At 53.5% G+C, this 115,343-nt stretch carries 113 protein-coding genes, 2 tRNA genes, 1 other RNA gene and 1 pseudogene (1 of these 117 running past the window's edge); 25 read left to right on the top strand and 92 right to left on the bottom strand.

Translation table 11 applies throughout. The annotated features are described in order from the left end of the window. Nucleotides 1-1,535, bottom strand: partial view of an ABC transporter ATP-binding protein gene (locus H627_RS0100595; RefSeq protein WP_027827341.1) — the 5' portion only. The gene continues 196 nt to the left of window position 1, outside the view; 1,535 of the gene's 1,731 nt are visible here — the first part of the coding sequence; it begins with the start codon at nucleotides 1,533-1,535; its stop codon lies off the left edge, out of view. Nucleotides 1,536-1,554: 19 nt separating this feature from the next. Continuing rightward, nucleotides 1,555-2,073 carry a hypothetical protein gene (locus H627_RS0100590; RefSeq protein ID WP_027827340.1) on the bottom strand — a complete coding sequence of 173 codons (519 nt, stop codon included), beginning with the start codon at nucleotides 2,071-2,073 and terminating at the stop codon, nucleotides 1,555-1,557. 323 nt (nucleotides 2,074-2,396) lie between these two features. On the opposite strand from H627_RS0100590, the gene H627_RS0100585 reads away from it, so the two are divergent. The 3 genes from H627_RS0100585 to H627_RS0100575 all read left to right on the top strand — a co-directional run bounded on the left by H627_RS0100585 (nucleotide 2,397) and on the right by H627_RS0100575 (nucleotide 5,403). After that, complete coding sequence (locus H627_RS0100585; protein ID WP_027827339.1) at nucleotides 2,397-2,609, top strand: DNA-directed RNA polymerase subunit epsilon; 213 nt, start codon at nucleotides 2,397-2,399, stop codon at nucleotides 2,607-2,609. A gap of 3 nt (nucleotides 2,610-2,612) precedes the next feature. Further along, nucleotides 2,613-4,298, top strand: coding sequence for a ribonuclease J1 (gene rnjA, locus H627_RS0100580; protein WP_027827338.1), 1,686 nt, complete (start codon nucleotides 2,613-2,615; stop codon nucleotides 4,296-4,298). A 94-nt stretch (nucleotides 4,299-4,392) separates the two neighbouring features. Then, nucleotides 4,393-5,403, top strand: coding sequence for a diacylglycerol/lipid kinase family protein (locus tag H627_RS0100575; protein WP_051225045.1), 1,011 nt, complete (start codon nucleotides 4,393-4,395; stop codon nucleotides 5,401-5,403). A gap of 120 nt (nucleotides 5,404-5,523) precedes the next feature. On the opposite strand, the gene H627_RS0100570 is transcribed toward H627_RS0100575, so the two are convergent. The 10 genes from H627_RS0100570 to H627_RS0100525 form a co-directional block, all read right to left on the bottom strand. Further along, the gene (locus H627_RS0100570; protein ID WP_027827336.1) at nucleotides 5,524-6,735 is read right to left on the bottom strand and encodes a GNAT family N-acetyltransferase; all 1,212 of its coding nucleotides are present in this window, start codon (nucleotides 6,733-6,735) and stop codon (nucleotides 5,524-5,526) included. A 3-nt stretch (nucleotides 6,736-6,738) separates the two neighbouring features. Continuing rightward, nucleotides 6,739-9,183 carry an SF1B family DNA helicase RecD2 gene (recD2, locus tag H627_RS0100565; protein ID WP_051225044.1) on the bottom strand — a complete coding sequence of 815 codons (2,445 nt, stop codon included), beginning with the start codon at nucleotides 9,181-9,183 and terminating at the stop codon, nucleotides 6,739-6,741. Then, a complete protein-coding gene (locus tag H627_RS18945) occupies nucleotides 9,164-9,856 on the bottom strand; it encodes a tetratricopeptide repeat protein (RefSeq protein ID WP_051225043.1) in 693 nt (230 codons plus the stop codon). The genes recD2 and H627_RS18945 overlap by 20 nt, the downstream gene beginning before the upstream one ends. Nucleotides 9,857-9,880: 24 nt before the next feature. Then, nucleotides 9,881-10,543, bottom strand: a complete 663-nt coding sequence (locus H627_RS0100555) for a histidine phosphatase family protein (protein WP_027827334.1) — start codon at nucleotides 10,541-10,543, stop codon at nucleotides 9,881-9,883. Between the two features lie 124 nt (nucleotides 10,544-10,667). Further along, entirely contained in the window at nucleotides 10,668-11,792 is a 1,125-nt protein-coding gene (gene mnmA, locus H627_RS0100550; RefSeq protein ID WP_027827333.1) for a tRNA 2-thiouridine(34) synthase MnmA, read from the bottom strand. Nucleotides 11,793-11,861: 69 nt separating this feature from the next. Continuing rightward, nucleotides 11,862-12,209 carry a DUF1831 domain-containing protein gene (locus tag H627_RS0100545; RefSeq protein WP_027827332.1) on the bottom strand — a complete coding sequence of 116 codons (348 nt, stop codon included), beginning with the start codon at nucleotides 12,207-12,209 and terminating at the stop codon, nucleotides 11,862-11,864. 78 nt (nucleotides 12,210-12,287) lie between these two features. Next, nucleotides 12,288-13,457, bottom strand: a complete 1,170-nt coding sequence (locus tag H627_RS0100540; RefSeq protein ID WP_027827331.1) for a cysteine desulfurase family protein — start codon at nucleotides 13,455-13,457, stop codon at nucleotides 12,288-12,290. A 101-nt stretch (nucleotides 13,458-13,558) separates the two neighbouring features. Next, a complete protein-coding gene (locus H627_RS0100535; protein ID WP_027827330.1) occupies nucleotides 13,559-14,254 on the bottom strand; it encodes a 5'-methylthioadenosine/adenosylhomocysteine nucleosidase in 696 nt (231 codons plus the stop codon). Between the two features lie 28 nt (nucleotides 14,255-14,282). Beyond that, nucleotides 14,283-14,534 carry a hypothetical protein gene (locus H627_RS16355; RefSeq protein WP_051225042.1) on the bottom strand — a complete coding sequence of 84 codons (252 nt, stop codon included), beginning with the start codon at nucleotides 14,532-14,534 and terminating at the stop codon, nucleotides 14,283-14,285. Further along, nucleotides 14,524-15,117 (bottom strand): NUDIX domain-containing protein, encoded by a 594-nt coding sequence (locus H627_RS0100525; RefSeq protein WP_027827329.1) that lies wholly within the window; start codon nucleotides 15,115-15,117, stop codon nucleotides 14,524-14,526. The genes H627_RS16355 and H627_RS0100525 overlap by 11 nt, the downstream gene beginning before the upstream one ends. 293 nt (nucleotides 15,118-15,410) lie before the next feature. Between H627_RS0100525 and H627_RS16350 the strand changes: the two genes are divergently transcribed. Then, entirely contained in the window at nucleotides 15,411-16,139 is a 729-nt protein-coding gene (locus tag H627_RS16350; protein ID WP_051225041.1) for a 5-bromo-4-chloroindolyl phosphate hydrolysis family protein, read from the top strand. Then, entirely contained in the window at nucleotides 16,136-17,368 is a 1,233-nt protein-coding gene (locus H627_RS16345; RefSeq protein WP_371859362.1) for a toxic anion resistance protein, read from the top strand. The genes H627_RS16350 and H627_RS16345 overlap by 4 nt, the downstream gene beginning before the upstream one ends. A 193-nt stretch (nucleotides 17,369-17,561) precedes the next feature. Here the strand turns inward: H627_RS16345 and H627_RS0100510 are convergent, their stop codons facing one another. The 17 genes and pseudogenes from H627_RS0100510 to H627_RS0100430 form a co-directional block, all read right to left on the bottom strand. Further along, complete coding sequence (locus H627_RS0100510) at nucleotides 17,562-17,792, bottom strand: cold-shock protein (protein WP_027827328.1); 231 nt, start codon at nucleotides 17,790-17,792, stop codon at nucleotides 17,562-17,564. An 18-nt stretch (nucleotides 17,793-17,810) separates the two neighbouring features. After that, on the bottom strand, nucleotides 17,811-20,597 hold the full coding sequence (gene ileS, locus H627_RS0100505; protein WP_027827327.1) for an isoleucine--tRNA ligase: 2,787 nt from the start codon (nucleotides 20,595-20,597) through the stop codon (nucleotides 17,811-17,813). A 670-nt stretch (nucleotides 20,598-21,267) separates the two neighbouring features. Then, a pseudogene (locus tag H627_RS20995) lies at nucleotides 21,268-21,756 on the bottom strand (DivIVA domain-containing protein); the annotation flags it as partial. 23 nt (nucleotides 21,757-21,779) lie between these two features. Continuing rightward, nucleotides 21,780-22,562: a YlmH family RNA-binding protein gene (locus tag H627_RS0100495; protein WP_027827326.1), complete on the bottom strand. Its 783-nt coding sequence runs from the start codon at nucleotides 22,560-22,562 to the stop codon at nucleotides 21,780-21,782. A gap of 26 nt (nucleotides 22,563-22,588) precedes the next feature. Beyond that, entirely contained in the window at nucleotides 22,589-22,891 is a 303-nt protein-coding gene (locus H627_RS0100490) for a YggT family protein (protein ID WP_051225039.1), read from the bottom strand. 24 nt (nucleotides 22,892-22,915) lie between these two features. Then, nucleotides 22,916-23,356 (bottom strand): cell division protein SepF, encoded by a 441-nt coding sequence (locus tag H627_RS16335; protein ID WP_051225038.1) that lies wholly within the window; start codon nucleotides 23,354-23,356, stop codon nucleotides 22,916-22,918. Nucleotides 23,357-23,394: 38 nt separating this feature from the next. Then, on the bottom strand, nucleotides 23,395-24,720 hold the full coding sequence (gene ftsZ / locus H627_RS0100480) for a cell division protein FtsZ (protein ID WP_027827324.1): 1,326 nt from the start codon (nucleotides 24,718-24,720) through the stop codon (nucleotides 23,395-23,397). Between the two features lie 27 nt (nucleotides 24,721-24,747). Further along, nucleotides 24,748-26,118, bottom strand: coding sequence for a cell division protein FtsA (gene ftsA / locus H627_RS0100475; RefSeq protein WP_027827323.1), 1,371 nt, complete (start codon nucleotides 26,116-26,118; stop codon nucleotides 24,748-24,750). A 144-nt stretch (nucleotides 26,119-26,262) separates the two neighbouring features. Then, a complete protein-coding gene (locus tag H627_RS0100470) occupies nucleotides 26,263-27,144 on the bottom strand; it encodes a cell division protein FtsQ/DivIB (protein WP_027827322.1) in 882 nt (293 codons plus the stop codon). A 36-nt stretch (nucleotides 27,145-27,180) separates the two neighbouring features. After that, nucleotides 27,181-28,278 carry an undecaprenyldiphospho-muramoylpentapeptide beta-N-acetylglucosaminyltransferase gene (gene murG, locus H627_RS0100465; protein WP_027827321.1) on the bottom strand — a complete coding sequence of 366 codons (1,098 nt, stop codon included), beginning with the start codon at nucleotides 28,276-28,278 and terminating at the stop codon, nucleotides 27,181-27,183. Continuing rightward, entirely contained in the window at nucleotides 28,275-29,654 is a 1,380-nt protein-coding gene (murD, locus tag H627_RS0100460) for a UDP-N-acetylmuramoyl-L-alanine--D-glutamate ligase (protein ID WP_027827320.1), read from the bottom strand. The genes murG and murD overlap by 4 nt, the downstream gene beginning before the upstream one ends. A gap of 17 nt (nucleotides 29,655-29,671) precedes the next feature. Then, a complete protein-coding gene (gene mraY, locus H627_RS0100455; protein ID WP_027827319.1) occupies nucleotides 29,672-30,625 on the bottom strand; it encodes a phospho-N-acetylmuramoyl-pentapeptide-transferase in 954 nt (317 codons plus the stop codon). Nucleotides 30,626-30,641: 16 nt separating this feature from the next. After that, nucleotides 30,642-32,825 carry a penicillin-binding protein gene (locus tag H627_RS0100450; protein WP_027827318.1) on the bottom strand — a complete coding sequence of 728 codons (2,184 nt, stop codon included), beginning with the start codon at nucleotides 32,823-32,825 and terminating at the stop codon, nucleotides 30,642-30,644. Next, nucleotides 32,822-33,211: a cell division protein FtsL gene (ftsL, locus tag H627_RS16330; protein ID WP_081674527.1), complete on the bottom strand. Its 390-nt coding sequence runs from the start codon at nucleotides 33,209-33,211 to the stop codon at nucleotides 32,822-32,824. The genes H627_RS0100450 and ftsL overlap by 4 nt, the downstream gene beginning before the upstream one ends. 30 nt (nucleotides 33,212-33,241) lie before the next feature. Beyond that, nucleotides 33,242-34,189, bottom strand: a complete 948-nt coding sequence (rsmH, locus tag H627_RS0100440; RefSeq protein ID WP_035439579.1) for a 16S rRNA (cytosine(1402)-N(4))-methyltransferase RsmH — start codon at nucleotides 34,187-34,189, stop codon at nucleotides 33,242-33,244. A gap of 17 nt (nucleotides 34,190-34,206) precedes the next feature. Continuing rightward, complete coding sequence (gene mraZ, locus H627_RS0100435) at nucleotides 34,207-34,638, bottom strand: division/cell wall cluster transcriptional repressor MraZ (RefSeq protein WP_027827316.1); 432 nt, start codon at nucleotides 34,636-34,638, stop codon at nucleotides 34,207-34,209. Nucleotides 34,639-34,948: 310 nt separating this feature from the next. Continuing rightward, entirely contained in the window at nucleotides 34,949-35,311 is a 363-nt protein-coding gene (locus tag H627_RS0100430) for a DUF3397 family protein (protein ID WP_027827315.1), read from the bottom strand. Nucleotides 35,312-35,382: 71 nt separating this feature from the next. Here H627_RS0100430 and H627_RS19540 point away from each other — a divergent pair, with 71 nt between their 5' ends. After that, nucleotides 35,383-35,517 (top strand): DUF4044 domain-containing protein, encoded by a 135-nt coding sequence (locus H627_RS19540; protein ID WP_081674526.1) that lies wholly within the window; start codon nucleotides 35,383-35,385, stop codon nucleotides 35,515-35,517. On the opposite strand, the gene H627_RS0100420 is transcribed toward H627_RS19540, so the two are convergent. The 16 genes from H627_RS0100420 to H627_RS0100345 form a co-directional block, all read right to left on the bottom strand. Next, nucleotides 35,501-36,343 (bottom strand): amino acid ABC transporter substrate-binding protein, encoded by an 843-nt coding sequence (locus H627_RS0100420; protein ID WP_027827314.1) that lies wholly within the window; start codon nucleotides 36,341-36,343, stop codon nucleotides 35,501-35,503. The two genes, H627_RS19540 and H627_RS0100420, sit on opposite strands and share 17 nt — an antisense overlap. Further along, nucleotides 36,324-36,977: an amino acid ABC transporter ATP-binding protein gene (locus H627_RS0100415; protein WP_027827313.1), complete on the bottom strand. Its 654-nt coding sequence runs from the start codon at nucleotides 36,975-36,977 to the stop codon at nucleotides 36,324-36,326. The genes H627_RS0100420 and H627_RS0100415 overlap by 20 nt, the downstream gene beginning before the upstream one ends. Nucleotides 36,978-36,996: 19 nt before the next feature. Next, entirely contained in the window at nucleotides 36,997-37,644 is a 648-nt protein-coding gene (locus H627_RS0100410) for an amino acid ABC transporter permease (protein WP_027827312.1), read from the bottom strand. Between the two features lie 349 nt (nucleotides 37,645-37,993). After that, entirely contained in the window at nucleotides 37,994-38,791 is a 798-nt protein-coding gene (gene minD, locus H627_RS0100405) for a septum site-determining protein MinD (protein WP_027827311.1), read from the bottom strand. Between the two features lie 3 nt (nucleotides 38,792-38,794). Next, a complete protein-coding gene (locus H627_RS0100400; RefSeq protein ID WP_027827310.1) occupies nucleotides 38,795-39,463 on the bottom strand; it encodes a septum site-determining protein MinC in 669 nt (222 codons plus the stop codon). A 23-nt stretch (nucleotides 39,464-39,486) separates the two neighbouring features. Continuing rightward, the gene (gene mreD / locus H627_RS0100395; RefSeq protein WP_027827309.1) at nucleotides 39,487-40,008 is read right to left on the bottom strand and encodes a rod shape-determining protein MreD; all 522 of its coding nucleotides are present in this window, start codon (nucleotides 40,006-40,008) and stop codon (nucleotides 39,487-39,489) included. Nucleotide 40,009: 1 nt separating this feature from the next. Then, the gene (gene mreC, locus H627_RS0100390) at nucleotides 40,010-40,870 is read right to left on the bottom strand and encodes a rod shape-determining protein MreC (RefSeq protein WP_027827308.1); all 861 of its coding nucleotides are present in this window, start codon (nucleotides 40,868-40,870) and stop codon (nucleotides 40,010-40,012) included. Between the two features lie 59 nt (nucleotides 40,871-40,929). Continuing rightward, entirely contained in the window at nucleotides 40,930-41,934 is a 1,005-nt protein-coding gene (locus H627_RS0100385) for a rod shape-determining protein (RefSeq protein WP_027827307.1), read from the bottom strand. 197 nt (nucleotides 41,935-42,131) lie between these two features. Continuing rightward, a complete protein-coding gene (radC, locus tag H627_RS0100380; protein ID WP_027827306.1) occupies nucleotides 42,132-42,800 on the bottom strand; it encodes a RadC family protein in 669 nt (222 codons plus the stop codon). 76 nt (nucleotides 42,801-42,876) lie between these two features. After that, on the bottom strand, nucleotides 42,877-43,527 hold the full coding sequence (locus H627_RS16325; RefSeq protein ID WP_051225036.1) for an HAD family hydrolase: 651 nt from the start codon (nucleotides 43,525-43,527) through the stop codon (nucleotides 42,877-42,879). Continuing rightward, nucleotides 43,524-44,825, bottom strand: a complete 1,302-nt coding sequence (locus tag H627_RS0100370) for a bifunctional folylpolyglutamate synthase/dihydrofolate synthase (RefSeq protein ID WP_027827305.1) — start codon at nucleotides 44,823-44,825, stop codon at nucleotides 43,524-43,526. Before H627_RS0100370 ends, H627_RS16325 begins: the two co-directional genes overlap by 4 nt. Further along, the gene (locus H627_RS0100365; protein ID WP_027827304.1) at nucleotides 44,822-47,476 is read right to left on the bottom strand and encodes a valine--tRNA ligase; all 2,655 of its coding nucleotides are present in this window, start codon (nucleotides 47,474-47,476) and stop codon (nucleotides 44,822-44,824) included. The genes H627_RS0100370 and H627_RS0100365 overlap by 4 nt, the downstream gene beginning before the upstream one ends. 281 nt (nucleotides 47,477-47,757) lie before the next feature. Further along, entirely contained in the window at nucleotides 47,758-48,444 is a 687-nt protein-coding gene (locus H627_RS0100360; protein ID WP_027827303.1) for a redox-sensing transcriptional repressor Rex, read from the bottom strand. Nucleotides 48,445-48,780: 336 nt separating this feature from the next. Further along, the gene (gene thiI / locus H627_RS0100355) at nucleotides 48,781-50,001 is read right to left on the bottom strand and encodes a tRNA uracil 4-sulfurtransferase ThiI (protein WP_027827302.1); all 1,221 of its coding nucleotides are present in this window, start codon (nucleotides 49,999-50,001) and stop codon (nucleotides 48,781-48,783) included. A 20-nt stretch (nucleotides 50,002-50,021) separates the two neighbouring features. Further along, nucleotides 50,022-51,188 carry a cysteine desulfurase family protein gene (locus tag H627_RS0100350; RefSeq protein ID WP_027827301.1) on the bottom strand — a complete coding sequence of 389 codons (1,167 nt, stop codon included), beginning with the start codon at nucleotides 51,186-51,188 and terminating at the stop codon, nucleotides 50,022-50,024. A 238-nt stretch (nucleotides 51,189-51,426) separates the two neighbouring features. Further along, nucleotides 51,427-53,151, bottom strand: coding sequence for a septation ring formation regulator EzrA (locus H627_RS0100345; protein WP_081674523.1), 1,725 nt, complete (start codon nucleotides 53,149-53,151; stop codon nucleotides 51,427-51,429). Nucleotides 53,152-53,278: 127 nt separating this feature from the next. Between H627_RS0100345 and msrC the strand changes: the two genes are divergently transcribed. The 7 genes from msrC (at nucleotide 53,279) to H627_RS0100315 (ending at nucleotide 57,925) form a co-directional block, all read left to right on the top strand. Continuing rightward, nucleotides 53,279-53,746 (top strand): free L-methionine (R)-S-oxide reductase MsrC, encoded by a 468-nt coding sequence (gene msrC, locus H627_RS0100340; protein WP_027827299.1) that lies wholly within the window; start codon nucleotides 53,279-53,281, stop codon nucleotides 53,744-53,746. 178 nt (nucleotides 53,747-53,924) lie between these two features. Next, nucleotides 53,925-54,536 carry a 30S ribosomal protein S4 gene (gene rpsD, locus H627_RS0100335; RefSeq protein ID WP_027827298.1) on the top strand — a complete coding sequence of 204 codons (612 nt, stop codon included), beginning with the start codon at nucleotides 53,925-53,927 and terminating at the stop codon, nucleotides 54,534-54,536. A 193-nt stretch (nucleotides 54,537-54,729) separates the two neighbouring features. Continuing rightward, on the top strand, nucleotides 54,730-55,176 hold the full coding sequence (locus H627_RS0100330) for a YueI family protein (protein ID WP_027827297.1): 447 nt from the start codon (nucleotides 54,730-54,732) through the stop codon (nucleotides 55,174-55,176). 276 nt (nucleotides 55,177-55,452) lie between these two features. Beyond that, nucleotides 55,453-56,739: a replication-associated recombination protein A gene (locus H627_RS0100325; RefSeq protein ID WP_027827296.1), complete on the top strand. Its 1,287-nt coding sequence runs from the start codon at nucleotides 55,453-55,455 to the stop codon at nucleotides 56,737-56,739. 53 nt (nucleotides 56,740-56,792) lie between these two features. Beyond that, nucleotides 56,793-56,987, top strand: a non-coding RNA gene (ssrS, locus tag H627_RS19535) — 6S RNA. 71 nt (nucleotides 56,988-57,058) lie between these two features. Further along, nucleotides 57,059-57,346, top strand: a complete 288-nt coding sequence (locus H627_RS0100320; RefSeq protein ID WP_027827295.1) for a hypothetical protein — start codon at nucleotides 57,059-57,061, stop codon at nucleotides 57,344-57,346. Nucleotides 57,347-57,418: 72 nt separating this feature from the next. Next, on the top strand, nucleotides 57,419-57,925 hold the full coding sequence (locus tag H627_RS0100315) for a universal stress protein (protein ID WP_027827294.1): 507 nt from the start codon (nucleotides 57,419-57,421) through the stop codon (nucleotides 57,923-57,925). Nucleotides 57,926-57,988: 63 nt separating this feature from the next. On the opposite strand, the gene H627_RS0100310 is transcribed toward H627_RS0100315, so the two are convergent. Then, nucleotides 57,989-58,858 (bottom strand): helix-turn-helix domain-containing protein, encoded by an 870-nt coding sequence (locus tag H627_RS0100310; protein ID WP_027827293.1) that lies wholly within the window; start codon nucleotides 58,856-58,858, stop codon nucleotides 57,989-57,991. Between the two features lie 146 nt (nucleotides 58,859-59,004). On the opposite strand from H627_RS0100310, the gene H627_RS0100305 reads away from it, so the two are divergent. Continuing rightward, on the top strand, nucleotides 59,005-59,880 hold the full coding sequence (locus tag H627_RS0100305; protein WP_027827292.1) for a PPK2 family polyphosphate kinase: 876 nt from the start codon (nucleotides 59,005-59,007) through the stop codon (nucleotides 59,878-59,880). Here the strand turns inward: H627_RS0100305 and H627_RS0100300 are convergent. Both H627_RS0100300 and H627_RS0100295 read right to left on the bottom strand, forming a co-directional pair. Continuing rightward, nucleotides 59,869-60,378 (bottom strand): GNAT family N-acetyltransferase, encoded by a 510-nt coding sequence (locus H627_RS0100300; protein WP_027827291.1) that lies wholly within the window; start codon nucleotides 60,376-60,378, stop codon nucleotides 59,869-59,871. The two genes, H627_RS0100305 and H627_RS0100300, sit on opposite strands and share 12 nt — an antisense overlap. A gap of 11 nt (nucleotides 60,379-60,389) precedes the next feature. Next, nucleotides 60,390-61,406, bottom strand: a complete 1,017-nt coding sequence (locus tag H627_RS0100295) for a DUF2785 domain-containing protein (RefSeq protein WP_027827290.1) — start codon at nucleotides 61,404-61,406, stop codon at nucleotides 60,390-60,392. 75 nt (nucleotides 61,407-61,481) lie between these two features. Here H627_RS0100295 and H627_RS0100290 point away from each other — a divergent pair, with 75 nt between their 5' ends. Continuing rightward, complete coding sequence (locus H627_RS0100290) at nucleotides 61,482-62,132, top strand: hypothetical protein (RefSeq protein WP_027827289.1); 651 nt, start codon at nucleotides 61,482-61,484, stop codon at nucleotides 62,130-62,132. 125 nt (nucleotides 62,133-62,257) lie between these two features. Here H627_RS0100290 and sufB read toward each other — a convergent pair whose 3' ends face one another. The 25 genes from sufB to H627_RS0100165 all read right to left on the bottom strand — a co-directional run bounded on the left by sufB (nucleotide 62,258) and on the right by H627_RS0100165 (nucleotide 83,439). Then, on the bottom strand, nucleotides 62,258-63,700 hold the full coding sequence (gene sufB / locus H627_RS0100285; protein ID WP_027827288.1) for a Fe-S cluster assembly protein SufB: 1,443 nt from the start codon (nucleotides 63,698-63,700) through the stop codon (nucleotides 62,258-62,260). A gap of 4 nt (nucleotides 63,701-63,704) precedes the next feature. Beyond that, a complete protein-coding gene (gene sufU / locus H627_RS0100280; protein ID WP_027827287.1) occupies nucleotides 63,705-64,160 on the bottom strand; it encodes a Fe-S cluster assembly sulfur transfer protein SufU in 456 nt (151 codons plus the stop codon). Continuing rightward, nucleotides 64,157-65,347, bottom strand: a complete 1,191-nt coding sequence (locus tag H627_RS0100275) for a cysteine desulfurase (RefSeq protein ID WP_226999247.1) — start codon at nucleotides 65,345-65,347, stop codon at nucleotides 64,157-64,159. Before H627_RS0100275 ends, sufU begins: the two co-directional genes overlap by 4 nt. A gap of 7 nt (nucleotides 65,348-65,354) precedes the next feature. After that, entirely contained in the window at nucleotides 65,355-66,569 is a 1,215-nt protein-coding gene (sufD, locus tag H627_RS0100270; protein WP_027827285.1) for a Fe-S cluster assembly protein SufD, read from the bottom strand. Beyond that, complete coding sequence (sufC, locus tag H627_RS0100265) at nucleotides 66,569-67,384, bottom strand: Fe-S cluster assembly ATPase SufC (RefSeq protein ID WP_027827284.1); 816 nt, start codon at nucleotides 67,382-67,384, stop codon at nucleotides 66,569-66,571. Before sufC ends, sufD begins: the two co-directional genes overlap by 1 nt. A gap of 150 nt (nucleotides 67,385-67,534) precedes the next feature. Then, nucleotides 67,535-68,737 carry an FtsW/RodA/SpoVE family cell cycle protein gene (locus H627_RS0100260; protein ID WP_027827283.1) on the bottom strand — a complete coding sequence of 401 codons (1,203 nt, stop codon included), beginning with the start codon at nucleotides 68,735-68,737 and terminating at the stop codon, nucleotides 67,535-67,537. Between the two features lie 20 nt (nucleotides 68,738-68,757). After that, nucleotides 68,758-68,991, bottom strand: a complete 234-nt coding sequence (locus H627_RS0100255; RefSeq protein WP_027827282.1) for a DUF2969 family protein — start codon at nucleotides 68,989-68,991, stop codon at nucleotides 68,758-68,760. After that, nucleotides 68,984-69,301, bottom strand: a complete 318-nt coding sequence (gene yidD, locus H627_RS0100250) for a membrane protein insertion efficiency factor YidD (RefSeq protein WP_027827281.1) — start codon at nucleotides 69,299-69,301, stop codon at nucleotides 68,984-68,986. Before yidD ends, H627_RS0100255 begins: the two co-directional genes overlap by 8 nt. A 29-nt stretch (nucleotides 69,302-69,330) precedes the next feature. Beyond that, nucleotides 69,331-69,513, bottom strand: a complete 183-nt coding sequence (locus H627_RS0100245) for a DNA-directed RNA polymerase subunit beta (protein ID WP_051225035.1) — start codon at nucleotides 69,511-69,513, stop codon at nucleotides 69,331-69,333. 23 nt (nucleotides 69,514-69,536) lie between these two features. After that, complete coding sequence (locus tag H627_RS0100240; protein WP_027827279.1) at nucleotides 69,537-70,526, bottom strand: rod shape-determining protein; 990 nt, start codon at nucleotides 70,524-70,526, stop codon at nucleotides 69,537-69,539. Between the two features lie 102 nt (nucleotides 70,527-70,628). Continuing rightward, on the bottom strand, nucleotides 70,629-70,856 hold the full coding sequence (locus H627_RS0100235) for a DUF1146 family protein (protein ID WP_027827278.1): 228 nt from the start codon (nucleotides 70,854-70,856) through the stop codon (nucleotides 70,629-70,631). Nucleotides 70,857-71,154: 298 nt separating this feature from the next. Further along, nucleotides 71,155-71,586: a F0F1 ATP synthase subunit epsilon gene (locus H627_RS0100230; protein WP_027827277.1), complete on the bottom strand. Its 432-nt coding sequence runs from the start codon at nucleotides 71,584-71,586 to the stop codon at nucleotides 71,155-71,157. Nucleotides 71,587-71,601: 15 nt separating this feature from the next. After that, a complete protein-coding gene (gene atpD / locus H627_RS0100225) occupies nucleotides 71,602-73,053 on the bottom strand; it encodes a F0F1 ATP synthase subunit beta (RefSeq protein WP_027827276.1) in 1,452 nt (483 codons plus the stop codon). A 25-nt stretch (nucleotides 73,054-73,078) separates the two neighbouring features. Further along, the gene (locus H627_RS0100220; RefSeq protein ID WP_027827275.1) at nucleotides 73,079-74,011 is read right to left on the bottom strand and encodes a F0F1 ATP synthase subunit gamma; all 933 of its coding nucleotides are present in this window, start codon (nucleotides 74,009-74,011) and stop codon (nucleotides 73,079-73,081) included. A gap of 12 nt (nucleotides 74,012-74,023) precedes the next feature. Beyond that, nucleotides 74,024-75,604, bottom strand: coding sequence for a F0F1 ATP synthase subunit alpha (gene atpA / locus H627_RS16320; protein ID WP_081674521.1), 1,581 nt, complete (start codon nucleotides 75,602-75,604; stop codon nucleotides 74,024-74,026). 23 nt (nucleotides 75,605-75,627) lie between these two features. Next, entirely contained in the window at nucleotides 75,628-76,179 is a 552-nt protein-coding gene (gene atpH / locus H627_RS0100210; RefSeq protein WP_035439572.1) for an ATP synthase F1 subunit delta, read from the bottom strand. Next, nucleotides 76,166-76,693 (bottom strand): F0F1 ATP synthase subunit B, encoded by a 528-nt coding sequence (atpF, locus tag H627_RS0100205; protein WP_063515129.1) that lies wholly within the window; start codon nucleotides 76,691-76,693, stop codon nucleotides 76,166-76,168. The genes atpH and atpF overlap by 14 nt, the downstream gene beginning before the upstream one ends. Before the next feature lie 47 nt (nucleotides 76,694-76,740). Beyond that, nucleotides 76,741-76,953: a F0F1 ATP synthase subunit C gene (gene atpE, locus H627_RS0100200; protein WP_027827272.1), complete on the bottom strand. Its 213-nt coding sequence runs from the start codon at nucleotides 76,951-76,953 to the stop codon at nucleotides 76,741-76,743. Nucleotides 76,954-76,975: 22 nt separating this feature from the next. Continuing rightward, on the bottom strand, nucleotides 76,976-77,686 hold the full coding sequence (atpB, locus tag H627_RS0100195) for a F0F1 ATP synthase subunit A (protein WP_027827271.1): 711 nt from the start codon (nucleotides 77,684-77,686) through the stop codon (nucleotides 76,976-76,978). Between the two features lie 212 nt (nucleotides 77,687-77,898). Then, nucleotides 77,899-78,528, bottom strand: a complete 630-nt coding sequence (gene upp / locus H627_RS0100190) for a uracil phosphoribosyltransferase (RefSeq protein WP_027827270.1) — start codon at nucleotides 78,526-78,528, stop codon at nucleotides 77,899-77,901. Between the two features lie 63 nt (nucleotides 78,529-78,591). Next, entirely contained in the window at nucleotides 78,592-79,836 is a 1,245-nt protein-coding gene (glyA, locus tag H627_RS0100185) for a serine hydroxymethyltransferase (RefSeq protein WP_027827269.1), read from the bottom strand. 43 nt (nucleotides 79,837-79,879) lie between these two features. Next, nucleotides 79,880-80,890, bottom strand: a complete 1,011-nt coding sequence (locus H627_RS0100180; RefSeq protein ID WP_027827268.1) for an L-threonylcarbamoyladenylate synthase — start codon at nucleotides 80,888-80,890, stop codon at nucleotides 79,880-79,882. Nucleotides 80,891-80,911: 21 nt separating this feature from the next. Continuing rightward, nucleotides 80,912-81,769 (bottom strand): peptide chain release factor N(5)-glutamine methyltransferase, encoded by an 858-nt coding sequence (gene prmC, locus H627_RS0100175; protein ID WP_051225034.1) that lies wholly within the window; start codon nucleotides 81,767-81,769, stop codon nucleotides 80,912-80,914. Beyond that, nucleotides 81,756-82,844 (bottom strand): peptide chain release factor 1, encoded by a 1,089-nt coding sequence (gene prfA, locus H627_RS0100170; protein ID WP_027827266.1) that lies wholly within the window; start codon nucleotides 82,842-82,844, stop codon nucleotides 81,756-81,758. Before prfA ends, prmC begins: the two co-directional genes overlap by 14 nt. Next, nucleotides 82,837-83,439, bottom strand: a complete 603-nt coding sequence (locus H627_RS0100165) for a thymidine kinase (protein WP_027827265.1) — start codon at nucleotides 83,437-83,439, stop codon at nucleotides 82,837-82,839. The genes prfA and H627_RS0100165 overlap by 8 nt, the downstream gene beginning before the upstream one ends. Before the next feature lie 168 nt (nucleotides 83,440-83,607). Between H627_RS0100165 and H627_RS0100160 the strand changes: the two genes are divergently transcribed. Next, nucleotides 83,608-84,960 carry a Mur ligase family protein gene (locus H627_RS0100160; RefSeq protein WP_027827264.1) on the top strand — a complete coding sequence of 451 codons (1,353 nt, stop codon included), beginning with the start codon at nucleotides 83,608-83,610 and terminating at the stop codon, nucleotides 84,958-84,960. A 43-nt stretch (nucleotides 84,961-85,003) separates the two neighbouring features. On the opposite strand, the gene H627_RS0100155 is transcribed toward H627_RS0100160, so the two are convergent. The 17 genes from H627_RS0100155 to H627_RS0100070 form a co-directional block, all read right to left on the bottom strand. Then, nucleotides 85,004-86,005, bottom strand: a complete 1,002-nt coding sequence (locus H627_RS0100155) for a serine hydrolase domain-containing protein (RefSeq protein WP_027827263.1) — start codon at nucleotides 86,003-86,005, stop codon at nucleotides 85,004-85,006. After that, nucleotides 86,002-86,871 (bottom strand): VOC family protein, encoded by an 870-nt coding sequence (locus H627_RS0100150; RefSeq protein WP_027827262.1) that lies wholly within the window; start codon nucleotides 86,869-86,871, stop codon nucleotides 86,002-86,004. The genes H627_RS0100155 and H627_RS0100150 overlap by 4 nt, the downstream gene beginning before the upstream one ends. 152 nt (nucleotides 86,872-87,023) lie before the next feature. Then, the gene (locus tag H627_RS0100145) at nucleotides 87,024-88,919 is read right to left on the bottom strand and encodes an ABC transporter ATP-binding protein (protein ID WP_027827261.1); all 1,896 of its coding nucleotides are present in this window, start codon (nucleotides 88,917-88,919) and stop codon (nucleotides 87,024-87,026) included. Continuing rightward, complete coding sequence (locus H627_RS0100140; protein WP_027827260.1) at nucleotides 88,912-90,648, bottom strand: ABC transporter ATP-binding protein; 1,737 nt, start codon at nucleotides 90,646-90,648, stop codon at nucleotides 88,912-88,914. The genes H627_RS0100145 and H627_RS0100140 overlap by 8 nt, the downstream gene beginning before the upstream one ends. After that, nucleotides 90,648-91,301 carry a TetR/AcrR family transcriptional regulator gene (locus H627_RS18935; RefSeq protein WP_051225033.1) on the bottom strand — a complete coding sequence of 218 codons (654 nt, stop codon included), beginning with the start codon at nucleotides 91,299-91,301 and terminating at the stop codon, nucleotides 90,648-90,650. Before H627_RS18935 ends, H627_RS0100140 begins: the two co-directional genes overlap by 1 nt. A gap of 88 nt (nucleotides 91,302-91,389) precedes the next feature. Continuing rightward, entirely contained in the window at nucleotides 91,390-92,082 is a 693-nt protein-coding gene (locus H627_RS0100130; RefSeq protein ID WP_027827259.1) for a histidine phosphatase family protein, read from the bottom strand. 105 nt (nucleotides 92,083-92,187) lie between these two features. Further along, nucleotides 92,188-93,744, bottom strand: coding sequence for a response regulator transcription factor (locus tag H627_RS16310; RefSeq protein WP_162143206.1), 1,557 nt, complete (start codon nucleotides 93,742-93,744; stop codon nucleotides 92,188-92,190). Between the two features lie 232 nt (nucleotides 93,745-93,976). Further along, nucleotides 93,977-95,626, bottom strand: coding sequence for an ABC transporter permease subunit (locus tag H627_RS0100120; protein ID WP_027827258.1), 1,650 nt, complete (start codon nucleotides 95,624-95,626; stop codon nucleotides 93,977-93,979). Nucleotides 95,627-95,640: 14 nt separating this feature from the next. After that, complete coding sequence (locus tag H627_RS0100115; RefSeq protein WP_051225032.1) at nucleotides 95,641-97,176, bottom strand: sugar ABC transporter ATP-binding protein; 1,536 nt, start codon at nucleotides 97,174-97,176, stop codon at nucleotides 95,641-95,643. 114 nt (nucleotides 97,177-97,290) lie between these two features. Further along, nucleotides 97,291-98,562: a substrate-binding domain-containing protein gene (locus tag H627_RS0100110; RefSeq protein ID WP_027827256.1), complete on the bottom strand. Its 1,272-nt coding sequence runs from the start codon at nucleotides 98,560-98,562 to the stop codon at nucleotides 97,291-97,293. Nucleotides 98,563-98,807: 245 nt separating this feature from the next. Further along, a tRNA-Gln gene (locus tag H627_RS0100105) sits at nucleotides 98,808-98,880 on the bottom strand. Between the two features lie 74 nt (nucleotides 98,881-98,954). Further along, nucleotides 98,955-99,248 (bottom strand): hypothetical protein, encoded by a 294-nt coding sequence (locus tag H627_RS0100100; RefSeq protein WP_027827255.1) that lies wholly within the window; start codon nucleotides 99,246-99,248, stop codon nucleotides 98,955-98,957. Nucleotides 99,249-99,306: 58 nt separating this feature from the next. Further along, nucleotides 99,307-99,377 (bottom strand) — tRNA-Glu (locus H627_RS0100095). Between the two features lie 248 nt (nucleotides 99,378-99,625). Continuing rightward, the gene (locus H627_RS16305; RefSeq protein WP_035439565.1) at nucleotides 99,626-99,949 is read right to left on the bottom strand and encodes a hypothetical protein; all 324 of its coding nucleotides are present in this window, start codon (nucleotides 99,947-99,949) and stop codon (nucleotides 99,626-99,628) included. Nucleotides 99,950-99,969: 20 nt separating this feature from the next. Beyond that, the gene (locus H627_RS0100080) at nucleotides 99,970-100,464 is read right to left on the bottom strand and encodes a nucleoside deaminase (RefSeq protein ID WP_226999246.1); all 495 of its coding nucleotides are present in this window, start codon (nucleotides 100,462-100,464) and stop codon (nucleotides 99,970-99,972) included. Nucleotides 100,465-100,528: 64 nt separating this feature from the next. Further along, nucleotides 100,529-101,818 (bottom strand): sensor histidine kinase, encoded by a 1,290-nt coding sequence (locus tag H627_RS0100075; RefSeq protein ID WP_027827252.1) that lies wholly within the window; start codon nucleotides 101,816-101,818, stop codon nucleotides 100,529-100,531. Continuing rightward, nucleotides 101,805-102,506 (bottom strand): response regulator transcription factor, encoded by a 702-nt coding sequence (locus tag H627_RS0100070; RefSeq protein WP_027827251.1) that lies wholly within the window; start codon nucleotides 102,504-102,506, stop codon nucleotides 101,805-101,807. The genes H627_RS0100075 and H627_RS0100070 overlap by 14 nt, the downstream gene beginning before the upstream one ends. Before the next feature lie 138 nt (nucleotides 102,507-102,644). On the opposite strand from H627_RS0100070, the gene H627_RS0100065 reads away from it, so the two are divergent. From H627_RS0100065 to H627_RS0100050, 4 genes are all read left to right on the top strand, one after another. After that, a complete protein-coding gene (locus tag H627_RS0100065) occupies nucleotides 102,645-103,061 on the top strand; it encodes a GtrA family protein (protein ID WP_027827250.1) in 417 nt (138 codons plus the stop codon). Then, complete coding sequence (locus H627_RS0100060) at nucleotides 103,036-105,279, top strand: ArnT family glycosyltransferase (RefSeq protein WP_371859388.1); 2,244 nt, start codon at nucleotides 103,036-103,038, stop codon at nucleotides 105,277-105,279. The genes H627_RS0100065 and H627_RS0100060 overlap by 26 nt, the downstream gene beginning before the upstream one ends. 36 nt (nucleotides 105,280-105,315) lie before the next feature. Continuing rightward, nucleotides 105,316-106,308 (top strand): glycosyltransferase family 2 protein, encoded by a 993-nt coding sequence (locus H627_RS0100055; RefSeq protein ID WP_027827248.1) that lies wholly within the window; start codon nucleotides 105,316-105,318, stop codon nucleotides 106,306-106,308. 859 nt (nucleotides 106,309-107,167) lie between these two features. After that, the gene (locus H627_RS0100050; protein ID WP_051225068.1) at nucleotides 107,168-107,584 is read left to right on the top strand and encodes a hypothetical protein; all 417 of its coding nucleotides are present in this window, start codon (nucleotides 107,168-107,170) and stop codon (nucleotides 107,582-107,584) included. Nucleotides 107,585-107,719: 135 nt separating this feature from the next. On the opposite strand, the gene H627_RS0100045 is transcribed toward H627_RS0100050, so the two are convergent. Next, entirely contained in the window at nucleotides 107,720-107,947 is a 228-nt protein-coding gene (locus H627_RS0100045; protein WP_027827246.1) for a hypothetical protein, read from the bottom strand. A 495-nt stretch (nucleotides 107,948-108,442) separates the two neighbouring features. Next, the gene (locus H627_RS0100035) at nucleotides 108,443-109,789 is read right to left on the bottom strand and encodes a glucose-6-phosphate isomerase (RefSeq protein WP_027827244.1); all 1,347 of its coding nucleotides are present in this window, start codon (nucleotides 109,787-109,789) and stop codon (nucleotides 108,443-108,445) included. 207 nt (nucleotides 109,790-109,996) lie between these two features. Between H627_RS0100035 and H627_RS20790 the strand changes: the two genes are divergently transcribed. The 5 genes from H627_RS20790 (at nucleotide 109,997) to H627_RS0100010 (ending at nucleotide 115,260) form a co-directional block, all read left to right on the top strand. Further along, a complete protein-coding gene (locus tag H627_RS20790) occupies nucleotides 109,997-110,365 on the top strand; it encodes a GntR family transcriptional regulator (RefSeq protein ID WP_035439563.1) in 369 nt (122 codons plus the stop codon). Then, a complete protein-coding gene (locus H627_RS0100025; protein ID WP_027827242.1) occupies nucleotides 110,362-111,270 on the top strand; it encodes an ATP-binding cassette domain-containing protein in 909 nt (302 codons plus the stop codon). The genes H627_RS20790 and H627_RS0100025 overlap by 4 nt, the downstream gene beginning before the upstream one ends. Then, nucleotides 111,267-112,322 carry an ABC transporter permease gene (locus tag H627_RS0100020; RefSeq protein ID WP_027827241.1) on the top strand — a complete coding sequence of 352 codons (1,056 nt, stop codon included), beginning with the start codon at nucleotides 111,267-111,269 and terminating at the stop codon, nucleotides 112,320-112,322. The genes H627_RS0100025 and H627_RS0100020 overlap by 4 nt, the downstream gene beginning before the upstream one ends. Nucleotides 112,323-112,422: 100 nt before the next feature. Continuing rightward, nucleotides 112,423-113,475: a tagatose 1,6-diphosphate aldolase gene (locus H627_RS0100015; protein WP_027827240.1), complete on the top strand. Its 1,053-nt coding sequence runs from the start codon at nucleotides 112,423-112,425 to the stop codon at nucleotides 113,473-113,475. A 189-nt stretch (nucleotides 113,476-113,664) separates the two neighbouring features. Then, nucleotides 113,665-115,260, top strand: coding sequence for a transposase (locus tag H627_RS0100010; protein ID WP_027827239.1), 1,596 nt, complete (start codon nucleotides 113,665-113,667; stop codon nucleotides 115,258-115,260). The last annotated feature ends 83 nt before the right edge of the window (nucleotides 115,261-115,343 follow it).

Raw genomic sequence — 115,343 nt, 5'->3', positions numbered from 1 at the left:
TTTGCCCGCAGCTCAGCATCGGTTTGGTAATCCAAAGCTGAAAAGCTGTCATCAAAAATATAAATATCCGGCCGCCGGACGATGGCCCGGGCGATGGCTAAGCGCTGCTTTTGTCCGCCAGACAGATTGGTCCCGCCTTCGGTCAAAATCGATTGCAAGCCGTCAGGCTGTTCCCGCACGAAATCCGCCGCTTGGGCGATGCGCAGGGCCTCCCAAAGATCGTCATCCGTTGCTTCCTGGGCACCATAACGGAGATTATCCGCAATGGTCCCGGTAAACAGCACCGCTTTTTGGGGCACAAACCCAATCTTTGACCGTAATGCTTTGACCGCGTAATCCCGCACATCCGTCCCGGTCACCAAAATCCGCCCGGCACTCACATCAAATAATCGCGGAATCAACTGAATCAAAGTGGACTTGCCGCTGCCGGTACTGCCAATGAAGGCCACTGTCTGCCCCGGCTGGGCGCTAAACGAGATATCGTGCAGCACAGCTGCTTCGCTATTGCCGGGATAGGCAAAGTCCACGTGATCAAAGACCACGCCAGCGGCACCGCGACCGCGTGACGCCTGGCCATCCTTGCCTTCAATTTCATTTTTAGCGTTCAACAATTCCTCAATTCGGCCAGCTGAAACCGCCGCCCGGGGATACATCATGAAAACGCTGGCAAAAAGAATAAAGGAAAAAAGTACATGGAAAATATATTCAATGAACGCGATCAATGAGCCGACAGCCAGCTGGCCTTGACCAATCGCCACGGCGCCCTGCCAGATGATGACTCCGGTGATCACATTCAGTACCATCGAGAAACCAGGCTGCGCAAAAGCCATCAGGGTAAATAGTTTGATGGAACTGTTGGCGTAAGCGTCGTTCACTTCACCAAAGCGGGCTTGTTCAAATTTTTCCCGCACAAAAGCCCGAATCACCCGGATACCCGATAATTGTTCCCGCATCCGGCCGTTGATGCTGTCTAAATTGCCCTGCTGTTTCTCCGAAAGCGGCTTAGACAGGACCGCAATCAGCCATACGCCGAGCAGCAGCAGCGGAATACCGGCAAACACCATCCAGGCCAAGCGCGGACTGGTGCGCACAATTAAAAAGGCACTGGCAATGATCATTAAAGGGGTCATGAAACCGGTGCGCAGAATCATCTGCAAGAAGTTCATGATCTGGAAGGCATCATTCGTCGTCCGGGTAATCAATGACGCCGTCCCCACGGCATTGTGCTCTTCATGGGAAAAACGAATCGTGCGGGCAAAAATATCGTCCCGCATATCTCGAACGACATTGGTGGTGATCCGGCTGGCGAAATAAGCCAGTCCAATCAGCCCAATCAAGCCGATCAAGGCCACCCCGACCATGACCATCCCGTAAAACCAGATTCGATCCGGGCGCCGGGTATTGATTCCCTCATCGATCATCCGCGCCAGCATCGTCGGCAAACCGAGTTCCAAAATAATAAAACCAAATACACAGATAAAGTTCCCCAAAAGCAATCGCTTATATCGAAGAACGTAACGTAACATCAGGCGCAAAAAAACACGCTCCTTTTCTCTAGTCTTTCTTCTCCTGAGCCGCCGCATCTTCCCGCGCGGCCCGCGTAATATCTTGCACGTATTCAATCGTGGCTTGGTTGATCTGGAAAGCCACGGAAAAATGCCGTTCATCCTGCCGCTGCCACACATCCACAATGGCAAAGGGCGGTACGTCCATGACCGCGCCCACGATACCCTCCTGTTGGGCCGCTGCGTTGACGGCATGCTGCAATTCGGCACGCGCCGTGGCCGCGACAGTCAAAGCCGGACCGGTGTAGGCAAATTCATAGACCATGATCGCTTTGTGACCCCAATCCCGGGTATGGGCAATCGGGGTCAAAGGCAGATGCTTCTCCTGCCACTGACTCGTTGTCCCTTGTAGTTGACGCAGCGCCCGATTAACGACCCGGGCGGTGACCCGGCTGGTGTACGCCCGCATATTTTTCATCGTGCGGCGCCGGCGCCATATCCGAAAACCATAAAAGGCGGCCACGGCCGCCACCCCAATGACGATCAGGGCGAAAATAATCCACTGCATGGGCCCACTCTCTCCAGATTGCATCCAAACGATACTTACTATGGTAACCACTTTAGCAAAACTTGAAGGAAAACACCACAGACACCGGGGAAACGTCATGGCAGTGTAATGTAGACGACTGGACCCTCACTGCCGTGCCAAGTGCTCCGCTGGGACATGCCTAAACGGGCGCCAGCCGACAGAGGCAAGGGCAGAAGGACAGCCGGCTTGCGCCCTCTAACTTGGCGCCCCCCTTGTTTTATGCTACAATTTTCTTTAATCGTTGATGTCTTGCATCAACCTCACGTGCGGAATTTAATGAATTCAGAAGGAGATTTATTTTTATGATCTACAAAGTATTGTACCAACCGAACTTGACCCAAACTCCCCGGCGGGAGTCGACTCAGACCCTTTATTTAGAAGCAGACAACCTGGTTGCTGCGCGTCAGCTGGTGGAGAAAAACACCCCCTATAATGTTGAAATGATCCAAGAGCTGACCGGTAATCATTTGGCGTACGAGCAAAAGAGCCCGGACTTCAAATTGACGGAGTTTTAATGTATGGCCATTCATATCAAGAATAACGAAGTTGCCGTTTTTGCCATTGGGGGATTAGGCGAAATCGGCAAAAACATGTATGGCGTGCAATTTCAGGATGAAATTGTGGTCATCGATGCCGGGATCAAGTTCCCCGAAGATGATCTGCTAGGCATTGATTACGTCATTTCTGACTATCAGTATTTGGTCAAAAACCGGTCGAAGATCAAGGCTCTGGTCATTACCCACGGGCACGAAGACCATATCGGCGGGATTCCGTTCCTGTTGCAGCAATTACCGGAGATTCCTATTTATGCCGGTCCGCTGGCGCTGGCGCTGATTAAGAGCAAGCTGGAAGAACGCAACTTGTTGCGGAGCACGGAGCTGCATGAATTGAATGAAGACTCGGAGCTGAAATTCCGCAAGCTCAGTGTCACGTTCTTCCGCACCACCCACTCGATTCCCGATACCCTCGGGATCGCAGTGCACACGCCCCAGGGCATTATTGTCCAAACCGGCGACTATAAGTTTGATTTGACCCCAGTGGGCGATCAGCCGGCGCCGAACTTGCAGCGGATGGCGAAACTCGGTTCCGATGGCGTCTTACTATTAATGTCGGACTCCACCAATGCCGAAATTCCCACCTTCACCAAGTCGGAACGGTTTGTCGGCAAGTCGCTGCGCCATATTTTTGAAAAAATCGAAGGCCGGATCATTTTCGCCACTTTCGCCTCAAATATTTCCCGAATCGCTCAGGCCAGTGAAACGGCCATGGCGAATGGCCGAAAAATTGCGGTCTTTGGGCGGAGCATGGAAGCCGCGATCGTTAATGGCCGCGAGTTAGGATATTTGCACATTCCTGATGAAGAAATGGTGGATGTCAACACATTGAATCACCTACCGGCCAACAAAGTCATGATTCTGTGTACCGGCTCCCAGGGTGAACCGATGGCCGCCCTCTCCCGAATCGCCGCCGGTACCCACCGGCAGATTCATATCCAACCAGGGGACACGGTGGTCTTCTCGTCCAACCCGATTCCTGGGAATACCACATCCGTGAACCATACGATCAACCTGTTGGAAGAAGCTGGCGCGCATGTGATCCACGGTAAAGTCAACAACATCCATACCTCTGGTCACGGCGGTCAGGAAGAGCAAAAACTGATGCTGCGGCTGATGAAGCCGGAGTACTTCATGCCGATCCATGGGGAATACCGGATGCTGCGGATCCATACCGATCTGGCTGAATTGTGCGGTGTACCAAAGGATCATTCATTCATTATGGAAAATGGTGACGTGCTCGCTCTGACCAAGGACTCTGCTCGCATTGCCGGCCATTTCGCCGCTGATGACGTCTACGTTGACGGCAGCGGTGTTGGTGACGTCGGCAGTGTTGTCCTGAAAGATCGCCGGGTATTGTCCGAAGAAGGTTTGGTCGTGGTCGTTGCCACGATCGACTATCAGCACGGCGATATTTTGGCCGGCCCGGATATTCTTTCCCGCGGCTTTGTGTACATGCGGGAATCCGGCGAATTGATCAGTCAAGCGCAGCGCCGGGTCTTCCGGGCGATCCGCGGTACTTTCAAGGGTGATACCCCGCCCAGTGAAGGGGCCATCCGGGATGCAATCACCGATACGTTGCAGGATTTCTTATTTACGAAGACTGAACGCCATCCGATGATTTTACCCATGCTGGTCAATGCCAAGTAAAGCGGACTCGTTCGTTGCCAATCAGCCTTCGTGCTGATTGGCTTTTGTTTGTCATTTTGCCCCCGCTGGGGGTCCAGGGAGAGGTTGACCAAGATTGGCGGATGCGCAACAGCCAACAGCACCAGTGCATTACGCAGTACTGGTGAACACCCATGCCGGCAACGGCAACGCCGGGAAAGTGTGGCCCACGATTTTGAAAATGCTCGAAGCCGCCGGGGTCTCTTTCCACGTTTATGAATCGCAGTACCCCGGCCATACGACCATCTGGGCCCGTTCTTTGACCCGCACCGAACAACCCACCGCTGACCGGCAAATGGTGCTCTTAGTTCTGGGCGGTGACGGTACACTGCATCAAACAGTCAATGGGGTCCAATCCGCGGTCCGGGATAACCCGCACTTGACGCCGCTGCCCATTGCTTACGTCCCATCCGGCTCGGGCAATGATTTTGCCCGAGCCGTGGGCCTGCCCCAAGATCCGGAAAAGGCCCTGCGCGAAGTGCTGGCCGTCACCCGGGCCCGGCCGTTGGACATCGGTCATTACGTAGATCACCGCCAACAGCGCCAGGAGTACTTCACCAACAACGTGGGCATTGGTTTTGACGGTCGGGTCGTATCGACGACCAACGATTCCCGGGTCAAACGGGCGCTGAACCTGATCCATCTGGGCGGTTTGGCCTACCCGGTACATTTCTTCGGCGCTCTCTTCAAACAACGCCCCTTCGCCGTCCGAATTACTACCGACACTGGTACTCAACGCTTCACCAAGGCCTGTCTGGTCACGACCACCAATCATCCCTTCTTCGGCGGCGGCGTGCCCGTTGCCCCCACCGCCTCCATGCGGGACGGCAAGCTGGACTTGGTGGTCCTGGAACGCACAAGCGCCCTCCAATTTCTTGGCCTGTTTGCCTTGATGGTCTTGTTCCATAACCACCTCAACCGCAAACGCGCCCACCACTTCGTCACCAAACGATTAGACCTCACCTTTGGCGAACCCGAATACGGCCAAGAAGACGGCGAAATTATGGGCCAGCAAATCTACGACTTTTCCTTCGACGTCTGCCAGCAACCCTTCTGGCTCCCGTTGGACAACTATGATCAACTATGAAAAAATCGTCTCCAGAGAAAATTCTGGGGACGATTTTTTAGATTGAGAAATAGTTTGAAGTATAACGGTGGTAGTGCCAATGCTCCGCAAGCAGAGATGTTGTTTTGTCCCGACGCTACATCAGAAGTAGTCCGAAAAATAAGGCGTCTGCTGCGGAATAACCTGCTCCAACTGCTTAATAGCCGCCTTTGACGCCGTCAACCGTTCAATCTGCGCTAAGTAAGACGGCCGTTTGTAACTCATCAGCATCGTGGTCAGCGTCTGCACATCGCAGGTCACGCTTTCCCCCACCGGCCGCCGAGTCACATGCACCCGACCATCCTTTTCCCAATAAATACCAAAGACCCCGTTGTTCCAATCCGCCAACGGATCACTGATATTAAAATGGAGCGGCGTCGTCCCCGGCTCAAAAGGAAACTGCTTCAAGAATTGCTCAACGTCCACAATGCGCCCCATGAAGTAAGGCTTGATCGTCTCCTTGATATCACCATCATCCAGTAAGAACGCCAGCGGCTCATCCTTATAGATATTGCCCCGCACATGGGTGATCATCGAAAAATGGGCGCCAATGAAATTCCATAACCCCATCCGCGCTTCCTGATTCAGGTAAATCATTTCTTTCACGTGGAAAACTTCATCGGCAATCCAATACATCACATAGCCGGTAGGCCGCTCCTGAGCATCATAATAAATACCCACGAAGCGTTCTTCTTCGTTCTCCCAACGCCAGTATTCGTCCCAATTCAGCTGATTACGGATCATTGCTCCGTGCGTCTGATGGGCAAAACGGTCATAGGTCTTGAACACATCGGGATCATCAATGTCGCCCCGTTCCACGTGGCCGGGCACCACTTCTTGTTTGGGCAATTGGGTGTCGCGGACGTCAAAAGTCAGATGATCAGAGATGATCTCCCAGCCCTTTTCGCGATAAAACGGAATGGAATACGGGTAAAGAAAAGAGATCCACTGCTCGTGCGCCCGCATATGGTTCAGTCCCACTTTGATCAGATCATGCATCAACCCGTGTCCAGAATATTCCGGGTAGGTACCCACTCCGGTCAACCCGGCCATGGCGTACAATACCCCGTGAATATTCACGGTACAGGGGTAAATGGCCATGGAACTTACCAGCTCTTTGTCCTTAAACCAGCCGATCACATCAGATTCCTTGATTACGGGCAATTTAGCCCGGACGATTTCCCCCGATTCATAACCGCTGTCCACCAGCTCCTGGTCGGTGACTTGAAACACATACCGTAAAAGATCATTATACTGATCCACTTCGTGTACTGTGACGGGGCGTATCTCCAGTTGATTGCGTATCTCGTCCATGAGTTATCCTTCCTTATCTTCTGTTGCGTTAAGAAAATCCTGGGGCGTAATGCCCGTCATGCCAATCATCGGATCGATACGATGCTGCAGGATCATCTGATACGTCAAAGGCGGCTCTGGCAATTCGGCCGCAACTGCTTCATTAACGTCCGGCGCTGACTGAGCAGCCCGCTGAGCAGGTACCGTCTTGAACTGCGTTTGCAGCCGCTGGGGCAGCGTGGTCGCTCGACGCGCCCCTGGCCGGTGAATTGCTTGGGTCACCGCTGATTCCTCCCCGACCATGATCAGCAGCTTTTCAGCCCGGGTGATGGCGGTATACAGCAGATTGCGTTCCAGCATCCGACCATATTCATGGACCACCGGCAAAATGACCAGCGGGAACTCGCTCCCCTGGGCCTTATGGATGGTCGTGCAATAAGCTCGCGTGATACTGTTAAAGTCCCCCCGCCCATACGTGACCTCCGTTTCATCGAAGGCCACGGTCAGCCGGTCCCGGTGATCGGTATCCTGCTTGGCCGGCGTCAGCGCGGTGACCCGGCCGATTTCGCCGTTAAAGACGTTATGCTCCGGATCGTTCACCAATTGCAGTACCTTATCGCCAATACGGTAATGGGTAGTACCCACTACGATCTCCTTGGGATTATCCGGGGCAGCCGGATTCAAAACTTCTTGGAGTACATCATTCAAATGAGTGACCCCAGCCGGGCCGCGGTACATGGGCGCCAAGACCTGGATGTCCAGCGGACTGAACCCCTTATCCCGGGCGCGGGCCACAACTTGGCCGACCACTGCCGGCACTTGGTCGGCAGAAACAGCAAAAAAACTGCGGTCAGCCTGATTATTGAACAGGTCCGGCGGGATAATACCGTCATTGATGGCATGAGCCATTTGGACGATCGATGAGCCGGCCGCTTGACGGTGGATCTTAGTCAAGTAGGACGCCGGCAAACTCCCGCTGGCGAGCAGATCCGCAAAGACCTGGCCAGGGCCCACGGAGGGCAGCTGATCCTTATCCCCCACCAGTACCAATTGCGTGCCGGGGGTGATGGCGCGAATCAGTTGACGAAACAAGAACATGTCAACCATCGACATTTCGTCAATGATCACGAGTTGGGCACTGATTGGGCCAGGTTCCTTGAATAATTCGCCGGGATCACGCCCGGTCAAGCCCAGCAACCGGTGAATGGTGCCCGCCGGCAATCCGGTCAGCTCGCTCATCCGCTTTGCCGCACGCCCAGTGGGGGCAGCGAGTTGAATGGGAAACGGGGTGTCCGTGTAATCCCCCGAGTCCAGGGAAACGTCATGCAGATCCGCATAGGCATCAATCAACCCCCGGATGACCGTTGTTTTACCCGTGCCCGGACCGCCAGTCAAGAGAAAGACCGGTCGGGTCAGCGCAGTGGTTAGGGCTTCAACTTGACTCTCATCGTATGTCACCTGTAATTTCTTGGCCACTGTCGTGACTGCCGCATGGACCTTTTTCTGCGACCAGTCCGCGTCAATGTCGGCCTCGTGGAGCTTTTTCAAGCCGCTGGCAATTTGCCATTCGGCTTCATAATATGTCGCTAAATACAGGCGGCCGTCTTCACTGATGACTGTTCTTTCCCGCACCATATCCTTCAACACGTCGCTCAGCACTGCCATGGGGGGCGTTGGATGCAAGACCCCTTGGGCCAGCACATTCACTGCGGTGTGCAGCAGTACCGGGGCCTGGGTGTAAATCGCCCCTTCGTCATTGTTGAGGCGATTGAACGCTGCCGAAATGGCGCTGCGCAGTCGTCGCGGATCGGTCGCCAGCACCTGCAGTGATTGGGCAATTTCGTCCGCTCGGCGGAAACCAACACCAGTGACATCGGTCACCAAACGGTAAGGATCTTCCTCCAACTTGGTGAGGGTTTCCTCTTGATAGCGCTGGTAGATCATACTGGCCAAGTTGCTGGGGATCCCCCAAGTATTCAGTTGAAGCATCACCCGCTCCATCCCGTAGGTTTGCTTCAGCGTCGCGACGAATCCGTCCTGCACTTTCTGGGTGAGCCCCACCCCGGCCAAACTGCGGGGATCTTTGATGATCTTCGTAATGGCATCCAAACCCAAGCGGTCCACGATCCGCTCCGCGGTTTTGGGACCGATCCCTTTAAACTGCTTATCTGAAAGATAGGCAATCAAGCCGCTCTTAGACGTTGGGGTTTCCTGTTCGTAGCGGTCTGCCGCGAACTGCCGGCCATATTTAGGATGATTCACTAAATGACCGATGCAAGTCAATGTATCGTCTTCTTTGACCGTACCGAACGTTCCGGTGACCACGATCTCGCTTTCTGTCCAAGGCACCGAGATATGATCCACATGCAGCAGCATGATCTTGAAGAAATTCGTGGGGTTTTGGAAGAAAATACTCATCACCTGCCCGGTGACTTCAGCTTCTTCCCCTTTATTGCGGGTCGCTGCCATGATCGGCCGCCCCCTTCTGACGCTGCATCAACCGGCCAATATCACTGAATAGGGTCAGCTGATGCTGGAAACGCGCCGGATCGATCTTTTCCGCCTGGGCCAACACTGCCTGGGCTTCATCCACCTGGCCCTGCCCCAGCAAGGCGACGCCCAAATCAAAATGCGGCTTGAATCCCTTGGGCGCCAGACTGGCGGCCTGTTGCAATGCAGGCACCGCCAAGGTCCAATTCTCCAGCGCACTGAGAATATCCCCATAGAGCAGCTGATATTGCGCATCGGCCCCATTGTGATCCACTGCCGTCAAAGCAAAGGCCAATGCTCGGGGATATTGCTGCTGTTTGTAATAAATTTGGCCAGTCGTATAAGCCTTGTCGGCCGCCAAGACCGGATCGGTGACCTGGGCCAGCAATTTCTGAGCAATCGAATACTGACCCTGAGCCGTCGCCACCACGGCTAAATTGTATTGCAGCAAATCATCATCTGGGAACAGCCCCAGAGCCTTGGTCAGCAGCGTGCTAGCCTGATCCAGATCGTTTTGGGTCACTAACAGGTGGGCCAGCTCGATCATTGCCTTTTTATCCCGCGGATCACGGTCAATTTGGGCCACCAGCGTATGCACCCGCGCTGCAATGCGGTCCTTGGCAGTGGGTGCCGGTACAGAATCCTCGGCCACAAAATCGCGCTCCTTTCGCAACACCTAAATCGTATCGGTCTTCGTTAACTTCTTATGCAGATAATCAGTTTCGTTCCATTTCACTAACTGGAACGTTTTTCCTTGATCCTTGGTCGAGATGATCGTGGTCGATGTATTCGTCAAACCACCCTGCTTGCGAATATCCGCCAACGGCGTACCGAGCAAAGATTGAATTAAAGCAGTCAGCGCCGCGCCGTGGCTGACAAACAGCACCCGGGCTTGACCAGTACGGTCCCGCTTGACCGCTTTGGCGACAACGCCGCGCATCCGGTCGATCACCTCTGGGAATGTCTCCCCCTGAATGGGGCGCGGGTCGTACTTGGCCGGGGCCGTGCGAAAGGCGGCGATTTGACTAGGATACAGCCGCTGCACATCTGGGAAACGCATGCCTTCCATCTTACCCAGATTAAACTCCCGCAAACCGTCGTCGACGTAAATCGGGAAGGTCTGGGCCAACTGTTCTTGCAGAAAAATAGCGGTCATCTTCGCCCGGGGCAGCGGGCTGGTATACAGCGCTTGATAACGATGCGCCGCTAAAAATTTGGCTAATTGTTCAATATCGGCGTAACTCTCCGGCAACAGCGGCGAATCCCCATGACCGCCCTGGTAGCGCCCTTCCAAGTTCCACTTAGTTTTTCCGTGACGAATAAAATATAGTTCTGTCATTGACCAACAATACTCCTTCTCGTGAGTTGCTTTGCTTCCCATTATAACAGACATCCTGCCCAGGAAAACGAACAATCCCGCCGGCGGCAAGGATTCTGCCGGCGGCGGGACATTTTAACTCAAACTAGACGTACTGCAGCTCTTTTGTGTTGGCATAAGCGTGATCAATAGTCGCGCCGCCCAAGCACTCGGCGCCATCGTATAAGACGACTGCCTGCCCCGGCGTGATTGCCCGGACCGGCTCGTCGAAGTCCACGACCATGCCGCCGTCATCCTGTAAATGGACGGTGACACTGACATCCGGCTGGCGGTAACGGAACTTCGCCGTGCAGCGGAAGTCATTGCCGCGGGTATTGGGGGCGATAAAGGTCGTCCCCGTCGCGGTCAGGGATGTGGCGTACAGATGCGGGTTATGGAAGCCCTGATCAACATACAGCACATTCTTGGTTAAGTCCTTACCAACGACAAACCAAGGCTCATTGGAAGTGCCGTTGCCGCCCAGGCCTAAGCCGGAACGCTGGCCGATGGTGTAATACATCAAGCCAGTGTGCTCACCTAATACAGTGCCGTCCGGCGTCTCCATCTTACCTGGCTGGGCGGGCAGAAATTCGCTGAGGAAGTGGCGGAAATTCCGCTCGCCAATGAAGCAGATTCCGGTGGAATCCTTCTTGTGGGCTGTCGCTAAACCAGCCTCTTCAGCGATCCGCCGGACCTCCGGCTTCTCCAGATCACCGATGGGGAAAATGGCCTTGGCCAGCTGCTGCTGACTGATCTGGGACAGGAAGTAGGTCTGATCCTTATTTCCGTCCGCCCCCCGCAGCATATGGGCGGTACCATCTGCATCGACGGTCTTCTGCGCATAGTGGCCCATGGCAATATAATCCGCGTCCAGCTCCTCGGCATACTCCAAGAAGGCCTTGAATTTGATCTCCTTGTTGCACATCACGTCGGGGTTCGGCGTGCGGCCGGCCTTGTATTCCGTTAAGAAATATTGGAATACCCGATCCCAATATTCCTTCTCAAAGTTCACGGAATAATAGGGAATACCGATCTTAGCGGCCACCTTGGCCACATCTTCATAATCCTGGGTGGCGGTACAGACGCCATCGTCATCGCTGTCGTCCCAGTTCTTCATGAAGACACCCACGACGTCATACCCCTGCTGCTTCAATAACAAAGCACTGACAGAGGAATCAACCCCGCCGGACATCCCCACGACGATCCGGGTCTGTGCGTTTGGTTTTGTCATTCGTTCACCATCTTTTCTAGAAATACGTTACATTTCCACGATTTGAAGGTCGCAAAACGTTACGCTTGGTTACTGCTCAACGGCGGCTAAAATGTCCCGTTGAATCAAATTATCAATAATAAAGTGATACTGTTCCACCGCACCTTGGGTTTCCTGCTTTTGGAAAATGTTCACGGAACGCAGGCCCGAGACATCGGTGACGGTCATTTGCAGACCGGAAAAATCTTTAGCGATCGTAATTTTTAAGCGGAATGACGGGGAATAGGGTCCCTCCGTGCTCAAGGAACGATCAAATTGAAAGTTCCCGTTGCGGGTTTCTTGGAAGCCCACATCCATTAATGCATACCGTTTAATTTCTTTTGCCAGTTTATAGCTGACGGAATCGCCAGTGACTTTTGCAATTGGTTTAATTGCCATGATCAAACACGCCTTTCTCCATCGTTTATCCCTTTAAGGATACCATGGAATACCATCGGCGTGTTAGCGGCACCAAGCTTACCGGGCCGGGACAGCCTTAGCTTGGGTGCGTTGGGCGATCTTGGCTAAGGCGGCCGCAAAGGCCTCAATTTGAGTTGTCGTATTCACACTGCCAAAGCTGATTCGCACTGACTCGCGGATCCGAGGGCTGTCCGCACCGAACATAGCGGTCAGCACGTGGGACGGTTCCAAGCTGCCAGCGGTACACGCCGAACCCCCGGATACCGCGAAACCGGCCAAGTCCAGGTTGACCAGCAGGGCATCCGTTGGCACGCCAGGCAGCCACAGGTTCAACACGTGCTGCAGCTCGGTGGGGGCCAGGGAACCATTCACCGCATACTGCACGTCCGCCGCCTGCAGCGCAGCAATGATGATTTGCTTGAAGTGAGCAAACGATTTTTGTCGGGCAGCCTTCACGGCTGGCGTCAACGCCTTGACCGCGGTGGCAAATCCGACCACCCCAGGGACGTTCTCCGTCCCGGCACGGCGCTTGCGTTCCTGATCGCCGCCCTTGATCAGCGGCCGAAAGTGTACGTTATCCGATTCATAGAGAAACCCCATGAATTTTGGCCCATTGATCTTATGCGCCGACGTGGATAACAAGTCGATATGATCGGCGGCCACATCAATATCAGTCAAACCGTAAGCCTGCACCGCATCTGTATGGAACCACGCCTGATGATCCTTCAACAAGTCACCGATTTCATGAATCGGTTGGCGGCTGCCTACCTCGTTGTTGCCTGCCATGATCGAGACCAGGATGGTATCGTCCCGCAGCGCATTGGCCACGTCAGCAACAGCCACATGCCCGGTCTCGTCCACGGGCAAATAGGTCACATCAAAGCCCAAAGTCTCCAAATACTGCATCGACTCCAGTACCGCCTTGTGCTCAATTTGATCGGTGATAATGTGCTTGCCCAAATTTTGCCGAGCCAGCGCCGTCTCCACGATAGCCGTATTGTCGCTCTCACTGCCGCCGCTGGTAATCACGATCTGCCCCGGCTGGGCATTGATCGAATCGGCCAGAACGATTCGGGCGTTCTCCAACGCCTGTTTAGCATGGCGGCCAAAGGCATGGGTGGAGCTAGCATTGCCCCAAGTATCCTGTTCTGCTTGGGCAATGGCCTGAATCACAGCCGGCGATGGCGGGGTCGTGCCCGCATTATCCAAATAAATTGGTTGCGTCATTTCAAAACTCCTTTCATTAGAGATAAAAATATCGTTAGCAAAAGTTGCTAACGAAAAATAAGTGTATCACGCGTTCGGTAAAAAGAAAACCGTCAAACCAGTTATACGCCTTGCTGTTCTAAGAAACGCAGGAAAGTGCTGGCCGATTGCCGCCCAGCGGCGACGATAAATTCATCGAAACTGGTGTCGGCCTCTTCGTTACCATTATCGCTCATCGCCCGAATCACCACAAACGGAGTCTGAAATTCGTGTGCTGTCTGGGCCACAGCGGCACCTTCCATTTCCACAGCCAAGGCTGCCGGATACATCGCCTTGATCCGCTTGATTTGGGCCTGGGAGGCGATGAATTGATCACCGCTGACGATCAAACCCGTGTGCACCGTATGACCTTCCGCTTGTGCGGCCTGCGCAAAAGCAGCAGAATAATGGGCGTCGCTGGTAAAAATCTGGGGCATTTGCGGCAATTGCCCCGGCAAATAACCCGCTGGCGTCAAGTCCACATCATGGTAAGCCACCCCGGTGGAAATCACCACATCCCCCACCGCCAAGCCATCGCCGATACCGCCGGCTGAGCCCGTGTTGACGACCAAGTCCGGCTGAAAGTGCGCCAGCAGCAATGCCGCGTTGATACTCGCCTGGACTTTGCCGATACCGCTTTCGATCAGCACTACTGCGGTACCGTGGATCGTACCCGTATCGAAGGTACTCGTGCCGATCGTTTCTTGCTGGGCATTATCTAAATGCTCCCGCAAGGTTCGAATCTCTTCTTCCATGGCGCATAAAACACCAATTTTCATAAAAAAAGCTCCATTCTTTTCAAATTAATTAGTCAACAAACCACAATACCAGAAAAACCGCAATTAGGGCCAGGACTAAGGCCAAAATGGTCCAATTCAGCCGCCGCTTCAACCGCTGGCTGTGGGCTTCGGCCAGGTCCCCAGTCAGTGCCCGGGCTTCCTGGCGCTGCTTTTTTGCATACGCTTTTTCCACTGCGATACGTTTGGCGTCCCGGGCCTTGAACGCATCCCGCGGTCCAGGGGCCCCCTGGGGCTGGCTCGGCTTTTTCTTACCCCACATCAGGCGTCATCCTTCCTGTAGCGGCCTGCAGCGCCCACCAATAAATTGCCGTGATCGTTTTGGCATCCACGATCCGACCATCAGCCACGGCTGCTTGGGCATCAGCTAAGCTCAGCCAAGCGACTTGCAGAAACTCATCTGCATCCAGCGGCCGTTTATCGACCACTGGGGCAATATGCGGGCCGAAATACAAATGGAGTTTCTCCATTGAATAACCCACACTGGAATAAAATGTCGTGATCGGTTCTAGCGGCGTCGTCGGTGCATAACCAATCTCCTCATTCAATTCCCGCCGAGCCGCCTCATCCGGATCATTTTCCCCCGGATCCAGCTTTCCCGCCGGAATCTCCACTGACAACCGCTGCAGCGGCTCCCGCCACTGCGTCACAAATGCGCCCTGACCAGCGTCGTTCAAAACCAGCATGGCCACTGCCCCATGGTGATGGATAATCTCCCGCTCCGCCACCGCCCCATTCGGCAACCGTACCTGCTCCACATGCAGTGATAAAATACGACCGTCATAAATGGTTTTATCCGATATTTTTGTTTCCTTAAATTTAGCGATTTCATCATCTGAAAACATGAATCAGCCTGCTTTCTTGCTATAATAGATAGAAATGTACCCGATTTCATTGAAAGGTAAGTTGCGAGGCATTTTTCGTTTCCAAGCGTACCGAGTGCCAAGTGCGGAGCTTGCGGAGCACTTGGCACGGCGTACAGAGAACCTTTCTCCCAACCATGCTGTTCCATTCTATCGTGGATCGCCCAAACAGACAATGGACCAAGACGGAGGCCAAAATCCTTCTTTAGCCTGACCCCGCCCCCATTACTTCTATGCTAGACTGACTTTGATGAATCAGATAGGAGGCTTTGTCAATGAGCCACAAAAAACGCAGCTGGGGCTGGCTCAGCATCGTGCTGCTCATCCTCGCTGGCAGCACCCTCATCGCCGGCACAGGTCGCATGTGTGCCGGCATCCCTCATCACCCGATGTTCGGAATAGGAGTGATCATGTTAATTATGGCTTTCTTATTTAGAAAAAAACGCCGGCCGCCGGAACCCACCAGCGGTCAAATTCCGCCACTTTCCAACCGCATGCAGGCCCACTATCGCAAATTAGGAATGCAGGATGAAGATATTACTTTCTTCCGGGCCCAAATGGCTGAGGCGCGGGAAAAGATCGACCACTTGCAAGCCAATGTGGAAAAAAGTCCTAAGTTGAAGGCCGTGGATTTAAATTATGGCATGGTCCGCGTCTCCCAGGCAATGTTCCAAGCCATTGTGGATGACCCTATGCATTTAGCCAATGCCGGTGATTTTCTTTATCGCCATCTGCCCAGTTTGGTTAATTTAACGGATAAATATATTGAAATTTCGCACCATGAGGTGAAGACTAAGGATACGTGGACGGTACTCGCCAAAAGTATCGAAGTGATCACTCAGCTCAGTCAAACCATTCAGGCCGATTACACCGCTTTCGTGCATTCTGACCTGACCGATATGGACGCTGAGATGACCACTGCTGAGCGAGCGATCCACGAAAAAGACAGTCAGCCTCAGGATAACGACCAGGCAGCGGCTGATGGGAAGGATGATCACGCGTGACAGATGAGCCAAAGAAGCAAGATAAAACCGCATCACCCGCAACGGATGATATGTTGGAGGGGCTGCTCGCCGATCCCTTCAGTCAGCAAATGCAGGCCCCTGCCGCAACCGGCGGCGCAGACGAAAAAGACGCCGCGGTCGCCTTGATCGACAAATTACCAGAACAGGAACAAGCCAAAGCCCACGAATTGGCCAATCAGATTGATATTCATAATCAGGAGGCCGTCATGAATTACGGTGCTGCGGCGCAAAAGCAGCTGGGCCAATTTTCTCAGAGTATGCTGAATCAAATTCAAAGCAAGGACACCGGCGCGATTGGCGATGCCCTGACGGATCTGATGTACCGCTTGAAAGAGGCCAATCCAGACGATCTGCGGGCCGAGGACAATAACGTCTTCCGCCGGTTGTTCGGTAAGATCAAACAATCGATTTATGAAACAACAGCGAAGTACCAAAAAATCGGGGCCCAAATCGACGGCATTGCTGGCAAGTTAGGCAGTGAAAAGAACGGTCTGCTCGCCGATAACCGGGTATTGGAAGAATTGTATCAAAAGAACAAAACGTATTTTGATGCCCTGAATATTTACATTGCCGCCGGTCAGTTGAAGATCAAAGAATTAAACGACACAATCATCCCGGAAATGCAAAAAAAGGCGGAAGACGGCGGCGACCAAATGCTGTTGCAAGAAGTCAATGACATGAACCAGTTCAAAGTCCGACTGGAAAAGCGGACCTATGACTTGCAGCTCGCCCGCCAAATCACGTTGCAGCAGGCGCCTCAGATCCGGCTGATTCAAAATACGAATCAGGCGCTAGCCGAGAAAATCCAAGCATCAGTCAACACGGCAATTCCCTTGTGGAAAAACCAAGTGGCCATCGCCCTCACCCTTCTGCGCCAGCAAAACGCTGTCACCGCTCAACGGCAAGTCTCGCAAACCACCAATGATTTGTTGAAGAAGAATAGTGAGATGCTGAAGATGTCGTCTATCGAAACGGCCAAGGAGAACGAACGCGGCGTGGTCGATATCGAAACACTGCAAAAGACGCAGAACGATTTGGTCGAAACCCTCAATCAAACTCTCCAGATCCAGCAAGAGGGCCGCGAAAAGCGCAAAAATGCCGAACGCGAACTCGACACCATGGAACAAGACCTCAAGAACCAGCTCCTCAACTACACCCACGGCCACCAATCCGACAACACCCACGGCACCAACCGCCGCGAAGTCTAACCCCCAGCCGCCAGTACACAAAAGGCTCCCGAATCCAAATTAGGATTCAGGAGCCCTTTATTTATCTTGTTTTCATGTGGTGAAACGCATCTCCCAGTGTACCGAGTGCCAAGTGCGTAGCAAGCGCCGTCACCACGTTCCAGCCCATTTTGCCGCAGCTTGCGGAGCACTTGGCACGGCAGGCAAAGCCCAGTTAAACCGTCGGCGCGGCCTTTTCATCATCCGTCATCACCGACACCTCTGCCGCCTGGGGACCATTCTTCCCCTCCACAACGACGAACTGCACCTTCTGCCCCGTATGCAATGTCTTGTACCCCGCATCCACGATCCCCGTGAAATGCACAAAGACATCACCCTCCGTGGGCGACGTGATGAAACCAAACCCGTGGTGCTCATCAAAACTCTTAACGACGCCATACAACATCGTATTCCCTACTTTCTCTTATGCCTCTAAACCAGTCTGCTCAGTTTCCGGAAAAGCAGCTGCGACGATCTTTGCGCACCGCCCGCACAATTCCGGATAGTGCGCATCAACGCCGATATCTTCCCGTGTCATCCGGCAACGCGGGCAAACTTCGCCCGGCGCGTGGGTGACCACAATAGCCGCATTCTCGTACGTATCCGCTTCATCCGGCTTAGCAGCATCCGGAGCCGCAATCGTCAACTTAGAAACGATCAGCAGCTGCCGGACATTCGTGTTCAAGTCAGTCAGCAGTTTAGCCAGATGCGCATCCGGATAAACTGTCACCGCCGCTTCAAAGGACTTGCCGATGACCTTGTTATTCCGGGCCTCTTCCAAAGATTTCAAGACATTAGTCCGGAACTGCATAAATTCATGCCATTGGGCCAAGGTATTCTCGCTATCGGGATACTGCTGCACCACCGGCATATCGGCTAACGCCGCATAGTCGGTGTCTTCCTTTAAGAAAGTCCAGATTTCTTCCATGGTGTACGGCAGAATCGGGGTCAATAAGCGGGTCAGCGCATTCAAGGCGGCATACATCACCGTTTGCATCGCCCGCCGCTTCGGATCGTTCGCTGCTTCAATATAAACGACATCCTTGGCAAAGTCCAAGTAGAAGGCGGATAAATCGTTGGTCAAGAAGGCATTAACGGTCTTGAACACTTTAGCGAAATCATAGGCTTTGTAGGCATCCAGGGATGTCTGCACGACTTGATTCAACCGCAGCATCAGATATTGATCCACGGTCCCCAATTCGCCAAAAGGCAACGTGTCGTGTTTGGGATCGAAGTCCGTCGTGTTGGCCAGCATGAAGCGCATCGTGTTCCGAATCTTTCGGTAGCTCTCAGCCGTCTGCTGGAGAATACCCATGGATACTGGCACGTCAGCACTGGCATCCACTGAAGCAACCCAGAGCCGAATAATGTCAGCCCCCATCTTATTGGCCACATCCGTGGGTGAAATGCCGTTACCGGCCGACTTGCTCATCTTGTGGCCCTTGTCATCCATAACGAATCCCTGGGACACCAGTTGGCGATAGGGCGCATGACCAGTCACCGCCACGCCAATAATGATACTGGCGTTGAACCAGCCTCGATATTGATCAGAACCTTCCAGATACAGATCCGCTGGGAAGGATAATTCCGGTCGCTGATTCAGCACCGCTTGGCTGGACGAACCAGAATCGAACCAGACATCCATGATGTCCTTTTCCTTGGTAAATTTGCCATTGGGCGAGCCGGCGTATGTGAAACCGGCCGGCAGCAAGTCCTTTGCCTCGCGCTGGAACCAGATATTAGAACCGTACTGGCCGAAGAGATCTGCCACATGCTTGATGGTTTCCGGAGTGATGATTGGATCGCCGTTTTCGGCGTAGAAAATCGGCAGCGGCACGCCCCAAGCCCGTTGCCGGGAAATGACCCAGTCGCCCCGGTCTTTGATCATGTTATACAACCGAGTCTTGCCCCAATCCGGCAAATAAGTGATCTTGTCGATTTCATCGAGAATCTGTTGCCGAATCGGATCAATGGAGGCAAACCACTGGGTGGTCGCCCGGAAGATGACCGGCTTCTTCGTCCGCCAGTCATGGGGATAGCTATGGGTGAAGAAGCTAAGCTTCAACAGACTGCCATTGGCCTTCATCTTGTCGGTAATGACCTTGTTGGCATCATCGTAGAACATCCCTTCAAAGCCGGGGGCTTCCTTTGTGTACCGACCCTGAGCGTCCACTGGCGATAGGATCGGCAGGTGATATTTCATGCCGACGTTGAAGTCGTCGGTACCATGACCCGGAGCAGTATGGACCAGTCCGGTCCCTTCATCCAGCGTGACGTGGTTGCCCAGAATCAGCAAGGACGTCCGATCGTAGAACGGATGCTTAGCCGTCATATATTCCAGCTGGGAGCCCTTAAAGGTCTTCAGGATCGAAACATCTTGCCACCCCAATTGTTCCTTCACAAAGTCCAAGCGGCCAGCGGCGACAACATACTTTTTGCCGTCTGCATCAACTTGGACATAATCAAACCGAGGATTGGCGGCAATCGCTTCGTTTGCCGGAATCGTCCAAGGGGTAGTAGTCCAAATGATGAAACGGGTATCCTTGTCCAACAAGCCCTTGCCGTCAACGACATTAAAGGCCACAAAAATCGACGGTGATTTCACGTCGTGATACTCTACTTCAGCTTCCGCCAGCGTGGATTCAGAAGAGGGAGACCAGAAGACCGGCTTCTTGCCCTTATAAATCAACCCTTTGGCAAACATCTCGCCAAAAACCCGAATTTCTTCAGCTTCATAGGCGGGATGCAAGGTAACGTAGGGATGATCCCAGTCGCCCAACACGCCCAAGCGTTTGAAGCCAGTGCGCTGCAGTTCAATTTGGCTCTTAGCAAACTTGGCACAGAGCTCCCGGTAGGCAGCCAGATCCATGGTCTTCCGGTCGACGCCCTGCTTCGTCAATTGCTGCTCGATCGGCAAACCATGGGTATCCCAACCGGGTACATAGGGTGAGCGTTTCCCGTTCATTGCGTTGAAACGAACGATAATGTCCTTACTGATTTTGTTCAGGGCGTGTCCCATGTGGATCTCGCCGTTGGCGAAGGGGGGGCCGTCATGGAGAATAAAGGTTGGCTTGCCTTCGTTTTTCTTTTGGATCTGCTCATACAGATGGTTGTCTTCCCATCCCTTTTCCCATTCTTTTTCCCGCACGGGTAAATTGCCGCGCATGGGGAACTTGGTCTTGCCCAAATTCAATGTATCTTTGATCCGCATACTGTCGCGTCCTTTCTGAAATAAAAAAAAGACCTTACGTCTAGGACGAAGATCTCGTGGTACCACCTATGATTCGGGAGGTCACCCTCCCCTCAAGTTGATGGATAATGGCATCGCCCGATATCGGTGACTGATCGCATGCGGGGCAGAGCCGGTTGACCTTCCACCAATCGTCAACTCGCTGTGCGGATGCCCCTTGCATGTGCTGGTTCACATCATTTATCACAAAAACTATTTACTTTGGCCGCCGATGGGTGATCTCGCCACCATCTGGAAATTCGATAACCGGCCCGTTATAGGTGCCGTCAGCGGTGAAATAATCCGGATCCATGGCCTGATTGTCGGCGTCTGGCTGCGCGGCTTGCGGGTCCGCGCTGCCTTTTGGGGCGGCATTCGCCGCCGGCTCTGATTGGTCTGGATCACCACTGGATGCTGCCGGGGCAGCACTGTCCGGCGCGGCTGACGCATCAGCAGTGGGCGCTGGCATCGGTTGCGGGGTCGCCGGAATCGGGCCCGCGCCATATTGGTTGTCGCCGCCGCTGGGTGTTCCATAATCCGGTGCGCCGGATTGACTCTCATCGAAGTTTAAACTACTCAGTTGGGGATTGTCAACCGTGTGCGGCGCATTGCCGGGTAATGCTTGGGGGGCCGGTGCCCCATTATCATCCGCTAAAAGATCATGCCACTCCGGGCTCTTGACGATTTCTAATTGGGATTCGAGCATCACTTGCAACCGTTGCCGGAATATGCGCGTCTGCTTCTTCAGTTCGCCCGTCTCTTGGGTGATCTGGCGCGCTTTTTCAGATGCTTCTTGGAGAATATGATTGGCCTTGTCCGTGGAGTCGTCAACCATGTTCCGGGCCTGCTTTTCTGCTTCGCTTTGAATAATATTTGCCTCGCGCTGGGCGTTGCTCTTCACCCGATCTGCCGCATCTTGGGCGACAATGATCGACTGGTTCAAAGCGTCTTTCAAGTCCGTGAAGTATTGGACCTTTTCATTCGCATCTTGCAGCTCTTTTTCCAGGTCCGCATTCCGTTTCAACACATCTTGATAATCGCTGATGACTTGATCCAAAAACGCGTTGACTTCATCAGTATCATATCCCCGCAGTTTTTTGCCAAACTTCTTGTTATGAATGTCCAACGGTGTTAGTGCCACAGTGATCCCCTCTTCATTTCCATTTATTTCCGCAATACGTTAACCGCCAACTTGATGCGGCCTTTCTTGGTCTGACCGGCCAGATCCGTGATTTGGATGCGGCCAAACCCGCGGACCGACACCACGTCCATCAAGCCGACTGTAAAGTCAGGTTTGGCAAACGTTTCCCAGTTCAGCTTGACCTTGTCACCCTCGATCAGTCCTTTGGCCCGTTGCCGAGACATGTGGTACACCTCACTGATCAAGGTATCCAGCCGCAAAGACGACACCGTGGCCGACTCTGGCGCCCAGGCATCCTTGGGTGTAATCAGCGCAGTGTAGTCTGCCGGTTCCAACTGGACGTTGATCTTCCCTACCTTGGTGATTTCGTTTTGCACATAATCCGCCAAACTGGCTTCCGTGAAGAATTGCCAGTTAACGCCGTCAGTCATAATGTCGCCGAAAGCGTCCCGCTTCAAGCCAGAATTCACTAATGTCCCCAGAATCTGGGAATGACGCAGGGTAGCAAACTTTTGTGGATATTTAATATTAAACAATTGAACAGCAAAGTCGTCCTGCTCCGGGGTGAAATATTCCGGCGCAATGATCCCCCGCCGCCGTTCCGCAGCGCCATAACCGCCGTTGAAGAAATAGTGGACAATCCCGTGTTTGCCCACGATATCTTCGACAATGAACTGCTGGCGCGGATCCAGAAAATCGGTCAATATCGGCCGGTATTCCATATTGGCCCGCTCCATCCACTCGGATACATTATCGATGAATGGGGCCTCTTCCTTGCGGAAATGCTGATAAACAGTCGCATCCATGATTTTTCTTTACACTCCTCGCGTGCTTAGTAACCCACTACTAATCGTACGATCCACATATAGATAATATTCAATCCGCGGCCGAACAAAACCAGGCCGAGCAAAGCAAACAATGGCGCCATTGAGATCCCGAAGATGGGCGGAATGAACCGGTTGAAAAAGTTCAAGTACGGTTCCACGACCCGGGCAATCAGATTACCCACGCGGGTATTGAACACACTGGGAATCCAAGTGAGCAGCGCATAGATAATGATCAAGGCAGAATACGCATCGATGGCATACCCTGCGAATTGGAACACGATACCAAGAACATTGAGGAACTGAGCCACGGGCGTCACCTGCTTTCTTTACTGTTAATTATAGTCACTATCAAAATCGGTGTCAGTCCCGGCCACCAGGGAAGCAATATCGCCATCGACCTGGAAGCGCGGCGGGGTGACCAGAAAGATCTTATCGCCGACCCGTTTGATCTCGCCGTGAATGGCGAAGGCAACACCAGTCAAGAAATCGACGATGCGGGCAGCAGAGGGTGCATCCACTGAATCGAAATTCACGATTACCGCCCGATTGTTGAGCAAGTGATTGCCAATTGTCTTGGTATCCGAATAAACTCGCGGTGCAAAGAGCACGATCCGGCTGGCAGTCTGCGGCTTAGCACTCAGGGCAATGACATTGCGATCATCACTCCCCGCCGCTGGCGGCGTTGTCCGCTCAGCTGTCTGATCGACGGGGTCATCAGTCTCCTCGTCATCTTCCGAGACACCGAAAAAACGATTCAATTTATCAAAAGCCATGGGGAAAACCTCCTTTCAGGAAAGCAGTACCGCTGCCATTACTGACGGTTGCGGCGTTTGAAGAACGGCGGCGTGTTGTCATCATCGTCATCGGTATTATTCACATTATTTTCCGGTTGATGAAAAATATCGAAGGCCGGCTTGTCGTCGTTCGTGTTCCGGTTAGCTCGCCGGTTCGTATGATTCAGCAGATTCCAATCGGACAAGGGATCTTCCTTCTCATTGACCCGATCAGTGTCATTGGCCGCGGCGGGGGCTGCCGAATCATTTTGCGCGGGCTGTTGCGGTGCGGCGGATGCGTGCTGGGTGTCCGCGGCCGGCGTTTGCGGCCCATGAGCCGCCCGGCTGGCGCGATTGCCGCCCCGCCCCATTTGGGCATCCTCTGCCTTTTCTTTGGCCTGCAATTCCTTATCGTCAATTCCCGTAGCAATGACGGTGACCACGACTTCATCGCCCAAATTCTCGTTGATGGACGTCCCGAAGATGATGTTCACATCACTCGTTGCGGCGTCGGAGACGATGCTGGACGCATCTTGCGCTTCAAACAAGGACAGATCAGGGCCGCCAGTGATGTTCAGCAGTACCTGCTTGGCGCCATCAATGGACACTTCCAATAACGGTGAGGAAATGGCTGCTTTGGTGGCTTCCACAGTCCGGTTTTCGCCGGTGGCTGATCCGATCCCCATCAACGCGGACCCCTGATTCTCCATCACGGTCTTCACATCCGCAAAATCCAAGTTCACATACCCGGGTGACGTGATCAGATCCGAGATCCCCTGGACCCCTTGACGCAAGACGTTGTCCGCATCCCGGAAGGCTTCCAGCAGCGGCGTCTTCTTATCCACTGTTTCCAACAGACGATTATTGGAAATAATCACCAGAGTATCGACACTGGCTTTCAAATTAGCAATCCCTTCAGCGGCATTTCGTCCGCGTTTAGGACCTTCGAAGGTGAAGGGCCGAGTGACCACCCCCACGGTCAGCGCACCGGAATCTTTAGCAATTTTCGCCACAATCGGCGCTGCTCCGGTACCGGTACCGCCGCCCATACCAGCCGTGACAAAGACCATATCCGACCCCTTCAGGGCATCGGCTAAGACTTCTTCACTCTCGGCCGCGGCCTTTTGACCAATCTCCGGATTGGAACCGGCGCCCAAGCCGCGGGTCAGCTTCGGTCCGAGTTGAATCTTGGTTTCTGCCTTAGCGGCACTCAAAGCCTGAGTGTCCGTATTGGCGACAATAAATTCAACCCCTTGCACGCCCTCATCGATCATGCGGTTCACTGCGTTACCGCCGCCACCGCCGACGCCAATGACTTTAATCTTGGCGCTGGGGACTTCAGTATTTTCCATCTTGTAATCCATACGTGTTCCTCCTAATTATCTCGGCGATTAATCGAAAAAGTTGGTGAAGAGGTTTTTGAGCCGCTGACTCGTTTTCTTCTTCTTTTTCTTCGGTTCTGCAGGGGTATGAGCCGCCGGTTGACTCTGGGTTCGGGCCGGCTGGCTGGACGCCGCTGGGCGCTCTGTCGGTACCGGCCGGGATGGTGCCACGGTGGCCGGTCGACTGGGACTGCTCACCGGCCGGGCGTTGGCCGTGACAGGATCCACCACCTGTCGAATCAGCGTATCAATCTCCCCCAAGTGCGCAATATACGAAACAATGCTCAAACCCTGCGCGAAAGACGGATGCCTCAGGCCCATTTGATCTGGGATATACCGCTTCACTGGACGTTGATAAACCTTTTGCACCAGCTCGGTGACCCCGGGTAAAGCAGATACCCCGCCGGTGACGACAATGCCGCCAGGCAGGTTGAACGCGTGGACCTGGCTGAGACCCGTACCCAAACGTGCCAGAATTTGTTCCACTCGGGCTTGGATGATCTCGGCGAGATAGTCTTCGCCCACCATCTGGGGGTTGGTCTGACCAACGATGGCTACTGGAAATTGGTCGTCGCCGGTGACAAGTTCCGCGTCCGCGTTGCCGTATTCCCGTTTTAACCGCTCCGCGTTGGCCAAGGTCGTGTTCAATACGACGGAGATATCCTTCGTAATATAATCGCCGCCCTCGGGGTCTACGTGGGAGAATTTCAATTTATGATCATGAATAACGGCCGCCGTACTTTGACCGCCGCCCAGATCCAGAATGATCGTGCCAAAATCGGCTTCACCATCATCCAAAATCAATTGACCCAAGGCCATGGGATTAATAACCAAGCCAGCCAGCTGCAGCCCGGCTTGGGCCACTGACTTGCGGGTATTGTGGATCACTGTCTTGGCCGCGGTAAACAGAATACCGTGGAACTCTAACCGCGTCCCAACCATCCCGCGGGGATCCTTGATGCCATCGAACCCGTCAACAATGAACTCTGATGGTAATACATCCACGATCTCCCGTTCTGGCGGAAGATTCCGAATCAGTGCTGAATTGACCACTTGGGCAACGTCTTGGGCCGTGATTTCACGGGATGGTTCCCCTACCGCAAAGATGCCGTCGCATTTCTCAATATTCAGCATGTTGGCCGGAATCCCTGCATAAACGGCATTGATCGGGACATTGGCCTTCTTCTCGGCGTGGGCAACAGCACTCTTGATGGAGGCGGCCGCCTTATCGATGTCGACGATCACGCCCCGGGATAATCCTTGAGACCGCTCACTCCCCACACCGATCACGTTCAATTGATTCTGAATCGATTCCGCCACAATTACCTTGATTGACGTGGTACCAATATCGAGTCCAACGATCACTTTGGACTTGTCCATGAATTGTGGCCTCCTTATTCTCCTTGTTATTTGCGATTCATTGACTGTGTGTTGAAAGCGGCTTAACGCCCGCTGGACAGAACACACTTACTATATGAAATTCTAACACACCGCGCTGGCGGTAAGAAACCAATACCACTGATATTACGGATTCTTCGTGTCTTTTTCACTGCCCTTGGGGACGGCATAGGCCCCGACCTCCAGATCAACGATGCCGGCACCCTTCAATTGGGCCTTCATCGCCGGATAGTACGCCATCTTTTCCTTCAATGTGTTCAGATCGGCAATGACCTTGTTTTGATCATTCATGTACAGCATCACCCGATTCGGATTGGCCTTATCGCCGATGTCGTGAATCTCAGAAATATCGCCCTGCACGTGGGTGGCCAACGACGCATAAACTTTGACCGCCAATTTGATGTGCTGATTGCTGGTAAAATCAGCATACACCGGGTAATTCCCCACCGGCTTGCTTTGCCCGGCCGTGAGGACCACACCAGTGCTGAGAATCGGATAATAAATCCCGTTCTTGACCGTGTAACCCACCACCGGATGCTCCTTGACCCGCAGGACGATATCATTGATCCCGACACGATCAATGGCCGCGCTGCGCAGCAGGGGCATCCGCTTCAGTAAGCGGCCAGTATAGTCTTGCCGGTGCAGGAACAGATGAACCAGCCCGGCACCGCTGCGAATGCCGCTTTCATCAATGACGGCTTGATCCGCCGCAATGTTGGTCCCGGTGACTGAAATCTCCCGAACCCGGCTGAACGGCGTGAGGAAGTATCCGGCACTAGCCCCCACCGTCAACAGCACGGCCAGCACGATGAGGGTGTTTTTTACCAACCGGCTGAGCCGAGTCCGCTTGAGTTTCGGCAAGGTGGTCGATACATGCAACGGTTTGCGTTCCTGCCGCTGTGCTGTTTTTTGTGCTTTGACCTGCTCTTTGTGCAGATATTCTTCCCAAGGCTTGATCGTTTGCTGCGGATCAACCTGGGCGGGCTTTTTATCTCGGTGCGGCCTCATTGTGCTTACCCCCTTCCGCCGTGGTGGGCTAAATCGCTAATGAATCAAATCTTGCATGATGGCAATGATGTCATCAGACGCCTGGGGATGACCCAGCGCCAGTGTTGCGGTGTGCATCTTCTTTTGCCGATCGTCGTCTCCCATAATCACAGTGATCGCATTTAACAGTGACTTGCCGGTCAAATCTGATTCCGGCAGCAGGACCGCTGCGCCTGTACTCGCCATACTCTGGGCATTCTTGGTTTGATGATTGTGCGTCACATAGGGCGACGGCACTAGGATGCTGGGAATACCCAGCGCTGTGATCTCGGCGATACTCGTGGCGCCAGCCCGGCCCACCAAAAGGGTGATGTCAGGCAGGATGGCTGGCATATTATCAATGTACGGGACCACTTTGACGTTGCCCGGCACTTTGATTGCCGCCAGTTTTGCCGTCACGGCCTCGTAATGGGCATTGCCGGTAACAAACAAAACTTGATAACTTTGGCCGGCAAAATCAGGGACGGCCTCAATAACCGCATTGTTGATCGGGGCGGCGCCGCGACTGCCGCCAAAGACCAAAACCGTCGAGCGGTCCGGACTCAAAGCAAACTCACTCAACCGATCATTGGGCTGCAGCCCCGCCACCTCCTGGGCACGCGGATTGCCGACCAGCGCAATTTTTTGCTGCTGATGCTTGAATTGGCCAGCGGCATCGGGGAAAGCAATCAGAATCTTGTCCACATAGTGGGCGAGAAATTTATTGGTCACCCCAGCGATGGAATTCTGCTCATGAATCATTGTCGGGACATGGGCGCGCGCCGCCGCGTAAACAATCGCCGAGCTCACATAACCGCCAGTGCCGATCACGATATCCGGTTTGAAATCCCGGACCATCTGTTTAGCCCGGCGCACCGCCTGGATAAACAAAGTCACCGTGTGCACATTGTCCCACGTGAGGCGGCGCCGGAACCCTTGCAGTTCAATGGTCTCAAAGGGAATCCCGGCGGCGGGTACAATGCGGCTTTCCAGTCCCTTAGGTGTGCCGACATACATGACGGCATCCAGCAGCTGCCGTTCTTGCAGCCGTTTGATCAAGGCGAGGGCCGGGTAAATGTGACCGCCCGTACCGCCGCCGGATATCATCACTCTCATGCCGGATTCTCCTTAATGAACTGATTAACGTCAGCGATAAAGCGATCGCCCCGCTCTTCAAAAGTATGGAATTGATCCCAGCTGGCGGCCGCCGGCGAGAAGAGAACGACATCACCGGGCTTGCTCTCTTTCAACGCCACAGGCACCGCTTGATCCAGCGTATCCACGATATGCAGATCCGTGATCCCAGCCTTTTTCGCCACATCGGCCAGGAGCTGTTTCGTTTGGCCGTAAACGACCATCGTGTGCACATGGTCTTTCAGTAAAGGCAGCAATTTTTCAAACGTGAAGCCGCGATCCAAGCCGCCGCCAATCAGCACCACCGGCCCGGGGAACGAGCGCAGCGCCACTTCAGTGGAGACAATATTGGTTGCCTTGGAATCGTTATAGATCTTCCGAGACTGCCATGTCTCCACGTATTGCATCCGGTGCTTGACCCCTGGGAAGGTCTTCAGCACATGGGCAATAGCAGCATTATCGGCTTGGCCGGCTAATTTAGCCGCCGCAATGGCCGCCAGGGCATTCTCCACATTATGGGCCCCGGGAATGCGAATCTCGTCCGCCTTAATGATCGGTGTACCGCGGAAATACAACGTGCCGTTTGCTAAGTAAGCCCCGTCCTGGGTCAGATTCTGGCGGGAAAATGGCACCACCTGGGCCTTGGTGCGCTGCGCCAACGCCTGCCATTCTTCCCGGTCCCAATTCACGACGAAATAATCAGCGGCGGTTTGATTGGCGACCATCTTCATTTTTGCATTGATGTAATTGGCCCGAGTCTTGTGGTAATCCAAGTGCGCAGAGTAAATATTCGTGAGCACGGCGATATGCGGGTGCAGCTGAGTCGTACCCGCCAATTGGAAGCTGGACATCTCAACCACCATCGTATCGTCGGGTCCGACCTTTTCTGCCACGGCGCTGGCCGGAATACCGATGTTGCCCGCTAAATAGGCTTTGCCCACCGACCGGTCTGCATTCAGCATCTCAGCGATCAGCGTAGTCGTCGTGGTTTTGCCATTGGTCCCGGTCACTGTGACCCAGGGCGCTTCAGAAATTTCATAGGCCAATTCCGGTTCAGTGATGATTGGAATCCCCAATTTTTCTGCCTTATCAACAAACGGATTGTCGTAAGGAATACCTGGATTCTTGACCATTAACGAGAAATCCTCGTCCAACAGCGCTAACGGCTGTTTGCCAGTGATCACCCGCACGCCCTCATCTAGCAAGGACTGCGCGGCGGGGTTCTGATCAAAGGGCTTAATGTCTGTTACCGTCACAAAAGCGCCCAGCTGCTGCAACAACCGGGCCGCGTTGGCGCCGCTCTTGGCCAACCCCATCACTAATACTTTCTTGTTTTGATACTGCGTTACCGTCTTCACGAAATTCGCTCCCTCTGCTACCAAATCATTAAGTATACAATGCCGCCAATGGCCCCCACTGTCCAAAAAGTGAGGACCACACGCCATTCGCTCCACCCCAGCATCTCGAAATGATGGTGGATCGGAGTCATTTTAAACAATCGTTTGCCGGTTAATTTGAAGCTGGCCACTTGCAGAATCACACTGGCCGTTTCTAAGACAAACACGATACCCACTAGGAGCAGCGACCATTCACGATGGAGCATGATCGATACAGCAGCAAGTAAGCCGCCCAAGGCCAAAGAACCGACATCACCCATGAAGATCTTGGCCGGCTTGTGGTTGAAAATCAGAAAAGCGGCCAACGCCCCGATTACGGCCAAGGTAATGTACAGCACATCGAGACGCTGTTCCTGCCAGCTGATCCAGGCATACACTGCGAACGCAATGATGCCCAACCCGCTGACCAGGCCGTCCAGCCCATCCGTCAGGTTGACCGCATTGGAGAAGCCCACGAGCCAAAACAGGCTGAACGCGGCGAAGAAGACGGCACTGCTCACCACCCCCAGAAACGGAACATAGAGGCTGAAGGGCATTTTTTCATTGAAGTAAACCCACAGGAAGACGGCACTGATGATGATTTGTCCCAGGAGCTTTTGCCAAGCCTTCAAACCCATATTCCGTTTATAAAAGAGCTTCAAGCCATCGTCCGCAAAACCGATCAACCCGAACCCCAGCAGAACGAGGAGCAGCACCAGCAAGGTGCGCCGCAGTTGGTGCGTCCAAGCGGCGACACCAATCACGGTGAGGCAGATGGTCACAATAAAGCCGATACCGCCCATTGTGGGGGTGCCGCTCTTTTTGGCGTGCCATTTGGGACCTTCTGCGCGGATCTTCTGACCTTCGTGATGGCGCCGAAAATAGCGGATCAATAACGGTTCCGCTATTGCGGTCAGCCCAAAGCTCACCAGTACTGTCAATAATGCGTTCATGATTCTCTCTCTCCACCTATCGGGGTTGTAATGTCACAGAAACGCGGCTGTTCGTCGTAATCACTGAATTCGCCGGGATGCTCTGTGCAACGGCGTAGCCAGTACCCGTAAAGTTGACCTGGATACCGGTAATTTGCGCCAGTTTCAAAATATCATTTTTCGACCACCCTGTCACACTGGGCATCAACGCGGCACCATCCGTTAAGAGAACCGCTCGCTGACCGGCCAGTACACGACTGTTTGCCTTGGGCAGCTGCTGGACAACTTCAGTGCCGCTGCCCACCAGGACTGGTGTCAAACCAGCGTTGGCCAAAGCCTCTTTGGCTTCCGCAGTCGAATGATTGGTCACATTGGGCATGGTCACTTGTTTCGTGGTCGCCCCGCTGCTGGTCTGACCGTAACTTAAGACTCGAGTCATCAGCGGTTTGAAAATACTCGACAGGATCGTTTCAGCCGGGGCGGTCATCTTTTGGGGCTGCTGCATCGTGATGTACAGGATGTATTGCGGGTCGCTGGCCGGGGCCATCCCGACCACCGAGAAAATGTAATTGCTGTCGCCGGTCAAATAGCCGCCGCCCTTAGGGTTGGCAATTTGGGCCGTCCCAGTTTTCACAGCTAAGTCTACCCCCGGCAGCTGATAAGCTGTCCCGGTCCCAATTTGTTTATTGTTGACGACCTGGCGCATTTGGTCCAAGACGTTAGCCGCCGTGGCGGCAGAAATCGGTCGGCCCACTACTTTGGGCTGATACGTTGTGGTTTTGCCCGTCAGCGGATTCTTGATCTTGCTGACAATTTGCGGCTGGACCATCTTGCCGCCATTAGCAATGGCCGAGAAGGCCTGCATCATTTGCATCGCGGTGACGTTGATGCCCTGGCCGAAGGCAGTGTTAGCCTGATCGATGGCCCGGCTGAACTGATACATGCCGCTCACTTCGCCCGGCAAGGTGATACCGGTCTTTTGGCCCATGTGAAAACGCTCCAGATACTTTTTCCACGTCGCCGCGCCCATCAATTCTTCCAGATGGACCATCCCGACGTTGCTGGACCGGGGCATCACCTGACTAAAGGGAATCGTGCCCCAGCCGGAATAGTTCCAGTCGCGGACGGTGCTGCCGTCCAAAGTGACCGCCCCGGATTGGTAAGTGGCATTGGGATTGTAGTGACCGGAATCAACCGTAGCGGCCATGGAGATAACCTTCATCACCGAACCAGGCTCATAGGCGTCTTCCACGAGGGTGTCCCGCCAGACATTGCCCAGGCCCTGCATCGTCGCGGCGTCAAATGTCGGCCGCTGACTGGCCGCAAGAATCGAGCCCGTCTTGGCGTTCATCAAGACCGCGTTGAGCCCCACCGGTTTGTACTTATCCTGAACGTTTTGCATCAGCGTCTCCAGGTTGTTTTGCAGCCGGGCATCGATCGTCAGGGTCATATTGTCGCCGTCTTTCGCCTTTTTGGTGACGATCTTGGACATGGGCAGTTCATAACCGTTAGCATCCGTTTGGATCTGCTGCCGGCCATTGACGCCGGTAAGCTGGCGGTTGAAGTATTTTTCGATCCCCATAACCCCGGTCAGCTGCGCATTGCTGTCCTTAGCTGTGTCCTTGGCATCTTTCAATTGGGCAATCCCAATGATATGGCTGGCAAACGTGCCATTAGGATACAGCCGTGCTGGTTGGGCGCGGAAGTAAATCCCGGTGAGCTTTTGTTTGTCGATTTGATTTTTGGTGGCTAAATCAATATTTTTGCCGGCATTGCCGAATTCAACCTGAAATGCTTTTTTGGATTTCGGTGATAGAATCTTTTTGATTTGTGCAGCGGAAAGGCTCAAGTATTGACTGAGTACTTGAGCGGTTTTAGCTTTATCCTGAACATAAAGCGGTTTGTCATCAATGCTCACATACTTGCGATCTACCACGGCAAAAATGGTATAGACATTGGAATCTTCGGCAATGACGTCTCCGTTGCTGGCGTAAATTGTGCCGCGTTTAGCCTTCAAAACCGTTTCCTGCGTGTACTTGCGGCGCGTCCGATCAGCCAGATTGACCCCATCGATCTGCCCGCTCACCGTGATATAAAAAAAGCGAAAGACGACCAACCCGAAGAAAAGCAGGATCGCAGCCAGCAAAAGGATGCCGACGATTTGTCGATTGCGCCGTGTCTTCGGGTTCGGGGACTTTCGTTGCGGATTCATGGGCTTCATTTACCGATGTTCCTTATATTGCCCTCAATCAGCGTCAGACCGTGGGCTTTGGCAAATTCATTCAACCGTTGTGAACTCGTTAATTCACCGATCTCTTGCTGGAGGTCATTATTTTGACTCTTTTTATTATTGATTGTCGTGGTTAAGTTTTGATATTGGCGCTGGGTGGTGGTAAGACCCACCTGAGTGCTGACGAGGGTGATCATGAAGAACCCGCAAACTGCGGCAATTGTCGTAATCAAGACCCGTTCCAGCCCGCTTAACGGCACCCGTTTCGGGATTGCCTGGGGTTGGGCCTGCGGCTGCTGGTGGGGGGTGGGTACTTCTTTTCGTTGGGGTACCGCACTGCCCTGCCCCCAATTGAGATCCTTCTGTTCAATCATCATCAACAACTCCTTACACCAATTTTGACTGGATTAATCCTTTTTTACTTTTTCTGCGATTCGTAAACGGGCGCTGTGAGCCCGCCGATTAGCGGCCAGTTCTGCAGCATTGGGCCGAATCGGTTTGCGGGTGATCATCTTGAGATCCACGTCCGCTGGTGTTCCCAACACCGGCAGGTCAGGCGGCAAATCGCTGGTGGCGTGCCGCTGCATAACGTGCTTCACGATTCGATCTTCCAGCGACTGGAAGGTAATGACGCTTAGGCGGCCGCCCTGCCCCAACACGGCGACTGCCTCTTCCAAGGAATCTTCCAGTGCGCCCAGCTCGTCATTGACGGCGATCCGGATCGCTTGGAAGGTCCGCTTGGCTGGATTGCCGCCCGTTCGCCGGGCAGCTGCCGGAATAGCTTCCTTGATCACGTCCACTAATTCCCCGGTGGTCGTGATCGGCGCACTCTCTCGCCGGGCGACGATGCGTTTGGCAATCGCCCCGGCGAAACGTTCCTCACCATACCGATGAATGATGCGGCTCAATTCCCGCTGCGACCATTCGTTGACAATGGTTTGAGCCGATAGTGCCTGACCCTGATCCATCCGCATATCCAGCGGACTGTCGAAGCGGTAGCTGAAGCCGCGGCTGGGATCGTCGAACTGGGGCGATGAAACCCCCAAATCATAAAGTACGCCAGCAATCGGGGCCGTGGTCACTTGATGGAGCACCCGGGCAAGATGACGAAAATTATCATGCACCAGTACGAGCTGGTTCGCCGCGATTTCTTTGGCAAATCGATCTTTGCCTGCCGCAATAGCGGCTTCGTCTGCGTCAAAGGCAATGACTTGGCCGGTGCCGGCAAGAGTGGCTAACAGCAGTGCGGTATGTCCGCCCCGGCCGAAGGTCGCGTCCACGTAAGTGCCGCCTGCCTGGACGGCCAAGCCGTCGACCGCTTCCTGCCGTAATACGGTGTGATGCACAAAAGTCACAGTCCGTGGCTCCTTTCTCAAAGATCAATATCCATCAGGTCTTCGGCTAATGTATCAAAATTGTCCGCCGATTGGGCCATGTACGCGGTCCAAGTCGGCGCATCCCAAATTTCGATTCGGCTGGAGACGCCAACGAAAACACACTCTTTCGTTAATTTGGCGAACCCCCGCAGGGTATCCGGCACATTGATCCGGCCTTGTTTATCCAGCGTGACTTCCGTCGCGGCGGAATAAAAGAAACGGGTAAATGCGCGGGCGTCCTTTTTATTCGTGGGCAAATGAGCAAGCTGCTCTTGGATTCGCTGCCATTGGGCCAGCGGATAGCCGAACACACATTGGTCTAAGCCCCGGGTGACAACGAAAGACGCGCCGAGTTCCGTTCGGAATTTGGCCGGCACGATCAATCGTCCTTTGGTGTCAATTGTGTGGTGATATTCACCCATCAGCACGCACATCACCCCCAGATAACCCGATGTTTTCAGTTTACCACAATCCCCCACTTGCCACCACAATCCCCCATAAAATCAGGCTTTTTTTCCAATTTCGGAACATTTTACCGTTCATTCGTGTGAACATGCGCACATATGGTCGTTTCCCGAACGATGACGGATTTTTTTCACTCCCTGTGCTGCGCCGATTCGAAGCAATGGCCTGGGAGAAAACTATGACTTCTTGATACCCCTGTATCCGAAAAGAATGCTGCCCCAGTGACAAAAAAAGCCAGCCAGCTGATTGCTCAGCCGACTGGCAAAAAACGTTCTAGATACGGTCAATGATCCACAACACCAGCGCAAAAACATACCACACCGCACTGAGCAGCGCCAGATAGCGCCACAAACCGCGGAAATACTCGCCCAGCAGCAGATCCCGATCACGGATGATGCGAATGACCAAATAAATCAAGCCAAAAGCCACCCCGGTCAAGACACAAATCGGTAACAAACTCATCCCGATGCCACCGGTGGGATAAGTCAATATAAAAACACCGAGAAATTGGGGCAGCACCAGCCAATTGACTAAATGCACGGGCCGCCCCTGCCACCGTGCTGAAAGATAGTTATAACCGCCTCCGCCGACGACCAGCAGCACCGGCAAAAAACCAAGGCTGACCCAATTACCCATGACGTGCCCTCCGAAATTGAATTGAAAGTTCTTTCAATCAATAGTAAACTAAGCCCAGCAAGAAAAACAAGGTGGGATATAAGTTGAAAAAAGAACGCAGCACGTTTGACAAGATTTTACGCGTATTTATTTGGTTGATGCTGCTTTTCTCCGTCGGCTCAGTCGTCATCGGAGCTGTCTACTATTTGGCTAACGCGCCAAGGTAGGCGCGACGACCGCGGTATCGCCAAACCACTTCTTGGCTAGCCTGGTGATCGTGCCATCAGCCGCCGTGGCCCGCAAGGCGGCATTGATTTTGCGCCGCAATTGGGTATCCTGTTTGCGCATCCCCACAGCGAATTCTTCGCTGGGAAAGCCGCTGGTCAGGACCCGGTAAGCCTTGGGATCCGCCGAATGGGCAATGGTATACTCGCCAAAGACGGAGTCTAAGACGAGTCCCTGAATACGGTTTGCTCGTAAGTCAATAAATGCATCATTATAGCTGTCGTACAGGATGGGGGCATTGCCCTTGATCCTGTTTTTTAGTATCTTCGGCTGATCGTCAATATCTTGGGCAGCTGATGAGCCGGTTTGGGCCCCGACGACCTGCCCCTTCAGCTGGGCAATCGAGCGAATGCCGCTCTTTTTAGTCACTGCCACCACCTGCTGATTCACGAGATACGGCAACGAAAAGGCCACGTGCTGTTTTCGCTGAGCCGTTTCGGTATAGCCGTTCCAGATGAGGTCGATCGTGTGGTTGCGCAGCTCAGTTTCTTTCATATCCCAATCAATCGGTTGGAACACCATCCGCAAATTAATTTTTTTACCCACCGCCTTGGCCAAATCAATATCAAAACCGGTCAGCTGGCCATCCTTGGCCCGAAACCCCATGGGAACAAACGTTTCATCCATGCCCACAACGACGGTACCCCGCTGCTCGATCTGCTGGGTAGCGTCTCCCTTAGGAATGCGTCGGGCGCAGCCGCTGAGAGTCCCCAGCAGCATCCCGCCCGTCAGTAAAACCAGCAACCAATTACGCAGAAACTTGGGCATCGTCATCCCTCCCCACTGTGATCACCCGCGGTTGAATCTGATCAATGAACGGCATGTCGTGGGTCACGATCAACTGGGTCATCCCTTGCCGGGCAAATCCCTTAATCAGTTGGGCAACATCGGCAGTCATCGCCGGATCCAGGGCGGAAGTCGGCTCATCGTAGGCCAGCACGGCCGGCTGCAGGGCCAGCGCGCGGGCAATGGCCACCCGCTGCTGCTGACCACCGGATAGTTGATACGGATAGTCCCGGGCGTGGTCGGCTAGGCCTAACTGCGTCAGCAATTTTTCAGCCGCTTGGGTCGCTGCAGCCCGATCGGTATGCTGGGCGTAAACCGGTCCAATCAGGACGTTAGCCAAAACATCCAAGTGCGGAAACAATTGGAAATCTTGGAAGACGACGCCGACTTTACCGGCATCAGCGCGATTACGAAACGGGTCAATGGGTGTCCCATTCAACAGCAGTTCGCCGCTGTCGATTGGTTCTAAACCGGTAATCATCCGCAGCAGGGTCGTTTTGCCTGCCCCGCTAGGTCCGACAATACCCAGTGTGTCGCCATCCTGAATGGTCAAATTAAAGTTTCGGTAGATCACCCGGTTGCCAAATGCTTTGTTGATATTTTTCAATTCCAGCATACGCTTTTCCTCCTTCGTCTTAACGATAATAGGCATAGTGCTTTTCCAAGGACCGCAACCCCCAGGTCAGCAGGGCTGTCAGCGCCAAGTACACGATGCCCACCAACACGAGCGGAATCAAGGTGACATCCCGGGCCGCCGCGATGTTCCCGGCACGAAGCAGGTCACCAATACCCAGGACGTAAACCAGCGAGGAATCCTTGACTAGATTGATTACTTCGTTGCCGACGGCGGGAATAACGGATTTAACCACTTGGGGTAATACGACCAAGCGGAAGGTTTGCAGGGGAGTCAGCTTTAAGACCTTGGCGGCATCGTATTGCCCTTGCGGAATCCCTTGCAGCCCGCCGCGGAAGATCTCGGCAAAATAGGCCGCATAGTTGAGAACGAAGGCTAGAAAAACTGCGCTCATCCGATCAAAATAAATCGAGACCATCGGCAGACCATAGAAGATAAAAATCAATTGAAGCAGCAGCGGTGTGCCCCGCATCAGCCACACATATGCGTTCAACACCCACTGCAACGGCCGCCAGCCGCTGCGCAGGCCAATCGAGACAACGATGCCCAACGGAATCGAAAGCACCAGTGTGGTGATGAAAATGATTAACGTCGTTTGGGTACCGGATAATAATGCCGGTAAAATTGATACAATATAATGCCAATTCATGATGTGATCCTCCCTTTTCGCTCGTTCACGGAAACAAAAAAACGCCCTTAAGATCAATTCAATTGAATTGATCTTAAGGGCGTTTTGCGCGCTGTCCCACCTTATCTTCTCTGGAAAAAGAAATTTCCAGACTCTGCTCACCGGCTATCACCGGCTTGGTCGTTAACGGGACCGAACGGAGCCTCCTACTAAAATTCAGAGGTCTGAAAACAAGGATGTGGTTCACCCGACCAGCAGATTCCCTTGCACCTAACGGGAACTCTCTGAACTGCTTGCTTGGGTTACTCTTCCTCGCGCACTTTGCTATCTATGAAATTAAATGCAATCATAACGACTGCGCCGGTGCTTGTCAACCCCGGTGGAAAAGTTTTTGCCAAAAACCGGGTTTCTTGATTGCCAGCGGCAACAGTGGCACGTGGGGATCAACCAGACGATCCGTAATATTCCGAAAACACGTTCCGGCCGGTGATTGCGTATCAAAAACAATCGGTTCGCCCCGATTATCGGCAGTAATAATCGCGTTGTCATCTACCACGTAACCCAGCAGCGACAAGGCCAGCCGATGGGCAATCGCGGCGACATCCAGACTGGTGCCCGCAGCAATCATGGCGGCTTGCACGCGATTGACGATCAGGCGCGGCGCGATTGGCATTTTGTACGCTTCAATCAGACCAATCACCCGATCTGCATCGCTCATCGCCGAAATCTCTGGTGTCGTCACCACCAAAGCCCCATCTGCACCGGCCAGAGCATTGCGAAAGCCCTGTTCGATCCCGGCAGGGCAATCGATCAGGATATAATCAAACTCACTGCGCAAAGCCGCCACAATTTGCCGCACAGCGGCCGGCGTCAGGACGTTTTTGTCTGCATTTTGGGCGGCGGGCAGGAGCACTAAGCGGTCTTCAAAGCGGGTATCCTTCACCAGGGCCTGGTGCAATGTTGCCCGGCCCTGGACCACGTCCACCACATCATACAGAATCCGATTACCCAAGCCGATCATAATATCCAAATTACGCAGCCCCAGATCCAAGTCCATGACACAAACCCGCTTCCCCAGCATGGCTAGGGCAGTGCCGATATTAGCCGTCGCAGTGGTCTTCCCCACCCCGCCTTTACCGGATGTAATCACCAATGAAATTGCTGGCACGGATCATTCCTCCATCTGGGCATACAGTCGCGGCCGAATTTGGCGCAAATTAATACATTCTGCATAATCGATCGCGTGCAAGTCATTCACGTACGCAAAGGCGTGCGGCGTCAAATGGGCGTTGTTGCTGTCCACGATGTCGACCATGTCGGCGATCCGTACCTGAGTTGCCTCGGTCAAGTCGCCGACCACGACCGCTTCCGCATCATCCGGATAGCCGGCATAAACGATTCCGCTAACTTCACCGATACAAAAAACACTCCCGCTGGCCTTCAACACACCGCCGTGGTGAATCGCCCCGATAAACAGAATATCACCGTCAAATTCTCGTTCCTGACCACTGCGAATGACACCAATGGATACCGGCACATGGGTCTGGCGCAATAAAGGCGACAAGTCTGCGGTAGTCACCACGTCTGCACGGAACGCCACGATTTCAAAATGGGGATACGCATCCAAAAGCGCCCTGATGGCCGTCTCCTGGTCTTCTGTCAGCAAGCGGTTGCCCGTGGTGATGACAAAATTAGCCTGCTCTTCCTGCAACGCCTGCTGAGCATCATGCACTTGATGAAACAATGCCGTCAAATCAGTCAGATTGTCAGTAAACGATGCCGCGTCGTCCAAATGAATTTCGTAACCGTCTTTGCGTCCTTTTAATGTGGCACTCGCCATAACTTTTCGCCCTTTCCGCTTGCCTACTGGTCACTGCGCCACCCGGCGAGCAGCCGCGCGCACGGTACATACACCGCTCCCGCGACCACCACGTTGGCCAGGATCGTCGGCCAAAGTACCTGACTGACAAACCCGACGAAGCCTTCCCCGCCAACGCCTAAGAAGCGATGTCCGAAGTATACCCCGCTCGTGACGACCACAATACTTATAAAGTATAACAGAACGGCAAACAGTCCGTTAACCGGCAAATAGTCCCGTACCCAACGGATTCCGTAGATTACTGCCGGAAAAGCCAACGCATAAAAACCGATGATGCCCGAATAGTACAAGTCATACAACAAGCCCAGACCCAGGCCCAGCACCAGCATCCGCCAATCCGTGGGCAAAGCGTACACCACGTAGACAAGCCATAATAACAACAAGCTCGGCGCAATCTGCCACCGCGGTGTGATCAATACCCCCTGCAGGGCAAAGGAAAGTGCTCCGTCCAGAAATAACGCGGTTAACCCAATGAGCGCGACCCGCCAAAAAATGCGTCGATCCATATTATTCCCCCTGTACGGCCCGGCTGATGACCGTGACCACAGAGAAATCATTCAGATCGGTGGCCGGCTGAACGTATACCGTCGCTGGCCGCCCATAATCGTCGTCTTTGACGCGGGTCACCTTGCCAACAAACAAGCCCTTCGGCGTTAAGCCGCCCAAACCGGAAGTCACTACGGTGTCCCCTTTTTCAATCGTGTTTTTCGTATTGATCTGGGTCATGAGCAAGGCTTCATCATCCTTGTCGTAGCCAGAGATGATCCCATTGATTCGCTGGGACTTCTTGTTGACGATCTCCACCGCCGTGCGGTCCGCATTGGTATTACTGGTGGAAATTAATTCGACCTTCGCCGAAAAATCATGGATCTCCACAATCCGGCCAATCAAACCAGCCCCGGAAACCACCGGCATGTTCTTCTTCACACCCTGGCGGCTGCCTTTATTGATCATAAAAATGTTTTCCCAGTCTGCCGGTTGCCGCGAGACCACACTCGCCGGAATCTGGGTGTAATCAGACAGCGTCGCATTCAGCTTTAGCTGCTTCTTTAACTGCGTGTTCTCCGCCCGCAGCGTATTATTCGTAGCTTGAATCTGCTGCAGCTGGGTCACATTCTTTTTCAGATCCTGATTTTCGTTGTAAGTATTTACCAAATCAACCACTTGGTTATAGCCCGAGTGGACCGCCACCATCGGGGCAGCAATCACTTGGGCCGCCACGTTGCTGATATCATTCGCCATTCGTTGAATAAAAGGCGGCGCTGAACGATTCTCCCGTACACGAAAAGAGAGCGCTACGGTGCTGAGCGTCGCAATTAAAATGATCATCACGATGATCAACTTTTTATTGGCAAAAAATTTGCGCATGCCCGTCCTTCACCCTTCCGCTGCTTGCTCTGGCGGGCGTCTCAAAGCCGTAGCGGACATTACCGAGAACGCCGCTTCATCAATTCGATATGCTTCAATGACTCGCCTGTACCGATTGCGACACATTCCAACGGATCCTGCGCAATAAATACCGGTACCCCGGTGGCATCCGAGATGACCCCGGGGAGATTCTTCAATAACGCGCCGCCGCCAGTCAAGACAATTCCGCGATCAATTACGTCCGCCGCGATTTCCGGTGACGTTTCTTCCAGAGTATCCTTGATGGCCTCAATGATGGCTTGGACTACTTCTTGGACCGCTTTGGCCACATCTTCACCCGAGACATCGATCGTTTTAGGTAATCCGGATACTAAATCGCGGCCCCGAACAGACATCGGACCTAAGTCCTTAGCCCCTTCGACAGAAGCCGAACCAATTTCCATCTTGATCTGTTCAGCAGTCCGTTCACCAATCAGCAGATTGAACTCTTGGCGCACATAAGAAATGATTGCCTCGTCCATCTTATCGCCGGCCATCCGAATCGACCGGGCGGACACGATCCCGCCCAGCGAAATCGTCGCCACGTCCGTCGTCCCGCCGCCGATATCCACCACCATACTGCCGGTGGGATCCATAACCGGTAAACCGGCCCCAATCGCCGCCGCATAAGGCTCTTCGATCACGTAGGCATCCTTCGCCCCGGCAACCCGGGTAGCATCGGTCACTGCCCGCTTCTCGACTTCGGTAACGCCGGAAGGAACACAAACCATGACGTACGGTTTACCCGTCGCACCCGACTTTTGCAAGAAGTACTTCATCATTGCAACCGTTGTGTCATAGTCAGCAATGACCCCATCCTTCATGGGTCGAATGGCCTTGATGCTGGCTGGCGTCCGGCCAATCATGTCACGGGCCTCAGAGCCCACTGCTAATACTTCACCTGTGCCGGTATCCTTAGCGACTACCGACGGTTCATTTAGGACAATCCCCTTGCCCTCTACGTATACCAATGTATTGGCCGTGCCCAGGTCAATACCAATATTTTTCGCACCAAATCCAAACACGAAAGTTTCTCTCCTTCAAAGCGCATCCGCGGATACTTAATATCGACAATTATAACATAGAAGCCTTGTCGCCACTATGCTTGCGGGACCATGTCCCGACTTGCGTGCCAATGGTCTGAACATCGATATTCACCATAACACATTCTACCATTAGGAACAGGGAAAATACGGACGGCTTTAGAAAAGTATAAGAGCCCTTACCACGGAGTTTCGCTGCGAATGGAAACAAATTCTTCCCGGCCGATGATCAAATGATCGATCACCGCAATACCGATGACCTGGCCCGCACTGACTAGCCGTTCGGTCAGCAGGCGGTCTTGCTCCGACGGATCCGGATCGCCGCTGGGGTGATTGTGGGCGACCAGCACACTGGCAGCAGCATAGCGCAGGGCCCCGGCAAACACTTCCCGGGGGTGAGCGATGGACGCCGTCAGGGTCCCTTTAAACAACACGTCCTGGGCAATCACCGCATTTTTCGCATCCAAATAAATCGCTACAAATTCTTCCTGGGTCACCCCCGCAAAATAATCCATCAAGAAATGGGCCGCTTCGGTCACTGAATTGATTGTCCCGAAGCGCTGGCCCAACTGGTGGGCGCACCGCCGGCCCAGTTCGCTGCTGGCCGCGATCAGCAGCGCCCGCGCCGGACCGATTCCCGAGTGCTGACTGAGATCCGCCACACTGGCCTGTTGCAGGCTGGGTAAAAATTGATATTGCTGAATCACGGATTCGGCAATTTGAAAGACACTGAGCTGCTTCGAGCCGGAACCAATCAGCAGAGCCAGCAGTTCTCGATCGGTCAGGGCCCCCACCCCGTAGAGACTGGCTTTTTCCCGGGGGAGCATCGTTACGGTCGGTTCAATCATGGTCATCGTCCTTTCTGTGTTCATTCATACATTACGCAAAAACACCCCGATCCGGCGGGATCGGGGTGCAAGTCGATTACTTAAACAAATTGGCCACATGGGTCAAGGTGGGGGCCACGAGGACTGGTTGGGGAATATCCATCAAGATTTCCTCAGCCGTCCGCAGATCCGGCACCAACACCGGCGTCATCTTGGCAGTCAACGCCGCTTGGATGCCGTTGGCGGAATCTTCCACCACCAATGCCCGTGCCGGCGGGATGGCCAGCGCCTGGGCGGCAGCGAGGAAGATATCGGGTGCCGGTTTGCCCGCATGCACGTCATCACTGGTAATGATATGGGCAAACTCGTCTTCAATTCCGACCTTCGCCAAAAACTCATGCACGGTGCGGCCATAATTACTGGAACCCACCGCCATGGGAATATTTACTTCGTGCAGAATTCGCAGCAGCGGCTTGACCCCCGGCTTAATCGCCAGCTCGCCGGCGGCCACGTATTGATCCACCAACGCGTAGGTGTCGTTAAGAAATTCCTGCGCTTTTTCACCTGGAAAATACTTCTGAAAGAACGCATTGGCCGTGGCATTGGATGCGCCAGCCAAAGGCGCGTAATCTTCAGCGGTCAATGTTAGCCCCTGCTGGCGGCCGGCGACCATGTTAGCCCGCAGATACATTCGTTCCGAATCCACCAGAACGCCGTCCATGTCAAAAATCACACCATCAAAAGTCACGGGTCATCCTCCTTGAGTAACGTATTGCGCACCGTCGAGACAAAGTGCAGCGACCCGGCAAACAGGATCAGATCATCGGCTGAAGCGGCCTGCAGCGCAACTGCCAGGGCCTCTTGCCAATTCGCCACATGATTGATTGGGACCGTCGTCTCCGGCCAGTCCGTCACCGGCAGAATACGGGCATCCGGAAACTCCGTGGCCGTGATCAGCCAGCCCGCCCGTTGGTACAAGCGCACCATATCGGTGGCATCTTTGTCTTTGAGAAAGGCCGCGATCAGGTGCACGGTAACCCCTGGAAAGGCCGCTTTGATGCTCTTGATCAGAGCCTGCGCCGCGGGCACGTTATGCGCGCCGTCAAGCATCAGATATGGCTGTTCATGGAGCAGCTCCATGCGCGCCGGCCAGCGAAAGGCCATTAACCCCGCCTGCGCGGTAGCTTGATCCAATGTTTTACCCCGGCCGTGCAGATACAGCTGGGCCACAGTGATGGCCACTGCCGCATTGCGTACTTCATAAGCAGAAATGCTCGGTAGGCGCAACTTGGTCCAATCCTGGTCGCCCCGATGGTAATCAAACTGCCAGGCATGGTCGGCCGGGTGCAGGTGCGCATGGTCCACTGTGAAGTCGCGGCCCAGTTGGGCCACCGGTGCTGCCTGGGCTTGGGCCGCGGTCGTAATGATCTGAGTTTGCTCAGCGGCAATGTCGCCGAGCACGACCGGCGTTTGCGGTTTGATCACGCCGGCTTTCTCCCGGGCGACGTCGGCCAAGGTGGGGCCGATCAATTCCAAGTGATCAGCCCCGACAGTGGTAATGGCACTGACGTCGGGCTGAATCACGTTGGTTTTATCATGGGCGCCGCCAATCCCCACTTCGATCACGGCGACATCCACTTGCTGCTGGGCGAACCAATAGAAACCTAAGGCCGTATCGAATTCAAACTCCGTCAAGGCAAAGTCCGGATTCGCGGCCTGCATCCCCGCCAGCACATCGGCTAGATGGGTCGTGGCGGCGGCCAGATCGGTGTCGCTGATATCTTTCCCATCCACCTGAATGCGTTCGTTAAACCGCGTGATGTAGGGTGAAATGAAACGCCCCACATGCAACCCGGCCGCCAGCAGCATGTCCGTGACCATGGTCGCCACCGATCCCTTGCCGTTGGTGCCGGTAATATGGATAAAGCGGCCTTGCTGTTCGGGATGACCAATAGCCGCGAGAAAAGTCTTGATCCAGGTCAGTTCATGACCCCGATGCAGCCGCGGCCGGCTGTGGATGAACGTCAGGGCTTCTGCATAATTCATTGGGCGCTGTCCTGCAAATCAGCGAGCCGGCTGGTCAGTGTCGTTAATTGTTCCTGATACGCGGCCCGTTTCTTTTCCACTTCAGCAACCACTGCCGCGGGGGCTTTATCCGTAAAGCCCTTATTCGCCAGCTTCTTGTCGGCGCGTTGAACCTCGGTCTGCAGCCGCGTCTGTTCCTTAGTCAACCGGTCCAGTTCCGCCTGCATATCAACCAATTCATTCAGCGGCACGATGACTTCCCCACCTGGTACGACGGCCGTCATCATCTTAGCCGACGCCTCTGGCTGTTCACCGGTCAAGGCATCCATCCGGCTGGCATTCACGAACCGTTGAATGAATGGCTTGTTGTGGTCAAAGACTGGTACCAGGTGCGCATCGGCCATGAAGACTTGCAGATGGATCTGCTTGCTCATCGGCGCGTTGGCCTGACTGCGAATATTCCGCGTAGCTCGGACCACAGCGATGATCCAGTTCATATCTGCCGCGGCTGGCGCGTCCGCAAATTCCTCATGGGCCACCGGATACTTAGCCAGCATAATGGTATCGCCAATGTGGGGCATGGTCTGCCAAATCTTTTCGGTGACAAACGGCATCGTCGGGTGCAGCATGCGCAGTGTCATATCCAGGACCCAAAGCAGGTTCTTGCGCTTGGCCGCCTTCTTCGCCTCATCCGTGCCGTACAGCACTTCTTTGCTCATTTCCACGTACCAATCCGCAAAGTCGTTCCAGGTGAAATTGTACAAGGCCCGGCCGGCTTCTCCGAACTCGAAACGTTCAGACAAGCGGGTGACTTTGGTGATGGTTTCATTCAGTTCGTGGAAAATCCAGCGATCGGCTAAATCAAACGTGGCCGGATCCGGCGGCGTGTCGCTAGCCGGCGTGTCAGCCAAGTTCATCAGGACGAACCGGGAAATGTTCCAGATCTTATTAATGAAGTTCCACGCTGCTTCCAGCTTTTGTTCACTGAAGTTGGCATCTTGTCCCGGGGTTGAACTGGTGGATAAATACCAGCGCAGGGCATCCGCGCCATATTTCTGAATAATGTCCATCGGATCGATCCCGTTGCCTAGCGACTTAGACATCTTTCGGCCTTGGGAATCACGCATCAAGCCATGGATCAGGGCAAATTCAAACGGCCGTTTACCAGTGAAGTGTTCGCTCTGGAAAATCATCCGGGCAACCCAGAACGGAATAATGTCGTAACCGGTGACCAACGTGTTGGTCGGGAAGTACCGCTTGTAATCCGGTGCATCCGTATTCGGCCAGCCCAGGGTCGAAAACGGCCACAACGCACTGGAGAACCAGGTATCCAAAACATCAGGATCCTGCGTCCAGTTTTCGGCATCCTTGGGCGGTTCCATGCCAACGTATATTTCACCGGTATCCTTCTGATACCAGGCCGGAATCCGGTGACCCCACCAGAGCTGACGGGAGATGACCCAGTCGTGGATGTTTTCCATCCAATTGATCAAATTGTGTTCGAACCGGTCCGGTACGAAATGAACTTTCTGATCCGTCTTCTGTTGGGCCAAGACTTGTTCGGCCAACGGCTTCATCTTGACAAACCATTGGGTGGACAGACGCGGTTCGACCTGAACGCCGGAACGTTCAGAGTGGCCGACACTGTGGACGATGGGTTCGATCGACAGCAGGTAGCCTTCCTTCTTCAGGTCAGCCACAATCGCCTTGCGCGCCTCGAAACGGTCCAGGCCCTGATACTTGCCGCCATTTTCATTGATGGTAGCATCGTCATTCATGATGTTGATCCGTTCCAGGTTATGCCGATTGCCGACCTCAAAGTCGTTAGGGTCGTGGGCCGGAGTGATTTTCACCGCACCAGTCCCAAACTGCATATCAACGTAATGATCGGCAATGATGGGGATTTCCCGACCAACTAAAGGCAGAATCACCTTTTTACCCACCACGTCTTTATACCGGTCATCGTTGGGATGGACTGCGATCGCAGTATCACCCAGCATCGTTTCCGGCCGGGTCGTGGCAATTTCAATATAGCTGCTGCCGTCCGTGTAGGGATATTTCACGTGATAGAACGCGCCCTGGTCATCCTTGTGGATAACTTCAATGTCGGACAGTGCTGTCCGCAGTTCCGGATCCCAGTTGATGATGTATTGACCGCGATAAATCAGGCCCTGCTTGTACAGATCGACAAAGACGGTCCGTACGGCTTTATTCAAGCCGTCATCCAGCGTGAAGCGTTCACGGGAGTAATCCAGCGATAGGCCCAGTTTAGCCCACTGTTCGTGGATCGTCTTGGCGTACTCGTCTTTCCATTCCCAGACTTGGTCAATAAACTTCTTTCGGCCCAAGTCGTAACGGGAAATTCCCTGCCCGCGCAACTTAGCCTCTACCTTAGCCTGGGTCGCGATCCCGGCATGGTCCATTCCTGGCAGCCACAGCGTATCAAAGCCCTGCATCCGCTTCTGGCGAATGATCATGTCCTGGAATGTGGTATCCCAGGCATGACCCATGTGCAGCTTGCCCGTGACATTGGGCGGCGGAATAACAATGCTGTACGGTTTAGCCTTTTTATCGCCGCTTGGTTTAAAATATCCCGCGTCGCGCCACTTTTTATACATGCCCGTTTCAACGGCGGTCGGATCATACTTGGTCGACATATCTGATTGACTCATGTAAATCACTCCCTAACGAATTATTTGATCGGATTAAAAAATCGCCCTAAAGATTAGGACGATTGCTCGCGGTACCACCTAAGTTGGGCCCTGACGCAAAAATCAGAGTCCCTCTCAAAACCGATAACGGCGGCTTCCGGATACCACTTCACAGTGTGTCGCAGTATCCACTCCCGAGCTACCATGGCCGACATTCGCCCGGTTCACACCACCCACCGGTTCGCTGAAATTCCCTGTCCTGTCATGCTCTCGATCAAAGTGTTATCTGCATTATAGCCTACTTACTCCGGCTCCGCAAAGGTAGCAATTGCTTCTTCCATATTATTCTGTGTGTTTTCTGCATCGGCAAAATACATCAGCGTCTGAATCTCGCTGGTCAGGTCAATATACTTCACGTGGACGCCTTCGGGCACCTTCAAGCGAGCAGGCGCAAAGTTCAAAATGGACCGTACCCCGGCTTCAGTCAGCTGGGCCACCGCCTCTTGGGCATGCACACTGGGCACCGTGGAAATCGCCGTTGTGATGCCCTGTTCGCGTATTTTTTCGGCAAGTTGATCCATATGATAGATTGGTACACCATTGATGATCGTGCCAATTTCTGGGCATTGATTATCAAAACCGCAGGTAATGCGGAGGTTGTCATTCCGCCGAAAATTATTTTGAATCAGCGCTCTGCCCAGATTGCCCACCCCTAAAAGGGCAATCTTGTGCAATTCGTCGACTCGCAGCATCCGGGCAAAGGTATCAATCAAGTGGCTCACATCATAACCATAGCCGCTCTTCCCTAATTCCCCGAAGCAGGAGAAATCTCGGCGGATCGTCGCCGCGGGGATGTGAATGCTTTTACTTAGTTCATGGGACTTGATCCGCGTGACCCCCTCCGCCCGATACATACATAAGTATCGATAGTACAAAGGAATCCGCTTAGCTGTCGCCCGGGGTAAGGTGACCACGTGTTGTTCTGTCATTACATTTCACCGTCCTATTTGTTTGCCATTTCACACAATAATATACCATGATTGAGACCGTTTGCGCAATGGCGAACAAAAGAAAAGTGCAGAGGGCGAAGGCCAACGGTCAGAAGCGTAAGCACAAGGCCGGGGAAACGTAAAACCCGGGCTTAGGTTTTACGTTTCCCCGGCCTTGTGCTCTAGCTTCTGTCGGCCTGAGCCCGTTTACGCGGAGCAGACCGTGCTCTGATACGCTCACCGCAATCTTCTGTACACCGAAAAATCGATGAGCAAAAAAAAGAACCCCAAAATCCGTTCACCGGATTTCAGAGTTTCTCTCCCAATCAATACAGACTACAGCAGCGCTGCTGTCTCCTCTTGATGGGCATTCATAAATTCATCTTGGGGATGGATCGTAGTGATTTTGATACCGGCAATGGCCCGAGCCATCATTGGTTCGCCGTCCAGCACCGCCTCATACTGACGGGCACGATCCAGATTGGGTTTAGTCTTAGGGCGCGGCGGAGCGAATATTGTACAGCAATCTTCAAAAGGCATGATGGAGAGATCGAATGTATCAATTTTCTCTGCCAGAGCGATGATTTCTGTTTTATCCATCGTCACCACCGGCCGCAGAACAGGCGTCGTCGTCACGTCGTTGATTGCCGTCATACTCTCCAACGTCTGGGAAGCCACTTGACCCACTGATTCGCCGTTAAAAATTGCTAAGCCGCCGCGCTGGGCCCGAATCCGATCGGCCAGCCGCAGCATAAACCGCCGCTGGACCGTCATCAGATAGCCTTCGGGGACATGGGCTTTCACTTCTTCTTGAATTTCCGTGAACGGCACCTCAATAAAGGTGATGGCGCCAGCATAGGGCGCTAACTTAGCCGTTAACTCCTTCGCCTTATTCAGCGCATCCACGCTGGTATACGGCGGGCTGAAGAAGTGGACCATTTCAATGTCCACGCCTCGTTTCATCGCCAGGTACCCAGCCACCGGGCTGTCGATCCCGCCAGAGAGCATCAAGACCGCTTTTCCTGCAGAACCGACAGGCAAACCGCCGGCACCCTTGATCGTCTCAGTGGACAGATAAATCCCATCCCGGCGTACTTCCACCCGCAAGGTGACATCCGGATGTTTCATTTGTACTTTAATATCTGGGAAGGCAGTAGTGATCAAATCGCCTAAATCCAAGTTCATTTGGTTCGTATCCAGCGCAAAAGTGTGGTCGCTGCGCCGGGTATTGACCTTAAAACTCGCCGTGGGACTCGGCAGCGTGTCCCGGACCAGGTCAATGGCGGTCTGGTGGACCACGTCCATATTTTTAGCAATCTTGATGGCTGGACTATAGTTCTGAATGCCAAAAATGCGGCTCAAAATCGCCATGACTGGTTCCGCTGGCGTGCCGTTCAATTGAATGTGCATCCGATCCCGCTTCGGGTGAATGCTGAGTTCAGGAAAGTTCTTCAAAGCTTTGGTGACGTTTCCCGTCAAGCGGCCAATGAAGTTCCGGCGGTTTTTACCCTTTGTAGATAATTCGCCGTAGCGGACCATAATTTCTGTATATTGCATGCGATCTCCTTTAATTTTGCTTAACGAGCGGCGGCCACTGAGGTGCGCAACTTAGCAAACTTCTTGTATAACTCGTCGAAAACCTGGTTGAACGTATCAGCCTCAGCCAATGTGTTGTGCTCGTCGAGGGATACCCGCACCGCACTCGTAGCGATCCGTTCCGGTACTTGCATGGCCTTCAGCGTGCTGGATTCGGTCCCCTTCTTCGACGAGCAGGCACTCGTGGTCGAAATGTAGATATCATGATCCTCAAAAGCGTGGACGATCGTCTCACCCCGCACACCAGGCAATGCAAAGCACAGAATATGCGGTGCAAAACGATTGCTGATTGGGGAGAAAATCGTCACGTCCGGATACTGCTGCAAATGGGTGATGATCCGTTCCCGAACCGCCTCCTGCTTGGCAACGTTGGCGTCTTCATTCGTTAATAATAACCGCAGTGCCTTGGCCATCGCACCAATGGCCGGTGTATTCTCCGTCCCGGACCGCCAATCATTTTCCTGGCCGCCGCCAGTCAGCAGCGGTGCAATCTTGCGACCGCGCTTCACGTAGATGAACCCGGTCCCCCGGGGCGCATGGAACTTATGCCCAGAGAATGTTGCGAAGTCCACCCGCGGTTCGCGAATCAGATCTCGCAGGCCCTTGCCCACAGCCTGAACAGCATCGACGTGGAAGTGGATCGTCGGATGATCGGCCAAGACCTTAGCAATCTCATGAATTGGCTGAATCGCACCGATTTCGTTATTCACGACCATAGTCGACACCAGAATCGTCTGATCCGTGATGGCATTGGCCAGCATTTGCGGATCGATAAAGCCGTCCTTGTCCACCGGCAGATACGTCACTTTGAAGCCCAGCTTTTCCAGCTGCTTCATTGTATTGATCACGGCTGGATGCTCAATGGCCGTCGTGATCAAGTGGTTGCCAAATTCTCGCTTCTCAATGGCCGTTCCTTTGATGATCCAGTTATCGCCTTCGGTACCGCCGCTGGTGAAAAAGATTTCATCCGGTGCCGCCCCGATCAGTTCCGCAATCTGCCCCCGGGCTGATTGCAGCATATCATTAGCCTTCGTCCCCACCGCATGCAGCGACGACGGATTGCCGAAGAAATTATTGCTGATGGCATCATAAGTGGCCAAGACCGCCGGATCAATCTTGGTCGTGGCACTGTTATCAAAATAAATCAATTAATGGACACTCCTCATATAACTACCCTAGTGGCGATTACGCCATTGCTTGGAAAATGTAAGTAACAAGAGTATAGAAAAAAATGAAGAAAAACGCAAGAGGGCAGAGGGCGAAGCCGACCGCTTAGAAGCGTAAGCACAAGGACCAGGGACCATAAACCCGCACTTAGGTTTCTGGTCCCTGGTCCTTGTGCTCTAGCTTCTGGTCGGCTGAGCCCGTTTAAGCAAAGAAGGACCCCTACAGCTTCCCCTTCCGTTCCTTATAAACCGCCTCGATCCGCTGATAAGCCCCCGGTTCTGCCGCTTCCACGGCCGTTGCAATCGTATCCAATGCCTGGGGATAATCATACGTCGTATTGAAGATCTGCGTCGCGCTCACGCTGGCCTTAGCCACCGTCTCGTTATCCTGCTTCAATGCATTGGCGTATTGCAGGATTTCCTGAGTCAGAGCCGCCGCGTCGATCAAATCGGCGGAGCGTTGTTTCAGCGTCTTCAAATCTTCCTGGGTCATGATCAACTGTTTAGTAATATCTTCCAAATTAATTTTGACCTGATTCAAGTCATGATCCAGTTTGCCGATCTCCTGGCGTACGATCTCTGCAAACTCCCGATATGATTTAGGCAATCCAGGCAAATTCTGCTGCAGCATCTCGCGCCGGGTTTCCCGATATTCCATCATGAAGCGGGCTAAGTTCTGGCGGGCGATCTCCTCGCCGGTACGCAGGCCGCTGAGGTCTTTATCGATCGCGACCTGTTTCTTTTCAATCTCCGCCAGCTGCGCGTTGATTTTGGTCAAATCTTCGTGTACCAAGGTAAAGACGGCTTCCTGATCATGAATTTTCTGTTCATCCTGGGTAAACCGTTCCTGAGCTTCCGCAATCTGCCGGCCAAAGTGCGCCGTTGTTTGGACTTCGTCATTAGTCAGCACGTAACTCTCGTCCAGATGCCGTACTTCATCCTGAAGCGTCTTATTCTGAACCGAGGCATGGGTCAAAAACGCCGGCAGAGCATTGCGCAGCTTTTCAACCGCCTCTTTGGCATCCATTTCCTTTTGCATCACATCGTATAAGTGATCAATGTTCGCGGCCAGCGCTTTGTTGGCCGCTTGCAGGCCCGGCACATCTTCTTTACGCAGCAGCGCCTCCGCCGCATGAATGTCATCATCCAGCTTCGTCAGTTCCTGGGGAATGTTAATATCAAAGAAACGATACCCGGTGGTGCGCAGCCGGTGATACCCCGCAACGAGTTCCTCCAGCTGGCCTGGGAAGATATTGGTCAATTCATTGACTCGCGGCGGAATATCCGTCACAGCCTTCTCCAACTGATCCAACTGCTTGGTAATATCCGCCAAAGCCGTCCGGGCTTGGATATGATCCCCGTTGCTGGCCAAGACATCCACTTGCTGAAACGCCTCATTGATTGCTGTCAGGGTGCTTTGCAGCGCGGTGATCGCACTGCCGAAGGAGAAGCTTTGCACCAGGATCGTTTTGCGTAATTGTTTGTATCGTTCCTGGGCCGCCTGTTTGGCCTCTTGATTTTGATGAGCAACATCCGCAATTTTATCCAGCGCCTCGGCAATATCTTGGGCCGTGCGCTCTTCATCGGTGATCAGCTCCGTGACGGCGACGATGTGCTGGCGGGCCTGGACCACATGGTAGCCGTCATTCGCCGTTGCGGCAGCATGCAGCTGCGCAGCGGCTTTAGGAAATTGCTCTTGGGTCAAGCGGGTATATTGATGCTGCCACTTGTGAAACGACTGCAGACTTTCTCCGCTGAGGGTAGTTTGCGCCAATTTAGCGACTTGCGCCGCCAAGGGCCGATCGGCCAATTGCCGCTGGCGCTGCTGTAACGTTTCTAACGCTGTCCTATTCTGAAATTGACGTAATAAAACCACGCCCGCAATCACTGCGATCACGATTAATACGCCAATGACGATGATCCCCCATAGTGGCACACTATCCACATCCTTAACTGCTTACTGACAACTTGCATCACCGGGCACGCCGGCATACAATACATACAAATTATACCAGAATCACCCGGGGGTCTACACCGACCGTCGGAACTTTATCAGAAACGAGGAATTTGCCATGGCAGATACCGATCTTTTAGTCGACCAGCTGACCAGCTTGCTGGCTGGCGAAACCAACCCCGTCACCATTCTGGCCAATGCCAGCGCCCTGCTGAATGATACGTTGGCCAACATCAACTGGGCTGGGTTCTATTTATATAATGAAGAAAACCGTCAGCTGGACCTGGGTCCCTTCCAAGGAAAAGTGGCCTGTATGCACATTGCCCCAGGCCGCGGGGTCTGCGGTACCGCCTACGCTACTGGCCAAGTCCAGCGGGTCGCCGATGTGCATCAATTTCCAGGGCACATTGCTTGCGACAGCGCCAGCAACTCAGAAATTGTTGTCCCCCTGCCTGGTTTCGGTGTCTTGGATATTGATTCACCGTTAACGGATCGCTTCAGTGCGGCCGACGAGACCGTCCTCACCGCCTTTGGCCGGGCCGTCCAGAAACAGCTTGACGCCACCCCTGCTCATTCGGTACAATAGCCGTTGTGCGTAAAATAAGCAGCAGCAAGCGGCAAAGCCGTCAACAAATGACGACGTCCAACAATAGTTCAATCGTGTAACCTCAGGCTGCAAAGGTGAAAATTGTAACGTCATTTGAACGATTGCTGAACTTGCCCGGTTATTTTACAAACCAAATAAAATAATTGGAGGAACTTCAATGTCTCGTTATACTGGTCCCCGCTGGAAACTTTCCCGGCGTTTAGGTCTGTCACTGTCTGGCAGTGGTAAAGAACTCGCTCGTCGCCCCTATGCTCCTGGTGAACACGGTGCGAATAATCGCCGTAAGGTTTCTGATTACGGTTCTCAATTACTCGAAAAGCAAAAGCTGCGTTTAATGTACGGTTTGAACGAACGTCAATTCATGAACTTGTTCGTTCGTGCCGGCAAGATTCGCGAAGGCAAGCACGGTGTTAACTTCATGGTGCTGCTGGAATCCCGTTTGGATAACTTGGTTTACCGTTTAGGCTATGCGACTACTCGGCCGCAAGCCCGTCAGCTGGTCAACCACGGCCACATTACCGTGGACGGCAAGCGCGTTGACATTCCTTCTTACGAAGTTAAGCCGGGTCAAGTCATTGGCTTGAAGGAAAAGTCCAAGGATCTGCAAATCGTTAAGGACGCTTTGGACAACACCGTTGCCCGTCCCCCGTTTGTGACTTGGGACGACAACGCTTTGACTGGGACTTATGTCCGTCAGCCGGAGCGGGAAGAAATGGAACCGGAAATCGACGAATCCTTAGTCGTTGAATTCTACAACCAAAAGCTGTAATTCTTTACAGTCATTGGTTTCAAGCAGTCTGGCCGCTAGCGGCTGGGCTGTTTTTTTATCGAAAGGACTCTAACCCGCGCTTCTGTCGGCAGAAACTCATTTAGCAGCGGCGGTGAAACTTGTTCGCCTGGCTTTTCTCCCATGGACCCTATGGTATACTAAAAGTAATAGACTTTGTGGGAGGCGACACAATATGGCAAGTGACGATGTCAATCAGCGGATTGAAGAAAGTGCGGTCGGCGGTCGGCAGACGAATCCAGATGAACGCCGGCAGTATATGGGCTCCTTACGGGAACGGGTCTTTGTTGCGATTACCGTGGGTGAATTGCCGAAACCAGAAATTTTAGCAGCTTTCAAGACGCATCTGACCGATTATCAAGGCTATAGTGCCTTGATCAATGGTACAGTTGATAATGCAATCACTGGCGGCTATATCCGGGCTTTAAGCAGTGCGAATATTCCATTCACCCTAGTGAACGATACCACCACCCCTCGGGACGATGCCGCTATGGGCTTACTGATCGTGGCGAAAGAGGCCATCAATAGCCAAACGGTGGCCATCACCGCCAAGTATCCTGAGGCCGCCCCGGGAAAGACGGATAAACCCAAGAAAAAGGGCTTTTTTGAATCGTTATTTTAACTTTACGTGAATGACAGGACTGGTACAAAACTCTGATTTCAAACGTGCCTAGTGCCAATGCGCAGCAAGCGGAGGCTGAGGGGGCTCAGTGGTGGAAACCACACGACGGCTTTGCCGTCGATGTGGTTAGGCGACTTGAAGACCGCGGTTTTCGCGGGCTTCAAGCGCCGTCACCACGTTCCAGCCCCCCTCAGCCGGAGCTTGCGGAGCATTGGCACGACGTATCAGAAAAGGAGTTTTGTCCCAGTCTTTTTCTTTGAGAAAGGACAATGATCGATGGTAGAACCGCTTGCTTACCGGATGCGGCCGACCAACTTGGATGAAGTGGTCGGTCAGCAGGATTTAGTCGGCCCAGGTAAAATCATCCGCCGCATGGTTCAAGCCAAACGGCTGAGCAGTATGATCCTCTACGGCCCGCCTGGCATCGGCAAAACCAGTATTGCTTCAGCCATTGCCGGCAGTACAAAATACCATTTGCGGATCTTAAATGCAGCCACGGATACTAAAAAAGATCTGCAAGTAGTCGCCGAAGAGGGCCGAATGAGCGGCACCGTTATTCTGCTGCTGGATGAGATTCACCGGCTGGACAAAACCAAGCAGGATTTCCTGCTTCCCCATTTAGAAAGCGGCCGCATTATCCTGATTGGGGCAACCACTGAAAATCCTTATATCAATATTAGTCCGGCTATTCGCAGCCGCACTCAGATTTTTGCGCTCCACCCGTTAGCCGTTGACGATATCGAGCAGGCCCTGCATCGGGCACTGAGCGACAAAGAAAAGGGGCTGGGCGGCTATCCCGTCACCATCAGCGATGACACCCTCAGGGTTTTGGCGCAGGGCGCCCACGGCGATTTGCGCACAGCACTGAATACATTGGAACTCGCCGTCCTCTCCACCCCAACGGATAAGCAGGACCACCGGATCCATGTCACCGAGCAGGTGATCGTTGATTCGGGCGCTCGGCCGCCGATTGCCGGGGATAAAAACGGCGATGCCCATTACGATACGATTTCTGCCTTTCAAAAATCCATCCGCGGTTCTGACACGGATGCCGCCCTGCACTATCTAGCGGTACTGACCGCCAGCGGCGACCTGCCATCAATCATGCGCCGGCTGCTGGTGATCGCCTATGAGGATGTCGGGATGGCTAATCTGCCAGCCGCAGCCCGCACCGTCGCTGCGGTGCAAGCCGCCGAGCGTCTCGGCCTGCCCGAAGGCCGCATCCCCTTGGCAGACGCTGTAATTGAATTATGTCTGTCCCCAAAATCGAATTCGGGAATCAGTGCCGTGGACGCTGCCCTCGCTGATGTCAACAGCGGCAAGGGCCAAAAGATCCCTGCGGCCTTGAAAGATGCCCACTACAAGGGGGCCAAAGAATTAGGCCACGGTACGACCTACAAATATCCCCACGCCTACCCGGGCGACTGGGTCGCCCAGCAGTATTTACCCGACGATATTAAAACAGCTCAATACTATGAGCCGAAACATAACGGTAAATACGAAACTGCCTTTGCGGAGCAATATGCCCGTCTCCGCCAGGCTGGACCCCATAGCCACGCTTGAAATGGCTTCCATTCCACTTGCCAAACGGCTTTGCACATGCTAGTATTAAGTATGGTCATCTTAGGTGTTCGAGTTTTCCTCTTATCAGGTTGACCGATCAAGTAACACCACATTGGGACGGCGAATCTCTTCTGCGCGTGCATAACCATTTCACTTGGTAGCCCTGAACGGAAGAATAACTGACCCACCTGCTTAATATTAGCGGGTTCAACTGTACGGAAAAATCAACGGCACCACTAAGAGCCAGCGCGCAACAGCAATGTTGCGCGTTTTTTGTTATCATGAATGTATTCTGGTACCGTCGAAAGGATCTAAGTCTGTGTTAGCTAAAACTGCCATCATTATCCTATTGATTTTGCTTGTTCTGCTGAGCATCATTGCCCGGCTGATCGTCGTCCGGCTGATGACCACCACTCCAGACAGCGCCGTGCTGCGGGCGATTATCCCCGCTCTGCGGCGGGCCACCATGATTCTGCTGTTTATTGCTCTGATCGGGGCTGTGATTTTGCTCAATGCCCCGCTGATGTGGAATCTCGTTACCGTTGCCCTCACCCTGCTTTACATGCTGGCGCTGATTTTTCACTTAGCGCGCCTGTTAAAAAAATAAAACTGGGCAATTCTGCGCACCGCTCAGTAGTACGGTATAATTAAAGAGAAAAGAAGAAATGAGGTGGACACTATGTTGCAACAATACAAGCGGGTCCTGGTTGCGATTGATGGATCCTACGAAGCAGAATTGGCTTTTCGCAAAGCTGTGGAAGTGACGAAACGGAACCATGCCCATTTGTTCCTGTTACACGTCATCGATACGCGGGCTTTCCAAAACGTATCAAGCTTTGATTCCGCGATGGTGGAACAAGTCACCGAAACCCAGAAACAGACCATGAAAGAGTATGTGGAAATTGCTCAACGCGCCGGTCTAACCGATGTGTCCTACGAAATTGAATACGGCGCACCCAAAACACTGATTGGTCGAGACTATCCGAAAGCCAATGATATTGACTTAATTATGATCGGCGCCACCGGCCTGAATGCCGTCGAGCGGTTATTGATCGGCTCAGTAACGGAATATGTGACCCGCGTCGCCAACTGCGACGTTTTGGTCGTCCGGACCGATTTAGACAATAAGCCAGCACTGATCGACAGCAAACATCCGGAAAGCCATATTAATCCAGAAAACGACTAGTCGGCAGTCTAGCAAAAGGGAGACAAAACCACCATGGTTTTGTCTCCCTTTCTTCGTGCCGATTTACTCCGTTTCGCGATCTGACTGGTCGAGCGTTTGCAGTAAGGCATTAATTCTGGCTTCCATATGGGGATGCCGCCGAACTTTCGCGATAAATAAAGCGGACTCCAGCTCACAACGACCCTGTTCGGTGTCTCCCGCCCCGAGCGCCGCTCGGGCGCGCACAAAAATTAGCCGCTCCATGATAAACATGCTATTGCCGGCATTCAACCGCTCCAAACCATCGGCCGCGATCACGCGCGCCTGCCGCCAATACCCTTGCGCACATAACAATTCGGCATGGGCGAGCAAAACAAACAGCTGCATTTCCAACTCCCAGGACTGACCGCTGGGCCATTGGCTGATGCCATCCCGAGCGGCCAAAATATAATAACCGGCCTGCGCCAACGCCTGTTGGCGAAAATACGTATAGCCAAAGCCCAGTTGCGCCAGCAAGCGAAACAGATCATGCGGCCCAGCGGCCCCTTCATTGAGGGCCTGAGAAAAACGAAACCGGGCTTCATCCAACCGCGGCCCGTCGGCCAAGGCCACGAGCCCCTGCAACGTATAGTAGTGCGCACGCAGTTGATCTGCCTCAATCAAATCGGCTAGCGGTATCAAAAGCCGCTGACACCCAACGATATCCTCATCCATAAACGCTTCCAAAGCACGGTCCAACTGGCGGCGCAGCACATCATCTGGTTGACTCATGACACTCTCGGCCGGAATCTCTAAGCGTTGACACAGCCCGTTAATGATATCCCAAGCCACATTTTGATCATACTTTTCGATCAAACAGACCGTGGCCTGGGCACAGATGCCGTGGGCAAGTTCCCTTTGGGACAGGCGTTTGCGTAAACGTGCGGTACGAATGGCCTCACCTTTAATTAACATGTACTCGACTCCTTGTGAACTTCCAAACACCCTAGGCTCCATTATAAAATAACGCAGGCCGGCTGTCACCCAGGCATTGTTCGTACGTTTTAACCAGTGAGTGGTTACAATAGAGTTAACTCAGTTGAAGGAAAGCGGGTCATGTTATGGATTTGAAAGATTATCGGTACAACGGTACTGGCGAGTTTCATATTGGCGAACAGGCCACCACTCCGCCAGCCGACTATCAGAATCAAGAAAAGGCAATCAAAAAGGAAATTAAAAAGGATCGCAAAGTGTTGCAGGATGCCCAAGAAAAACTGTATGCGCAAAACCAATTTGGTATCCTAATCCTTTTTCAAGCTTTGGACGCCGCCGGCAAAGACGGGATGATCAAACACGTGATGCGTGGCGTAAATCCCCAAGGAACGACGGTTACGCCGTTCAAAGTTCCCACCGCCAACGAACTTGCCCACGATTATTTATGGCGCACCCGGGTGGCTTTTCCCCGCAGCGGCGAAATCGCCATTTTCAACCGCTCTTACTACGAAGAAGTCCTCGTTGATCAGGTCCATCCAGCCAACGTTTTATCGGAACACATTCCCGGCATCACCAGCGTCAAAGATGTAGACAATAAGCTCTGGCAGCAGCGGTATAGCGATTTTCGAGAGCTGGAAGCCTTTGCTAACCGTAACGGGATCATCATCCTTAAGTTCTTCCTGCACCTCTCCAAGGGCGAGCAAAAGAAACGCTTCTTGGCCCGTATTGAAGTGCCCGAGAAAAACTGGAAGTTTTCGGAAAACGACATCAATGAACGCCAGTATTGGGATCAATACCAAAGGGCCTACGAAGAGATGATTCGCCATACAAGCACCAAAGAAAATCCCTGGTATGTCATTCCGGCCGACGACAAATGGTATTCTCGCTTGATCGTTTCGAAAATCATCAATGCCCGCATTGGCGCCTTGCCGCTGCACTTCCCGCAAGTCACAGATGAACAAAAAAAGGGCCTGCACGCGGCCCTGGATAAACTAGAAGACTAACTCGTAAGCATCCCGCGGACTACCATCAGTCATCCAAATCGTCCCGGTATGCTGAAATGCAAAGTGGCCCAGTAAATGGTGCATTGGGGTATTCTTAGCGTGGGTATCCACGCGCACCGCCGGGGTGCCGGCGGTTTGAATATGGGCCAGCACCCCGGTCATGAACTGCTGGCCGATGCCATGATGCAAGTGCTGGTTCGAAACGACGAAACGATGGATCGTTATGTAAGCCCCAGCAGTCAGCCACTGGCCGGCAATCCTGGCATAGGTGGGCTCCGGGCTGGGCATGAGGGCGGCATAGCCCACCACCTCACCGGTGGCCAGTACAGCCACTTGCCCGGCCCCGGTAATCAAATCAGTTTGAAAGTCCGCAGCGCCAGGATAGGCATCCTGCCACTGCGGTATTTTTTCGGCGGCTAACCGGGCCCGGGCAGCCGCCCACATCCGGATCACGGCCGCTTCGTCTGCTGGTACTGCATTGCGTATGGTAACGTCCATCGAATCGCCTCTCAGCCTAAATTATTATTGGCAATATCGCCTAAGAACTTCATGATACTATCCGGATAATCGTTGCGCAATATCATTGCTTCCAATAACCGGTTCCGGTTATACCAGCGATTCCAGAAGGCAACATTTTCCTGCGGCCGCATCGTCATCAGCCGTCCCTGCCACTGTTTTAACAATAGGAGCAGATAATCGGCATAAAAGGTCTCCTTGTTGGCCAGCGTACTTAACGAATAGGCTAGTCGCTGATCTTCACCGTAAGCCAGGGCATCCCGCACGGATTGGTAGCCCAGCATCACGGCACTGAGTAAAAAGATCTTGTCCGCCCGGGTCAGATTACGTTCACCCAGCTCATCGACCACGTTGCCAATATGGATCCAGGCATGGCCCCAGCCTTTTCCGTCAATATAGCCGCGGCCATCCTGCTCCAGCAGGGCATAGGCCGCTACCCGGTGCAGAATGACCAGCACCTCTCCCTCGGTCAGGGTGTGATAATCAGTACGGTCGGCAAATAACAGTGTCCCCAGCACCAGCACCGAAAAGCTGCGCTTAAACAAAGCGTCTGCTTCCGGCTCCATGATGTGGTCAAACAGATACTCCGGTGACGACACCACTGCCACGGCATAGTGGAACTGTTCATCCGTCAAGGTATGGGTCCGCAGCAAATCATTGATCAAGTAAAATGCCCCATGGTCCCGCAACCGCAAATCAGTATTGCTCAGCTGATCTAAAATAAAATCCAGATCACCGTCGGCCAGATCCTGAGCGGGTGCTTGCCCAGCCTGGTCGTCGTGCTTCATTTCTTGCAGCCGGTCCCGATAGCGTTTATTCAGTGCCAGCATACGGGCTAAGTCCAAAGCACTGGTCGTCGGCCGATGATAGGCACTGCGCCGTTTCTTGCGCGGCACTTGATCACGGGCCGCACTCAGCAGCGTTGGCAAGTTTTTGTAGATATCGCCCCGATTCAATTGCAGGCGTAGTACGTCTAAGCGGTCATAAAAGTCTTGTATTGCTTGATCCATAATCGATTCCTTTCTGACAATTCGCTCTTCTGCGCGGCGGCGCGGTATACTAGATTAAAGGGGGGATGATGACAAATGGATAACGCAGGACGCGACTGGCTGACGCCGCTCGCCCAAACGTGGCACGCCTATGAACGTGATCACCAATTAGCCACGCACCGGCAACTGATTGCCGCCCATTACCGGAGCGACATGCTGGCAATGATCGGCCGCCGCTACCGCCGGCCATTTCTGATCACCGCCGCGGGGGCAGCGGGGATGGCGGCGGTCTTGATGATCGTCGCTATTTTAGGCGGTGCGCCCTGGATCTGGTCCCTGATCATCGGCTTGCTGATCATTGCCGGGACGGTCAGTGCCACTGGGGTTTATTTAAGCAAACGCCCCCAGCTGCTGCGCAATACCCGCTTTCGCCGGACGATTCATCGCTTGAAACACACTGCCCATTTTTCCCGGCTCGCCCAGACTGACTGGGCTATTCATAATGAACAGCAGCACTTATTCAAGCAACCGCTCGTCATGGCCACGCTGCAAGCTTTGCCGGCCAACTTGCGTAATCAGCAGGCAGTGGCGGGGCTGTACGTCTTATTGTGGCGTCAGCAAGCGCCAACGCTGGGCCAAGCCATTGCCATGTACCAGCATGATCCGCGCCAAGTGGGGATGAGCCGGCGGGATATCCGCCAACTATTGTATCAAACCAAGGCGGCGGATGAGTCTCAAACACTCTAGCAATAACAATAAAAGGATCGAGCCAAAGTCGTTCTCTGGTACGCCGTGCCAATGCTCCGCAAGCTGCGGCACTCGGTGCGCCAGAAACTCAGAATTTTGGCCCGATCCTTTTGTTGTCCTTCTTTTTACCCGACTGACCCTACCATCTCATAACTGATCAACCGGTTCAATTCCACCGCATACTCCATCGGCAACTCCTTCGTGAACGGCTCAACGAAGCCCATGATGATCATTTCAGTGGCCTTGTTCTCGGGAATTCCGCGGCTCATCAAGTAATACAGCTGAGCTTCGGAAATTTTCGAGACTTTTGCCTCATGTTCCATCGAGACATTCCCGTTCAAAATCGTGTTGTACGGAATGGTATCGGACCGGGATTTCTCATCCATAATAATGGTATCACACTCGACATGGGCAAAAGAACCGTCACTGTCCCGGTCGAAGCGGACGGTACCGCGGTAGTCCACAGCGCCGCCATCTTTCGCGATGGACTTCGACACAATGGAGCTGGAGGTGTTCTTGGCGTGGTGAATCATCCGGGCCCCGTTATCCTGATCCACGCCGGCCCCAGCAACGGCGATACTCAGCATCGTCCCCCGAGCGCCCTCACCGTCCAGATAAACAGAGGGGTACTTCATCGTTGTTTTGCTGCCCAGGTTGCCATCGACCCACTCCATGGTGGCATTCTTCATGGCCTGGGCGCGTTTGGTCTCCAAGCTATAGACATTCTTGGACCAGTTCTGAATCGTCGTGTAGCGGCAATATGCGTCGTCGTTGACAAAAACTTCGACCACAGCGGCGTGCAGGCTGTCTGAGGAATAATTCGGGGCCGTACAGCCTTCGACATAGTTCACACTGGCCCCAGGTTCAACAACGATCAGAGTCCGTTCGAACTGCCCCGAATTCTCGGTATTGATTCGGAAATAAGACTGGATCGGAATGTCCGTCTTCACTCCTGCCGGGACGTAGATAAAGCTGCCTCCGGACCAGACGGCAGAATTCAACGCCGCAAACTTGTTGTCCGTGGGTTTGACCAGTGTGGCAAAATACTTTTTAAAGATCTCCGGGTACTGTTGCAGCGCCGAGTCGGTATCCATGAAGACGATGCCGAGTTTTTCAAACTCGTCTTTCATGTTGTGATACACCATTTCCGATTCGTACTGGGCCGCAGAACCTGCCAAATACCGGCGTTCTGCTTCCGGGACCCCTAATTTTTCAAACGTATCCTTGATCGTTTCCGGCACGTCATCCCAATTGCGATATTTCTTATTCGTCGCCTTTTGGTAATAGAGCATGTCGTCTAAGTCCAAGCTGGACAAATCGGGACCAAAATCCGGCATCGGCATCCGCCGGTAGATTTTGTAGGCTTTCAAGCGAAAATCCAGCATCCATTGAGGCTCGTTCTTTTCTTTGCTGATGGTCCGAACAATATCTTCGGTCAACCCGCGACCGGTGGAGAACACCGGCTTAACGTCGTCAGAAAAGCCGTAATCATAGTCTTCATCCAACGTGGGCACTGTATCCAGCAAGTCCTCGTTGTTTTTCGTGTTTTTGGTCTTTGCGTCAGTCATGGAATCACTCCTTTTCTGGGAAACCAGGCAGGGCTTGGTCTAAGGCCTTCCAGGCCAAGGTGGCACACTTGATTCGGGCGGGAAAGGCCCGCACCCCGGCCAAGAGACTGGCGTCCCCCAAAACGTCGTCCATTTCCTTCGTGGTTTCTTTACCGGTGATCATTTGGGAAAACAGATAAACAGCATCCCGCGCTTCCTGGACCGTCTTCCCCTGAACCACGTCGGTCATCATGCTGGCACTGGCCTGGGAAATCGTGCAGCCGCTGCCGTTGAAGGCAATGTCCGCGATTTGCTGACCATCTGGACTGAGCTTGACCTGCACCGTGATCACATCGCCACAGGTGGGATTTTCCATTTCTTTCTCATGGCTGCCGTCAGCCAGCGTACCGTGATGGTGGGGATGCTGGGAGTGATCTAAAATCACCTGACGGTACAGCAAGCGTAATTGATCTTCATTCATTGCTGGAAGAACTCCTTTGCTTCGTTCACCGCGGCCACCAGCCGATCGACATCGGCTTGGCCATTATACAGATAGAAACTGGCCCGGGCGGTAGCCACCACGCCTAAGCGCTGCATCAACGGCTGGGCACAGTGGTGGCCAGCCCGGACGGCGACTTGTTGGGTGTCCAGCACCGTGGCCAAGTCGTGGGGATGCACACCATTCAGGGTAAAGGCAATCACCCCACCGCGCCGGGCTGCATCTTGGGGGCCGTAAATGGTCAGGCCGGGAATGGCTTTGAGCTGGTCTAACGCATAGGTCGTTAACGCGCGCTCATGATCGCGAATCTTGTCTAACCCGATGGCTTGCAGATAGCGGATCGCCGCTGCCAGGCCAATGGCGCCGGCAATATTGGGCGTACCGCCCTCAAAGCGCCACGGAATATCAGCCCAGGTGGTCTGAAATTTCTCCACCTTGCTGATCATTTCACCGCCGAACTCAATTGGCGGCATGGCTTCAAGCAGCGCCATTTTACCATACAGTACCCCGATCCCGGTCGGCCCAAGCATTTTGTGGCCGGAGAAGGCAAAAAAGTCTGCTCCCAAGGCCTGAACGTCCACCGGCATGTGGGGGGCGCTTTGAGCCCCGTCAACCACCAGAATGGCCCCTGCTGCGTGGGCGAGTTGGCCGATTTCTTGAATCGGATTGATCGTGCCGAGCACGTTTGACACTTGGGTCACTGCGACGATTTTGGTTCTCGCGGACAGCATGGCCCTATAGGCCGGCATGTCCAGCAAGCCCTGATCATCAATATCCACGTACCGCAGCTTGGCGCCGGTACGCAGGGCGAGCTGCTGCCATGGCACCAGATTGCTGTGATGTTCCATGATCGTAATAATAATCTCGTCCCCGGCCTGAATGTGGGTACCACCCCAGCTTTGAGCGATCCAGTTTAAGCTTTCCGTCGTACCGCGGGTAAAAATAATGTTGGCGGTATCTTCGGCATGGATAAAATCGGCCACAGTCTGGCGGGCATTTTCGTATGCTTCTGTGGCCTGTTCCGCCAGAGTATAGACGCCGCGATGCACATTGGCATTTTGCCGCGTATAGTAATGGACTAGGGCATCGATCACTGCCTGCGGCTTTTGCGCCGTCGCAGCCGAGTCTAAATACACCGCATCAGGAACCGCGTCGGCCCCTTGCCACATCGGAAAATCAGTTTTGTTGATGGGCGACAGTTTGGCCATGGATAAGCTTCCTTTCAATGGTATCGATCAATTCCTGCTGCACAGTCGGCAACGGGATTGCCGTCAAGACCGCGCCGAGAAAACCGCGAATCACCAAACGCTGGGCCACGTCCTTGGTCAGACCGCGACTCATCAAATAATACATCTGACTGGCATCTACTCGGCCTACTGAGGCAGCATGGCCGGCTTTCACATCATTTTCATCAATCAAGAGAATGGGATTGGCGTAGCCGTGGGCCGCCCGGGACAGCATCAGCACACGGTTCTCTTGCTGGGCATCAGCGCCCCGGGCCCCTTTCACAATGTGGCCGATACCGTTGAAAATCAAAGCCGCCTTTTCCAAGATCACCCCGTGCTGCAAAATATTGGCTGTGGTCTGGCGGCCAATATTGGTCACGCGGGTATTCAACCCTTGGGTCTGCTTACCGGTGGCCAGAGCGACAACTTTCACGTCGGCCGTACTGCCGGTACCAACCAGATCGGTACTAGTATCGGCCAGCATGTTGCCGTCGTTCAGCACGCCCGCCGTCCAGTTCAGGACCCCGTTGGCGGCAACAGTGGCGTGCCGCCGGATGAAGGCCGTGATGTTGCTGCCGAATGCATCGACATTAGCAAAGTTCACTTGGCTGTTTTCTCCCACCACGATTTCGGTCACCACGGAATCGGCACTGGCTGCGCCGTCTTCGCCGGTGTATCGATCGACGATCGTCACCTGGGCGTCGCTGCCGACGACGACCAGGACATGGTGGTGCGCATTTTGGCCGGCAAGCAAACGGGTATTCAACACCACCGGTTGATCGCTGTGGAAGTGATCCGGTATCTGAATCAATACGCCGCTGTTGAGATGGGCGATATGGAAGGCCGTCAGGCGATCTGTCGGGCCGGTTTGTTTAAACAAATAGTCCTTGAACGGCGCCAAATCAGCATCCGTCGCCGTCAGCAACGAGCGCACGATCACTCCCGCCGATGTCGGCAGCCCGTCAGGATAGGTCACCCCTGCCGCGGTGCCGGTGCCAAACAGCGGCCAAGCATGGTAGCTGACCTTGGCAAACTCCGGCCAGGGCGCTTCTGAATAGGCCTCGGCGGCCCTTTGTCGCTGGGCCGTCAGCCATGCACTATGGTCCAGGTCCGCATAAGCCGCTGCAAGCGCCGCCCCGTCTAATTGCTTCGGTCCGAACGCCATTAGGCCTCCCCCTTTCCAGAGGGGATATCGGTATCGTCTGTCAACGGCACATCCAGCCCCAGTTCGTCCCGCAAACCGACGTAGCCCTCCTTTTCCAGAGTTTCTGCCAAGGCAGCGTCCCCGGATTTCACGATCCGGCCGTCCATCATGATATGCACCACATCCGGCACGATATAATTCAGCAGACGTTGATAGTGGGTAATAATGAGTGTGCCAAAATTCGGGCCGCGCATGGCGTTGACCCCTTTGGCGACGACCTTCATCGCATCAATATCCAAACCAGAATCAATTTCATCAAGGATGGCAAACGGCGGCTCGATCATTAATAATTGCAGAATCTCATTACGCTTCTTTTCACCCCCGGAAAATCCCTGGTTCAAGTAGCGTTCGGCCATTTCTTCCGGCATGTCCAGCAAGGCCATCTTATCATCCAGTTTCTTGATGAATTCCCGGACGCTGATCTGATGGTCGTCATCCCGCCGGGCATTGATTGCCGCCCGCATGAACTCGGCATTGGTTACCCCGGCAATTTCTGCTGGGTACTGCATGGCTAAGAACAATCCAGCGCGGGCGCGCTTATCCACCGGCCAATCGAGAATGCTTTTCCCATTCAGGAGAATGTCCCCCTCACCGACTTCATATTTCGGGTTGCCCATAATGGTCTCCGAAAGCGTCGATTTACCGGTCCCATTAGGGCCCATGATTGCGTGGATCTCACCGGTGTGCATCGTCAGGTTGACACCCTTCAGAATTTCTTGATGGCCGTCTTCGTCATCCACTGCCACGTGCAGGTTTTTAACTTCTAATGTGTCCATGCCGTTTGTCATCCTCTCGTTGTATGTTTAATTGTAGCCCGTTTAATCGTAAGCGTCCACGGAACCGTTTAGATTCCTGGGTACGGAAAAGTCCCGGCCAAAATCCGTCACGCTGGATTTCGCCGGGACTGTTTTTTCGATGCTTCAGGATCAGAAATCCTCTTCTTCGCCGCCGAACATATAGCTCGTATAGTGGAACCGCATCGACATGATAAAACCGATGCCGATCATATTACCCAGCAGCGCTGACCCCCCTTGGGAAATAAAGGGCAGCGGAATCCCGGTCAGCGGCAGCAAACCGATGCTCATACCAATGTTTTCGAAAACGTGGAACACAATCATCATGATCACGCCCGTGGAAACATAGGCATAAAACTCGTTTTTGGTGTCGAAGGTGACCTGGATCATTTGGTAAATGAGCAGGAAGTACAGCAGGATCACTGCGCAACTGCCGGCAAAGCCAAAGTTCTCACCAATCACACTGAAGATCATATCTGATTCCCGGACTGGTACGTAAACCTGGGAATTATTGAAGCCTCGGCCAAACATTTGACCGCTGCCGATGGCCTTCATCGACTGCCACAACTGGTAACTGGTGGAAGACGTATCCACTGATGGATTCATCCAGGCATCGATGCGGTTGAACTGATATTGGTGGAAGCCAAAGTGCAGCAGAATCTCCCGCCCCCAATCCTGGGTCACCAGGAGAACCGCGCCGCCGCCGACTACGACCACGAAGGCAATTAGCGGCAGCAGAATCTTCCAGGTCATCCCCGACACCAGCATGACCCCGCCAACGATAGCCAAGAACACGATCATCGTCCCAAAGTCGTTCTGCAATTTGAGCAGGACAGCCACGGGTAAAAAGGTCAAAACCATTTTGGCAATCAGGAACATGTCGCTCCATACCCGATGCACCGCGTACTTTTCGTTATGCTTCGACACCACCATCGCCAGCATTAAGATAAACGCCGGCTTCATCAATTCTGATGGCTGGAAAGTCAATGGACCGATTGCAAACCAGCTCTTCGCGCCGGTCTGAGTAAAGTACGCCGTACTGTAAAACCGCAAGACCAGCAGCAGCAAGAGCAGGCCGCCAGCATAGGCATACGGCGCAATCTTCCACAATTGTTCCGAATCAAATTGCATGATGACCACGATGGCAATGGCGCCTAAGACATACCATAAGGCCTGAACGCCCACCATCTTCATCGCGCTGCCACCGCCAGGATCATGGGTCGTTGCCACATAAATCGAGACCAGCCCGACAAGCGCGAGCATCATCACGGAGAAGATCACGCCATAGTCAATGCGGTCCCCCTCAGATTTATTCTTGCGCTGTAATGTTTGCATGCGAACTCGTCCTTCCGCGCTTAACCGTTGTGCCGATGTAGATTATATTCCGCGATCAAGGCCTCCACCGCGTCGTCAGCAGTGTGAAACTTGCCGCCGACGGGCGTCTCGCCGGACCGGGCTAAGTAATGATCATCCTCTTGGGTGATCATGCCCAGCACATCATGATCCGTCTTCAACCGCCACGTGTTCGGCGTATCCGGAATTTCCTCCAGGGCCAACGGAATGTTTTGTTTCTTATTATGACTACTCATGGGTACCTGCTTTCTTCGTAAATACTTCCGGGTGAAATTTACGGGCAATCAGTTCGTCTTCGTATTGTTCCGGATGGGGATTACGCCGGAGAGAAAAGTGATCTCCCACCGGATCAAAGCCGCCCTTCACAAACGGATTGCAGCGCAAAATCCGGGCGGTGCCCATCAGGAACCCCCGGACCGCGCCGAACTTTTGCACCGCTTGCAGCATGTAATTGGAACAAGTCGGATAGTAACGGCAGCTGGGCGGAGTCAAAGGCGAGATAAACCGTTGATAAAAATGAATCAGAGCCAGCAAAATACGCCGCATCGGTCATTCCTCCCTATCCATGTTGGCCGCTACTGCCAGAAAGAAAAGACGTGTTGCCAGGTAGCGGGGTCAAAAAAGCGCAGCGGATTCTGACCGCCCAGCGCCATCCCGGCCATCCCGCCAATCAATAACGCGATGAATGCGACGATCAGCACGATCAGCACATGCTTGAGCACTCGCCGGGCATGGTGACTATCTGTTTTCAACATCATCACTTCCTGTTCAAAAATCCAAATTACCGCTTCTTTTTACCGGTGACGTGGTCGAGTAAAATGCCCGTGCCCAGAGCCACCGAGTCCAATGGATCATCCGCCACTACGACAGGCAGATCCAAGGCATCGGCAAACAAATGGTCGATGTTCTTCAGCAGCGCCCCGCCGCCGGTGAGCATTACGCCGCGATCAATGATATCGGCCGACAATTCTGGCGGTGTCTGATTCAAGACTTCCTTAGTCGCCGCGATCACTTCGTTCAGCGTCGGGGTAATCGCCTCGGTAATTTCTTGGGCATTCACCGAAACCTCCCGGGGCAGCCCGGTCATCAAATCCCGTCCCCGGACTTCAATACTCTTATCTGCCGGCGGCTCGAAGGCGTAACCGATTTCTTTCTTCAGCGTCTCCGCAGTATGTTCACCAATCAACAGATTATGCTGCTTCTTGATATGGTTCACGATGTCCTGGTCCAACCGATCGCCGGCCCGCCGCAAAGAACGCGATGTGACCACGTCACCCATGGACAGCACAGCAATATCGCTGGTCCCGCCGCCGATATCGACAACCATATTTCCTTGGGGCTTGAAAATATCCATCCCTGCGCCGACTGCCGCGACTTTCGGTTCGAGTTCCAAATAAACCTTGCCGCCGCCGGTCTTTTCAGCGGCTTCAATGATCGCCTTGCGCTCAATGTCCGTCGTATTCGTGGGGGCACAGATCATAATGACTGGTTTCGACATGAAGCCCTTAACGTTCAACTTATTAATGAAATACGCAAGCATGGCCTCGGTAATGTTGAAGTCAGCAATTACGCCTTCTTTAAGCGGCCGAATCGCCCGGATATTTCCTGGCGTCCGCCCGACCATTTGATAAGCTTCCGTGCCGACGGCCAAGACCTTACCGCTCTGGGCGTCAATCGCCACGACGGAAGGCTCATTCAAAACAATGCCTTTTCCTTTTACATTGATCAGTACGTTCGCCGTACCCAAATCAATTCCGATGTCCTTTGCCAAAATGCTGACTCCTCTCGCGAAATGCTTGGTAAATTATACCATACTTTTACCCGGTTGAACGCGGCCTAAGCCTCCGCAGCCGGCGCACCGCCTAGCTTTGGCCTACTTGCTAAAGATTATGGAAAACTGGTTGATCATGCTTAACAGGAATGAACTGACGCCAAAACCAATGGCACAGGCCAGCAGGATCAAGAAAACCCGGGCCGGACCGACTTGATCTTTCTGCAAGATCTGGTCGAAACGCAGCGCGATAAAGGAGCGGAAGGTCAGAAAGATGAAGAAAAGATGCGAGGCAATCGTCAGCCCCGCTTGCAGTTTGAAACCGTTCATAGTGTCCTCCTAAGGCGAAGAATGGTCTTTGCCTGCCGTGCCAAAGCTGCGCAACCTCCGGCGGAATTGGGCTGGAACGTGGTGACGGCGCTTTGAGCCCGCAAAAACCGCGGTCTCAAAGTCGCCTAACCACATCGACGGCAAAGCCGTCGTGTGGTTTCCACCACTGAGCCCATTCCGCCTCCGGTTGCTACGCATTGGCACTAGATAGCAATAAAATTTATATTTTCGCCACGACTAATTAAAAATAAAAGCCGGCACGCATTGCGTACCGACTTTAGCATACCATAAACCAACATTACTGTTGTTTCACGTAAATCCGATTGACCGCCCGTTGCAAAGCCACTTGGGCCCGACGCACTGAATCAACATCGTGCTTCGCGTTCGCCTCAGCGATAGCCTTTTCGGCCCGTTCCTTGGCGCGCTGTGCCCGACTCAAATCAATATTCCGTTCCCGTTCAGCAGAATCGGCAACAATGCTGGCGACATTATTCGAAAACTCCATAAAGCCGCCATTCACTGCGATGTGGTTTTCATGATCCGAGCCATCGACCCGTTGGACCCGCACTTCGGCGATTTTCAACGGTGCAATGATTGGTTCATGCCCCCGCATGATTCCGAGTTCACCGTCAATGGCATTGACGATCAGCAGGTGGGCATGGTGGTCATAGACAACCCCGTCAGGTGTAACGATCTTGACGGTAATTGCATGGGATAAATCTTCCGCCACGAGTGTCCCCTCCTACTATGCTTTAGCGGCTTGCGCAGCTGGCTGGTCAGCAGCCGGCTGCTTAGGCTTGAAGCCAAGCTTGGCTGCCTTCTTCGGCACATCTTCAATTGGGCCGACAGACCGGAAAGCTTCTTCAGGGTAATCATCGAACTTGCCGTCCAAGATTTCCTTAAAACCGCGAACCGTATCCTTGACTGGAACATAGGCTCCCGGCACGCCGGTGAACTGTTCTGCGACAAAGAAGTTCTGAGACAAGAAGAATTGAATCTTCCGGGCCCGGGAAACGATCAGCTTTTCGTCATCGGACAATTCATCCATCCCCAAAATGGAGATGATGTCTTGCAATTCCCGATAACGCTGGAGGACATGCTGCACTTCGGTCGCTACAGCATAGTGCTCGTCACCGACAATTTCCGGATCCAGTGCAGACGAAGACGACTCCAGCGGATCCACAGCAGGATAAATCCCCTGCTCGGTCAAACGCCGTTCCAGGTTCGTGGTGGCGTCCAAGTGGGCAAAAGCCGTGGCCGGCGCCGGGTCAGTATAGTCATCGGCCGGTACATAAATGGCTTGAATTGACGTTACGGAGCCCTTCTTGGTCGAAGTGATCCGTTCCTGCAGCTGACCCATTTCAGTCGCCAGCGTCGGCTGATAACCAACAGCGGACGGCATCCGGCCCAGCAAGGCAGAAACTTCAGAACCGGCCTGGGTAAACCGGAAGATGTTATCGATGAAGAGCAGCACATCCTGCCCTTCAACATCCCGGAAGTATTCGGCCAGCGTCAACCCCGTCAAGGCGACCCGCATCCGGGCACCAGGCGGCTCGTTCATCTGACCAAAGACCAAGGCGGTTTTCTCCAGTACACCGGAGCCCTTCATTTCGAAGTATAGGTCGTTCCCTTCCCGGGTCCGTTCGCCGACCCCGGTGAAGACAGAAATACCATTATGCTCTTCGGCAATGTTGTGGATCAATTCCTGAATCAAAACCGTTTTACCAACTCCGGCACCGCCGAAGAGGCCAACCTTCCCGCCTCGCAGATAGGGGGCAAGCAAGTCGATTACTTTGATCCCCGTTTCAAGCACTTCAGAAGTCGTGCTCAGTTCATCATACTTAGGTGGTTCACGGTGAATCGGATCCCGCCGGAAGTCCGCCGGGAACGGCGTACCGCCATCGATGGGATGACCCAGGACATTGAATACCCGGCCCAGTGTCTCCTTACCAACGGGTACGGAAATGGGGCCGCCGGTATCTTTAACGCTCATACCGCGCTGCAGACCGCCAGTGTCTTCCATCGCGATAGTCCGCATGACACCGTCACCGAGCTCCAGGGCGACTTCCAGGACAACGGTCTGCTTATTGTTGTTTTCCACTTCCAGGGCATTGTTGATTTCCGGCAATGACCCATCCAGCGGAAAGGCAACATCGACAACAGGGCCGATGACTTGGACGATTGTACCTTCACTCATTCGTTTGTCTCCTTTCCCATCATGATTATTCTAGCGCAGCGGCACCACCGACAATTTCGGTGATTTCCGTTGTGATTTGTGCCTGTCGGGCACGATTTAATTGGGTAGTTAAATTATTGATCAAATCATCCGCGTTGTCGGACGCCGACTTCATGGCGGTCATGGACGAGGCATGTTCTGCCGTCTTGGCATCCAAAATCGCGCCAAAAATCAAGCTTTCGGCAAACTGCGGCAAAACGGCACTGAGTACCACTGGCAAAGAAGGATCGGCGATATATTCAGTCGTCACCGGCGCTTCTGTGTCATCCTCTTCCGCCTCAATATCACTGATCGGCAGCATTTTCTCCACCCGGAACGCGCTGCTCAGTGAATTAATATGGTGGTTATAGCACACATACAATTCATCAAACACCCCATTGTCGTACATGGTGACCGCGGTGGAAAGAATCTCACGGATTTCTTCGAATGTCGGGATATCACTGATGCCCCGGTATTCGTAGATCAGATTCATATTATTGGTTTTGAAGAAATCAGCACCTACACCGCCGACCGCCATAATGGCGTAGTCGGTTTCGTGGTCTTGGCGAATCATATCCAGCATCCCCTTGAGGATCGTGCTGTTATAACCGCCCACCAACCCCCGGTCAGAGGTGATCACTAGATAACCAGTCTTCTTGACCGGGCGCTGAACCATCAGATCATTCAACGTGATCCCAAGTTCAGAGGCCATTGGGTTCGTGGGGGAATTCCCCACCTCCCCGGCCTGGGCTAACAATTGAGCATTCGCTAAATGGGTCACGATCGAGCGGACCTTGTCCGCGTAAATCTGATAATCGGCAGCGCGCTGCTGAATTCGGTTCAGTTTCGCCCCGGAGACCATTTGCATGGCCTTCGTGATCTGGCGAGTGCTCTTGGTGGAGGCGATCCGTCGTTTGATGTCAATTGAGGAACCTGCCATAAGCGCTCCCTCCTACTTGGCTTGACTGGGTGTCTGGTTGTCCTGACTGCCACCGGTAACGGCAGCAGCTTCTTGATCCGGCGTTTGCTTCTGAGTCGAGAACCCATCTGCAAAGTCTTTCACAGCCTTATCCAAAGAATCATCCTTAGGCAAGTCACCGGTCTCTTTGATGGTCTTCAAGATATCCGCGTGGGTACCATCGAAGAAGGCAAAGAGCTCGGATTCGAACCGCAGAATATCATCAACGGGCACCGGATCCAAATACCCATGAACCAGGGCGTACAAAATAACGACCTGTTTTTCAACCGCTAACGGTTTGTGCAAGCCCTGCTTGAGGACTTCCACGGTCCGTCGGCCCCGATTCAGTTTGGCCTGCGTAGCCGCATCCAAATCAGAACCGAACTGCGTGAAGGATTCCAGTTCCCGGTAGGAAGCCAAGTCCGTCCGCAGAGTCCCAGCGACTTTCTTCATTGCCTTGATCTGGGCAGCCCCGCCAACCCGAGACACAGAAGCCCCGGCATCAATGGCTGGACGCGTCCCGGAGAAGAACAAGTCGCTCTCCAGGAAGATCTGACCATCGGTGATGGAAATCACGTTGGTGGGAATATATGCAGAAATGTCCCCAGCCTGGGTCTCAATGATCGGCAAGGCAGTCATGGAACCGCCGCCTAACTTGTCACTGAGCTTCGCCGAGCGTTCCAGCAAACGGGAATGCAGGTAGAAGATATCCCCAGGATAGGCTTCACGACCAGGCGGACGACGAAGCAGCAAGGAAAGTTCACGGTAGGCGACTGCCTGCTTGGACAGGTCATCAAACACGATGAGCACGTGTTTGCCGTTATACATGAATTCCTCACCCATAGCCGAGCCGGCATATGGTGCGATATACAGCATCGGTGCCGGTTCAGACGGACCGGCGGTGACGACGATGGTATAATCCAAGGCGCCAAAACGCCGCAGAGTTTCCACCTGAGCCCGGACAGTTGATTCCTTTTGCCCGATCGCCACATAAATACAGATCATGTTTTGACCTTTTTGGTTCAAAATCGTATCAATAGCAATTGACGTCTTCCCGGTCTTCCGGTCACCAATAATCAACTCCCGCTGACCACGGCCAATCGGAACCAGGGCATCAATGGCTTTAAGCCCAGTCTGCAAAGGTTCAGTAACGGATTGCCGCTGCATAACCCCTGGGGCTGGCGATTCAATCGGCCGGGTCTTGTCCGTTTTAATGGCACCCAGACCGTCGATGGGCTGACCTAGCGGGTTCACGACCCGGCCGATCATCGCATCCCCAACGGGGACTTCCATGATTCGACCAGTCCGTTTCACCTGGTCACCTTCCCGAATGTCATCGAATTCGCCAAGAATAATGATCCCGACGTCATTCGTTTCCAAGTTTTGGGCGACACCATAGGAACCGTTGCTGAATGTCAGCAATTCGTTACTCATGGCGTTTTCCAAACCGGTCGCACGGGCGATCCCATCGCCGACATAAGTGACAGTACCCACTTCATCGACTTGTAAATCATCTTTGTAACTCTCTAGTTGTTTTTTGATCAGAGCACTGATTTCCTCAGCTTTGATGCTCATTCAATTCACCTCTCTTGCGACCATTACGATGCTGCTGTTAAAGCCGCCCTGATGTCGGCCAGCCGCCGGGCCATGCTGCCATCCAGCACCGTATCATGTACCCGCACAACCACCCCGCCGATCAAGGCCGGATCCTGGTGCAGGTGCAAATATACTGTTTTAGCGCCGAACCGGGCGGCAAGCGCCTGTTTCAACGCCGTCTGCTGGTCCGCAGTCAACGGCACTACGCTGGTGACGTGCGCTTCAATGATGTGCTGATCCGCATCATATAAGTGCTCATAGGCCTTCACAATATCAGGCATGTCCACCATCCGCTTATAGTCATAGACCATTTGCAGCAAGGTTTGCGTTTGCTCTGAAAATGGCTTCTTCAGCTCAGCCAAAATCGGCTGTTTTTCTTGTAATGAAAGCCGATTATCTGTCAGAATTTGACCCAAATCCGGTTGAGCGGCGAAGACTTGTGCCAGTTCCCGTAATTCATCTAACGTCTCCGCTGCATTACCACGCTCTTTCGCCAATGCCAACAAGGCAGTGGCGTAACGCGTACCAACCGTGCCGCGATCAAGCTTGGCCATGGGTATTCAATCCTTTAATGTAAGTATCGATCAATTGTTGGTGGGCACTGGCATCCAACTCTTTGTTGATCAACTTGCTGGCAATTTGCACCGACAGATCGGCGATATCATCCTTCGCCTGAGCCAAAGCATCCTGCTTGGCTTGAGCCGCATCCTTTTCCGCCTGTTTACGCAACACATCGGCTTGGGAATGCGCCTCGGCCACAATTTGATCCTGTTGCGCAGAACCTTGTTGTTGGGCTTTGGCAATGATCGCAACGGCCTGATTCTTCGAGTCAGCCAACGCGGCAGCGGTTTGCTTCTGCTGGGCTTCCGCAGTTTCGCGGGCGCTCTGGGCGTGATCAATATCATCATTGACCTTGTTGCGCCGGGTTTCCATCATTTTATTGACCGGGCCCCAGGCAAAATGCCCAACCGCCCACATCAAGATCATGAAGAGAACGAGGTAAAACAGCAAGTCGAAGACATACAAACCGCCGGTGGCTTTGCTGGCTAAAATCACTTCGCTAGCCAATTACACACACTTCCCTTCGCTGTGTTTTTTTCGTTGTCACTGACTGATTACAGAAACAGGATAACGAAAGCCACGGCGACGGAAAGAATCGGCACGGCTTCGATCAAGCCAACCCCGATGAACATCAGAGTACGTAACGTACCAGCGACTTCCGGCTGACGAGAGATACTCTCGACCGTCCGGGAAATAACCAACCCGTTACCAAATGAAGCAGCCAGGGCAGCTAAGCCCGCGGCGAGAGAAGCGGCAAGATATTGCATGTAAGTTCCTCCTAATTTATGTTTATTCTGTTTCCAATTTCCGTGACATATAGACCATAGCCAGGGTAACGAACACGTATGCCTGAATAGATCCAATGAACACGGAGAAGCCTTGCCAGATGAGCTCTAACGGTGCAGCCAGAACAACGCTCACAACACCGAAGCTCTGGGCAACAGAGCCCAATAATGTTAGTAATACTTCACCGGCAAAGATATTGCCGTAAAGCCGGAGGGCCAACGTTAAGAAGTTCGTGAACTCCTCCAATATATTGATTGGCAAAAGCATTACCATCGGCCGGGTATAGTTGTACAAATACCCGCCGAAGCCAAACTTGCGCACCGAGAAATAGTGCGTCAGCAACAAGGCCATGAATGCCAAAGACATGGTCACCATGGGGTCACTCGTCGGCGACTTGATCCACGTCGTCCCACCGACATTTACTTCGATGGCGAGGCCTAATTGGTTAGACATCCAAATGAACAAGAACAGCACAAAGGCAAATAAACGGAATGGCTCACCGGTTGCCCCAGGCATCGCACTATGTACGATACCATCAGTGAAATCGATCATCCATTCCAGCATGTTCTGCTTCTTTGTGGGTCGGAATTGGGGCTTGCGAGCAAACCAATAAGCCAATACAAAAACTAATACGGCTGCAACAAGAGCGGATAAATCATTGGCCAAGTTCATCCGCATGCCCATAAATTCCACGATCGGATATTTCTCGTTCACGTTGTGACCTCCTTTCCATAATGGTTGTTGGTACGCCGCTGAAAAACATTCAGCGGTCTCCAAAACACACTCGGTATGATAACACCAGATAAATGAAAACACAAAGCGGCAAGCCGGAAGATAACGGTTACGAATCCAACAGATCAGCCCTATTGCCCAAAAATAATAATGAAATTTTCAAGCAGAAAATGGGTGATTTTGGAAGCGCCATCTTACTTTGTACCGAAAAGCCGATCTCCGGCATCGCCCAGACCCGGTACGATGTACCCGTCCTGGTTCAGATGATCATCCAAAGCGGCGGCATAAATGTCAACGTCTGGATGGGCCGCTTGAACTGCCTTCACACCCTCGGGAGCCGCCACCAGAACAACTAAACGCATATGGGTCGCGCCGCGCTTCTTCAGCGCGTCAATCGCCATATTGGCCGAGCCGCCGGTAGCCAGCATCGGGTCGACGATGAAGAGTTCCCGCTGACCGATATCTTCAGGCATCTTCACGAAATATTCGTGCGGTTTCAGGGTCTTCTCGTCCCGGTACATGCCGATATGGCCGACTTTAGCTGCCGGGATCAGTTCCAAAACGCCGTCCACCATGCCCAGCCCGGCCCGCAAGATGGGAATCACCGCGAGCTTCTTGCCGGATAACTGTTTTTGGATTGTCTTACCCATGGGCGTTTCGATTTCAACGTCCTCCAGCGGCAGATCGCGGGTGATTTCGTACACCATTAATTCCGCGATTTCGTTGGCTACTTCGCGAAACTCCTTGGTGCCGGTGTGCTTGTCCCGAATGATCGTCAGCTTGTGCTGAATCAACGGGTGATTAAGTACAGTAAACTTGCTCAATGCTCTAATCCTCCTATTCCAGTTGTATTCATTCTACCACGGGGAAATAAGAAAAGCTGAATATTACCGGGTAATTGGTAATTGATCCGTCAACGCATAGACTTGCTGGCGGATATCGGCCAAAGCCGCTTGATCATGCCGCTGCTGGATCGCCTGGACGATCCATTTGGCCACTTGCAGCGATTCCTGTTCCTTGAACCCGCGGCTGGTGATCGCCGCGGCACCGATCCGTACTCCGCTGGTCTTGAACGGACCATTCTTTTCGCCTGGAATGGTGTTCTTATTCAGGGTAATGGCAATACTGTCGCACAAGTCTTGTACTTCCCGCCCCGTCACACCCATGCCGGTCACATCCAGCAGGAACAAGTGGTTATCCGTACCACCGGAAATAACTCGCAGTCCCGGTTGGGCGTTGCAGTAGTCCGCCATGACAGCAGTGTTCTTGATTACCTGAGCAATATACGCCTTGAATTCCGGCTGCATCGCTTCGTGGAAGGCAATGGCTTTAGCGGCGATCACGTGCTCCAGCGGACCGCCCTGGGTACCCGGGAAGACCGCCGAGTTGATGGCCCGGCCATAGTCGGCTTTTGCTAAAATCAGGCCGCCCCGGGGGCCGCGCAGAGTCTTATGGGTCGTCGTCGTCACGACGTCCGCATAGGGTACTGGACTGGGGTGCGCGCCAGTCGCCACGAGCCCCGCAATGTGGGCCATGTCGACCATCAAATACGCACCAACTGCATCAGCAATCTCTCGGAATTTAGCAAAGTCGATCGTCCGGGAATACGCTGAGGCGCCCGCCACGATCATCCGCGGGTGGATCTCTTCGGCCAATGCCCGGACCGCCTCATAGTCGATCCGCTCCGTCACGGGATCGACCCCATAACTGTGGAAAGTATACGTCTTCCCCGAAAAATTCACTGGCGACCCATGGGTCAAATGACCGCCGGCAGTCAGGTCCATACCCAGGACTTTGTCGCCGGGATGCAAAAATGCCCGATAAGCCGCTTCATTGGCTTGGGAACCGGAATGGGGCTGGACATTGGCATATTCGGCATGGAAAAGTTCCTTCGCCCGGTCGATGGCCAAGTTCTCCGCAATGTCGATATACTCACAACCGCCGTAATAGCGGTGGCCGGGATATCCTTCGGCATACTTGTTGGTCAAGACTGAGCCTTGGGCTGCGCGAACACCCTGGGACACGATATTTTCCGACGCAATCAGTTCGATGTTGTGCTGCTGCCGGTCTTCTTCTTGGTGAATGGCAGCCCAGAGGGCGCGGTCTTCATTTTCATAGGCGGGTGTGGTCATGACAAAATCCTCCTTCAGCGGATCTCCTGAGTGACGTCAGCAATCAATCAAAGTACTGCAGTCCTGCGGCCTTCTCCAACCGATTCATATAGGCTAAGCCTAAGCCATCGGGGGTGAAGCCCTGGGCTAAAATGATCTTGATCTCCGGATTCAGATCAAAGTAGCGCAATCCGGCAAATAGGCGGTGCGTCGCACTGTCCACATCGTCCCCCAGTGAATATTGGGACTTGAAACGGACCGCGTCCTGCTTTTCCAAAACCGCATCAGTCGCCAGCAAACCAACAGGGCCCTTGCCTTCAGCCCAGTCAATGGCTTTGGCAAAGTCTGCCGGATCCCGAACAATGACGACCTGGGCATTGGGCGCGTAGTGTTTGTACTTCATCCCTGGGGCTTTCGGTACTTCATTGGCCCCGACCTTATGGCTGTTGATCAAAACTTTGCCAATGATCGGTTCCAAGTCATGGATGGACACTGCGCCGGGGCGCAAGATAACCGGCGGGACTACGGACATATCGACGATCGTGGATTCCACACCGACTTTAGTCTGGCCGTCGTCCAGCACGGCAGCGATTTTACCGGTTAAGTCGTGGAGTACGTGGTCGGCAGTGGTGGGACTTGGTTTGCCCGAGGTATTGGCGCTGGGACCGACCATGGGGACTCCCGCCTGTTCAATCAATTCCCGGGTCAGTTTATCTGCCGGGTTGCGAAAAGCCGCCGTGCGCAGACCGCCAGTGACTTCCTTCGGCAGTGTGCCCGGTTTCACCGGCAGTACCAGGGTCAGCGGACCCGGCCAGAACCGGTCAAACAAGGCCTGCACCTTGGGGGTGATCCCTGCCGCGTATTGGGCGACCTGCTCCGGCCCGGAGACCGTGACGATCAGCGGATTGTCGCTGGGCCGCCCCTTGGCAGCGTAAACCTGCTTCACCGCGGTCGGATTGGTAGCGTCGGCGCCTAGGCCATACACTGTTTCGGTGGGGAAAGCGACCAGCTGGCCGGCTTTGATAAACGCCGCCGCTTGGGCCACTTGATCCGGCTTCAAACGTAATGTTTCCAAAATAAAAACCCTTCTTTTCTTTCAAACTTGCGGCCGATACACCGCCCGCACCATCCGGGGATGGCCGGCCATATCGGCTCTGAATTCCGGGACCAGCCCAGGTTGACGGGCCAACAGCGCGGCGAGCGCCGGTCGCTGGTGATAGCCATGCTCTAAAAAGAGCTGGCCGCCCGCGGCTAAATGGTCCGGAGCCTGGTCAATCAACTGGGCATAGAGGGCATGCCCATTGTCCGGCGCGAACAGCGCCGTACTCGGCTCGTACTGCTTCACTGACTGATCCATCACGGCTGCCTCGCCCCAAGCAATGTAGGGCGGATTGCTGATAATGGCCGTGAAGCGATCCTGAGCCACTGGCCTAAACAGGTCACCCTGGATGAACCGAATTCGCCCGGGCACCAAACGCTGGGCATTCGCCGTCGCCACTTCCAAGGCTCGGGGCGAAATATCGGTGGCGGTCACTGACCACCGGGGCCGTTCATGGGCCACCGCGATGGCAATGGCGCCGGACCCGGTCCCAATATCCAGAACAGACACTGGCCGATCTGCTGGCAATGAGGCCAGCAGCCAGGCCACCAACTCTTCGGTCTCTGGACGAGGAATCAGTACCCCGGGCGCAACCTGCAGCGGCAGGCCATAAAACCAGGCCTGCCCAACGATATACTGCGCCGGCTCCGCCGCCAGCAAGCGTTTGGCGTCACTGACCAGCTGCTGCTGCAAATCAGCCGGGATAACTGTCCGCAGATGCAGGAGCAGATCCGTGTTTGTCCAGCCCTGCCGAGTCGTTAAGACGTACTCGGCACCATCTGGATCCAGCCCCTGGGCGGTTAACTGCTGATGCAGGGTCTGCAGCCAGGTGTTATACGTCTCAGGCGCCGACATCCTGCAAGTGCTCCAGTTTGTCGGTCTGGTCATGGACGATCAAGGCATCAATGATCTCGCCAAGATCACCGTTCATGATCCGGTCCAGCTTGTTCAGCGTCAAACCGATCCGGTGGTCAGTCACTCGGTTTTGCGGATAGTTGTACGTGCGGATCCGTTCGGACCGGTCACCCGTCCCCACCGCACTCTTCCGCTTTTCATCGTACTTGCTTCGGTTTTCGGTTTCATAGAAATCATAAACCCGAGTACGCAGGATCTGCATTGCCCGTTCCCGGTTCTGCTGCTGGGACCGTTGATCCTGCATGGCCACGACGATGCCAGTGGGAATATGCGTCATCCGCACCGCTGAAGACGTCTTGTTGATATGCTGGCCGCCAGCTCCGGAGGAACGGTACACGTCTACCCGAATATCCTTGGGATCCAGCTTGAAGTCAATGTCATCGTATTCCGGCATGACTGCGACAGTGGCCGTTGAGGTATGCACCCGGCCAGCGGATTCCGTCACCGGCACCCGCTGCACCCGGTGCGCGCCGTTTTCATACTTTAGTTTGGAATATACCTGCGTCCCGGTGATCATCACCGCAACTTCCTTGAAGCCGCCGACATCCGTGCGGTTTTCATCGATAATTTCAAACGTCCAGCCCTGGCGCTCGGCGTATTTCTGATACATGGACAGCAAATCCGCCGCAAACAGACTGGCTTCGTCTCCGCCAGCCGCCCCGCGGATCTCCATGATGATGTTCTTGTCATCATTAGGGTCCTTAGGCAGCATCAATACCAAGATCTCGTGGTCCAACTGTTCCTTTTCTGCCTTCAGATTAGCCAAGTCTTCCTTAGCTAATTCTTCCAACTCGGCATCATCGGAATCTGAGAGAACCTCTTCACTTTCCTTGATGTCATGCTGGACCTGTTTATAATGCTTGTATTTCTGCACCACTTCCCGCAGACTGCCCTCTTCTTTGGTCACCTGCAGATAGCGTTGCGTATCGTTGATCACTTCTGGATCAGCCATCATTTCTTCCAACTCGTCGTAACGTTGCAAGACGCCTTCGAGCTGGGCAATGATTTTATCCATCGATTTCTTCTTTCCCTTCTATTTTAGCTAAATCAGGGTGGAAATAATGATACCGGCACACTGGATAATAAGATTCGTTGCCGCCAATCATAATTTGTTCACCCTCGTAAACGGGCCGATTATCGTGCACCCGCAGATTCATTGTGGCCTTATGCTGGCAGAACCAGCAAATGGTCTTCATTTCTTCGATCTTGTCGGCATACAGCAGTAAATACTTGGAGCCTTCGAACAATTCATTGCGAAAGTCGTTCTTCAAGCCGAAGGTCATCACCGGAATACCCAGATTATCCACGATCTTGCATGCTTGCAGCACCTGCGCCTTTTTCAGAAACTGGGCTTCATCGATCAGGATACAGGCCGGTTTGATCGGCTGGGCGTCCGTAATGGCAAAAATGTCGGTATCCTCCAGGATCGGCAGTGCGGGCCGATGCAGCCCAATCCGGCTGGCGATGACGCCCTCGCCGCTGCGCGTGTCCAGATGGCTCGTCATCAGCACCACCGGCTTATTCTGCTCTTCATAATTGTGGGCCACCTTCAAAATTTCGATGGACTTGCCGCTATTCATGGCACCATAACGGAAAAATAATTGGGCCAACCAGGCCACCCCCATTTTCAACGTATCGTCTAAATCTTATCTAGTATAACGGAATCCGCACCAGCAGTGAAGACTAACCGCCGCAGCAAACAGTCAGCATCGCCCTAAAGCGCGGAATCTGCTAGAATAGTCAAGAAACATTCGAGAAAAAGGATAGGTGGCTGACAGATGAGCATCCGGGACAAATTCGCAATCACAGTAGGGAAAAGTGCCTATTGGTTCTTACACACCTTTCGCAACGGCGGCAGTTCATTCCCTGGTCAACTGGTGGAGCGGATCGCCCCCAACGCCCTGGCCGCACTGGGCAAAGATTACGATACGATTATTATCACGGGGACCAATGGGAAAACACTAACCACCGCCTTGACGGTGAAAGCCCTGCGTCAAAAATACGACCAGGTCCTGACCAACCCCACCGGCTCCAACATGTTCCAGGGCATCATGACGGTATTCATGGCCAATTCCCGCCGGAAAGGCGAAAAGGGGCTGGCGGTACTGGAAGTGGACGAAGCCAACGTCGCTCACGTCGCCGAACAGCTGCACCCGAAGATGTTTGTCCTAACCAATATTTTTCGGGACCAGATGGACCGCTACGGTGAGATTTATACCACCTATGAGAAAATTTTGGCCGGCGTGAAGTTATGTCCCGAGGCCACGATTGTTGCTAATGGGGATGCTCCAATTTTTAATTCAAAAGACTTGCCCAACCCCAAGGTCTACTACGGCTTCAACCTGCCGGACGAGGGCGACACCCGGGCCGATGTGAATACCGACGGCGTGCTGTGTCCGGTGTGCGATCACATTCTGCATTATCACTTCAATACCTATGCCAATTTAGGTAATTATTTCTGCCCCAATTGCGGTTTCCACCGACCCGCGTTGAAGTATACTGTCAACAGTGTTGCCACCCTCCTGCCGACCCGGTCCACCTTTGACCTGGATGGTCACCAGGCGTCGATCAATATCGGCGGCTTGTACAATATTTACAACACCTTGGCGGCTTATACCGTTGCCCGGGAATTCGGCGTCACCGGGGATCAGGTCGTCCAGGCCCTCTCCGGCGATGAGACTGTCTTTGGCCGCCAGGAAGTGATCAATGTGGATGGTAAAAAAGTGACTATTATTTTGGTCAAAAATCCGGTGGGCCTGAACCAGGTCCTGACCATGATCCACAATGATCCCCAACCTTATTCGCTGGCCGTCCTGCTGAATTCCAACTACGCGGATGGGATCGATACCAGCTGGATCTGGGACGGGCGGTTTGAGGACTTGGATTATGCCGCCATGCCGGCAGTGATTGCCGGCGGCCACCGGTATAAGGATATTGCCTTGCGGCTCAAGGTCGCCGGCGTCGCCGACGATCATCTGCAGACCGCGGAAAACGTCACCGACGCAATTCCGCTGATCCAGCAAATCCCCAATGACCGGATTTATGTTTTGGCTACGTACACCGCGATGCTGGAGCTGCGCAAAGCCCTGGCCGACAAAAACTACGTCAGTCAGCAACTGGTTAATCATTGATTGGTCCATATAAATAGCACCCCGCTGGCGGGGTGCTATTTTGCTACCGGCGATCGCATTCCGCCAGCCACGTATTGAGAATGATCTCCCGATCTGCCAAGAAGCGGTCGTTTTGCCCATTGGGATAAATCCGATTAGTCAATACGATCAGCCCCTCTTGATGCTTCCGGTCCAGGGCCATGAAGGTCCCAGTAAAACCGGTATGGTACAGCACCGGCGTGCCGGCCGGGGTCGTCCGCAGATCCCAGCCAAGGGACCGCTGACCGTGATGGGGGGCCCAGTCCTGCCACAACGGCAACAAAACTGATTGATCCAGCGGCGCCGGCACCGGCGCCCATTGGCCCAAGTACCACTGCACGAAGCGCACCAAACTCGGCAAGTCGCTGAACAATCCCGCTGAACCGCTGTGGTCGCCCAGTATCCGACTCTTCGGGTCATGGACAACACCGGCGAAATTGGTGCCGGCGGCAGCATTATAGAGCGTCGGAACTGCTCGTGCCGGATGAAAGGCGGCCCCGCTCAAACCCAAGGGACGCAGCACCCGGTTGGTGATCAGATCATGAATCGGCGCACCGTAAAGCTGCTCCAGCACGAACCCGACGAAGAGCAGATTAGTGTCGCTGTATACCGGCTTCTGGGCAAAAGCATCAGTCACCGGCAACCGGAGCAATGCCTCTTTTAACTGCGGTGCCGGCAGGGCATTACGGTGCGGAATATAGCCGGCGATCCCGGACGTGTGGGTGAGCAAATGACGAAACGTGACCCGCTGATCCTGCACAGTGGGTAAAAAGTCCGCCACAGGTGTATCTGGTGTTAACCGGCCCTCCGCCACTGCCTGCAAAAATACTGTCAGGGTGCCCACGACTTTCGTCAGCGACGCCAGGTCATATTGCGCATTGGGGCCCAGCGGGGTTGTCTGGGGGTACCAAACGAGATCGCCTAAGACGCGGGTGTCTGTACTGAACGAATGAACATACGCATAAGACACACCAGGCACGACACGGGCTGTCACTAACCGTTGAATCTGTTTTTCCGATTTCCTCATGCGATGGCAAACCAGAGGTTAATACCGTTAGGATCTGTGACTTGTAAATAATGGAACTGGCTGTTGTAGTCGTAGTCCTTGAACCCCTGGGCGTCCAAATTCGTCCGGAGCAGATCCATGGCCGACTCGTTAGGCAGGATCAAATTGACATAATCCAAGCCGTATTCATCAAACACCGGCTTAGCCAAGTGCTCGTCGTTCGTCAAATTAATGCCAATGTGGTGGTGATAATCCCCCGCCGCCAGAAAGAGCTGCTTGGGATCCGCATCGTTATTCACTGAAAAGCCAAGCCCTGCTTCATAGAACTTCGCCGTATCCGCTAAGTTGTTCACCCGCAGCTGGACATGGCCGATGGAAATTCCTGCCGGGGCGGCGGCATACTTATCTCCCTGGTGTTTCAACAACACATCTTGGGCGATCGTCTCGGTCCGCTCGTTGTGCCAGTCAATGGCATTAGGCGTGCGCCACTCCGACGCTGATTTGTCGTCGGCAAATTCTACACCATTCCCCTCGGGATCATGAATAATGAACGTTTGCGAATAGGAGTTTTCAAACACCCCGTCAATGGCAATACCGTTATCGACCATATGCTGCAAAGCAGAACCCAGGGTATTGCGATCCGGCAGCAGGATGGCCATGTGCTCCAAGCCAGCTGTGGGGGCCTTCGGCGTGTGCCCGGCAATCTTGTGCAGGGTCACCAGCACTTCCTGGTTTTGCCGGGTGCCTAAATAGGCCACTTCTTCCGAACGTTTTAATAAAGCCAATCCCGCGATTTGCGTATAAAAGTCCACCATGGCCTGTAGATCCTTGACCTTCAGGGCAACATACCGAATGCGGGTCTCATCTGCGATAATATAACCGGACATTAAACCCAATCCCTTCCTGTAACGTTTGCGTGACATGGTAATTGTGAGTGAAAAAAGTATAAAATTCAAGCATCATGCTCAGCTAAAAAGACACCAAGTCCCCTATGGCAGAGGGCTTGGTGCCTTATGCAAACTTTCTTGGGCGAACCCGCTTAAGACGGTTCCGCCATGGTCAAATTGCCAGTGAACTGACTGTTGTAAAGATCGGCATAGAAGCCATGGGCCGCCAGCAGACTGTTGTGCGTGCCAGTTTCGACCACGCTCCCGTGGTTCATGACAATGATGTTGTCAGCGTCTTGAATCGTGGACAGCCGGTGAGCCACCACGAAGCTGGTCCGACCTTTCAGCAGACGCTCCATCGCATGCTGAATGTGCAATTCTGTCCGGGTATCCACGGAACTGGTCGCTTCATCCAGAATCAGAATGTCCGGATCGGCCACAAACGCCCGAGCAATCGTCAACAATTGCCGCTGACCCTGGGAAATATTGCTGGCCTCTTCATTCAGGATCGTGTCGTAGCCCTTGGGCAGCTGCCGGATAAAGCTGTCCGCATGGGCTGCTTTGGCAGAAGCGAAGATCTGTTCATCCGTCGCATCTTCCCGGCCGTACCGCAGGTTGTCCATAATGGTCCCGGTAAACAGCCACGTGTCCTGCAAGACCATCGCAAAGTGAGCGCGCAGGGCTTCTCGCTTGATATCCCGAGTATCGGTCCCGGCTAAGCGGATCGACCCGCCATTGATGTCGTAGAAACGTTCCAGCAAGTTAATGATAGTCGTCTTCCCAGCGCCGGTGGGGCCCACGATGGCAATCATCTGTCCCGGATAGACGTTCAGGTTGAAGTCGCTCATCAATTGCGGCTTGCCGACATAACCGAATTGGACGTGTTCCAGCGCAATCTTGCGCTTGTCATCGGGAATCGGGGCCACGCCAGACGGCTGATCCTGCATTTCCGGTTCATCCAACACTTCGAAGATCCGTTCCGCCGAAGCGATCGTGGATTGAATCGTGTTGGCGAGGTTGGCCAGTTGCGAAATCGGCTGGGAGAACTGCTGGGTATATTGCAGAAAGGCCTGCACATCCCCTAAGCTGACTTCTCCGTTGGCAACACGGATCCCGCCGAAGATGGCGATAAACACGTAGCCCAGGTTATTGACGAAGTTCATCAACGGCATAATGATCCCGGAAATCATTTGGGCTTTCCAGGAGGCATTGTACAGCTTAGAGTTTTCTTTCTCGAACTGGACAATACTTTCGGCTTCATGGTTGAAAGATTTGTTCACCACGTGGCCGCTGTAATTTTCTTCAATCTGGTCGTTCAATAACCCCAACGACTTCTGCTGGGCAGCAAAGAACTTCTGGGACTTTGGCGCGACAATGCCGACGACGATCAAACTCAGGGGAATGGTCAACAGAGCGATCCCCGTCAACGTCCAGCTGATCGTAATCATCATCCACAGTGTCCCAATGAACATCACCGTACTGGTGATGGCCTGAGTGATGTTTTGCTGCAAGGTGCCGGCGATATTATCCATATCGTTGATCGCCCGAGACATAATGTCCCCGTTAGGATGGGTATCGTAATACTGGACCGGCACCCGGGCCATCTTATCCTTCAAGTCCCGACGCAGCCGATAAACGGTATCCTGGGAGACCTGAGTCATAATGAACTGCTGCAGGAAGCTGAACAGGGCAGACGCCAGATACATCAGGATCACGGTAATGATGATCTGCTGAATCTTGCCAAAGTCGATGGGGAAGTTGGCGATATTGATCCCCGCCTTTTGTTCTGCCGTCCCCTTCATCACACCCTTGAAGATTTCGGTCGTCGCTTCCCCAAGGATCTTTGGCGTCCGAATCTGGAAGACTTGGGAGACAATGGCCAAGATCATCACGGCACTGAAAGCTACAGCATGGGGTTTCATGTAGCCCATTAACCGCCGGGTGGTGCCCCAGAAGTTCTTCGGCTTCTGCTTAACGCCGGCCATCCCGCCCATTGGTCCGCGGGGACCGCCGCCGCTTGGGCGCCGACTCGATTTATTATCACTCATGATGCGTGTCCCCTTTCCGGATTTGTGAAGAAACGATTTCTTGGTAGGTTTCGTTGTTAGCCAGCAACTCCTGGTGTGTGCCGCGGCCGACCATCTTACCGCTATCCAGCACGATGATCGTATCTGCGTCGGCGACGCTGGACACCCGCTGCCCGACAATGACCGTCACACTCTCCTGCATTTGCGGATCTTCATGCAGGGCATGCCGCAAATCAGCTTCGGTCTTGAAGTCCAACGCAGATAGGGAATCATCAAAGACGTAGATGCTGGCTTTCTTGACCAGCGCCCGGGCAATCGCCAGCCGTTGCTTTTGACCGCCAGAGAAATTATTCCCGCCCTGCTCGACCACAGCATCCAAGCCATCCGGCAGGCCCTTCACGAACTCAGTTGCCTGCGCGATATCCAAGGCATGCCACATTTCGTCATCAGTGGCGTTCTCGTTCCCATATTGCATGTTCGAACGGATCGTCCCTCGGAAAAGAACAGACTTCTGGGGTACAAAGGCGACATGCTCATGCAGATCTGCCAAATCCCACTGGCGGACATCCGTCCCGTCAACGTTGACACTGCCTTTTTCCACATCATAGAACCGCGGAATCAGATTGACCAGCGTCGTCTTGCCGGAACCAGTCCCGCCGATCACCGCCACTGTTTGCCCCTTATGCATTTTGAAGTCCACCCCCGTCAATGCGGGATCTTCCGCTTGGGCATAGCGGAATTGGACATTGTCAAATTGCAAAGACGCTTCGGGTTGGGCCGGTGCGGTCGGTGCGGCTGGCGACTTGACAGTCGTTTCCGCATCCAAGACCTGATTGATCCGCGTTGCGGACGCTTGGGCTCGGGGCACGAAGAAGAAGACCATGGAGAGCATCATGAAACTCATCAAGATCTGCATCGCGTATGTAAGAAACGCAATCATATTACCAGTTTCCAGGGACTGGGAAGCAATCCGCTGGGCCCCAAAGTAGACAATGCCGACGTTCGTACCAGACATGATCATGGTCACCAAAGGAAACATCACGGCCATAATGGAGAAAACCATCCGGGCATTGTGAGTGTAATCCTTGTTGGCCACATCAAACCGATTCTGTTCAAACTTATCCCGGCGAAAAGCGCGGATGACCCGCACCCCGGTCAGCCCTTCCCGGAATACCAGGTTCAGGCGGTCGGTCTTTGTTTGCATCTTGCGGAACAGCGGCACGGCAAAGAACATCACCACACCCATCACGATTACCAGAATCGGAATGACGACGACGAAAATCCGGGTCAAATAGGCGTCCTTCTGGTAGGCCAGGAAACTCGCCCCCACCAAGGTAATTGGCGCCATGATCATCATCCGCAACATCATCATGGTCACGTTCTGAATCTGCATGACATCGTTGGTGGTCCGGGTGATCAAAGAACTGGTGCCGATGGCATCGAACTGGTCATTGGAATAGAACAAGATTTTGTGGAATAAATCACTCCGCAAATTCTGGCCCAATTTTTGGGACGCCCGGGAAGCGAGGAAGACGTTGCCGACGGCAGCCAGAATAAACAGCCCCGTGACCAGCAGCATCCGCCCGCCGGTTTCCCAAATGTAACCGACATTGCCGGTGGCGATCCCTTTATTGACGATGTCCGCCGTCAAGTTGGGCAGGTAGAGCTGAGCGGTGACCTGGGCGACCATGAAGAGCAGCGCGCCCAAGACCTGCCACCCGGACATGCGGGCTTTCATTAATTTGAACATTACCTTTCCTCCTGCGTTTCTTTTTCAACACCGTGCTGCAGCCAATCGATCATCGTCAGCATGTTCTGCCGGTAACGATCAGCCACTGCGGTGTCAGTCGCATCAGCGGCTTCATTGAAATAGCGGGCCACATTCTGGGCAAACACGCCAAAGAGCATGTGCACCAAAGTATGCAGCTGATCATCACTATTCACGTTGAGCCGCTTGGTATCCACCATCTGCGACCAGTTAGTCCGAATCCGATGCTGAGCCCGGTAGTGTGCCGTCCACTCATCATCTACCTGGACCGACCCGCGATAGCTGAAACTGAGAAACAGCATGCGATAAAACTCGCGGTACGGCCCCTGACTAAGATCGGTAAAAGCCGCTTCCGCTAGTTCCCGCACCGTCGCAAACAGATCGCCCTCGTGGCGGCGCAAGGTGCCGATCGTATCGGCCGCCCAAGCTTCCCGCAACTGACCCAACAGATAAAAATACAGATCCGTCTTATCCGAAAAATACTGATAAAAACTGCCCCGGGAAATCTTGGCTAACCGGACGATTTCGCTCACGGATGCATCCGCCAGACTGGCATGGGAAAAAACAGTGAAGCCGGCGTCAATCAAGCGCTGCCGTTTTGTTCCGGGCAGGTTAAAAAATGTTTGCGTGGGCACGCCCAGCAGCCTCCTTTGTGACATTATCTAATAAAAATGACACACTGTCATATGACAATGTGTCATTATAGACTCTTCTCAGAAAAAATCAATCAGGAATTTGCTCAGTCTCTTTGAGGAATTTGTTCAGATCCCGGGCACTGGTCAAATTCACCGCCAGTACCTCGGTTTGGCCGTCTTCGACGCTGACCAAACTGACGCTCGTGTTGTCCAGCAAATGCCCGTCAATGGCGTTGTGATCCAGACCGTAAATATAATTGCTCAACGCCAAGCCGGAAGAGACGACCAAAATATTGCCGTCGCCGTTCTCATCGGTGATGCGGCGCATCGTGGTCTGGATCCGCTGCTGCAGCGCCTGGTAATCTTCGGCTTGATCCGTGTCATCCAGGGCCGCGAAGGAATTAGTCATGGCGACGATACTGCCGTCACCGGAATACATCCGCCGGGCAGTCTTCAGCCCGTACCGGCGCACGACCTCAATAAAGATTCGGCGGGCGGACTCGCCCTCCAGTGCCCCGAAATACATCTCCCGGAGGCCGGTGGTGACGTGCATCGGCGTCTGCGGGTGTTTGTCCAGAATCAACCGGCAGGTCACCTGCTGGCGCTCCAAATCACTCGTATAGGCGGATACAAAGTCCACCTTGCGCAGCATATGACTGAGCTGACGGGCCGAACGCATCCCGTCAGCGGTCAATGGGGAATCGATCCACCCCTGCATCTTGTCCTGCGCATTCAACTCAGTCTGCCCATGGCGGACGAGGAATAGTAGCTGCTTCGGCATAGTGTCACTCTTTTCTACGACTGTGGCTGTTTACTGAATTTTACCATATTCTGCCGCGGGTTTGCGGACCAGGGCCAGCTTTCGGTCTAAAGACCGAGGCATTGGTTAATAAGATGCCACCGCCATCCCGCTGCGGTAAACCGTCGGTGAGTTGCCAAAATGTTTTTTGAAGACCAAGCTGAAGTAATTTGGATCGGTGTAGCCGCAAAGGCGGCCGATCACTTGACTCTGCTCGGTGGTCTCCAGCAGCAGCCGGGCGGCCCGGTCCATGCGGAACTCGGTCAGGTAGGTGATGAACGACACGCCGGTTTCGCGTTTGAACAGCGTGGAAAAATAGGAATGCGACACGCCGAGACTCGCGCAGACATCTTTCAACCCCAGCGATTCTTCCTGATAATGCACTCGAACATACTCTTGGGCGTCATGAATCATCACCGCTGACGTGGTATCGCGAGCCAGGGCCAACTGACTATTCAATGCCAGACAAGTCGCTGACAGCCACTGATGCAAAGACGCCGGCGACGACTCTGGCAGTGTCTGATAAAGGGTCTTAAGGTTATCGGTCAAGGCAGGGACGTGCAGCCGGTTGTTGGCCGCAAACCGGTAAAGTGCGCTGATCAGCTCATTGACGACCACAGTGTGCTGGGGCATGTGCTGGGCCGTCTGCCCTAGATGCGTCAGGTACGCTGCCACTGCTTCTTCAATGGCCTCTTCCGGCCCGACATGAATCTGTCTGAATAGCGCCGACAGCGCAGTATCAGTCAAAGGACTGAAATCAGCCAGCTCATGGGGAGCAATTTCTTTGATGTTGATCACTTTACCCGCTCCATAGAGACTGCGGTAGGATACCGCAGTGCGGGCTCCCCGGTATGCCCGGGGCAAATCGAGCAGCCTGCTCACCGCGGCGCCGACACCAATGGTCACCGCCGCAGCAAGTTTGCTTTTCGCCTCCTGACAGAAACGGTCGGCGTCGTCAGTGAGGGCCCGCACATCGGTCGCGGCGGCCAGCTGAACCGCCATAACGGTGTTGCCCAGATAAGAAAATGCTGCCAGCGGCCACAGGGGCTCAAAGAATGCACGGGCCTGCTGCAGCACCTGCGTGCGCAGCAGCATCGGATCGACCCTAGCCGGCAGCAGCGTGGTCGATGTGTGGATAACGAGACAGGTGTAAAAAGACCCGTTCAAGGCGATCTGGTAGTCGCGGCGATAAGCATCAATGGCGGCTTCATTGATTTGCCCATCAATCAGCGCGGCGTAAAAACTCGCTTGCATCACTGGCAGAGACTGTTTGTAGTACTGTTGCAGCACTGTCCAGTTCGCTGTTTGAGCGCGCTTTTGATTCAGTGTCTGGCGCAGTTGGCTGAAGGCGCCGCGCAGCACGGCTGGTTTTTCTGACCGCTTTAAAAATGCAGCGACGCCCAGTGCAATGGCCGCTTGGGCGGTCTCGAAATCTGCTTCTGCGGCCAAAATCACAAACGCTGTTTCCGGAGCAGCAGTCTTGGCCTGATGAATCAAAGCCAGGCCAGTACCCGCGGCCAACGCCAGCTCAGTGACGACGACGTCCGGGCGGCTCTCCGCAATCATTGCCAGCGCCTGGGCTTCGGTGGCCACTGTGCCCATCAAGTCAAATCCCAGCGCGCCCCAGTCGAGCAGCGTACGCATGCTAGACTCTGCGGGCGCCTTTTCTACAAACAAAATGCGATATGCTTCCATCGGCTCATCGACTCCCCCGAATGTTTGCTGTGCATAAACTATTGGCTGAGTGTTAAGCGTAACAATGGAAACGGTTTATTTCAAGCAAAAGCACTTATCCCTAGGCACCAAAATGACCTGCTGGTCCGTGTTGGATCAGCAGGTCGAGGAAGTTAGTAATCACTGTAATCGGGTCAGACACTCATTTCTTCTGGACGTACTTCAAGGAATCCAGCGTTACCGCAATGAGGATAATGATCCCAGAGAAAACGAACTGCAGATTCGTATCGATACCCAGAATGGTCAAGGCGTAAGTCAAGGCAGTGAAGATAGTGACCCCAACGACAACGCCGGAGATTTTCCCGATACCACCAGTGAAGGAGACGCCGCCGACCACACAGGCCGCGATGGCGTTCATTTCCCACCCTTGGCCGTATGCAGCAGAGCCGGAACCGACCATCCGCGCACATTCCAGCCAGGAGCCGAAGCCGTAAAGAATACCGGCGAAGACGAATGCGCCCAGTGTCACCGCGAAGACGGAAATCCCGGACACGGCGGCGGCTTCTGGATTGCCGCCAACTGCGTAGAGATTCTTGCCGAACCGTGTTTTGTTCCAAACAAACCAGGTGATGACGATGGCGGCAATGGCCCAGATAATGATTGACGGGAAGCCGCCGATCTTGGGAATGATCATGTTCGGAATGGCGGGGTCAATCGCCCCAAACGACACGCCTTTGGTGGCGTAGGTGACCAGCCCAAAGATAATCAAGGTGTTGGCCATTGTCGAGATGAATGGGTGCATCTGGAACCGTGCGGTGAAGAACCCGGCAATGGTGGTGAACACGGTCGACAGCACAATACAGGCCGCCAGTGCGAAAATCACCCGCACCCACAGATTCATTTTTGAGAAGTCGAAGATAACCCCAAACACGGAACCGGTGTTGATGCCCTGGTGCATGATGATCGTCGCGGCGGTCATACCCATCCCGACCATCCGGCCAATCGACAGGTCAGTCCCTGTCAACAGGATCAACCCGGCCACTCCCAGAGCCAGAAACATTTGCGGAGAAGCCTGCTGGAGAATGTTCAAGATGTTGTTATACGTCAGCAGCGACGTGCCTTTGATGATGGGCGTCATGATCGCCAGAATGATGAAGATAATGATGATGGCAAAGTACAACCCGTTGCGCAGCAGGAAATCACGGCGATTGAAGGTGTACTTGTAGTTTTCCCACTTCTGGCGGATATTCTCTTGCACCGAGAACTTCGACATCCGCAGCATGTCCAGTAAATGATATTCATAGACAAACGCGGCATGCTGGCGGTCCTTGATTTGCCGCTGCCGGGCTTGATAGGTCATCTTCGCGTCAAACAGCTTGTTCTTGTAGACGTAATTTTGTTCCTTGATTTCGGCGCGGTCGGAGAGTTCGGCCAGGGCCTGCTTGTGATCTGCCCGCAGGCTGGCCAGCTGCTCGTCATAGGCCTTTTTAGCCGCGACCTTCTCTTCGGCACAGCTCTTGACCACGTATTCGTAGTAATCGGTACGGTAATGCGCTTTGAGGTAGCGTTCTGCCTCCCCAATCAATTGGGCGACTTGATCCTTGTTTTGACTTTCCACAGCCCGGGCGCCGACCAGTGCCTCTTTATCAGCCTTGATGGCCGCCTCACGTTCGGCTTTGCTCAGACTCTTGTCCCGTTTAGTAGCTTCGATATGACCGCTGAGAATGATCACTTGGTCGGTCCCATCCTGACGCAGTACGTTGATCTGGTCTTGAATTTTGCCAATAGCGTCATCAATGGGCTGGCGCAGCTGCTGTTCGGCCTCAGCGGTGAGAATGTTGGTATCTGCCATGAATATCGTCCTCCTTATAGATATTTTGCGCTGAGCCGTAACAGCTCTTCTTGGTTGGTCTGTTTGGTGTTCACGATGCCCGCTAGACGACCGTTGCTCATCACGCCGATGCGGTTGGTAATCCCCAAGATCTCCGGCATTTCCGACGACACCACGAGGATCGTTTTGCCCTGCTTGGCCATCTGGATGATCAGCTCGTAGATCTCGTACTTCGCCCCGACGTCAATGCCGCGGGTCGGTTCGTCCATCATGAACAGTTGCGGCTGACGTTCGAGCCATTTACCGATGATCACCTTCTGCTGGTTGCCCCCGCTCAGGCTGGCAATCAGCTCGTCCGGGCCCATAGTCTTGGTGTTCATCACTTTGATTTCCTGAAGCGTCGCCTTCGTCATCTTCGGATCGGACAAGGCCGGCCCGCGTTTGTAAGCATTCAGGTTAGTGATGGTCGTGTTGAACGTCAGATTGCCTTTGAGGAACAGCCCATTGGCCTTGCGTTCCTCGGTGATCATCGCGAAGCCATGGTCCATCGCCTCCTTGGCGGAGTTGAAGTTGGCCAGTTTGCCGTTGAAATACACCCGTCCGCCGGCCCGCGTGCGCACTCCGAAAATCGTTTCAAGCAGCTCTGTGCGGCCAGCCCCGACAAGTCCGTAAAGGCCGAAAATTTCCCCCTGCCCAACATCAAACGTGACGTCCTGCAGGTACGGTGAGAACTTCGTCGACAGGTGGCTGACCTGCAGAATTGTCTTGCCCACCACGTTGTCAACCGGCGGGAACCGGTTATCCAGCGGCCGGCCAACCATGGCCTTGACCAGCTCGTTCATATTTGTATCAGCGACTTTTTTGGTCATTACCAGGTGGCCGTCGCGCAGCACCGAGACCTCGTCACAAATCTCGAAGACTTCATCCATTTTGTGCGAAATGAAGATAATTGAAATACCCTGCTTTTTGAGCATGCGGACCATGTCGAAGAGTTTCTCAACTTCCTGAGCCATCAGCGAACTGGTCGGCTCGTCGAGAACGATCACCTTGGAGTTGTAAGAAATAGCTTTGGCAATTTCTACCATCTGCCGCTGGGACACGCTCATCTTGCGCATCGGCTGGGTCAAGTTGACCGTCATCCCGAGGCGGCGGAACAGCTCGGTGGCTTCACGCCGCATCTGCCGCTCGTCGACTACGCCCAGCGGGGTAATGGGATAGCGGCCGAGGAATAAGTTATCGACTACGCTCCGGTCCAGCGCTTGGTTGAGCTCTTGGTGTACCATGGCGATGCCGTTTTCCAGGGCGTCCTTGGGACCTTGGAAGGAGACCTCCCTGCCGTCCAAGAAAAATTCACCCTCATCCCGGGTCTTGATGCCGAACAGGCACTTCATCATGGTCGACTTGCCGGCGCCGTTTTCACCCATCAGCCCCATGACGGAGCCTTTTTTAACGTCCATATCAATGTGATCGAGCACCCGGTTGCGCCCGAACGACTTGCTTAAGCCGCGAATCGACAGCATCACGTCCGATGCAGGTTGCGGCTGCGTATTTACTGCTGATGCTTCTTGCATGTCTGGCTCCTTTCTCGTCTGCTTGTGGAAAAAAACAACTCCAGGGTGAGCGACCCCGAAAGCGCGTCATTTCGGCGATCCCGTTTCCCTGGAATTGCATTGTGCAGAGGCGGATTACTGTTTCAGGATAGAGGTGTACGAGGAGCCGTTATCGGTTTTCACCATGTTGATAGCAAACGCGTCATATTCGCTCGGGTTGCCCAATCGGTTGGTGATGTTAGACTCCGTCTGCCCGTCACCGCCGATGAATTCAACGTTCAGGTTCATCAGCTTCGCATACTTCTTCAGCAGCGGCTGGTAAGTGGATCCCAGGAAGTTGTCGGAGGAATTATAGATATCCAGCCATACTTTCTTTTCTGGAGACTTGGACTTATCCAGCTGGTGGGAAGCGTCAGCGTAAATCTTGGTCGAATCCGTGAAGTCTTTGTAATTATCGGCCGTCACTGCCACGTTCATGGCGTAGTAGGAACGCTGCTTCTCGTTGTAAACGTAGGTGTCCTTAGCCAGCACATTGCCGGCACTGTCCTTAGTATCGATCCCGGTGCCCTTCTTGACGCCGTCCAGCGCATTGCGCAGAACCCGCAAAGTCAGGTAAGCTTGCACGTCGGCGTGCTGGCTGATGGTCCCGCCGTATCCTTCCGCAATGGCTGCCACTGCATCGGAGTTCGCGTCGTAGCCGAAAGTCGGTACTTTGTTTTCCTTGGACCAGGCGTTGAACATCGCCATGCCCATGCCGTCGTTATTGGAAGCGACGATGTCGATCTGCTTGCCCAGGCTGGACGACCAAGTGCCGATCGTATTACCGGCGGTCGCCGCGTCCCAGGTCGCCCCGGAGTTGTTCTTCATTTCCTGGCTGGCCAGTTCGCGGATCTTGTAGGTCTTGCCGCCAACAGACAGGCTGCCGTCCTTGACGACTTTGGACTTGCCGTCAGAGTTCATCCCAGTCGGAGTGGAATCGACATTGCCGCCCTTTTTAACAGCCGTGCCCAACGCGGCCCGAACCCCGCGAGTACGGGCGATCGAGTCGTTATGGCCAACGTCCCCGATGGCCAGCACGTAACCGATGGTACCGTCGCCGTTGCGATCGACGGTGGCGATATTCTTTTCGATATAGGACTTGATCATCTCGCCTTGGACCTTGGCCCCTTGGTTGGCATCGAAACCAACGTAATAGGTATCCTTGTTGAATGTCAATGCGGCCATGTCCAGCTTGCCGTCAGTGGAGTTCGACGGCTGGCGGTTGTACCACACCACCGGTTTGTCCTTGTTGGCCACGGTCTTGTCCGCACCGCCGCTTGAACTGGAGCCAGAGCCAGAACCGCAGGCCCCCAGCAGCAACGCAGCCCCCAGCATTAACACCATGCCTAGTGTTTTTGTCTTCTTCATAATGAATGCTTCCTCCTTGATGGCTTGAATGAATGAATGCGCTTACTTTATCCTAAGTTTAACCAATGCCGGCAAGCGCCACCATAGAATATTCTTCGGTGCACATTGAATATTTTTGGGAGTTGCGTGAAACGGATATTCTTTCCACAAAAATGGCCGCCACCAGGGTTTGGCAACGGCTAAACAGCGAACAAAAAAGCCGCTGTCTCGAAAGACAGCGGCTACTGATAACGATTTGGTGATGATTGGGTAACTAGGACTCGAACCTAGACATTACGGATTCAGAGTCCGTTGCCTTACCAATTTGGCTATTACCCAGTGCTCTTAACAACGAGTAATAGTATATAAATTTTTACCCGGTATTGTCAAGGGCTTGAGCCGAAAAAAATTGTTCAAGCAAAGATCTTTAAGATGTTAACCCAGTCAAAACTGACGACTTGGTCCGCCCGCAAGTAAGGCAGCCGCTTTGGCGCAGCTGCCAACCGGCCCTGGAGCCCATCTGGCTGGATGACCGTGATCACCACGGGCAGAAACTCGCCTTGAATTTCCGGATCAACGAATCCCAATTGGACCTTGTCCCCCACCTGCAGGCGCTTGATGGCTTCCGGTGTGGGCGCGTGAAACGTCATTGGTTGCGTAATCGCTAACTGCTGCGCATTTAAATAATGAATTTGATCCTCTGCCACGTGAAAAACCTCCTGAATAGTAAAAAAAAGCCGGCAATCAACGATTGCCGGCGTGCGATAGCCCGTACGGGAATTGAACCCGTAACTCCGCCTTGAGAGGGCGACGTCTTAACCATTTGACCAACGGGCAATGGCAACAAAAATGAGCACTTTTATAGTTTACTAGATTTCAATCGAAAGTCAAGGCCTTTTTTTCTGACGTAAACTCAATGCAAAAACGACCGCTAAAGCAACCAAAATAAACAGGCACAAAAACAGACTGATGTAGAAGGCGTAGTGAAAGGCCGGCCAATGGAACAATTGCCAGCAGACCCAAAACATCAAGGTCATGATCACGAATTCGACTAGACGGGTGCGTATCGACTCAAAGGCGGACTTCATTCGTAGGACAGCTCCACCATTAGCAAGTGCTGACTCTTCAACCAGGTGGTGGTCATCCACACATCCTGATAGCCCTGATTGGCTGGGGCCAAGGTTTCCCGGTACAATTCCTGCAATTGGTCGTGCCGCGCCTGGACGAAGTCTTTAGGCAGGCGAAAAACATGCAAGCGCATGGGCACAAAGAACTCCGGGTAATCGGCAAACGGAAACAACTGCTGGTCAAAGGCAAAGGTCAGCATATTCACGTATTGCCGCGGTTCCCGGACGATATCGTCCCGATGGCTGGTAACAAAATCCAATATTTCGGCGTAAGCAGACATGGGTGAAAATCCTTTCTCTCCTAATATAATTGCGCACTTTGATCCGCTGCAAAATGATCAAAGGCAGGCATCGTCTTATCCCGATCGTGCTGTTCAATGGTCAGTACCGTGGGGTCTTGGCGATCCCCGGCTAAATACTGATACATGAAGTTATCGCGGAACCCAATCTTGGCCGCATCCTCCGGCGCATTGCCGTAATAAACGGTCTTGATGTTGGCCCAAATGATCGCGCCGAGGCACATCGGGCACGGATACGCCGACGTATACAGCTCGCAACCGGTCAGGTCGTACGTATCCAAAATGTCACAGGCCCGCCGAATCGCCACGATTTCGCCATGGGCGGTCGGATCATGCTGGAACAGGACCTGATTGTGACCCTGGGCCACGATCTTGCCATTCTTAACGATCAGGCAGCCAAACGGCCCGCCCTCGTGCAACGTGTTATTCAAATCGGCCTGTTTGGCGGCCAACGCCATAAACTGCGGATCATACGCCATTACGCCCACCACTTTCATCATTAACTAATTGCTTTCAGGAAACAGCTTACCATACTTGCCCAGGCAAAGGCAGGGGGAAATACTACTTCCCGCTTAATGGCAGCGTGACTACGAAGGCCGCCCCCTGGGGGTGAATATCCATTACCCGAATATGCCCGCGGTGATTGGTTACAATCCAGTCAGCAATCGCTAAGCCTAACCCGCTGCCCCCGGTCTCGCGGTTCCGAGACGGATCCATTCGATAAAATCGATCGAAGATCCGCTTTTTGTCCGCGTCCGGAATACTTGGCCCAGAATTACCCACCGTCAGCGTCCAAGTCTTCGTCTGACGTTCCGTCGTCACCCAGATTGAATCCCCAGCAGCCGTATATTTGAAGGCATTGTCCAACAAAATTACCAGCAGCTGATGCAGCTGGTCACCGTCAAAAACTGCCTCGCCAGTAGCCTGCAGGGTCGTATCAAAGGCCCGGTCCTGAGCGGCAGCAATTTCTTTATACGGGGCCAGCACCGACACTGGCCAGATTTGTAAATCGTAGTGCTGCAAATCGGTCGTTAAGGCATTACTGTCCGCCTTGGCCATCGTCAGCAGATCCGTCGTGAGGTGCTGCAAGCGGGTGGATTCCGCCAATGTCGTAGCGATCGCCTCGCTTTGATTCAAAACCGTATCGTGAGGCTTGGTCAGTAAATGCTCCTGCTGGCTTTGAATCACTGCCAGCGGTGCCCGCAATTCATGGGCGGCATCCGCGACGAAGTCCTGCTGGCGCTGCCAAGATTTGACGATGGGCCGCATGGCGCGCCGGGCTAAAACCGACGCAAATAGTAAAGCCAGCAGCCAGAAGAAAATCATGGTGGCCACCAGCACCCGCAGAAAGCTGTTCATCCCGTCCAGCTGGGCATCAATATTTTGCAGAATCAGCACATAGTGTCCGGCGTACATTGGATTCAAATTGCTCTTAGGGACATGCACCAGTAGGGTACGGAAAGTACCCGCCGTAGTCGTCAAAACCTGTTTCTTGCCCACTGCACTTTTATCCAATTCCAGATTCTGGAAATACGCATAGTATCGCTGACCCAAGTCGGCCGCATTAATGATTTGACCGGCAGCATTGAACACCACCATGTTAGTCCGGAACGAAGCGCCATTTTGACTATTCGGCCGCTGACCAGGAGTCAACGGCCCTGGTGCAGCAGCCGGCCCATCTTTGAGACTGCGCTCCTGCCGAGCCAGCGTCGTGTCCACACCGTTATAGACTGCTTGCTGGTAAAGAAAATACACAACAGCGCCCAGCGTGAAAAAAAGCAGCGCGAAGCTGAGCACCTCACCCCAAAACAATTTACGCTGTTGCCGTTTGATTCCCTCATTTGCCTGCATTGGCCGCGACCTCATCGAGAATGTAACCGACGTTGCGAATCGTCCGGATGGCGTCAGCCACGGCGGTGCCCTTCAGTTTCTTGCGCAAATTGCTCATATATACTTCCACCACTGCCAAACCAGTATCGGAATCAAAGCCCCACAGCCGGTCGAAAATCTGCTCCTTTGTGACGATGGTGCCCTGATTTTGCAATAAATACACGAGTAAGTCATATTCTTTGCCGCTCAAGGCCACCGGTACACCGCTCACGGTGACTGAGCGATCGTTCAACTGCACTGTGAGCGGACCGAACGCTAGGGTGTAATCATCGCGATATTTACCGCTGCGTTTGAGCAGCACTTTGATGCGCGCCATCAGTTCCTCCCGGTGAAACGGTTTGGTTAAATAATCATCCGTCCCTAGATCAAAGCCCCGCATCTTGTCGCTCAGACCATCTTTAGCAGTCAAGATCAGTACCGGGGTGCCAACATGCGCCGCCCGGAGTTTATGCAATACCGTAAACCCGTCCATTTCTGGCAGCATGATATCGAGAATGATGGCGTCAAAAATTCCCTCACTGGCCAAGTACTCACCCTCGTCGCCGGCGTAGACGCCGCGGGTGTCAGCTAGCGGGGCCAAAAATTCTTGAATACTCTGATTTAAATGATGATCATCTTCAATCACCAAAATTAACGGTTTCGCAGGCATGTTGATCGCTTCTTTCTATATTATTCACCAGTATACGGCGTGCACCTTTAAGCACCCTTAAGAAATTTCTGCGTTTTTTTAAGCTGATTTTATGCTCCAGTCCTTAATGTAATCCCCATAGCAAAGGAGATGGCCGCTGTGAAGCGATTGATTACCCAATTCATCCAATTTGGTGCCGTCGGAGCCTTGAACACGGTGCTGACGTACATCATCTACTTGATATTATACCAACATATTTCCCCGACGCTGGCCATGGCCGTCGGTTATGGCCTGACGTCCCTGCTGGGGCTGGCTTTAAACAAGCAGTGGGTCTTTAAACAAAGCGGCGGCGAAATGTCCTGGATGACGTTCAAGTATTACGCGACGTATGGGACAACCTTCCTGCTCAGTTTGATCCTGACCAGTACCTGGGTCGATGTCCTGCATTTTCCGGCTGCTTGGGCGCCGCTCTTCAGCCTCGCGGTCACCGCCCCGGTCAATTTCCTGCTCAGTAAATACTGGGTCTTTACCCAGAAAGGAGTTCGTATCCATGCAAGCAAAAACTCGCCCTACTGATCCGCCGATCGACAAGCCCAAACGCCGCCTGGACTGGTGGCTGGTGGCGATTCTCCTTCTCGCCGCTTTTCTTTACGCCTGGAACATCTGGGAGGCGGGCAGTGCCAATGATTACTATACCGCTGCCGTCGTCAGCATGACTAAGAGCTGGCATAACTTCTGGTACGGCGCCTTTGATCCCGCCGGCTTCATCACCGTGGACAAACCGCCCGTCGCCCTCTGGTTCATGGCAATTTCCGGGAAAATATTCGGCGTCTACGGCTGGTCCGTCGTCCTGCCATCCATTCTCTTCGGCATCGGCTCTGTCTATCTGATCTACGCCATGGTGAAACGAGTCTTCGGCGCTTGGCCTGCACGGCTCAGTGCCCTGATCATGACGCTGACGCCCATCGTGGTGGCAGATTCCCGCACCAACAACATGGATGCGACTTTGGTTTATTTCTTATTATTAGCCACTGACTGCCTATTCATTGCGATTCAAAAGAAACGGCCTTGGCTGGTCCTTGTCAGTTTCGCGTTGATTGGGGTCTCTTTCAACATTAAGATGCTCCAAGCCTTCATGATCCTGCCGGCTTTGCTGCTTTTTTACTGGCTGGCCAGCAGTCAGCCGTGGAAGAAACGGCTGGTGACCCTCGTTGGTGCTGGGGCAGCTTTGGCCATTTTCACCCTCGCCTGGCCCCTGCAAGTTGATTCCACGAGCGCTGCTGATCGACCATACATTGGCAGTTCACAGAAGAACTCCGTGATGGACTTGGCTTTTGGCTACAACGGATCTGAACGGCTGCTCGGGCAGACTTCTGGTCTGGGCGGCACCTTCGGCGGCCTGAATAGTAAGAATAAAGGCGGCTTCGAAGGCATGCCAGGCGGTGCGCCGGGGTCTGCTGCGACGACTAAGAACGGGACAACCACCAAGAGCAACGGCACGACGACTCAGAATGGCACCCCGCCGACCGGCAGCAAGCAGGGGGGAACACCGCCTTCTGGGGGAACACCGCCTTCTGGCACTAATCAGGGCGGCACCCCGCCGACCGGCAGTAAACAAGGTACAACTACCAAGAGCAAGAGCAACACCACCCTCACCGCCCAAGGCGGCGAGGGCAACTTCACGCCGCCCACCGGCGGTAACCGCAGAGGCGGCTTTCCCGGTGGTACTCGCCGGGGCGGTCGCGGCGGCATGGGTGCTGGCGGCGGCGCCTTCAACATCGGTACCGCCGGCCCGCTGCGGGTCTTCCAATCTGCGTTAGGTCCGCAAATCAGCTGGCTCCTGCCCATGGCCCTCATCGGTTTCATCAGTTCCTTTGTTTACTACATTGACCGTAAACGGAAGTGGTGGCAGCTGTCCCTGCAGCAAAAGCATGTCGGCTATTGGCTGGCCTGGCTTGTCCCCGTCATGGGCTTCTTCTCCATTGCCTCCTTCTTCCACCCCTACTACATGATCATGCTGGCCCCGCCTATTGCCGCTTTGGCTGGGATCGGGCTGTACACCATGTTTAAACAGTTCCAAGGGAGCTGGAAACACTGGACAACGTATCTGCTGCCCGTGGGGATCGCCATCACGATTGCTTTGCAAGCCTGGTACCTCACCCAGTACTACACGGTTGCGCCTTGGCTCCTGGTGATCGCCGGCATCCTCGTCATCGTTGGGTTATTTGCGACTCGGCTGCACCGGTTCCGCAAAATCATGGTCGGTGCCACGCTGGTCACCATCCTCGCCGCCCCTGGTTTCTGGTCCATCACCCCGACATTAGCCGGTGAATCGGCAGGTATCCCCACGGCCGGTCCTGATCTGTTGAGCCAAGGCGGCAATACGAGCGGCGGTATCGGCAGCGGCAGCGTTAATTCTGGCCTGCTGAAATACGTCGAAGCCCACCAAGGCTCGGCCAAGTATCTCTTCGCCGTCTCCGACGCCTCCACCGCTGCGCCGTACATTATCAAGAGCGGCAAGGCAGTAATGGCCATCGGCGGCTTCAACGGCACTGATCCCACTTTGACCTTGAAGCAGTTTAAGGCGCTAGTGAAGAAAGGCGAGCTGAAGTATTACTACAGTTCCGGCCGTTCCGGTAATTCCTCGATTGCCGCCTGGGTCGAAAAGAATGGGACGAAGATCGCCGCCAGTAAGTACGGCTCAACGACCAGCAGCACGCAATCAACGAACCAGCGTGGCGGCTTCGGTGGTATGGGCGGCAACGGCACCCTCTATAAGCTGACCGTGAAGTAAGCCGAATAGTCTCAAGAGAAAGGAGATTTCATTCCTATGGCCCAAGCAACTAATCGTACCCCGCTTATTTCAATCGTGCTCCCAGTCTTCAACGAAGAGGCCGGCATTCAAGAAACCGTGGACGTCCTGCTGCATTATGTGGCCGCCCGGCAAGAACGTTATGAATTGATTTTCGTCGATGACGGCAGCCAGGACAAAACCGTCCAGATACTGCGCGCTGCCCGGCAGCGGTCCGCTTTAATCAAACTGGTTGAATTTTCTCGCAACTTCGGTCATCAATTGGCCATCACCGCCGGTGTCCGTTACGCCACCGGCGACGCGGTGGTCGTTATGGACGCCGATCTGCAGGATCCGCCCAGCGTCATTCCCAGCATGATCGCCAAATGGCGGGCCGGTTATGCCGTCGTCTACGGCAAGCGGCGCCATCGGGACGGTGAAACGTGGTTTAAGAAATTCACCGCCGCCACTTTCTATCGCTTGCTGGAAAGCATCACCAGCATCCAAATCCCCGTCGATACCGGCGACTTCCGGCTCATGGATCGCAAAGTCGTGGATGTCTTGGACCAAATGAATGAACCCGACCCTTTTGTTCGGGGCATGGTCAGCTGGATCGGCTTCAAACAAACCGGCGTCTTGTACGACCGAAAAGAGCGCTACGCTGGGTCATCTAAATATCCCCTGCGCAAGATGCTCGGGCTGGCCATGAACGGCATCACCAGCTTCTCCCGCCTCCCCCTAATGCTGGGCTACTGGGCCGCTGGGGCGCTCGGACTCATCAGTGTCCTGGTTCTGCTGGCCAACCTGATTCTTGGCACCGTCACCGGGACCACCTGGCTGATCATCACCGTTGCCCTCACCGGCGCGCTGATCCTCCTTGCTCTCGGCGCCACCGGTACCTACATCGGCCGCATGTTCACCGCTTCCCGAGACCGCCCGCTGTATATCGTGGCTCAAACGGAAGGCTTCAAGCAATCGCAACGTCACCAGCAGACGCAACCAGAGTCTAACTTGGTCCAGCTGCGCAACTGAGCACACCATTGACTCACCCTCTAAGTGCTCTGGCACTGGGCCAAACCCTCACCAGTATACGGAACCGTCCCTGTCCAGACCGGGGGCGGTTTTTTGGTGCCGGTAAGTACATCATTTCTCAGAATGGTGGAAAGGGAATTCGTTACGTACTACAATATTTCGTATAGCAATGAGCATTATCGTCCAAATCCTGATGACGTGAAAAGCTGACATGGGGGGATTAATCATGACGAGGGAGAATTATCCGCAGCAACCGCAACACAGGCAGTCTGGGTCACCGGAGCAAAACACGTGGCAGCAACCGCAGCAGCCGGCCAATCCGCAAAACGGCCAGTATGCTAATCCGAATAACAATCAAAGTTGGCCGGGAAATTCCAATCCGCAATCAGGTCAGCCGTATTATGGTAATTATCCAAATCAGCAAGCCCAATATCCGGGTCCCGGACAAGCAAACAGCTATCCGCAACCAGGGCCGCAAAATCCGAATGCCAGCTACCAAAATCCAAATCCGCAACAACCGGCGAATGGATATGGCCAAGGCCCTTATCAGCAGCCTGCCAATGGCTACGCCCAACAGCCGAATTCGCCCTATCCAGCAGCCGGTTACGGCCAACAGCTGCATCCGCAGCAACCGCAAAATGGGTACGCGCAACAGCCGAATCAGCAATATTCGCCAACTGGGTATGGTCAGCAGCAGCCCGCCAATGGGCAGGACCAACAGCAGCCTTATCAACAGCAATCGGCCAATGGGCAAAACCAACAACCACTTTATCAACAGCAATTTGCAAATGGCTACGCCCAGCAGCCCTATCCGTCACAGCCGACCAGATCCACCGCTGCACCGCAGGCGCCGTCACGCATGCGTCGAGGGGATCAAGGCAGCAACCCAGTTCATCAATCTCAGGATGTACCGACCAAGTCGAAAGCCATCGCCTTAGCTGGCGGAATTACCGGCCTCGCCGGCGGTATCATGCTGATTTTTGGCCCCATGCTGCTCGTCGGCGGCGCAGTCGCCAACGTAGGCACCCGATCCTTATCCGGCACCACCGGCGTCTCCGCCTTTTTGACCCTGATTAAAATTGCCGTGTTGGCCCTGGGGATTTTTGGGCTGTTATATTACCGCGGCACAGGCCTAGTCAAAACGGCCGGACACATCTTGCTCATCGTGGGCGGCGCGGTCGCTATTATTCCGCTGCTCGGCTGGGTTGGCGGCATCGTCGCCATTGTCGGTGGTGCGCTTTACCTTGCCAGTTTGAAGAACTTCAAGACTGTTTAGGATTCCTGCCCACGACCTAGGCGTCATTATTCACACTGTTATTTCAGAGAATAGAAATCACAAAAGCCTTTAGAACTCGGTTATGTTTGTACTTTTTTCGGAAGTACAACGTTTGAGTCTAAAGGCTTGTTTGATTTATCCTGTGCCGTAAACGAAATGCTTCAGTGACTTGCCGTTTTTCACCTGTCCAATGGGCATTTTTTCAATAAACCAAAGTGGAAAGTGACTCGAAAAAGTACCCTCAGAAGTAGCAATCAACGTTTTTTTATCAACTGTAATGGTTCCCTTGGTGTCAGGACCAGAGGTCACCTCATACACTCGTTTTTCCGGTGTGTCCTGTATGATATCAAATACCAGCATCATGGATTCTCCGCTCCTTTCCATATTCAAAATATTATTTACCCAAAAGCACTTGATAATTTGGCTGAATAATCTCAGTAGATAATGTTCGGTGGATCGTCCGGTAGCGGTTCATTCAATAAAGCTAGATGACTTGCATACTCTTTGGCCGCAAACTCGGTTAAAACGTAACACCTGGTCATTGCAAGCAATTCACTATATGGCGGGTACTTGTGAAACCTTTGCCAGTACGTCCTATCGGCTTGCTTAACAATTTGAGCTGCATCATGCTCAAACTTCATCATTTTGAAATCCCCCGTTCAAATCTACTGAAACTCATTGACAATGGCATGAGTATTTTACAACATACGGCCGAGGGAAGACATATAATACACCCCCTGCTGTTGCCGTGGTGTCTGGGTAGCAAAAAAAACAGCTCCAACACCATCAATCAAGGCCATTCGGCTGTTCAATGATATTGAAGCTGTTTTATTTTCTGCCTGTAAAATCCTCGAACGCTTACTTATTCAAGCGTTCCGTCAGTTCCTTCGTCAACTCTTCATAGCCTTGCCGGCCCAGCAGAGCGAACATGTTCTTCTTGTAAGCCTCAACCCCAGGCTGGTTGAACGGGTTGATCCCGTTCAAGTACCCAGAAATGGCAACAGCGGCCTCAAAGAAGTAGATCGTATAACCCAACGAATAAGCATCCTGCTTAGGCACATTCACGGTCATGACCGGAACGCCGCCATCGGTATGGGCCATAACAACACCCTGGTAAGCCTTGTTGTTGACATAGTTCATGGACTTGTCAGCCAAGTAACCTAAACCGTCCAGGTTCTTGTCGTCTTCAGGGATCGTGACGTCGTTAGGCGCGTCCTCGATCTTAACGACCGTCTCCATCAGATTGCGCAGACCCTCTTGGATGTATTGACCCAAGGAGTGCAGATCCGTGGTGAAGTTAGCAGAAGAAGGATAGATTCCCTTCTGATCCTTGCCTTCAGACTCGCCCATCAATTGCTTCCACCATTCGCCGAACAGACGCAGGTTAGGCTCGTAGTTTTCCAGCAATTCAGTGGTAAAGCCCTTGCGGTACAAGATATTCCGCAAAGCGGCATACTTGTAAGCATCGTTCTTCGTGACATCCGGGTTGGTGTATTCAGAACGGGCATCAGCCGCGCCTTGCATCAAGGCATCGATGTCCCCGCCGGCAACGGCGATGGGCAGCAGACCAACAGCGGAAAGCACGGAGAACCGGCCGCCGATATCATCAGGCACAACGAATTCTTCGTAGCCCTCAGCGTCAGCCTCAGTCTTCAGCGCACCCTTGGCCCGGTCAGTTGTCGCGTAGATCCGTTCCTTAGCACCAGCAGCACCATACTTAGCAATCAGCTTGGCCTTCAATACGCGGAAAGCGATAGAAGGTTCTGTGGTCGTCCCCGACTTGGAGATGACGTTGATACTGAAGTCCCGGTCGCCAATCAATTGAACCAGATCATGCAGGTAGCTGCCGCTGATAGAATTCCCAGCGAAGTAGACTTCCGGTACAGACCGGTCTTTTTGTTGGTTGTAGAAATTCGGATTCAAGAAATCAATCGCTGCTTGGGCACCGAGGTAAGACCCGCCGATACCAATCGCCACAAAGACTTCAGAATTGCCCTGAACCTTCTTAGCAGCCGCCTTGATCCGGCTGAATTCTTCCTTATCGTAGTCAACAGGCAGATCCAGGAATCCCCGGAAATCATTGCCTGCGCCAGTACCGTCGCGCAGCTCTTTGTCTGCGGCTGTAACCAGCGGTTGAATCTCACTTAATTCATTGTCGTGCACGAACTTGCTCAATGCAGATGCATCAAAGGAAATGTGTGCCATGGATAGACCTCCCATTAAATATAGATAACCAATTACCCTTATCACTTTAATCGCTTCCCGGGGAGAATGCAATCAATTGCAAGAAAACGGGCGAAAAAACACATATCTTTTCTGAAACTAAATTCTTGGGCAAAACAATTGACATCCCGAGTGTACTATGGATAATAGTACACGTAATACAGATGCAGCAAAGGAGGTGCCATATTCATGCAAAATCCCCGTTCCCTCGCCTATTACGAACGCTTAGCGCTGAAAGTTAAAGATCAAGTGCTGACCGGCATTTGGCAAGTCGGCGACAAATTGCCGTCAGTCCGGGAGATGGCTCAGCAAGAGCGGCTGAACCCCAATACCGTGGCCAAGGCCTACCGTCAGCTGGAAGCGGATGGCGTCATCGAAGTGCAGCCGGGTAAAGGAACCTTTATCAAAGACAGCCCGCCATCCGCCCCCCAGCAAACCGTCCTATGGCAGCAGCTCTCGGCCTGGCTGATCAACGCCGGCACAGCCGGCATTACCCGTCAACAGATCGATGTCTTTCTGGATACCAATTTTTCACCAAAGGAGGTTTCCCATCCATGACCGTCACGCTTACCAATTTAACCAAACGGATTGGCCGCAAAGAAGTGGTCACCGATATCAGTTTCACCTGGCGGCCGGGGGAAATCACTGGTTTGGTCGGCCGCAACGGGGCCGGCAAGACCACCCTCTTCCGGACGATGATGCTGCAATACATTCCCGACAGCGGCACGATCCAGATCAACGACCAAACCGTCACTCCGAATACCAACTTTACCCAATCTATTTTCTTCGTCGACAGCCAAGATAATTTCTTTGGCAACAGTCCGCTGGCCGAAATTGCCAGCTGGTTCACCCTCGTGTACCCGCAATTCAGCTTAGACAGTTTCTGGCAGGAAATTGACCATTTCAAGATTCCTCGGGAAAGCCGCTGGTCTGGCCTGTCTAAAGGAATGCAGGCGACCATCCTAATGGCGCTGGCCCTGGCCAGCAACGTGCCTTACATCATTTTGGATGAACCTTTCTCCGGGCTGGACGTGATTGCCCGGGAACAGGTCACCCAGATGATCATCGACGCGGCGGCAGAGCACCACACGGCGTTTCTGATTTCTTCCCATGATCTGGAAGAGCTGGACGGGATCAGCGACCGCGTCCTGATTCTTAAGGACCACCACATTCTTCACGACTACATGCTGGAAGAGTTGCGGGAAGAGGCCAAGAAGATCCAGGTCGTATTCCGGCATAACGAAGTGCCGGCCGCGATCAAGAAGGAGGGCACCCTGATTCGTGTTACCGGCCAAGTCCTGGAGATTGTCTTCCTGCATTATGACGAGACCATTGAGACGGCGTTGCAGGATGCCCAGCCAGTATTCATGGAAGATTTGCCGCTAACTTTGACGGACATCTTCCGGACCACGGCGGTGCACGATACGGATTACTTGTTGGGTAAGGAGGTATACGAGAAATGACCAATCATTCATTACGGACATTACTGCTGCACCGCCACCGCGTTTGGCTGATCTTGGCTGCGTTCCTGCTCCTCTTCTTTGGCGTGGTGCAAGGAACCAGCAATGTCAATATGTTCCACGAGTGGGGAAAATACCAGACCAGCGAAAAGGACTTCAACAAGTACGACGTACCGGCGATGAAAAAAGCCCATAAGTCCATGACCTATGCCCAATTTATCAAGGATCAGCGCACCCTCAAATACGGCAATCCCCTGCGCGGTCACGTCACCCAAGACGGCACATTTTTCAGCATGATCTATTTCTTAACAGCCATTGTGCTGGGATGTTTGATGACTTTTTGGGATCAATTTTCCGGTTTCAACCGTCTACTGTTCAGCAGCGGCGCCAGGCGCAGGCAAATTCTGGCCATGAAGGTGCGCTTATATCTGCCGGTGCTTCTAATTGGTTATCTTCTCGGTGCGGTAATCAGCTACGCCATCATTCGGAGCGGCGTCCCCCACGATTATCTGATCTTCTACTGGCGTTCGCTGTTCCTGTATCTGCCAATCTTCATTATTCAATTAATAGCGGCCTTCGCAGCGGGCAGTTTGTTCGGCATAGTGATTGGCCAACCCCTGCCGTTGGTGATCACCCTTGGTTTCTTGGGCATCAGCGCGGGCGGGTTCTCCATACATGTCATGTACTGGTTGGGCATGAATACCCGCGTCAACTACGACCGCATCACCAGCACACCTTGGTTTAATTATGCTTTCTGGCTCTTCTTTGCCATTCTCTTTATTGGCTTGTGCGTCGCCTTCTACCCCCGCATTTCTCTGGAGAACAGCCACCAATACCTGCTCATTCCCCAACTGCGGCCTTGGGTCTTAGCGGCATTTACGATTTACGTTCCCGCCGTCACCGAGGATTGGTTATTCGCCGGCCAGCACGCCATCTCCATGGCGATCACCGGCATCGCCGTCTTTTCTTTCCTATACTGGTACCTCTACCGTCCCCAATGGCTTGGCCGAAAGTCCACCCAGTCCGCCAACCACTCCCAAACTCCCGCCCCCTGATGGTCTAGACCCATTTTCAAGCATGTCCCTTGAAACATCCTATGAAAACCCGTATACTAATGAAGGTTTTAAGGCAAAAATTTTGGAGGGATAAACTTCTATGGCAAAAAAACGCATTTCCCGCGGCAAGTTCGACAAGCTGCAACAATTATCCAACGATAAGGGTGTTATTGCAGCCCTGGCGATCGACCAACGGGGTTCGATGAAGCGGATCATGAAGGCCGCTGCCGAAAAGTATGGTAAGGAATACAACTTGGACATGGTTTATGAATTCAAGGAACTTGTTTCCCAAGAATTGACCAAGTTCACTTCTGCCATCCTGATCGACGAAGAACTGGGCTTCAAGGGTATGAAGTCCAAGTCTCCGAAGTCTGGCCTGATCTTGTCTTACGAAGAGACAGGTTACGATGTTAACACTGTCGGCCGCTTCCCTGAACTGCTGCCCAACGAATCCCTGGACCGTATCTTGGCCAAGGGTGCTGATGCCGCTAAGGTTTTGGTTTATTACAACCCGAACGACAAGAAAGAAATCAATGACGTTAAGCATGCCTTCTTAGAGCGCTTAGGCAACGAAGCACTGGCTGCTGACATTCCGGTATTTGTTGAAATCGTTACTTACGACGACAACGTACCTGATGCCAAGAGCCCTGAATTTGCTAAGGAGAAGCCGCAATTGGTACTGGACTCCATGAAGGAATTCTCCAAGGATCAGTACCACATTGACGTCATCAAGGCTGAAATCCCGGTTAACTGGGACTTCGTTGAAGGCTACACCAAGAACGGCAACAAGGCTGTTTACAGCCAAGATGAAGTAAAGAAGATCTTCCAAGACATGAACAGCTTGGTTGACCGTCCGTTCATCTACTTGTCTGCTGGTGTACCGGCCGAAACATTCCGTGCTGAATTGACGTTTGCCGGCGAAGCTGGCAACAACTACAGCGGTATCCTGGGTGGCCGTGCCACTTGGTTGGATGGCGTTGAAGTTTACGCTAAGGACGGCAAGCAAGCACTGATCGATTGGCTGAACGGCCAAGGCAAGGAGAACGTTGAGGAATTGAACGATATCCTGAACAAGTATGCTACCCCTTGGTACGAAGTATACGGTGGTTTGGACAACATTGAGGTCTTTGACCGCAAGGTAATGACTGACTAATCGTTATTTCTAAGTTTAAGAAGGGACTGTGCCAAAAGTCCCATCTTCCTGAATAGCACCCAAATGAAAAGAGCTGAGACAAGATTGAAAGAATCTTGCCCCAGCTCTTTTTCTGAACTAAACACAGCACCGTTTTCGCGCTACCCTAATCAGTGACCAAACCAATAAAAAGGAGATCGAAATAGTACCATGCCACTTAAGTGTACCAGAAAATTAAGCCGTGTTTCACTGATATTCAAATTTACCGTTGCTCCATACAGTCTCGCCGATGTCATTGACCAATTCGTTGAAGCCATGCCGCATGTCCTGCTGACCCTTAATGAGCATAAATACGGCCGCCCGCGTTTCGCCACGGCGGCCCTTTTGAAGATCTATCTTTATGCGTATGCCAAACACCTGCCGGTCACTGGTCGTCAGCTTCATCAGCTGATCGCCGAGACCCCTTGTCTGCTCTGGTTTCTCAGTCCTGACCAGCGGGTCCCCAGCTATCGGGTTTTGGATCGTTTCCGTGTTGATCCGGCGATGGATCAGCTGATCGCCGATGCCCTGGACAAGTTTCACCAGCTGCTATTGGACCAGCACATCATTGATCGTCAGGCCGTCTTCATTGATGGGACTAAGATTGAAGCCGTTCCCCAGAAATATTCGTTTGTTTGGCGCAAGACCGTGACGAAGAGCAACCAGCGGCTGGTCGCCAATGGTCAGGCATTCTTAAAGAGTCTGCACTTGGTGCAGATCAATGCCCCGGCCGGCAAAGAAAACTTGGCGAAAGCATTGGCTATCGCCGCTAAACAGCTGCACCATGCCATTTGTCATCTGAACCGAGTGATTGCCCATGAAAAGACCGGTCGCGGCGGCTCGCCCAACAAACGCCGACGCCGGGCCTTAAAACATGATCTGCACGTCATTGAGACTAATTATCTGCCGCGCAAACGCCAGTATGACAAGTACTTCGGCGGCTTTGAACAACGCAACAGTCTGGCTAAGTTCGATTGCGATGCGACCTTCATGCGGCTCAAAGAGGACCCCATGAAGAACGGCCAACTGAAACCCGCGTATAATGTGCAGATTGCAACGGATAAGCAGTATATTTTAGCCGACTACGTCTGCCAGCGGCCGACCGACCAAAAGACGCTGATCCCGTTTCTTAAGCAGTCCCGCTGGATCTTTGCCCACGTGCACTATATCGCCGCAGATGCCGGCTATGGCAGTGAACAGAATTACGGTTATATCGCCGCCCAGAAGCATGTACCGCTGATTCCCTACACCATGTATGAAAAGGAAAAGACCCGCAAATATCGGCGCGATCCCAGCAAGTGCATGAACTGGCACTATAACGCTCAAGGTAATTACTACGTTGACAACCATGATGTTCAGTTCTGCTTCTGGCGTTTAGGGACTCGGACAGACCACCAGACCGGCTATACAAGACACTTTGCTTACTACCGGGCCCTGCCGGGTGAAACACCGGAAGCCTACTACTATGCCCACACGCAAACCGGTCGGTTGCGTCAGATTGGGGTCAACGCCACCTGGGAAAAGCAGAAGGCCGCAGAACAGCTGGCCTTAGGCATTGAACCTGGCCGTGGCGTCTACGCGCAGCGCAAGGACGAAGTGGAATCTGCTTTTGGCGTGATCAAACGCGAGCTGGGTTTTCGCCGTTTCCACGTGCGCTGGCTGCCGCACGTGAGACGAGAAACCGGGTTAGTGCTTCTGGCCTACGATCTCAGAAAGTACACCAAGTACCTGCAAAAACGGTATGAAAACCAACCAGCGACGGCATGAAAAGACCGAAGCTCGTCTTCAAATTGATGAAAACGAGCTTCGGTCTCAATGCCGGAATTGGGAGTTTTGGCCCAGTCCCTTTT

The organism is Schleiferilactobacillus harbinensis DSM 16991 (assembly GCF_000425885.1).
Lineage (GTDB): Bacteria > Bacillota > Bacilli > Lactobacillales > Lactobacillaceae > Schleiferilactobacillus > Schleiferilactobacillus harbinensis.
The sequence above is the reverse complement of the archived record's forward strand: the minus strand, read 5'-3'. Positions and strand labels throughout refer to the sequence as shown.

Excerpts from the sequence above, each read along its gene's own strand:
- H627_RS0100590 (WP_027827340.1), bottom strand. The coding sequence starts at position 2,073 with ATGCAGTGGATTATTTTCGCCCTGATCGTCATTGGGGTGGCGGCCGTG.
- H627_RS0100080 (WP_226999246.1), bottom strand. The coding sequence starts at position 100,464 with ATGAAAGTGGTGGGCGTAATGGCGTATGATCCGCAGTTTATGGCGTTG.
- H627_RS0100120 (WP_027827258.1), bottom strand. The coding sequence starts at position 95,626 with ATGGCAGATACCAACATTCTCACCGCTGAGGCCGAACAGCAGCTGCGC.
- H627_RS0100115 (WP_051225032.1), bottom strand. The coding sequence starts at position 97,176 with ATGCAAGAAGCATCAGCAGTAAATACGCAGCCGCAACCTGCATCGGAC.
- H627_RS0100255 (WP_027827282.1), bottom strand. The coding sequence starts at position 68,991 with ATGAGTAGTCATAATAAGAAACAAAACATTCCGTTGGCCCTGGAGGAA.
- prmC (WP_051225034.1), bottom strand. The coding sequence starts at position 81,769 with ATGTCGGCGCCTGAGACGTATAACACCTGGCTGCAGACCCTGCATCAG.
- H627_RS0100075 (WP_027827252.1), bottom strand. The coding sequence starts at position 101,818 with ATGCAGGCAAATGAGGGAATCAAACGGCAACAGCGTAAATTGTTTTGG.
- H627_RS0100235 (WP_027827278.1), bottom strand. The coding sequence starts at position 70,856 with ATGAACGGTTTCAAACTGCAAGCGGGGCTGACGATTGCCTCGCATCTT.
- murG (WP_027827321.1), bottom strand. The coding sequence starts at position 28,278 with ATGAGAGTGATGATATCCGGCGGCGGTACGGGCGGTCACATTTACCCG.
- H627_RS0100525 (WP_027827329.1), bottom strand. The coding sequence starts at position 15,117 with ATGTTTTCAGATGATGAAATCGCTAAATTTAAGGAAACAAAAATATCG.
- yidD (WP_027827281.1), bottom strand. The coding sequence starts at position 69,301 with ATGCGGCGTATTTTGCTGGCTCTGATTCATTTTTATCAACGGTTTATC.
- H627_RS0100325 (WP_027827296.1), top strand. The coding sequence starts at position 55,453 with ATGGTAGAACCGCTTGCTTACCGGATGCGGCCGACCAACTTGGATGAA.
- recD2 (WP_051225044.1), bottom strand. The coding sequence starts at position 9,183 with ATGGCAGCGACCCGCAATAAAGGGGAAGAAGCTGAAGTCACCGGGCAG.
- H627_RS0100310 (WP_027827293.1), bottom strand. The coding sequence starts at position 58,858 with ATGTTAATTAAAGGTGAGGCCATTCGTACCGCACGTTTACGCAAACGC.
- H627_RS20790 (WP_035439563.1), top strand. The coding sequence starts at position 109,997 with ATGCAAAATCCCCGTTCCCTCGCCTATTACGAACGCTTAGCGCTGAAA.
- H627_RS0100035 (WP_027827244.1), bottom strand. The coding sequence starts at position 109,789 with ATGGCACACATTTCCTTTGATGCATCTGCATTGAGCAAGTTCGTGCAC.
- H627_RS0100540 (WP_027827331.1), bottom strand. The coding sequence starts at position 13,457 with ATGACGCAACCAATTTATTTGGATAATGCGGGCACGACCCCGCCATCG.
- H627_RS0100015 (WP_027827240.1), top strand. The coding sequence starts at position 112,423 with ATGGCAAAAAAACGCATTTCCCGCGGCAAGTTCGACAAGCTGCAACAA.
- H627_RS0100160 (WP_027827264.1), top strand. The coding sequence starts at position 83,608 with ATGAGCATCCGGGACAAATTCGCAATCACAGTAGGGAAAAGTGCCTAT.
- H627_RS0100245 (WP_051225035.1), bottom strand. The coding sequence starts at position 69,513 with ATGATGTTGAAAACAGATAGTCACCATGCCCGGCGAGTGCTCAAGCAT.
- H627_RS0100070 (WP_027827251.1), bottom strand. The coding sequence starts at position 102,506 with ATGCCTGCGAAACCGTTAATTTTGGTGATTGAAGATGATCATCATTTA.
- H627_RS0100050 (WP_051225068.1), top strand. The coding sequence starts at position 107,168 with ATGCGTCGAGGGGATCAAGGCAGCAACCCAGTTCATCAATCTCAGGAT.
- H627_RS0100130 (WP_027827259.1), bottom strand. The coding sequence starts at position 92,082 with ATGCCGAAGCAGCTACTATTCCTCGTCCGCCATGGGCAGACTGAGTTG.
- H627_RS0100430 (WP_027827315.1), bottom strand. The coding sequence starts at position 35,311 with ATGGGTAATTGGGTCAGCCTTGGTTTTTTGCCGGTGCTGCTGGTCGTC.
- mreC (WP_027827308.1), bottom strand. The coding sequence starts at position 40,870 with ATGCGCAAATTTTTTGCCAATAAAAAGTTGATCATCGTGATGATCATT.
- sufD (WP_027827285.1), bottom strand. The coding sequence starts at position 66,569 with ATGGCGTTCGGACCGAAGCAATTAGACGGGGCGGCGCTTGCAGCGGCT.
- msrC (WP_027827299.1), top strand. The coding sequence starts at position 53,279 with ATGGCAGATACCGATCTTTTAGTCGACCAGCTGACCAGCTTGCTGGCT.
- H627_RS0100315 (WP_027827294.1), top strand. The coding sequence starts at position 57,419 with ATGTTGCAACAATACAAGCGGGTCCTGGTTGCGATTGATGGATCCTAC.
- atpA (WP_081674521.1), bottom strand. The coding sequence starts at position 75,604 with ATGAGCATCAAAGCTGAGGAAATCAGTGCTCTGATCAAAAAACAACTA.
- H627_RS0100145 (WP_027827261.1), bottom strand. The coding sequence starts at position 88,919 with ATGAGTGATAATAAATCGAGTCGGCGCCCAAGCGGCGGCGGTCCCCGC.
- H627_RS0100570 (WP_027827336.1), bottom strand. The coding sequence starts at position 6,735 with ATGGACGAGATACGCAATCAACTGGAGATACGCCCCGTCACAGTACAC.
- H627_RS0100555 (WP_027827334.1), bottom strand. The coding sequence starts at position 10,543 with ATGACAGAACTATATTTTATTCGTCACGGAAAAACTAAGTGGAACTTG.
- H627_RS16305 (WP_035439565.1), bottom strand. The coding sequence starts at position 99,949 with ATGTCTGCTTACGCCGAAATATTGGATTTTGTTACCAGCCATCGGGAC.
- H627_RS0100535 (WP_027827330.1), bottom strand. The coding sequence starts at position 14,254 with ATGAAAATTGGTGTTTTATGCGCCATGGAAGAAGAGATTCGAACCTTG.
- H627_RS0100545 (WP_027827332.1), bottom strand. The coding sequence starts at position 12,209 with ATGGCAATTAAACCAATTGCAAAAGTCACTGGCGATTCCGTCAGCTAT.
- H627_RS0100155 (WP_027827263.1), bottom strand. The coding sequence starts at position 86,005 with ATGAGGAAATCGGAAAAACAGATTCAACGGTTAGTGACAGCCCGTGTC.
- H627_RS0100305 (WP_027827292.1), top strand. The coding sequence starts at position 59,005 with ATGGATTTGAAAGATTATCGGTACAACGGTACTGGCGAGTTTCATATT.
- thiI (WP_027827302.1), bottom strand. The coding sequence starts at position 50,001 with ATGCAATATACAGAAATTATGGTCCGCTACGGCGAATTATCTACAAAG.
- H627_RS0100370 (WP_027827305.1), bottom strand. The coding sequence starts at position 44,825 with ATGAATTATGCAGAAGCCCTGACGTTCATCCACAGCCGGCCGCGGCTG.
- H627_RS0100410 (WP_027827312.1), bottom strand. The coding sequence starts at position 37,644 with ATGAATTGGCATTATATTGTATCAATTTTACCGGCATTATTATCCGGT.
- H627_RS0100585 (WP_027827339.1), top strand. The coding sequence starts at position 2,397 with ATGATCTACAAAGTATTGTACCAACCGAACTTGACCCAAACTCCCCGG.
- H627_RS0100450 (WP_027827318.1), bottom strand. The coding sequence starts at position 32,825 with ATGAAGCCCATGAATCCGCAACGAAAGTCCCCGAACCCGAAGACACGG.
- H627_RS16355 (WP_051225042.1), bottom strand. The coding sequence starts at position 14,534 with ATGTGGGGTAAGAAAAAGCCGAGCCAGCCCCAGGGGGCCCCTGGACCG.
- mnmA (WP_027827333.1), bottom strand. The coding sequence starts at position 11,792 with ATGACAAAACCAAACGCACAGACCCGGATCGTCGTGGGGATGTCCGGC.
- H627_RS0100290 (WP_027827289.1), top strand. The coding sequence starts at position 61,482 with ATGGATAACGCAGGACGCGACTGGCTGACGCCGCTCGCCCAAACGTGG.
- H627_RS0100055 (WP_027827248.1), top strand. The coding sequence starts at position 105,316 with ATGGCCCAAGCAACTAATCGTACCCCGCTTATTTCAATCGTGCTCCCA.
- radC (WP_027827306.1), bottom strand. The coding sequence starts at position 42,800 with ATGATTGAACCGACCGTAACGATGCTCCCCCGGGAAAAAGCCAGTCTC.
- H627_RS0100140 (WP_027827260.1), bottom strand. The coding sequence starts at position 90,648 with ATGTTCAAATTAATGAAAGCCCGCATGTCCGGGTGGCAGGTCTTGGGC.
- rnjA (WP_027827338.1), top strand. The coding sequence starts at position 2,613 with ATGGCCATTCATATCAAGAATAACGAAGTTGCCGTTTTTGCCATTGGG.
- H627_RS0100275 (WP_226999247.1), bottom strand. The coding sequence starts at position 65,347 with ATGTGGCAAGGGGCCGACGCGGTTCCTGATGCGGTGTATTTAGACTCG.
- H627_RS0100300 (WP_027827291.1), bottom strand. The coding sequence starts at position 60,378 with ATGGACGTTACCATACGCAATGCAGTACCAGCAGACGAAGCGGCCGTG.
- H627_RS0100470 (WP_027827322.1), bottom strand. The coding sequence starts at position 27,144 with ATGAGGCCGCACCGAGATAAAAAGCCCGCCCAGGTTGATCCGCAGCAA.
- H627_RS0100020 (WP_027827241.1), top strand. The coding sequence starts at position 111,267 with ATGACCAATCATTCATTACGGACATTACTGCTGCACCGCCACCGCGTT.
- H627_RS0100495 (WP_027827326.1), bottom strand. The coding sequence starts at position 22,562 with ATGGATGCGACTGTTTATCAGCATTTCCGCAAGGAAGAGGCCCCATTC.
- mreD (WP_027827309.1), bottom strand. The coding sequence starts at position 40,008 with ATGGATCGACGCATTTTTTGGCGGGTCGCGCTCATTGGGTTAACCGCG.
- rpsD (WP_027827298.1), top strand. The coding sequence starts at position 53,925 with ATGTCTCGTTATACTGGTCCCCGCTGGAAACTTTCCCGGCGTTTAGGT.
- H627_RS0100110 (WP_027827256.1), bottom strand. The coding sequence starts at position 98,562 with ATGAAGAAGACAAAAACACTAGGCATGGTGTTAATGCTGGGGGCTGCG.
- ftsL (WP_081674527.1), bottom strand. The coding sequence starts at position 33,211 with ATGATGATTGAACAGAAGGATCTCAATTGGGGGCAGGGCAGTGCGGTA.
- H627_RS0100330 (WP_027827297.1), top strand. The coding sequence starts at position 54,730 with ATGGCAAGTGACGATGTCAATCAGCGGATTGAAGAAAGTGCGGTCGGC.
- H627_RS0100415 (WP_027827313.1), bottom strand. The coding sequence starts at position 36,977 with ATGCTGGAATTGAAAAATATCAACAAAGCATTTGGCAACCGGGTGATC.
- prfA (WP_027827266.1), bottom strand. The coding sequence starts at position 82,844 with ATGGATAAAATCATTGCCCAGCTCGAAGGCGTCTTGCAACGTTACGAC.
- H627_RS16310 (WP_162143206.1), bottom strand. The coding sequence starts at position 93,744 with ATGCGTACGCTGCTCGACTGGGGCGCGCTGGGATTTGACTTGATGGGC.
- H627_RS0100010 (WP_027827239.1), top strand. The coding sequence starts at position 113,665 with ATGCCACTTAAGTGTACCAGAAAATTAAGCCGTGTTTCACTGATATTC.
- H627_RS0100220 (WP_027827275.1), bottom strand. The coding sequence starts at position 74,011 with ATGGCAGGTTCCTCAATTGACATCAAACGACGGATCGCCTCCACCAAG.
- H627_RS0100420 (WP_027827314.1), bottom strand. The coding sequence starts at position 36,343 with ATGCCCAAGTTTCTGCGTAATTGGTTGCTGGTTTTACTGACGGGCGGG.
- H627_RS0100025 (WP_027827242.1), top strand. The coding sequence starts at position 110,362 with ATGACCGTCACGCTTACCAATTTAACCAAACGGATTGGCCGCAAAGAA.
- H627_RS0100045 (WP_027827246.1), bottom strand. The coding sequence starts at position 107,947 with ATGATGCTGGTATTTGATATCATACAGGACACACCGGAAAAACGAGTG.
- sufB (WP_027827288.1), bottom strand. The coding sequence starts at position 63,700 with ATGACTGACGCAAAGACCAAAAACACGAAAAACAACGAGGACTTGCTG.
- ftsA (WP_027827323.1), bottom strand. The coding sequence starts at position 26,118 with ATGGACAAGTCCAAAGTGATCGTTGGACTCGATATTGGTACCACGTCA.
- atpD (WP_027827276.1), bottom strand. The coding sequence starts at position 73,053 with ATGAGTGAAGGTACAATCGTCCAAGTCATCGGCCCTGTTGTCGATGTT.
- H627_RS0100365 (WP_027827304.1), bottom strand. The coding sequence starts at position 47,476 with ATGAGTCAATCAGATATGTCGACCAAGTATGATCCGACCGCCGTTGAA.
- sufC (WP_027827284.1), bottom strand. The coding sequence starts at position 67,384 with ATGGACACATTAGAAGTTAAAAACCTGCACGTGGCAGTGGATGACGAA.
- ftsZ (WP_027827324.1), bottom strand. The coding sequence starts at position 24,720 with ATGGATTACAAGATGGAAAATACTGAAGTCCCCAGCGCCAAGATTAAA.
- sufU (WP_027827287.1), bottom strand. The coding sequence starts at position 64,160 with ATGAATGAAGATCAATTACGCTTGCTGTACCGTCAGGTGATTTTAGAT.
- H627_RS0100150 (WP_027827262.1), bottom strand. The coding sequence starts at position 86,871 with ATGTCCGGTTATATTATCGCAGATGAGACCCGCATTCGGTATGTTGCC.
- H627_RS0100360 (WP_027827303.1), bottom strand. The coding sequence starts at position 48,444 with ATGACAGAACAACACGTGGTCACCTTACCCCGGGCGACAGCTAAGCGG.
- H627_RS0100400 (WP_027827310.1), bottom strand. The coding sequence starts at position 39,463 with ATGGCGAGTGCCACATTAAAAGGACGCAAAGACGGTTACGAAATTCAT.
- H627_RS0100295 (WP_027827290.1), bottom strand. The coding sequence starts at position 61,406 with ATGGATCAAGCAATACAAGACTTTTATGACCGCTTAGACGTACTACGC.
- ileS (WP_027827327.1), bottom strand. The coding sequence starts at position 20,597 with ATGCGGATCAAAGATACATTGAATTTGGGCAAGACCAAGTTCCCCATG.
- atpE (WP_027827272.1), bottom strand. The coding sequence starts at position 76,953 with ATGCAATATCTTGCCGCTTCTCTCGCCGCGGGCTTAGCTGCCCTGGCT.
- H627_RS0100510 (WP_027827328.1), bottom strand. The coding sequence starts at position 17,792 with ATGTTGTATGGCGTCGTTAAGAGTTTTGATGAGCACCACGGGTTTGGT.
- glyA (WP_027827269.1), bottom strand. The coding sequence starts at position 79,836 with ATGACCACACCCGCCTATGAAAATGAAGACCGCGCCCTCTGGGCTGCC.
- H627_RS0100060 (WP_371859388.1), top strand. The coding sequence starts at position 103,036 with ATGCAAGCAAAAACTCGCCCTACTGATCCGCCGATCGACAAGCCCAAA.
- H627_RS16335 (WP_051225038.1), bottom strand. The coding sequence starts at position 23,356 with ATGGCTTTTGATAAATTGAATCGTTTTTTCGGTGTCTCGGAAGATGAC.
- mraY (WP_027827319.1), bottom strand. The coding sequence starts at position 30,625 with ATGAACGCATTATTGACAGTACTGGTGAGCTTTGGGCTGACCGCAATA.
- H627_RS16350 (WP_051225041.1), top strand. The coding sequence starts at position 15,411 with ATGAGCCACAAAAAACGCAGCTGGGGCTGGCTCAGCATCGTGCTGCTC.
- H627_RS0100260 (WP_027827283.1), bottom strand. The coding sequence starts at position 68,737 with ATGCAAACATTACAGCGCAAGAATAAATCTGAGGGGGACCGCATTGAC.
- atpH (WP_035439572.1), bottom strand. The coding sequence starts at position 76,179 with ATGGCCAAGCTTGATCGCGGCACGGTTGGTACGCGTTACGCCACTGCC.